The sequence below is a fragment of the Streptomyces sp. NPDC096152 genome, assembly GCF_044763235.1.
Taxonomy (GTDB): domain Bacteria; phylum Actinomycetota; class Actinomycetes; order Streptomycetales; family Streptomycetaceae; genus Streptomyces.
Genome location: NZ_JBIWFW010000002.1, coordinates 759,173 through 870,008 on the forward strand (window position 1 = coordinate 759,173; position 110,836 = coordinate 870,008).

The following is a 110,836-nucleotide window of genomic DNA, read 5'->3' on the forward strand; positions in this document are numbered from 1 at the left end:
TCGGTCGAGGTGGTGGACCTGCCTGCGCTCCTCGGGCAGCTGCACGCGCGGCATCCGGCGATCGACGTCCGGCTGCGGCTGGCGACGACCGGCTCGGCGGGACTGGCGCACGCGCTGCTCAGCGGGGACCTGGACGTGGCCTTCCTGTCGCTGCCCGAGCGCAAGCCTGCCGGGATCGATGCACGGGAGCTGGCCACCGTGCCCCTCGTCCTGGTGGCGAGCGCCGCCCATCCGCTCGCGCAGCGGGGGGAGGTGGCACTTGAGGACCTCGCGGGGGAGCCCTTCGTGGACTTCCCGCCGGGCTACGGCAACCGTGAGGTGGTCGACCGGGCGTTCGCGGCGGCGGGCGTCGTACGCAGGGTGGCACTGGAAGTGCCCGACATCGACATGGGGGCGGCACTGGTCCGGCACGGTCTGGGCATCGCCTTCCTGCCCGCGTTCGCCGTTGCCCGCACCCCCGGCCTGCACGTCCTGGACGTATACGACACCATGCTCCGCTGGAGCATGCATCTCGGCACGTCGTCGACCCGGCGGCCCAGCTCGGCTCTGCGGGCGCTGCTCGACCTGGTCGACCTCCATGTCATCGCCCTGTGACGATGGTGTCCGGCCCCCTGCGTCCGCCTCGCTGCGGCCGCGACATCTGCCGCAGCATCCGCTTGCCGTCGTCCATAGGCGGCGTCGGACACCTTCTCGTCCCCTACGAGGCTGGTGCCTAAGGCCCGCCGATCATCGCGATGGCGGTGATGAACCGGACCAGGAAGAGGTAGTCGCCGATCTCCGACGGCAGACCGGGGTCGGCCCACAGCACGGCACGCACCATGACCACACTTTCGTGTGCGCCTAGCGACACGGCGGCCGCGAAGGACCGGCCATCTGTCCGCGGGTGTCACCCGCCGTGCCTCGGCGCACGCGCACGTCCGGGCCGCTGGCGCCGTGACACGGCCGCCGTGCCGAAGGCCCTGGGGTCACCCGGCGGATTCGAGGGCCTGGGAGAAGTCCTTGCCGAGCTGCGACATCAGGTCGTTGAACTCCTTCTCGCTGATCGCCTCCCGGAGCACGGTCAGTACGGTTCGCACGCCTCGGTCGGCCTCCTCCACCTTGAGCATGGTGCGTTCGGCCACGCGCCGCACGCTGTCGTGGTGGCCGAAGCGCTCGATGCGGTCCGTGGTTCCCCGGCGTACCGCCTCCGCGAGGCCCTCGGGGAGCTCGGTGATCAGGTCCCTGGCCTCCCCAGCGCTCAGTCTGTGGGCCAGCGTCTCGAGCGTGGCCCAGGTCAGGTCCGCCGCCTCCTGCCGGCTCAGTCCGGTGCGCTCGGCCACGGTACGGACGAATTCCTGCTCATCCATGCGTCGTCCTCCTTCGCTGCCGTGTTGCGACGAACGGCGCGGATCCCCTGCAAGCCTGCCACGCCGACCCGGCCCGCGCCCGCCCACGGACGGCGGTGACCACGACCACCCACAGCTTGACGCCTCCGTGCACCGTGGTGTGCAGGGCCTCGTCGGCCGGGTCGAGCTCGTCGTATTGCACTCATAGCGCCCCCCATGATGGCGATGAGGGACCAGACGAGGTTGCCGCCCTCGGTGAGGCCCATAGGTCCCACTGCATGAGACGAATCAGCAGGTGTGAGCAGGTCCCGGCGTGGAAACCCGAGGTGCCCCGACTCCAGGGAGGCGTCATGGACGCCCATGTCACTGCCCAGGGAAGCCCCATCGCCACGGTCAACCCGTACACCGGTGAAAGGGTTCGTGAGTTCCCGGCGCTGAGCGCGGAGGAGATGGGGCGTGCGATCGACGCGGCCCACCGTAGCTTTCCGAACTGGCGTGCCCGGTCGACGGCCGACCGAGGGGCCGTCGTCCAACGCGCCGGCCGGCTCATGAGGGAGCGCAAGGAGGAACTGGCGCACCTCCTGACCCTTGAGGTCGGCAAGCTGATCAACTCGAGCCGTGCGGAGGTCGACCTCGCGTCCGACATCCTCACCTACTACGGCGAGCACGGCCCCGAGCTGCTGGAAGAGCGACCCCTGCCGGTGCCCGAGGGCACGGCCGTGCTGGTGAACGAGCCGCTCGGCGTCCTTCTCGGTGTGATGCCGTGGAACTTTCCGCTGTACCAGGTCGTCCGATTCGCGGGTCCGAACCTCGTTCTCGGCAACACGATCCTGCTCAAGCACGCGAGTAGCTGCCCCCAGTCCGCACTGGCACTCGAGCAGCTGTTCACGGAGGCGGGTGTGCCGACCGGGGTCTACACCAATCTTTTCGTGCGGGGCAGAGACGTCGGGAAGATCATCGATGACTCCCGAGTGCAGGGAGCGTCACTGACCGGAAGCGAGCGGGCGGGCATGAGCCTGGGCGAGATCGCCGGCCGCAATGTCAAAAAGTCCGTCCTCGAGCTGGGTGGCAGTGATCCCTTCGTCGTGCTGGACGATCACAACCTCGAGCGCACCGTGTACGCCGCGTTCCTCGGCCGGATGGGCAACACCGGGCAGTGCTGCGTGGCGGCCAAGCGCTTCATCGCCCTTGCCGACGTCTACGACGCCTTCGTCACCGGGCTGCGTGACCGGATGAGCGAGGTGCAACCGGGAGATCCGGCCGACCCCGCCACCACGCTCGGCCCGCTGTCCTCCGAGGCCGCGGCCGAACTCCTGATGGAGCAGGTTCGTGACGCGGTGGACAAGGGAGCCACGGTGGTGCTGGGCGGCGGGCGGCCCGACCTGCCGGGCGCCTTCGTCGAGCCGACCCTTCTCACCGACGTCACACCGGACATGCGGGCCTACCGGGAAGAACTCTTCGGCCCCGTCGCCACGGTCTACCGGGCCGCCGACGAGGACGAGGCCGTGGCACTGGCCAACACCTCCCCCTACGGCCTGGGAGGCGCGGTCTTCGCCGCCGACCCGGAACGTGCTCGCGCAGTCGCGGACCGGCTGGAGGCGGGCATGGTATGGATCAACCACCCGACCGCGTCCCGACCGGAGCTGCCCTTCGGCGGCATCAAGCGCTCCGGCTACGGGCGCGAACTCGGCGACGTGGGCATCGTGGAATTCGCGAACCGCAAGCTCGTGCGCTACGTGGACGCCGACGCCCCGATCGAAGAAGTGCTGGGCTGACCTACGAGCCGGTCGACCACGCTCTCCATGGCGAGCTGGGGGGTGGGAGCAGGACAGGCTGCGTTCGAGCGGCTACAGCAGCGGCTCGCCGGACGCGGGACGACTCCCCCCAGGCATCGCGGGAGTGGCCGGCGCACTTCGTGGCCTTCGACCTGGTCCACCGAGGCGACGACCTGACCGGCTGGCCGTACGCGCGGCGTCGGGCGGCGCTGGAGGCGTCGTTCGCGGACCGCGGCCTGCCGGCGCCCTTCACGTTGACGCGGGATTGGCTGGCGTGGACGGCGGCCGGGGTGGAGGGGCTGCGCTTCAAGCGGCTGAGGAGTGGACACGGTCCCCAGCACAATCCGGGGCATCGTCAACACCATCATCCGGTTCGCCGAAAACGTCCTCCCGAGTATCTGGAGCGGGCTCTCGCGGTGCATCACCAGGCCGGTGCGCACCAGTACCGCGCCACCGTGGGCGCCTGGTGCGTGCCGCGCGGCAGCGGTCCACACCACCGCAGTGCAGTGCGCACCGATGCCCGCATCGATGGTGGACGGTATCCCTGGTGCAGATATGGCGAATCGTCGGTGCTCGCCGAACGCCCTCACGGGCGCGCAACGGGACTCTGGCCAAGGCCGGGCTGGTGCGGTTGGCTCGCGTCCTGGTCGTCCCGCTGTCCGCTGGGAGCGGCGCAACCGAAGTCCACGACGCCTTCATCACCGTCGCCTGCATCCTTGTCTGCTGGAGACGCATCAAGAAGGCCGACACATGAGCCCGGTCCTTGCAGGCTGGGGCTTCGAGCGCCGCGGCCACGCCTGGACCTCAGCCTGCCGCCCGAGCACGGACTTGGAGACCTCCACCAGTGTTCCCTCCGCCAGCCAGAGCACGGATGCGGGTACGAAGATCGTGGGCCGCCAGCGAGGCGTCGTGACCAACCTATCGGCCTCCTCCCGGCGGTGCTGGTCACCGCGGCCGGTATCCAGGACTCCGCAGCCGGCACCCGGCTGCTCGAACCCAGGTCGCCGGCCGTCCCGGCATCCGCAGGGCGGCCCAGATGCTCCTCCGCCGCCCGGCCCACCCACTGCAGCACTGCTGACACCACTCCCACAGGAGTTCCAGCGAGGCGTCAGCCGGGCCCGCCCAGCACGATCTTCCACACTCGGGTCGCCACCTGGAGGTTGAGCCGGTCCTCGACGTTCGCGAGGTCGTTGCCGCTGATGTCGCGGATGCGCTGGAGCCGATAGCGCAGCGTGCTGCGGTGGATCGCGAGGGATTCTGCGGTCTCGTCGTAGTTGCCGCCGCAGTCGAAGTACCGGGACAGGGTCTCCACCATGGCCGCGTGGTGTTGGGAGTCGTAGTCGATGAGTTGCCCGAGCCACTCGTGGACGAATGTCTCCAGTTCCCGGTAGTCGTTGCCGGGTCCCAGGATGCGGTAGAGGCCGAGCTCGTCGAAGAACGCCGTGCCGTAGCGCTCGCGGGAGTGGCGGCGCACTTCCAGGGCGCGCTGCGCCTCCTGGTAGCCGTGGGGGATGTCGTCCAGGGAGTCGCACGGGTCGCTCACCCCGATCATTCCGGACCGTGTCCCGGTCTCCCGGGCGAGTGCCTCGTACAGCGCGCGGGCGTGCGGCCTGTCGTCGGTGACCAGGACGACGTGGTCGGAGCGTCGGGTCAGCAGCGAGCGCATGCCCACGGCAGAGGCCGCCCGCCCCACGGTCTGTGCGAAGGAATCGTCGGCGGTCCGGTTCGACCACTGCACCACGACGACGTAGTGGCTGCGGTGCAGGTCGTGTCCGACTGCCTCGGACCGGGCGTAGGCGCTCGCCTCGTCCGTCCCTGCCAAGAGGTCGTCTACCAGCTCGCGGTGCAGCCTCAGCTCCACTTCGGCCAGATTGCGCAGGTGCGTAAGCTCCGGGGCGAGTGACGCGGCAGCGTGTTCCAGCGCGAGCACGGTGTGCTCGTCGGCCTCGTCCCAGGTATCGACCAGGGCCAGCACGCCCAGGATCTCGCCGTGCGGGCGGATCAGGGTGATCAGCCGGTCCCTTATCCGTACCGGCCCGGCCTGACGGGCGACGGCGTGCAGCATTTCGTCCTGGCGCACTGGGTCCGGTTCGGGATAGGGGACGGGGCGGCTGGGGCCGGTCCAGGACCTCAGCCGGCCGAAGCGGTCCTCGACCAGCGCAGGAAGTCCAGTGAGCCCGTGCAGTGCGCGGGTGATGGCTTCCTCGCCGCCGCCCGAGGCAGCGACATCGGCCATGAGCGCGTGAACAGCCCGCTGGTACCCCAGCTCCGCCCTTACGGAGATCAGCTGCCGCTGGAGGGCGGTGCGTTCCTCCCCCAGCCGGCGCAGCTCCAGCGCGTCCTCGCGTTGGCGGCGGTGTGCGAAAGCGACCGACAGCGCAGCGGCGGTGTGCCGGACGAGCGTGGCGAGCAGGGATCGCTCGACCGCGGTGGGCCGGGAGTGGGACGTCACCACGAGGTAGCCGTGGAGTCCCTCAAGCCCGCGCAACCCCAGGGCCCGGCCCCAGGGTCTTCCCGGTACGGTCACAGGGCCGTCCTGCCCGGCCAGCTCCCGCACCCTCCGGCCCACGGCCAAGGCGTGCGTCTGCCCGTTCCTCGGGCTGGGGAGTAGGTCGCCGCCCACATTGAGGTATCCGGCCTCGGCACTGTATGGCCCCGCAGCGGCTATGTGGTCCATGGCCAGGCGCAGGATCTCGACTTCGTCCGGAGTGCCGAACAGGGCGCGGGAGAGCGCGACCAGTTCGTGGAGGGCAGGGTCGGCTGGGGTGCGAGCGGGCGGGCGGGGCCCTCCGCGCGCGGCCGTGGGATACCGCCCGGCGCTCTCCCGCGGAAGGCGGCCTTCCCGGTCGGAGCCGCGGTGGTACAGGCTGTGCGCCCGATTGCCGACCATGGGACCACTCCGTCCCTCGAAGCCTTCAGAGAACCGAGCGGCAATCGCGTACCCGCTCACGAGCCGGCTTACCCGAGATGTGTGCATCCTTTCTCTCGTACTCGTGGGGCGACCGGACCTGTGCATTCCTGACTCGCCGGACGCAGGCGTGGAGCCACCCGGTTCGTCACCCTGGGGAGGGCTCGAGACTCTCCGTGTGCACCGGTAGGGAACCCCTGCGTGGGCCACCTAATGCGGCCCTGCCGCATGGTCATCCCCGCGCCCTCGGACAGGTCGCCCGCGACCTCGCCGGACGGATCAAACCCGTCAAGGTCGACGTCAAAATCCACGGGTCGGTCGGCGGCTTCGAGGTGCAGGCGGTGCCGACCCTCCTCGTCGTTTGGACCAGGGCGAGACGCTCGCTGGCAAGGCCGGCGCGGCACCCGCGCACGTCCTGCGTTCGTGGGCCGAGCAGGCGGTGGCGGCTGGCAAACCACTGCAGGAGGGTGAACACGATGGACCACCCTGGAAGCCCCCCGGAAGCGCAGAACAGAACTGCATGTTCCCAGGTGCGAACCGTGAGCTCCTCTACCGAAGCAGGCACCTTCGCCCGGCCGGTCCGCCGCGCCGGGTGAAGAAGGCGGCCTGCCGCGAACCCATGAGAAGACGGAGAGGAAGGGCGATGGCCATGCCCCTGCGGAGCCACCGCAGTGGCGGAACAACGGAGCGGCGCCTCCGTTGGGCCCGCAATCCGCTGACTGAATTCGACGAACTGCTCACTCAGATGAGCGGATTGCTCGAGTCCACGGTGGGCGGCGCCGCGTCCGCAGCCGCGTGGACCCCCACTCGCGGACGTCACACAGACCGACGACGCCTTCGAGCTCGAGATCTGACTCCCTGGTGTCAAGAGCAAGGACATCGACGTCGAGGCCAACGGACAGGACCTGGTGGTCACCGGAGAGATCAAGGAAAAGGAGCGCAAGGGCGTCCTGCGCCATGGCACCCGCCGGACCGGTGCCTTCGAGTACCGGCTGAGACTGCCCGCAGGGGTGGACGCCGAGAAGGTCGCAGCGGATATGTCGGCCGGTGTGGCCGGAAGCAGTCGTACGCCGCACTGCGCGCCGTCCTGCACGGGCTACGGGACCGGCTCTCCGTCGACGGGGCCACGCACTTCGGGGCCCAGCTTCCGACCCTGATCCGCGCCGTCTACTACGACGGATGGAAAGCCGTCCGAGACACCAGTGAGGCTGAGCGGCGAGGAATTCCTCCAGCGCGTCCGGGACGAATTTCCCTACGCGGTCGACGGCGGCATCCCGCCGGCGTTCGCGCAGCGGTTTCGGGCGACGTCCGTGCTGACCCTGGTCCGGTTCGACACGGGAATGGAGGAAACCATCGTGGCGCGTGGCTGAGCAGCCACCCCACGCCAGGCGGCACGCGGGAAGCACAGGTCACCCTGTCGTGCAGTCCTTCCAGCCAGGAGAGGACTGGCGCTGGTGCTACGTCCACGAGGCGCTGGTCTGATGAGCACGGCCGAGCACCGGCATGGTGCGATCCGCGGGACACCGGACCGGTGCGGGGCGTTCCCGCGTCTGACACCTGAGCAGCTCCAGGACCTGACCGGGCACGGTGAGAGCCGCAGGATCACCGAGGGCGAGGTGCTGTACCGCGAGGGCGAGCGGTTCCAGGAGTCCCTGGCGATCCTTGGCGAGCCTGACCTCGGTGACCGTCGACCCGGTGACAGCCGGAGGCCAGGCCGGTACCTCGTCCCGCATCGAGACCTACCTTGGCTTCCCCTCGGGCGTCTCCGGGGGCGAGCTCATCGAACGCGCGGTGCTCCAGGCCCACAAGTTCGACGCCCACCTCATGGTGCCGGCCCAGGTCAGCGGGCTCACCCCGCAGGACGACGAGTACGAGGTCACCTTCACAGACGGGTCCCGGATCCGGGCGGCGCCGTGGTGCTCGGCTCGGGCGTGTGCTACCCGCAGGCTCGCGGTGCCCGGAATCGACCGCCTGGAGGGCATCAGCGTCTACTACGCGGCGACGGTCCACGAGGCCAGTCTCTGCCGGGCGGATCCGGTCGCCGTGGTCGGCGGCGGGAACTCCGCCGGGCAGGCGGCGCTGTTCCTGCGCCCACGCGTCCAGGGTCCACATCCTCGTCCGGGGCAATGACTTCGGTGCGGACACGGAAGTCCGGGCCCAATAAGCTGACTCATGTGGCGTGTTCGGTAGTCTGCGGGTGTGGGGATCGTTGAGCGGCTGGTGCCGGGTGAGCTCCCCGGTCGGCGAGGCACTGGCTGGGATTCGATGGACTCCCCGTCATAACACCTGACAAGCATGGCCAAAAGCCGGCCACGGACCAAAAGCCAGCCAGGTCCGCCGGGCCCTCAAATGCGGCACCGGACAGCACACATGCCGCGCAACCGCTTCTTCCAGCCTCCCACCGGCCAGGTGGATGTCAAACAAGCGCTTGCGAGCGATTCTCATGGCATGCGCGCAGCCGTATTCGGGCGCCGGGATGTCCGACGCTAGATGTTCTGGAACTCGTTCGGCAGTTGCGACATCACATCCTGGAACTCCGTGTCGGGGACGGCCTCTCCCAGAGTCATGAAAACCGCAGCAACGCCCCTGCGCGCCGCGGCCTCATCGGCGCCCGCACGCTCACTCACTCGCCGGACGAACTCGGCAACGCCGAATTTCTGGGCGACATCCTCCGGTGGGACCAGGGGCGGGGCGATCTCGGCGGGCAGGACGCCGGCCAAGTGCCTGGCCTCGCCGCCGGTGATCCGCTCGGCCAGCGTCAGCATCGTCGCCTGGGTCAGCTCCCGAGCCTGCTCCTCGGGCACGTGGGCCCGCCGGCTGACGAGCCGGATGAACTCGTCGCTGTCCATGGCGCCTCCAATCCTGCAACCCATCACAGGTACCGCGCATGCACCGCCCCAAACGGCGATCGAAATGCCGACGCGGACCTCGCCGCCGGTGCCGAAAGCGCCGGTCACTGCCCGCCCTCATCACCTTCCTCGATAAAGGGGCGCACCGCGTCCAGCAGGACCCTCAACGCACCGGTGAGCATCCCGACCTCGGCGACGCGCTGGGCGTACGGGTCCTGCGGGTATTGCCGCTCGGCCTGCTCGGCCCGCTCGGCGGCGTTCGCCAGGATCTGCTCGGCGGCCTGAGCCGCGGCGCGCAGGGCGGCACGTTCGATATCGCCGGGCATGTGAACTCCCCTGGATTCGGGCGTCGGGCACAGGGTTCGCCGGAATGCTTCGACATCGCCAGCAGCCGGTTTTGCCGGGAATGCCACAGGCAGGGCACGAGTACGAAGTGCCCCGGGACAGGAACTGGGAAGGAGATATCTCTTCCACAAGCGTACGGGACGTGCTGGACGCGCTGCAGGACGTCGACTTCCCTGCGGGCACCGAGGAACTGTTCCAGGCCGCCGAGAATGCCGGAGCGCCCGGGGAAGTGGTCAAGGCGCTGCGCGCCATTCCCCCGGACGAGTACGGCAACCGGGATGAGGTGGCCAGGTCGGTGCGTCGACCCGGCATCCGACCTGGACCTGAGTACGGCGCAGCGCGCGGAGCAGTCCCGGCGCGGCGGCCGCCCCGGCCACTCGCAGCACCTGCGTGAGGTCCCCAAGCCGCCGGTCCAGGACGAACTCGACCAGTCCTGATCCGCCCCGCACGGCATGCGGACACCGGAACGCCCCATGGACAGCAAATCGAACACACGCGCCGCCGCCCGACTTCCCGGCCGGAGGCGTGTAAGCAACCTCCCGCCGGGTACACCGATATATCCGTAATGCCGAATATGTAACTCATGGAGATGAGTTCTGATGACGCTACCCGCACGCCGACAGCGAGTCGGCGCCCTGGCGGAGCCCGGGGGCACCGCGTGGACACGCAACCCTCTCGCCGAGTTTGACGATCTGTTCAACCGGATGGGACGGCTGCTGGAGTCGACCGTGGGGCCCGGCGCCACGCCGGCAGAGATGCCCTGGATCCCGCAGGCCGACATCTCCGAGACGGACGACGCGTATGTGATCGAACTCGACCTGCCCGGCGCCAGGAGCGAGGACATCGACGTAGAGATCAACGACCGGGAACTGGCGATCTCCGGTGAGATCAAGGAGCGCGAGCGCGAAGGCGTCATGCGGCACCGGACCCGGCGCACCGGACGCTTCGAGTTCCGGGTGGTGCTGCCCGGTGACGTGCGGGCCGAGGACGTGACCGCCGCGCTGTCCGACGGCGTGCTCTCGCTGACCGTGCCCAAGGCCCAGCCGGCGAAGGCCCGGCATGTGGAGATCAAGAAGGGCGACTGACCTCCGGCCCCCCCCAGGCCGGGCGGGGCGGCGAGCGTGAGCCCGCTGCTCCCGCGCACCCAGGCAAGCCCTCCGGCCGCCTTTGTCCATCGCCCTGTGAGGAGTTCTGATGGCAGTCACCGAAGCGGTCATCCCGCTGCTGCGCGACGTCCGCGATGCCGAGGAGGCGGTCGTCGGCCAGTTGCGGGCGGATCTGGCCGCCGAACCCGCGAGGGACCACCGGCAGACCCTGGAGGATCACATCCAGGAGGTCGATGACCACATCCACGAGCTCAATCGCCGCCTGCAGCAGCTTACCGCCCGAGGACCGTTGTCCGAGGCCTTCATCACCCTGGGCGGTCAGGCCGTGAGCACCAGCCGCGTGCTGTGGCGGCTGATGTCGGGGCTGCCGTCGGCCGTGCGGACCGGGCACGATGGCCACACTCCGAAACGCCTCCTGAAGGACATCGAGGAGGAGTTCGCCGTCGCGGCCAAGGCGGCGGCGGCCGCCCGCGCGGCAGAGCGTGTCGCCGATGAGATCGGCGACAGCCTCGACGCCGACATGCTCCGGGGCATCCGCACCGACGACGAGCGGTTCCTCAACAACCTGGACCACAGCCTGGAAGAGGCGGCAGACGTGGTGGTCCGCGTCAGAACCAGCGAGGCCGGCGGCGGAACCGTACCGTCCTCCTGAGCGGTGCCGCCATCCTCATCCGTCCCCGGGCGCCGGCCCGCTCGGGGACGGATGCGTCGCGCTCAGGCGCCGTGCGCGTCCCGGACGCCGAGTTCGTCGATGTGCCCCAGCAGGTCGAGGGGGTCGGCGTAGACCCGGAACGCCTGGGCCCGCTCCAGTTCGTCCTGCCCGTATCCTCCGGACAGCAGCCCCACTCCGAGTGCCTCCGCCCGCCGCGCAGCCAGCAGGTCCCACACACTGTCTCCGACGACGACACAGTCGCGAGCGGGGATTCCGAGCCGCGCCGCGCCCGCCAGGAACAGATCGGGGTCGGGTTTGGCGCGGCTGACTTCCTCGCGGGTGACCGTCGGCACGTCAGGCGGCACGGCGAGTCTGGCGAACATGGGTGCGGCGTCGTCCCGGCGGGCGCTGGTGGCGATCGTCCAGGGGACGCCGCAGTCCGTCAGCGCCCGGAGAAGCTCCGTGGCTCCGGGCAGCGGCCGGATGGCGTTCGTCCAGCCTTCGAAGTGGCGGTGATGGGCGTTCTGCAGTTCATCGGCCTCCCTCGACGTCAGCCGTACGCCGGTCTCGCGCATCATGGCCTGCACGAGCAGGCCACCGCTCATCCCGATCCTCCGGTGGATCCGCCAGATCGCCAGGCCGATGCCCATCTCGCTCAAGGCCTGCTGCCAGGCGATGACGTGCTGGTAGACGCTGTCGACGAGTGTCCCGTCCAGGTCGAAGACGAACGCCGCGGGCCGGGTGGCCGTACCGTCGGACATCTTCCACATCCCTCCCGTCAGCGGCCGGCCCGGGCCGGCGGGGTATGGGCACCGGAGGACAGCCGCTGTGCCCGGGACTCCTCGACCGTGTCCTTCAGGGCGGTGCGGAAGCGGCCAGGGCCCCGGGCGCGCCCCCTGACGGCCTGTTCAAGCGCCTGCCGGCCTAGCGGCCCGTACCGTTCGAGTGCCGCCGCCACCTCGTCGATCTCCTCGTTGTGCGACCGGTCGGCCATGACGGCGGTGCGGCTGGTCGGACCACCGGTGCCGGCCACCCCCGGGGAGTACGGCGGACCGCCGGGACCTGGCCGGTACCGGCGGGCACCGGCCCACTCGCACGCGGACAGAGCTGAGGTCATGGTCACCACGTCCAGCACGATCGCGATGACCGCCGAGCTGAAGTACGTCGCCGTGATCGTCGGCTTGCGCCCGAACGTGTCGAACAATCGCCCGAGCAGCAGCGGACCGAGGAGTTGCTAATCGCGAGGAGCAGCATGGAGCGCGGCACCGCGCCAGAGGCCACCCCGAAGAGGGCCAGGCCCAGCAGCGCCCGGCGCGGATGGCGCTGTGCCGCCACCCGAGCGATCTCCCGGAACCGGATCGACGCCCGCTGCCGTCCGGTGAGGTACCCGCTGGACGGCGGCAGTTCGATCCCTTCCCGGGCTAGCACCTCCGACTCGATGCGGTCCACGATCTCCTCGGCTTCCTTCTCCCGCCCATGGATGAACAGCCAACGAGGGCTCTCCGGAACGTTGCGGCGGACCAGCATGGTCCCAGTCCGAGGAAGCCGCCGTTGCCGAAGGCCCCCTACGAAGATGTGGTGAACGAACTCAGTTACGCCTACGACCTGCACCCCAGCGGAGCTCTGAGGGTCGTCCGGCTGCCGGTCGGACTGCCCGCGGCAGTGGAGTCCGTGTTCAGCCCCGGAGTGTGGTTCAGGGTGCAGGGCCTCTGGCACGGGGCGGGCGGCTCCGGTGCCTCGTAAGGCGGCGGCAGCTGTATACGGCGAACGGGTAGGTCTCGGGGACCTCGCCTCCCTGCCACTCGGCCGTGCGCTCCAGGGGTTCGACGGCCCGGGTCCCATCGATGTGGATGACGCCGTCGAACTGGTCCGAAATGCGCGCGCGGAAGTAGTGGCTCTGCCGCTCGGTCTCCGGCCGGTAGATGACGCCGATCGCCCGCTCAAGGCGCGCCTTGGGCAGCGTGTCGGCGGCCAGGGGCGTCCGGTTGAACGGAAGCAGAAACTCCTTCTCGCCGACCTGGTGGAACATATCCTCGACGCTGTCGACGAGTGCCGGGCGCACCGCCTTGCGCATGACCGGTCCTCCCCAGTCGTCCGCGGCTGTCACCGTGCCGGTGTAGGTGGTGAAGCCCAGCAGGCAGCAGTCATCAGGGTGCGCCTGCCGCACCAACTGGCCGACGTTGAGCTCGCCGCGGAGCGCGGCTTCCGTGCCCCGGGCATCCCTAGGTGGGAGTTGTGCTCCCACACGACGATCCTGGCGGGGCTGCTCCGCTGGTGGCTGAGATGCTCGGCGAGCGCCTCCAGGGTCTCGACCATGTGGCGTTCACGCAGATTCCAGGACGACACCTGCCCGCCGAACATCGTCCGGTAGCACTCGGCCGCGTTCTTGACCGAGCGCGCGTTCTGTTGGGCATAGAACTGGTCGTCCTCGGCGAGCAGTCCGTCTCGTCGTGCGTATTGCAGCGCATGGCGCTCCAGCTCGACGAGTTGGTCCACGACCTGCCGCTCGCAGGTCTCGCCCGCTCCGAAGGCGGCCTCGAACCCCCAGGCCCGGGCGTCGCCGTCGGTGTTGTAGTGATCGAAGCAGGCGTAGCGCTCGCGGGCCTGCTTCGCCGCCTCGGGATCGACGCGGTCCAGGTAGCCGATGACTTCCTCGATCGAGCGGTACAGGCTGTACAGGTCGAGACCGTAGAAGCCCGCTTTCGGCCGCTCGCCGCCGGAGACCCGGTCGTTGTGTTCCCGCAGCCATCCCACAAAGTCCAGCACCGCAGTGTTCCGCCACATCCAGGTGGGGAACCGCCGAAAGCCGCGCAGTGACTCCTCGGCCGTGACGTCGTCGCTGCGGTCCTGGACGTAGCGGTTGACCCGGTAGGAGTCGGGCCAGTCGGCCTCGGCCGCGACCGCGCAGAAGTCCTTCTCCTCGATCAGCCGCTGCGTCATGCGGGCGCGCGCCTGGTAGAACTCGTGCGAGCCGTGTGAGGCCTCGCCGATCAGCACGAAGTGCGCGTTGCCCACCAGGTCGAACAGTGCCTCGTCGCTGGGCACGCCGTCCTCGACAGGGAACGCCTCGGCGCTGATGAGAGCGACCTCGCTCGCCCCCTCCCCGGCCGGCTCCGCGGGCCTGCTCGCCGCCCGGCGCAGCAGCCCCCGCACCTCCTCGTCCGTGATCTGGCGGAAGTCCCAGTAGGACGCGCCGACGACGAAGAACGGCGACGGGGTGGTGGCGCAGACCACGTCGTCGGCAAGGGTTCCGCGTCAGCCGTCGCCGTACAGCGGCCCCTCCAGGGCGTGCCGGACTTGCCGCGCCGCGCCCTGCGAGGTCCACTGGCGTAGAGGGCTTCGCCGGGAAGGGGGCGTCCCATGAAACCGCAGGTACGCGATCCGATCACCCGCATGGTGCGCCATGGCGGCCGGCTCCCGGCGGTGACGTCCCGATGGCCGCCCACGTCGAACGCCTGCTGACGGTAAGCAGCGTGACCGGGGCACACGGCGTCCCTGTGCGACTGGAGAACAACGTGTGGATCGTCGGCGACGACGAACAGGTCCTCGTGATCGACGCCGCCCACGAGCCCGATCTCATCGCCGAGGCGGTCGGCGACCGCCGCCTGGTCGGGATCGTGTGCACGCACGCGCACAGCGGCCACGTCGATGCGGCCGTGGAGCTGTCCGACCTGACCGGGGCACCCATCCTGCTGCACCGCGACGACCTCAGGCTGTGGCACGACATCTACCCGGACCGCACCCCTGACGACGACCTGACCGACGGCCGGGAGATCGATGTCGCGGGAACGGAACTGAGGGTACGTCACACACCCGGGCACACGCCGGGCTCCGTCAGCCTGTACGACCGGGTGCTGCACACCGTCTTCACCGGTGACACGCTGCTGTCCGACGGTCCGGGTATGGCCGGGCGGGAGGGCTCCGATTTCCCGAGGATGATCAACTCGATCCGTGAGCGGTTGATCTCCCTGCCGGCGGACACCGTGGTCTGCCCCGGGCATGGCGATGTCACGACCGTCGGCCAAGCGGGGCAGCACGTCGACGAGTGGGTGGAACGGGGCCTTTGAACCGGGGCGCCGCCGGAGTTCCCGCAACGCCGGGGGCTGGCTCGTATCCGAGCAACAGATCCTCGATTCGTTTGCTGACCACCGGCAAAGATCTGCGGACCGGCCGAGCGCAGCGCCACTGTGGCGACTTCGCCTCTTGTACTGGACAGACGAAGGGAGATATCGGCAGCGGAATGCCCACCGAGCCGCACAAAATGCCATTAAATGGTAGATCCCCGTCACCCCGTGCATCGTTTGACCAGAGATCGAGGTGACGCCATGAATGCCTTTGCGCAGGACAACGTCTCAAGGCGCCGGGGGTCTGTTATCGGGGGCCGAACCTGCTCTCCTGGCTCGTGCCAGCCGCACGCCACGCCACAGGCGCACGGGGAAGAGCCCCACCAACGGTGCCCGTCGCCCGAAGTCCTCGGCGTCCTCGTGGTCGAACGCCCGCGTATAACGCTCCGCGTCCTCGGCGCTCGGATACCGCTTGCTGCCATGCGCCCCGCAACCGCGCTCGCAGCGCCACAGCATGGTGGCGCCCTCGCTCCGGAAGCGGAACCGGTGTCCGACAAGACGGCAGCGCAGCACAAGGAGGGACGTTACGCCGGACACGGGGCGCGAGCCCGGTCCCTCGCCCGTACGGCGCATCGGCCGTGTCCCGAGGCGGAAGGGGCGGCGGCATGACCTCCACCTCCGAACTCCGTGTCATCACCACGAAGGTCCCCGCCCGCCTCGACCGGCTGCCGTGGTCCCGGTTCCACCGGCGGATCGTCATCGGCCTCGGCACCGTCTGGATTCTCGACGGTCTCGAAGTGACCATCGTCGGCGCGGTCGCCTCACGCATGACCGAACCGAACAGCGGCATCCACCTCACCAGCGCCGACATCGGCACGGCCGCCGCGATCTACGTGGCGGGCGCATGCGTCGGTGCCCTGCTCTTCGGCCGGCTCACCGACCGCTACGGGCGCAAGAAGCTGTTCATGCTGACGCTCGGCATCTACATCCTCGCCACGGTCGCGACTGCCTTCGCCCACGACGCCTGGTACCTCTATCTCGCCCGGTTCTTCACCGGCATGGGCATCGGCGGGGAGTACGCGGCGATCAACTCGGCCATCGACGAGCTGATCCCCGCCCGCGTCCGGGGGCAGGTGGATCTGGCCATCAACGGCAGCTACTGGGTGGGGGCCGCCCTCGGCAGCCTGGCCGCCCTGGTGCTCCTCGACGAGAACCTGCTCCCGGCCGGCCTCGGCTGGCGGCTGGCCTTCGGCCTCGGCGGCATCCTCGGTCTCGGCATCATGATGGTCCGCCGCCATGTACCGGAGAGCCCACGCTGGCTGTTCATCCACGGTCACGAGGACCAGGCCGAACGCATTGTCGACCAGATCGAGGACGAGGTACGCCGGGAGACCGGTCAGGACCTGCCCGAGCCGGCCGAGGCCGTCACCGTCCGGCAACGTGACGTGATCCCGTTTACCGAGATCGCCCGAGTGGCCCTGCAGCGGTACCCGCGACGCGCCCTGCTCGGCCTTGCCCTCTTCGTCGGCCAGGCCTTCCTGTACAATGCGATCGTCTTCGACCTGGGCACGCTCCTGAGCGGGTTCTTCGGCGTGGGCTCCAGCTCGGTGCCGTACTTCCTCACCATCTTCGCGATCGCCAACTTCCTCGGCCCGCTGTTGCTCGGTCGGCTGTTCGACACCGTGGGCCGCAAGCCGATGATCGCGGGCACCTACTTCGGCTCGGCCGCCGTGGCGGTGGTCCTCGCCGTCCTGCTGGTCAACGGCTCGCTGACGGCCTGGTCGTTCTTCCTTCTGGTCTCGTTGACCTTCTTCGTCGCGTCCGCCGGAGCGGGCTCCGCCTACCTGACCGTCAGCGAGGTCTTCCCCATGGAGACCCGAGCCCTGTCCATCTCCCTGTTCTTCGCCGTCGGCACCGCCGTGGGCGGCATCACCGGGCCGCTGCTGTTCGGGCACTTCATTCACAGCGGCGACACCACCCTCGTGGCCACCGGCTTCTTCATCGGAGCGGCGGCCATGGCCCTCGGCGGGCTGGCCGAGGTCGCCTTCGGAGTGAAGGCCGAACAGCAGTCCCTGGAGAACATCGCCAGGCCGCTGACCGCCGAGGAAGCCGACGCGGCCTGGCGGGGCGAGTGGGCGCCCCAGGACGAACGGGGCCGCCTCCGCCCCGCGGACATACGGCAGGCCGCGCGCGAGCGGGACCAGCGGATCGCCGACCGCACGGCTGGCCGCCGGGCGCGAGAAGGCACCGGGGCGCGGCGGTACCGTCCGGGCGTCGGCGCGGGCAGTTCCTTCTACTCGCCGGGGATGGTCGGAACCACAGGCGCCGCGAGCCGCACCTCCGCCATGGCCGAGCAGCGCCTCGACGAGGAGATCGAAGAACTGGTCCGGGCCCTCGAAGAGAGCGGGCCCGCCACGCGCGAAGGGCTCGAGCAGGCCGTCCATGGCCGGTCGTGGGGACCCGGGCGCTTCGCAGGGGCCTTGCGGGAGGCCGTCGGGGAGTCCCGCGTCCGCCACCTGCCGGACGACCGTTACGCGCCGCCGGACCGGCCCGGCAAGCCGGGCGGAGCATCCGGCCCCCACCGGAACCGCAGCGCGTGAGCTCTGGCCGGTACCGTGCTCACTTCCCCGGCCCCGGTGGTGGACCTGGTCAGGCGGCGCAGGAACCCGTCGTCGTCCGGACGCTGGCCGACCGCCGCCGCGGTCCTCGCCTACCTCGCCGGTCTGTGGCTGTCCGGCAATGGGCAGCCCCTGCTGGCTCCGCTGACAGCCTTGCTCGTCGTGCAGGTCACGCTGTACGCGACCTTGACCCTCGGCATCCGGCGCATCGCCAGCGTGGTCGCCGGCGTGCTGATCGCCGTCGGCTTCGCGGACGCCGTGGGACTGACCTGGTGGAGCCTCGGACTGCTCGTCCTGGTCTGCCTCCCTCTCGGCCACCTGCTGCATCTGGCCCCCTGGGGGGAGGAGGTCGCCGTCACGGACATGCTCGTCCTCGGCGTGGGCGGGCAGCGGACCGAGGCGCTCGAGCGCGTCATCGAAACCCTGATAGGCGTGACCGTGGGCGTCCCGCTCAACCCGGTCGTGGCCCCGCCCGTCTACGGGGGGCATGCCGGCGAGGGGAGCAGGGACCTCGCGGCACGGCTGCGGCTGCTGGTGCTCCTGCGGATCGGCGACGAACTGGTGCACGGCGCCTCCGCCCGCCATGGGACGGCGTGGCTGGAGGAGGCGCGGCGACTGGATCACCAGACTGCCGATGTGGACGCGGCCCTGGTCAGGGCCGAGGAGAGCCTGCGCCTGAATCCGCGGGGACGTCCGGCATCCGGCACCAGGCTGGTCCTGCGCAGCGGTCTGGACGCCATGGAGCACCGCGCCGTCGGCCTGCGCTCCGTTTGCCGGACCTTCGCCGACCTACGACTCAGGAACGACCGGACATCGCCAGACGCCTGCGCGTCTCGCACACCGAGGACCGCCCGGGAGCCCGGCGCCGACGCGACCGGACCACCCCGGGAGGTCTGCTGCGTTCGCTGCGGTCCGCGAACTGCGGGGGTGGTGGGGCTGTCGCGTGGATCGAGCAGGGGCTGGTCGTTCGGCCGCTCCGGACGATGAAAGAACACATCGCGAGCTGGGAGGAACAATGCGGAACCGGACTCTGAGCAAGATCGGCACACAGCTGTTGCGTCTGCGCCACGACTCGTCACAGAGCTCACAGGACCGGGCGGCGCCGGCCGACTACGGACTGGACCACAGGCAGGTCACCGAATTCGTCGCCGGCACGCTGGACGCGGTGGGCGAGGCGGCGCTCGCCCACCAGGTGGCGCGGCTGCTGCCCTTCCACTGGACCTGGCCCCACCGGGTCGCGGAGGAGATGTCGCAGATCATGGACCACATCGGTGATCAGCGCGAGCTGGTGGCCTGGCTGGATCGGCACCCCGGCCTGCCACGGCTGGTGGCCCGCCTGTACGTCTTCATGGGCCTCCTCGACACGTACAGCGCGGTGCCCGCGGTCGTGACCGCGATGCGTGAGTACCGGGAGCGGACACCGTATCCGCCGGGCCTGGAGCCCTACTTGGTGCCCGCCACCGATGACGACACGCTCGCGAGCATTGCTTTCAAGGTCGAGGAACTGCTCGGCGAGGAGCGGACCCGGGAGGCCGTCGAACTGGCCCTGGCCACTGCGGCATGGCTGCAGCAGATCGCGCCGCGCGCGCGGGAACTCAATCCTGAGGTCGGCGACTTGAACGAGCTGATGGGGCAGGCTCGGCAGGATGTCCGGGCGGCAGAAGCCGACATCTGAACACGACTGTCGATGGGACGGTGAACGGCATGACGGTGAAACTGAACGCGAGGGCGTTCAACCACGCAAAGAAACTGGCCGAAGAGGGCCGGATCGTCTTGGACGACCGGGACGAGTGGAGCGAGCACCGGCCTTCCGCAGCGGACGAGAATGCCTACCTCGAGGAGCACGGATTCAACGAGTACGCCGCGTGGTACCTGGGCATCGATGACGAGATGGGAGAGGAGACCAAGGGCCGGTACAAGTTCCCCTACGGCGATTTCGAGCGCGTCCACCGCTGCGGTGTGCTCTCTGCCGAGGTACGCGCCGGACAGCAGAAATACGTGGACATCGAGAACGCCGCCGCGCACCTGCACGGACTGCTGGACGGCAGGCGGGCCGGGAACCGGTGACAGCGCCGGAAAACGTGTACCCTCACCCAGCCCCCGGCGACGGGTCGTCCAGTGGCGCTAGGTATCGTCGCCCCGCTCGCCCTCCGCCTGGGATGGCTCGCTCCGGGGGACGTCCGGGTGCTGTTCCGTTGCGGTACCCTCGCCCGTCTCGTCCCGCTCGCCCTCGGCCTGCGAGGGTGTGCGGGAGTACCAGGCGTCGTAATCCGGGGCTCGGGATTTCATGACGGGCCTCCTTTGTCGCTCACGTCCATCCTCCCCTCTCAGGCCGTGGTGGAACGTCTGCGACCTCACCGTGCGAACGGCAATCCAGCGTCGTCCAGAGAGGCGATCCCGGCCGGACAGCGTCGATCTCGCCGTCGGGGTTGTGGCCGCTGTCGTACGGGCCGCCCACGTATGGGACACCGCGCCTCGTGTGCCCGGTGCGCGCCAAGGCGTTCTTCAGCCAGTCCAGCTTGTCCCGGGCCTCCTCGACGTGCCCCTTCTCCAACATCGCCTCGACGTACCCGAAGGCGTACCCGGTCGACTGGTGCTCGAAGGGTGTACCGCTCGGCGCGGCGATGGCCCTCAGCTTGCGGAACACCGTGTCGGCCTCGCTGCGCAGCGCCTTTTGAAAGTGGCCGGGTGTGAGTCATTACCCGCACCCGGGCGAGGGCGGAGTGCGGCGTCAGCCGCCGGCCACGGCGCGCACCGCCTCCTCGACCGGGGTGGACCCGCTGATCAGCTCGAGGATGCGCCCGGCGGTCCTGGGCTCGTGGAGCAGGGCGGCGAGCACCGCAGCCACGTCATCGCGCGGCACCTGGCCGCGGTCGGTGTGCTCGGCGAGCGTGACACGGCCGCTACCGGGGTCGTCGGTCAGCATCCCCGGGCGCAGAATCGTCCAGTCCAGTCCCGGACGGGAGGTGATGTCGGCGTCAGCCTCACCCTTGGCCTTCAGGTAGGCGGCGAACACCGGGTCGGTGCCGGGCGGCGGCGGGCTGTCCACGCCCATCGCGGAGATCACCAGGAAGCGGCGCGTCCCGGCGCGCTCGGCCGCGTCGGCGAGGAGGATGGCCGCGTTCCGGTCCACCGTCTGCTTGCGGGCCGCGCCGCTGCCCGGTCCGGCGCCCGCGGCGAACAGTGCCGCGTCTGCGCCGCGAAGTTGGCCGGCCACCTCGTCCACCGAGGCGTGCTCCAGGTCGCACACCACCGGTTCCGCGCCGTCCGCGCGCAGGTCGTCGGCGTGGTCCGGGTTGCGGATCAGCCCTGTGACGTTGTCGCCGCGCGCCGAGAGCAGCCGGGTCAGCCGGCGCGCGATCTTTCCGTGTCCACCCGCGATCACAATGTGCATGGGGTCATTCTTGCCACACGCGACCGCTCACGCCGGGCTGCGGGACTGCCGCGGCAGGTCGGGTCCCGCGGTTGCCCTAAAGTCGGCGCACTCGCGCACCGCGCTGGTGCGCGAGACCACCGGGCCAGAGCGGTGCAGCGACCGGCCCGATCACGGGGCCGTTCGCCAGCTTCCGCGGTTGCACCTCGGCCTCGGTTCGGCGCGTCCGCGGATCCGGCGGCGCCGACCAACGCGTCGTCCTTCGACAGAAGGCCGGCCTCGGCGCGGTATGGCCCGAGGGCAGCGACCTGCGAAGGGATCTCCCGCTCGTTCGTGCCGTCGAAGGAGGTGGCACAGTGTCATCGGGGCACGGTGGTGTCCCGGGTGCTGCCCGCCTCCTGAGCGTCGAAGCGGGGAGAGAGTCCCTGACGGTCGCCCATGCAATCAACCCGGTTTCCTCTGGGCTTCCGAGAAGCACATCCCTGAGGCACCCCGCCGCGAGCCCGCATCGTCGTCCCGCCTCCTGTCCTCGCAGACCGACCGCCGGTGCCACTTTTCGACCCGCTGGGCGCAGGCGGGGTGACCGGGCGAACAGCCACTCTGGGGCCTGTCGGGACCGCTCGGCGGTCCGTCGGCGGAAGGAGTGGCCATGAGCGAGCAGGCCCGCAGGGCCGTTGCCTCGTACTCGACGTACCAGGAAGCCGAACGTGCCGTCGATCACCTCGCCGACCAGGGCTTTCCCGTCCAGAAGGTGGCGATCATCGGTCGGGACATGCGCCTGGTCGAACAGGTGATCGGTCGAATGGGGTACGGCGAGGCCGCCCTCCACGGCGCAGCCACCGGAGCGCTGCCCGGCGTGCTCGTCGGCTGGATCTTCGGGCTGCTGAACTGGCTGAATCCGGTCGTCTCCGGTCTGCTCCTCGCCCTGTACGGGCTGATCTTCGGAGCGGTCGTCGGTGCGCTGCTCGGCGTGCTGTTGCACGCGGCCCAGGGCGGCCGCCGGGACTTCGCCTCGGTCCGCTCGATGGAGCCCAGCCGGTACGACGTCGTGGCGGACGAGGACGTCGCCGATGAGGCCGTCCGGCTGGTCGCCGGGCTGGACGGCAGGGCCGGCGCGAACACGGAGAGCGCCTCCTCCAGGGGCCGGCGCCCGCGCGGCGACCCCGCCCCCAGCTGAACGAGTTTCGAAGCCGGGCGGACAGGGCCCGGAGGATGAACGGTCGCCGACGGACGTCGACCGCTGCGGAAGGAGTTCCTCATGGCCAAGGCAGTGGGCATCGACCTGGGCACCACCAACTCGGTGATCGCCGTGTGGGAGGGCGGCGAGCCGTCCGTCGTGCCCAACAGCGAGGGCAGCCGCACGACACCCTCCGTGGTGGCCTTCACCGACACCGGGGAACGTCTGGTGGGCCAGCTGGCCCGGCGCCAGGCGATCCTCAACCCCAAGGGCACCATCTACTCGGCCAAGCGGTTCATCGGCCGGCACTTCGACGAGATCCCCGACGAGGCCAAGGCCGTCGCCTATGACGTCGTCCCGGGAGACAACGGCGAGGCCCGCTTCAAGGTGCGTGACAAGCTGTACGCGCCTGAGGAGATCAGCGCCCTGGTGCTGCGCAAACTCGCCGACGACGCCTCCAAGCAGCTGGGGGAACGGGTCACGGAGGCGGTCATCACGGTGCCCGCCTACTTCAACGACGCCCAGCGCACCGCCACCCGTGACGCCGGACGGATCGCGGGACTGGAAGTGCTGCGAATCATCAACGAGCCGACGGCGGCCGCCCTCGCGTACGGCATGGACAAGAAGCAGCACGAGACCGTCCTGGTCTTCGACCTGGGCGGCGGCACCTTCGACGTGAGCATCCTCGATGTCGGCGACGGCGTGGTCGAGGTGCGTTCCACGGCGGGTGACAGCCATCTGGGCGGCGACGACTTCGACCGGCGTCTGGTCGACTACCTCGCGGACGACTTCCAGAAGGAGAACGGCATCGACCTGCGCAAGGACCCGCAGGCGCTGCAACGCCTGTTCGAGGCGGCGGAGAAGGCCAAGACCGAGCTCAGCTCCGTCACCCAGACCCAGGTCAGCCTGCCGTTCATCACCGCCGACGCGTCCGGGCCCAAGCATCTCACCGACTCGATCATGCGGTCCACGTTCGAGCAGATCACCGGAGATCTGGTGGAGCGCTGCCTCGGTCCGGTCCAGCAGGCCATGGACGACGCCAAGGTCAGCGACAACGACATCGACGAGGTAATCCTCGTCGGCGGCTCCACCCGTATCCCCGCTGTCCAGGCCCTCGTGCGTCGGCTGACCGGCGGCAAGGAACCCAACATGAGCGTCAACCCCGATGAGGTGGTGGCGCTGGGCGCCGCCATCCAGGCCGGGGTGCTCAAGGGTGAGGTCAAGGACGTCCTGCTGCTCGACGTCACCCCGCTGTCGCTGGGAGTGGAGACGCGCGGCGGAGTGATGACGAAGATCATCGAGCGGAACACCACCATCCCGGTGCGCCGCAGCGAGACCTTCTCCACCGCCGAGGACAACCAGCCGGCCGTCGACATCGTCGTCCTCCAGGGCGAGCGCGAGCGGGCCGCCGACAACCGGGTCCTCGGCCGGTTCCAGCTCACCGACATCCGGCCGGCGCCGCGGGGCGAACCGCAGATCGAGGTCACCTTCGACATCGACGCCAACGGCATCCTCAACGTCAGCGCGCGCGACAAGGACACCGGCAAGGAACAGAGCATCACCATCAGCGAGAGCTCCAACCTGGACCGGAGCGAGGTCGAACGCATGGTCCAGGAGGCCGAAAGCAACCGGGGCCAGGACCAGGCACTCCGCGAGGCCGTGGACGCCCGCAACGAACTCGACGCGATCGCCTATCAGGTCGAAAAGCGTCTGAACGAACTGGCCGACTCCGCGCCCGCGCACGAAAAGGCGCGCGCCGAGATGCTGGTGGCAGAGGCCCGCGACGCGGTCAAGAACGAGGCCGGAGTCGACAAGGTCAGGCCGCTGATCTCCGAACTCCAGCAGGTCTACGCCGGGCTCGCCGCCCACCAGGCCGAAGCCGCGGCGGCGAGTGGTCCGTCGGACACCACCGGGCCGGACGGCTCCGGGCAGGGCGGTGCAGGCGCCGACGAAGACGTGATCGACGCCGAGTTCGACAAGGGCTGAGGTATCCGCCATGCCGATCCCTCCCCAGGACCGATCGTCCGACCCACCGCCCGAAGGCGCCGCACAACCGCCGCAGGGCCACCTGCCCGAGCCCGCGCCGCCGACCACGGAGGCCGAACCGGGGCCGGACGCGGCCACCGGTCCGGCAGGGGGCGAGGACGAGTACGCGGCCGCGCTGAAAGAGGTCGAGGACCGCTGGCGGCGTGCTCTCGCCGATCTGGACAACCTGCGCAAGCGACATGCCAGGGAACTGGACCGGGAGCGCGCGGCCGAACGCGCCCGCACGGCCGCGGCCTTTCTTCCCGTCATCGACAACCTCGAACTGGCCCTGAACCACGCGGGCTCCGACCCCGGGGCGATCGTCGAGGGGGTTCGCGCCGTGCGCGACCAGGCCGTGTCCATCCTCGAACGCCTTGGTTACGAGCGTCACGCCGAGACCGGCGTCCCGTTCGACCCCTCCCGGCACGAGGTCGTCGGCGTGGTCCAGGACCCCGACGCAGAACCGAACACCGTGGCGCAGGTGCTGCGCCCCGGCTACGGCGAGGCCGAGCGGCAGCTGAGGCCGGCCGCCGTGACCGTCGCCAAGCGGGAGTGAGCGGCCATGGCACGCGACTTCTACGAGGTTCTCGGGGTCCCGCGAGACGCCGACAAGGACGAGATCCAGCGGGCGTACCGCAAGCTGGCCCGCAAGTACCACCCCGACGTCAACAAGGACCCCGCGGCGGAGGAGCGGTTCAAGGAGATCAACGAGGCCTTCAGTGTCCTGTCCGACCCGAACCAGCGGGGCCGTTACGACCGCTTCGGCGAGGACTTCCGGAAGGTCCCCGAGGACTGGGAGGAGCGGGTCGGTGCCGGCGCGGGACCCGGCGGCGGCTTCCGCTGGTCCACCGGGGGCGGCCCCCGGGTCCGGTATGCCACCAGCGGCTTCGGCGCGGAGGGCGTCGACGTCGACGACCTGTTCGGCTCGTTCTTCGGGGGCGCCGGACGGGTGCGTGTCCCCGGAGCCGACCAGGAGGCCGAACTGCCGCTCACTGTCGAGGAGGCCTACCGCGGAGGCCGCCGCACCGTCACCCTTGCCGGGCCCTCCGGGCAGCCGCGGCGGTACGAGGTCGACGTGCCACCGGGTGTCACCGACGGGCAGCGTATCCGCCTGGCGGGCGAGGGCGGCCGGGGCGGTGGTGACGCCCCCGCGGGGGACCTGTACCTGCGGGTGCGGATCCAGCCGCACCCCCAGTTCCGCCTCGACGGCCGGGACGTGTACGTGCAGCTTCCGGTCACCCCCTGGGAGGCCGCGCTGGGTGCGACGGTTCCGGTGCCCACGCCGAGCGGGGCGACGGCGAAGGTGAGCGTGCCCGCGGGCTCGTCCAGCGGCCGGCGGCTGCGGCTGCGCGGTGAGGGCATGCCGAACCCGCGCGGCACGAACGGCGACCTCTACGCCGAGCTCCGGATCATGGTGCCGTCCAGGCTCAGCGACCGGGAGCGCGCACTTTTCGAGGAGCTCGCCGCCGTCTCCTCGTTCGACCCCAGGAGGCACGATGAGTGACCCACGCGTCGGGGCGCGCCAGGCGTCTCGGCTGACAGCTCCCGCGCCGGCACGTGTCCGGTACGCGATCGTGCCGGTGCCCAGGCTCTCCCTGCAGACCGTGGCTCGCCGCTCCGGCGTCCATCCCGACCTCATCCGCCGGTTCGTCGCTCTGGGCCTGGTCGAGGCCGAGCGCGACGCCTCCGGAGGCCTGGTGTTCGAAGCCACGGCACCGGCCGCCCTCGCCCGCGTCCAGCGGCTGCGCACCGGGCTGTGCCTCAACTACGCATCCATCGGCCTGGTGCTCGACCTGCTGGACCGCATCAGCATGCTCGAAGCCGCCCTGCGCCGCGCCGGTACGAGGAGTGAAACACCCCCATGGACATGAACCGTCTCACCCAGAAGTCCCAGGAAGCCCTCCAGGAGGCCCAGACCGCGGCCGTCCGCATGGGGCAGACCGAGGTCGACGGGGAACACCTGCTGCTCGCGCTTCTCGATCAGGAGGACGGTCTGATCCCACGGTTGCTGCAACAGGCCGGCACCGAGCCGAAGGAGCTGCGCGCTGCCGTGCGCGAGGAACTCTCCCGCCGCCCGAAGGTCACCGGTCCCGGCGCGGCACCCGGCCAGGTCTTCGTCACTCAGCGCCTGTCCCGCCTGCTCGATGCGGCCGAGCGGGAGGCCAAACGCCTCAAGGACGAGTACGTGTCCGTGGAGCACCTCCTGCTCGCCCTGGCCGAGGAGGGCTCGTCCACCGCCGCCGGACGCCTGCTCAAGGAGCACGGCGTGACCCGCGAGTCGTTCCTGAGCGCGCTCACCCAGGTCCGCGGCCACCAGCGGGTCACCTCAGCCAACCCCGAAGTGGCCTACGAGGCTCTGGAGAAGTACGGCCGCGACCTGGTCCTCGAGGCCCGGTCCGGGCGGCTGGACCCGGTCATCGGCCGGGACGCCGAGATCCGCCGCGTCACCCAGATCCTCAGCCGCAAGACCAAGAACAACCCCGTCCTCATCGGCGACCCCGGCGTCGGCAAGACCGCCATCGTCGAGGGCCTCGCCCAGCGCATCGTCCGCGGTGACGTACCCGAGGGCCTGCGAGACAAGACGGTGTTCGCCCTCGACATGGGCTCCCTGGTCGCCGGCGCCAAGTACCGCGGCGAGTTCGAGGAACGCCTCAAGGCCGTGCTGTCCGAGGTGAAGGCCGCCCAAGGACGCATCCTGCTCTTCGTCGACGAACTGCACACCGTCGTCGGCGCGGGCGCCGCCGAAGGGGCCATGGACGCGGGCAACATGCTCAAGCCGATGCTCGCCCGCGGCGAACTGCACATGATCGGTGCCACCACCCTCGACGAGTACCGCAAGCACATCGAGAAGGACGCCGCCCTCGAACGCCGCTTCCAGCAGGTCCTGGTCGACGAGCCGAGCGTGGAGGACACCATCTCCATCCTGCGCGGACTGCGCGAACGCCTGGAGGTCTTCCACGGCGTGAAGATCCAGGACACCGCGCTGGTCTCCGCGGCCACCCTCAGCCACCGCTACATCACCGACCGGTTCCTGCCCGACAAGGCCATCGACCTCGTCGACGAGGCGTGCGCCCGGCTGCGTACCGAGATCGACTCGATGCCCGCCGAACTGGACGAGATCACCCGTCGCGTCACCCGTCTGGAGATCGAGGAGGCGGCCCTGTCCAAGGAGACCGACCCCGCCAGCAAAGCCCGCCTGGAGGAGCTGCGCAGGGAACTGGCCGACCTGCGCGGCGAGGCCGACGCCAAACGCGCCCAGTGGGAGGCCGAGCGGCAGGCGATCCGCCGCGTGCAGGAACTGCGCCAGGAACTGGAGCAGGTCCGCCACGAAGCGGAGGAGGCCGAACGCGCCTACGACCTCAACCGAGCCGCCGAACTCCGCTACGGCCGCCTCCAGGAACTGGAGCGCCGGCTCGCCGCAGAGGAGGAGCAACTGGCCGCCAAGCAAGGGCAGAACCGGCTGCTGCGCGAGGTCGTCACCGAGGAGGAGATCGCCGAGATCGTCGCCGCCTGGACCGGCGTGCCCGTCGCCCGTCTCCAGGAGGGCGAACGCGAGAAGCTGCTGCGCCTCGATGAGATCCTGCGCGAGCGCGTCATCGGCCAGGACGAGGCCGTCAAGCTCGTTGCCGACGCCATCATCCGCGCCCGCTCCGGCATCCGCGACCCTCGCCGCCCCATCGGCTCGTTCATCTTCCTCGGCCCCACCGGCGTCGGGAAGACCGAGCTGGCCAAGACCCTCGCCCGGGCCCTGTTCGACTCCGAGGAGAACATGGTGCGCCTCGACATGAGCGAGTACCAGGAGCGGCACACTGTCAGCCGGCTCATGGGCGCACCGCCCGGATACGTCGGCTACGAGGAAGGCGGTCAGCTCACCGAGGCCGTACGCCGCAAGCCGTACTCGGTGGTGCTGTTCGACGAGATCGAGAAGGCGCACACCGATGTCTTCAACACCCTGCTGCAGATCCTCGACGACGGCCGCATCACCGATGCCCAGGGCCGCACCGTCGACTTCCGCAACACCGTCATCATCATGACGTCCAACATCGGCTCCGAGCACCTCCTCGACGGCGCCACCGCCGAGGGTGAGATCAAGCCGGACGCCCGCGCCCTGGTGATGGGCGAGCTGCGCGGGCACTTCCGCCCGGAGTTCCTCAACCGCGTCGACGACATCGTGCTGTTCAAGCCACTCGGTGAGCGGCAGATCGAACGCATCGTGGAGCTGCAGTTCGACGAGCTGCGCCGCCGTCTCGCCGAACGCCGCATCACCGTCGAACTCACCGACGCCGCCCGGGAGCTGATCGCCCACCAGGGCTACGACCCGGTGTACGGGGCCCGGCCGCTGCGCCGCTACATCTCCCACGAGGTCGAGACAATGGTCGGGCGCGCCCTGCTGCGCGGCGACGTCCAGGAAGGCGCCACGGTCCGCGTCGACGCCGAGGCCGGGGAACTGGTGGTCACCTACGACCGGCCCGAGGGAGTGAAGGGAGCGCGGGCGGCATGAGCACGATGCAGGCAACGACCGTCAAGTGTCCGAACTGCGGGCGCACCAACCGGGTGCCCGCGGCCGCGGAGGGCCGCCCCAAGTGCGGCCACTGCAAGCAGCCCCTACCGTGGATGGTGGACGCGGGCGACGACGACTTCGCCGAGGTGGCCGAGCGGGCCGACGTCCCCGTCGTGGTCGACCTGTGGGCCACCTGGTGCGGCCCCTGCCGCATGGTCAGCCCAGCGCTGGAGAAGGTCGCCACCGACCTCGCCGGCCGAATCAAACTCGTCAAGGTCGACGTCGACAAGAACCCACGATTGTCGCAGCGTTTCGAGGTCCAGGCGGTACCGACACTGCTGATCCTCGACCAGGGCGAGACGGTCGCCCGGCAGGCGGGGGCGGCGCCCGCCCCCGCTCTGCGCCAGTGGGTGGAACAGTCGCTCACCGCCCGGAAAGGGTGATCCGGATGACCCTGCACGCAGACCCCCACCTCGCGCTTGTCCGGCCGGTCCAGCCGCTGACCCCAGAAGGGTGTCAGGAGTGTCTGCTGCTCGGCTCCCCGTGGGTCCACCTGAGGCTCTGCCTGACCTGCGGGCACGTCGGCTGCTGCGACTCCTCGCCGAACAAGCACGCGCGCAGGCACGCAGCCGCCGTCGCCCATCCGATCGTCCAGTCGTTCCAGCCCGGCGAGGAATGGCGCTGGTGCTACGTTCACGAGGCGTTCGTCTGATGTCCGGCGACCAGTCGCTGCCGGGCGAAGAACCGGTCCCGGAGGAAACGGACGAGGCCGCCTTCTGGGAGACCCCGGACGTCTACGGCGCGTATCCGCGCCTTACGGAGGACCAGATAGCACGTCTGGCGGAGCACGGGGAACGCCGGAGCATGGCTGCGAACGACGTGCTGATCCGGGAGGGGGAGCGCTGCGAGACGTTCTACGTCGTCCTCAGCGGTTCCGTCGCCGTCGTCGAGGACTACGGCACTCCCGAGGAGCACCTGCTGCGCGTGCACGGCCCCGGTCGCTTCATCGGCGAACTCGGGCTGCTGCACGGACAGGTGGCCTTCTACACCGCTGTCGCCAGGGAGCCGGGCGAGGTCCTCGTCGTCCCCTTGGACCAGTTGCGCCACCTGGTGTCCCAGGACTCCAGCATCGGGGACGTCGTGCTGCGCGCCTGTCTGGGCCGTCGCGCGCTGCTCGTCGGACAGGGGGCCGGCTTCCGCATCGTCGGCTCGCGCTACTCGCCCGACACCAGGCGGCTGCGCGAGTTCGCCGTCCGCAACCGGCTGCCGCACCGGTGGATCGACCTGGAGACCGACGATGAGGCCGAGGAGCTGCTGCGCCGCTTCGGCGTCAGCCCGGAGGAGACACCACTGGTCATCTGGCGGGACACCACCCTGTTGCGCAACCCCAGCAACGCGGAACTGGCCCGGCTCATCGGCCTGCCGGCACTGCCTGCCGGAGACCGTCACGGCGACGTCCTCATCGTCGGCTCCGGACCCGCCGGCCTCGCTGCCGCGGTGTACGCCGCCTCCGAGGGCCTGAGCACCACGGTGGTGGAGGCGATGGCCACCGGCGGTCAGGCCGGCACGTCGTCCCGCATCGAGAATCTGCTCGGCTTCCCTTCCGGCATCTCCGGCGCCGAACTCGCCGAACGCGCCGTGCTCCAGGCCGACAAGTTCGGCGCCAGGATCAGCATTCCGGTGGAGGCGACCGGTCTCCATCCCAAGGACGAGGACCACTACGTGGTGGCGTTCGCCGACGGCAGCGAGATCGCCGCCCGCGCCGTCGTCCTGGCCACGGGTGCCCACTACCGTCGGCTCCAGGTGCCCGGTATCGAACGCCTGGAGGGAACGAGCGTGCACTACTCGGCGACGGTCTACGAGGCCCAGCAGTGCCGCACCGACCCGGTGGCCGTCGTCGGCGGGGGCAACTCGGCGGGCCAGGCGGTGCTGTTCCTCGCCGAGTACGCGCCGAAGGTGCACCTGCTGGTCCGAGGACCCAGCCTGGAGGCCAACATGTCCCGCTACCTGGTCGACCAGGTAGCGGGACATCCGCGGGTGGAGGTCATGCTGCACACCGAGGTCACCGAGGTGATCGGCCAGGAGATACTGGAGGAGCTCGACGTGGTCGACAACCGCACGGGCGGGCACCGCCGGCTCGTGGTACGGAGCCTGTTCGTCTTCACCGGCGCCGACCCCCACACCGAGTGGCTCGCCGGCACCATCGCCCTCGACTCCCGCGGCTTCGTCCTCACCGGGCCGGAGGCCCAGGAAGCCTGCGTCCACCCCGAGGTGTGGCACGGCCGCGGGCGCTCGTGCATGACCCTGGAGACCAGCCTGCCCGGGGTCTTCGCGGCCGGGGACGTCCGTAGCGGCTCGGTGAAGCGGGTGGCCTCGGCGGCCGGTGAGGGCGCGATGGCCATCCATTTCGTGCACCGGCACCTGGGGCACTCGGCCGCACCCGGCACCACGGGCACGTCCGCTGCCGCGGGCGGCTCGGACGTCTCCCCACGCATACGTCACAAGGAGTCCGCATGGCTCGCATGACACAGGGCGGGCGATGAGATCACGAGAAGGAAGATGGAGGCGATGGCGATGGCCATGCCCGTCCGGCGCCACCGCGGTGGCGGACTGCAGGAAAGGCCCGTCTGGGCACCCACCCCTGTCAATCCCCTGGTCGAGTTCGACGAACTGCTCAACCAGATGAGCGGCCTGCTGGAGTCGACGGTGGGCGCGGCACCCGCGGTTGCGTGGACGCCTCTTGCGGACGTGTCGGAGTCCGAGGACGCGTTCCACATAGAGATCGAACTCCCCGGAGTGAAGAGCAAGGACATTGACGTAGAGGCCAACGGTCCCGAACTCGTGGTAACCGGAGAGATCAAGGAGCGGGAGCGCAAGGGTGTCCTGCGCCGCAGCACCCGCCGCGTCGGCGCCTTCGAGTACCGTTTGCGGCTGCCCGGAGAACTGGACACCCACAAGATCAAGGCTGAGATGCAGGACGGAGTGCTCAGCATCACCGTCCCCAAGGCCGACGTCGCAAAGCCGCGACACGTCGAGATCACCGAGACGAGTGAAAGCACCGAGAGCAGCGGCTGAGACGCGAGCGCCGCGGTTCCGGGCACCCATCCGGCACTGCGGCCGGGCCGGCGAAGCTCGACACCCCTCACGGCGGCGGAGACGCGCTACGTGGCTCCCCACCGGCTTCCTTTCGGCGCCGCAGACGCCAGGTGCGCCGCAGCCGAAGGGGGAGCGGAATTAGCGGTGCTCGTCGGCCCATGTCCGCCAGGTCTCGCGGTCGAATGCCCGTGCGTAACGCTCGGCGTCATGGGCCGTGCGATATCGCTTGCTTCCCTCCGCTCCGCAATCCGCGCGCAGTGTCAGAGCATCGGGTGGACCTCATGGAGAAGGCGATAACGGTGTCCCAGAAGGTGGCAGTGCAGCACGGAAGAGCACGCTACGCGGACCGGTCCAGTTCGGCCTGTTCTGTCCCTCTTCAGGTAGGCATATAGTCGCGAACGGAGAGGCATGGCATGACCACCGCCGCCGAGCTAGGTGTCGTCACGACCAAGGTCCCCGCCCGGCTTGACCGGCTGCCGTGGTCGAGCTGATTCCTGTGTCCAGGCCAACAGTCCCTGGAGAACATTGCCCGGCCCGCTCACCGCCGAGGAGACCGAGGCAGCCTGGCGCAACGAGCCCGCGCCACAGGATGCGCGAGATTGCCTCCGGCCCGCGCACATCCGGCAGGCCGCGCACGAGCGGGAACTGCGGATCGCCGGCCGCACCGCCCGCCGCCGGGAGTGGGAGCGCGCCGGAGCCCGCCGCTACTGCCCGGGCACCGGACCGGGTAGCACCCTGTACTCGCCGGGGGTGGCCGGCACCGCGGGCACGGCAAGACGTACGTCCGCCGTGGCCGAACAACGCCTCGACGACGAGATCGAACAGACCGCCCACGCGCTCCCAGAAGCCGGCCCGAAGAGCCGCGACCGACTCGAACAGGCCGTGGGCGGCCGTCCCTGGGGCCCAGGGCGCTTCCGCCGTGGGCAGAAGGAAGGCAGCTATGAAATACGACGGATTCCTCGCCCGTGTGCGCGAGCGAGGCGAATACAAAGACCAGGACGAAGCCGCGGACGTCACCAACGCCGTGCTGGAAGTCCTGGCCCAACGGATCAGCCCGGGAGAGGTCAAGGACCTCGCATCCCAGATGCCCGGCCCGCTGCGACAAGTTCTGGACCATGCCGCGCCGCAGCAGGCGCGAGGCTTCGGGATCGAAGAGTTCTACCGCCGGGTCGCCGAGCGCACCCATGCCCGGCCGCGTACGGCGCAGTGGGACGCCAGCGCGGTCCTGACCACTGTTGCCGACGCTGTCACCGGCGGAGAGCTGAATCAGATCATCAGCCAACTCCCCTCCAGTTACGCGGTCCTGTTCGGCAAGGCCGACCTCGCGGACTGAGACAGTGAGCCGCGGTGGTTGCCGAGCGTGATGACCGTGGTTCTGCTGCCGGAGTGGTCAAGGTTGGCGCCCCATTGAGAGTAGGACTGCTTGATCAGCTCACCATCCTCGGACACCGCCATGCCCGGCTGAACGACGGAGTGACCGGTGTGATCCGCCGGGCGCCCGCCGAACTGCGGGAGGCACGGAGTGTGTGGGGGATCTCAACCCGGCGCAATGCCGCATGAGTCAGCGTCTGCGTCCTCGGAGTACCGGCGCCACGGCTGCGCTCTCCGGCTCTTGCGGATACGGATCAGGGGGCTGCCACTCGAACATCAAGATCGTGGCGTCGTCGCTGAGTTTGTTGTGCCGATGCTCGAGGATTGCATGGATGAGCAGGCGCAGCACTTCCGGAGCGCTCTGCCCCGCTGCGGTCGACCGGATGATGTAGTCGGTGAAGCGTGCCAGGCCGAACTCTTCGCCTGCCTCGTCGCGTGACTCTACGACGCCGTCTGAGTAGAGCAGTATTCGGTCACCGGGTTCGAGGCTGACGTCGTGCACCTGACGAGTGGTCCCGGCGAGACTGGCGGGCAGACCCAAAGGAGGCTCAGGTGGCCGCTCCAAGGCATTGTGGAGCAGGCGGTGGCGACGGATGAGCAACGGGGGCGGGTGGCCGCAGTTGCACCAGCGCAGCACGCCGGTGGGCATGTGCAACTGGGCGAAGACACCCGTGCAGAACTGCTCCGGAAGCCACTTCGCCAGCGCCTCGTCCACGGTGCCCGCGAGTTCGTTCAGGTCTGCCCCGCTGCGCCGGGCGTTACGGCAGCCTGCCATGGCGACAGAGGTGGCAAGTCCGGACGCCAGGTTGTGCCCCATGCCGTCAAGGATTGTGGCGTGCAGAACGTCCTCGGTGAACGCATGGTCGAAAGCATCGCCGCCCAGTTCGTACGCAGGCTCCAGAACCGCCGTCGAAAATACCCGCCCGGTGCCGATCGACCGGGGAGGGAGAAAAGCCCTCACCATCTCCGTGGGCAGGTGCATCGGCTTGGTACGCATGCGCTGCGCGATGGTGTCGCTGTAGGTGCGCTTGGATGTGATGATCAGTGCGAGGAGCAGCGCCGTCGTTCGACAGCGCCGTAGCTTGAGCCCGTCCAGGGTGCTCACGTTCAGCTCCACGACGCCCAGCCGCTCCGCTCCGTCGGCCAGAGGGAGCCATACGTTCAGCCCGCCGGAGAAGCCCTCTTCCACTCGGACAGAGTCGGTGCGGTAGGCCCATCCGGCCAGCGAAGTGTCGAGCTCCAGTTCCGGCTCGCTTTCGACAAGCGGCACCAGCAGTCTTTGCTGGATGTCGGCCAGATAGATGACGGCCCTGCCCAGACCCATGGCCTCGGCATACCGGTTCAGGACCACGGGCAGTTCCGCAGGTGATGCCAACTGGGCTGCTCTGACCAGTTCCTCCAGCAGCCGCTCACCGGACCCGACGGACATGTTCCTGTCCACGCCTTCGATGATCCCAGCGAGATCGAGCCGCCACAATTTGAGCTCTCCGACATCCGAGATGTGGGCCGATCAGCCTGGCATGCTGGGGCTTGCCCTTGCGGATCGGTCGGGCATCGGGATCGGCTGACGACACCAGCCGGTCGGGGATCGTGCGGATGCCCGGAAGAGCACAGCGGTCTGCTCCAGCAGTCGGCGGGTGCCCGCCACGGTCTCGGCCAGCTCACCGACCAAGTGCGTCAGCCGCCCCCAGGGCTGTTTGCCCAGCGCGCCTCGGGCGTTGCACCCCACCGCAGGACGAGCTCGAGGTGGACGAGGTGCTGTAGCGCGGGCTCTGGACCGTCTGGCGCTGCTGGCCGCTGTTCGGGCGTGGTTCGCACCCCCTGGTCCGGTCGCCACTCACAGCAGGAGGTTGAAGACGGCTCGGCCTCGTCCCCAGGGCTGGGTCTGGGGATTCTTCACGGGCGTCGCGCACGTTTGCTCAAGTCAGGGGCATGATAGAGGCCCCTCAGGTCAGCAAAAGGCCAGCGTGCGTCGCAGCCCTGTCTCCGTTAGTGCCCTGACCGCATAGGTTCGCCGGGTCGGCCGGCTGCGGTGGGGTCCTTTCCCTGCGGCACCCTTGTCGCCAGAGGAGGGCTTGCTTATCGGGTCTAACCTGGCTCCGTGACGCAGCAATTGAGCACAGTGGTGCTGATGTGTGGGCTTCCGGGAGCGGGCAAGACCACCTACGCGATGGAACTGGTGCGACGCGGTTACGTTCGGCTCTCGATTGACGAGGTGGTCTGGCAACGACTCGGGCAGCGCGACGCCGGCCTGGTGCTGGAGGCGGAGGCGTTCGACCAGCTCAAGGAAGAGGTCCGCCGCGAGCAACGGCAACAACTGGTCGAGCTGATGCTGGCCGGGCGCGATGTGGTGGTGGACTACAGCTTCTGGAGTCGTGCCGCCCGTGATGATTACAAGGTGCTGATCGAGAACCACGGCTGCCGTTGGGAACTGGTCCACCTCAAGGCCGATCGGACGACGCTGGAGCATCGCCTCGAAGTACGGAACGGCGAGGAAGGCGCTAACTCCGTCACCGTGGACAAGACGCTGTTCAGCCGCTATCTAGCCAACTTCGAGGAACCGAACGGAGAGGGTGAGCAGGTCGTCTTGCAGTCCTCGGTTTGAGGACCTCAAGCTGACCTCAGCCCGGCCAGGGTGTTCGCGGCACCCTTCTTCCTGCGGTTGATGCCCCACAGGGTGTCGTCGCCGACCGAGTAGCAGCCGTGGAAGTACCGGACACCGTGAGTCGGTGGTAGGTCGCGGGGTGCCGCTCGGGGTGACCGGCGGGAGCCCAGCCGACTCCGCCGGTGGGCCGGATGCCGAGCGGCCCGAACTCGTCGAACGCGAACACCCGGTCGGGGAAGCGGTCCAGGACCTCCTCGATGCGGTCCAGCTTGGCATCGCGCTCGGGGTCGGGCGACTCCTTCCATGTCTTGGTGCGTTGGAAGGTGACGCCGCGGTGGGAGAGCAGGCACCGTAACGCCTCGCGGCTGATCCGGATCACGCGGCCGTGAACACGGCGCAGGTAAGCGGCGAGTTTGCGGATGGACCAGCGGGTGAAGGGCTGGCCGAGCTTGGTCGGGCGGGTGGTGGCCGTCAGGACGACGAAGTCCTCGTCATCAGCACTGAGCAGGCGGGGACGGCCTCCCGCCCACCGAGGGTCCAAGCAGGCCAAGCCGATCTCCTTGAACCGGTGGATCACATCGCGGACGGTGTCCTCGTCGGCCTGCACCAGCTTCGCGATCACCGGGACCCGGTTCCCGCCGGCCGAGGCCAGCAGCATCATCGCGCGCCGGTAGCGCACCGAACTGGTGCTGCCCCGGCGCACGATCTGCTGCAGCTTCTGCCCTTCCTGGTCGGTCAACCTGCGCACACGGACAGGCTCAGCCACCACACCCCCAGCAGTCGGACGGACATCACCGCACATCCAACCGCCTGGACCACCAACCCGGCGAACCTATGCGATCACAACACTAGCCACAACCGTCGAGACATGGTGGCCAGAGATCCTTGCGTTCCTGCACACTGGGATCACCAACGCTGGCTCCGAAGGCACCAACCGGGTCATCAAGACAATCGCCCGCGACGCCTACTGCTTCCGCAACCCCGGCAACCAGCGCTTACGCACCCGCTGCGCGACCACCCGTGGATGCCTCGACCGCCAATTTCGTTGAGTCCGCGCCCTGCAATCGTGTTGGCTAGCGGCACTGAACTGTCAGTACCGCAGGTATCCGCTAGGCTGTAGCAGGGAGTTGCACGTGCAGGACAGTGTTGTCGACCCCGTTGCCCACAATCGGGCAGCCTGGGACAAGTGTGTCCAAGAGGGCAGCGAGTGGTCGAGGCCGGTGAGTGCTGAGGATGTCGAGCGCGCCCGCATGGGCGACTGGTCGATTGTTCTCATCGGGCATGAGCCAGTCGACCGCTCCTGGCTGCCGGCGGACCTGACCGGCAAGGACGTGTTGTGTCTGGCCTCCGGCGGTGGCCAGCAGGGTCCGATCCTCGCCGCCGCAGGGGCGCGGGTCACCGTGTTCGACAACTCGCCCCGCCAGCTCGGCCAGGACCAGATGGTGGCGGCGCGCGACGGACTCGAGCTGCGCACCGTCCTGGGTGACATGCGCGACCTCAGCGCCTTCGGCGACGCAACATTCGACGTCGTATTCCATCCGGTCTCTAACCTGTTCGTACCAGACTTGGCAGCGGTGTGGCGTGAGTGCTTCCGCGCCCTGCGACCGGGCGGAACTCTGCTCGTGGGCTTCCTCAACCCTGATGTGTACTTGTTCGACCACGAGGAGCTCGACGAGCGCGGCGAGCTGATCGTCGTGCACAAGCTGCCCTACAGCGATGTCACGCAGTACTCCGCCGAGGAACGCGCCACGAAGTTCGGCGCGGATGCCCCTCTTGAATACAGCCACACCCTCACCGACCAGATCGGCGGGCAACTCGCCGCGGGGTTCGTCCTCACCGGCTTCGCGGAAGCGCCGCACCAATCCAACGCATCCGCTCAATACATGTCGCACTATTTTGCGACGCTGGCGGTCAAGCCGGGCTGACCCAGCCGAGACGGCCGTGTCTTCGCATGGCCAAGTGGAGCGCTGTGCCAGCCCGACCCCCACTGACTTCGCTGAGCCCCCATACGTAGATGTGGTGGTTGGCGAACGTTGTTCGCCGCACGCTGCTGGCGGTCCAGGCGTAAGCCCTGGAGCCCCGGCCAGGTACCGGGTGAGGCCGTCGAAAAGGTCAACCGAGATGTCCCCCAGTAGGATCCGGGCATGAACAGCAAGAGGTGGGGAGCCCTTTATGGGCTGTGCTTCGCTGTCGCGTTCGGCTGGGGGATGACCGGGGTTGTCGAGGGCGGGTGCGATTGGGTTTACAACAGCCGAGGTGCGGCGTGTGAGGCGCCGGACGGCTACGGCTGGTATTCGGTCGTCGGTGTCATCGCGGCTCTTTCAGTCCCGCCGCTGGGCTGGATGGTGATCCGTACCGACGACTGGCGGCCGTCGTTGGGTTTCTCTGTCGGTGCTGCCATTGCCTTGGGGATCACCCTGTCTGCGGGTGCCACCCGAGGATTCTTGATTCTGGCGGCAGTCGAGGGGGCCTTGGCCGTGGGAGTGCCGGTGATTCTTTGGCGAGTCGGGCGCACGAAGGTGCGGGCCAAGAAGGTGAACAAGACCTCCACTCCAACGTGAAGGCCCGGTGTCGTCGGTGAGAGCGCCCGGGGTTGGGCAGGACACAGAGTGGTGCGGCCACCGGTGATCATCGGTGTGTGAATACTGAAGATCATGAGGTGGTCGCAGCTCACGGCGTAGACCCTGCCCAACGGCACGAGTCGTTCGAGGTCCTGATGTCCGGATAGCGGGCCGGTTTGCACGGGTTGAACCCCGCCGTCGGGTACGGGACTTGGTGCTGGGGCTGCTGTCGGACCTGCCGCGCAAGAACTGCTGGACGACCGCCGAGTGGGCCGGACAGGCCAGTCCAGAGGGTACGCAGCACCTGCTCGGCCGGGCCAAGGGGGACGCCGACTCTGTGCGCGATGACGTGCGCGAGTACGTGCTGGAACATCGGCGAGACGAGGACGCGGTGCTGGTGGTCGACGAGACCGGGGACGTGAAGAAGGGCACGCACACCGTCGGCGTCCAGCGCCAGTACACCGGAACTGCCGGGAGGATCGAAAACGCGCAGGTCGCCGTCTACCTCGTCTACGCAGGTCGCCGCGGACACGCGGCGGTGGACCGTGAGCTGTACGTGCCGCGTTCGTGGACTGCTGATCCGGAGTGCTGCCGGGCCGAGCAGGTGCTGCGTGCGGTTTGGACTGCATCGAGATCTGCGGAAGATCCGCCAGGACTTCAGGCGGGCGACGCCGCGATAGACCGGTGCCCGTGCCGCGGCCAGGGCCCGGTTGACGGTCTTCTCGGTGGGGGTGAGTTCCTGCAGGGGCTTGCGTTTGATGCCCGTGGTCAGCCAGGGGCCGCCGCCCTAGTCGGCGAGATCGGCCAGGAAGGGGACACCCTGGCGCTCTCAGAGACGGGTGATCCGGTGGGTACGGGCGGCGGTCAGGTCGTGAGCCCGGCCCGGAAGCGCGGGTGAGAGCCACAGCAGCCGACCGCCCGGATCGGTGACAAGCTGCAGGTTCACTCCGTGCCGGCGGTGCTTGTGGGAGTAGTCCGCGTGAGTCGCCGGGCCACACTCGGCGAGGGGGCCGTCCAGCAGGACAAAGTCGGGGTCGGCCTCGCGCAGGACCTTCAGCAGACCCGGCGCGCGTTCGGCGGGCAAGTGGATGATCGCGCTGATGTAGGCGTGGGCGGTGGACTCGCTGATCCCGAATCCGGCAGCGATCTGTGCCCGGGGCGACAAGGAGGCCCGGCTGCTCATGACGTGACACCGGAGACGCGATCAGGCACCTCTGGGCAGCGTTGGGGTGCCGTCGGCAGGGTGAGGACCATGGTGAGGCCGCCGCCGGGGGTGTCCTCGGCGCTGAGGGTGCGGTGCCGCCGATGGCCTCAGCAAAGCCGCGGGCGACCGCGAGGCCTAGCCCACGCCGGCGCCGCGCGGGGAGTCGCCGTAGCGCTGGAACGGTTCGAAGATGCGGGACTGGGCCTCGGTCTCGCTGACCAGCAAGACTGAGGAAGCCCACGACTCTGACCTGGTCGGATGCCGTGGGCTTCTGTCGTTGTTGGCCGGCGTTGGGTGACTTCGCACGCCCAGAAACGGCCCGCGCGTCGCACCGCGCCTCCGCCAGCATGCCGCGACGAGGAGGAGACATGGCACTGGGCCGCAAGGGATCACGACACATATTCGTCGACGGCACGACCTACCGCTGGCAGCTGCGACGCAGGCCCACCTACGGCCAGCGCCTCTGCTGGTCGCCGTGTACCTACGCCGTGGAGCATGCGGATCACCCTGGGACGACTCTCGTCGTCACGCCCCTCGATGCCTGTGGTCGCTCGTACTCGTTCGGGTGCGTATCTCGTGCGGGTTGTGGCCCATGTGCCAAGGCTTGACCTCGCGATGTGTCTCCTCGTGAAGGTGGGAAAACATGCCGATCTACGTGGCCTTGCTGAACTGGACTGATCAAGGGGTCCGAAATTACAAAGACAGCGCGAAGCGCGCCGAGACCTTCGGCTCAGCGGCACAGAAGCTTGGGGCGAAGCTCCTGAGCATCTATTGGACCGTCGGTCCGTACGACCTCGTGGCCGTCGTCGAGGCGCCCGACGACGAAACTGCCACGGCAGCACTCCTGCAGCTTGGTGGGGTGGGCAACATTCGGTCCACGACGCTGCGGGCCTTCGGCCGAGAGGAGATGGAGCGCATCATCGCCAAGGCGGCTGGCTGACGACCAGCACACAGTGCGAGTGACGGCGTTCGGCGAGCCAGCTCAGCAGCCGGGCTGACGCCTGCGTCGGCCCCGTCTGTCGCACGCGACTCTTCGTCCCGAAGAAACTTGGGTGAGCGCTTGGGCTTGGGCTGGTGTGCCGCTCACCTGCGCTGATGGTCCGTAGACGTCCGGGCTTGTCCGCCGTTGTTCGCCTGCGTTGTCACGCAGTTGGACACTCACCTCGGGATGACCCACCTGGAAGACGCTGCGCGGCTTCTATCGGCGACGGCTGAAAAGTGGACCAGTAGCGGACGCTTGGGTTCTAACGCTTGTCGCAACATTCCTTGATCATTGTTGGAGTGTTGATGGCGAGGCGGGGACGCAAGCGCAGACTGGAACTCGAAGCCGAGTACTGGCGACTTCTGGCCGCCGGGGTGGGCAGCGTCGAGGCGTGCAGACAACTCGGTATCGGGCGCAAGACGGGCTACCGGTGGCGGGCGGAGAACCGCGGCCTGAGGCCGGACTGTCTCCCGGAGTCCTCCCGCTCAGGCAGGTATCTGTCGCTGTTGGAATGCCGCCGGATCGCCGCGTTGCGGGAGCGCGGCCTGACGATCCGGGAGACAGCCGGGCTCCTCGGACGGGCACCATCGACGGTCAGCCGGGAGCTGCGCCGCAACAGGCGCCCGCACGACTACGGCCGGTACGACGCTGACCTGGCTCATCACCGCTGCCGTGAGCGAGCCGGACGTCCCAGACGCGCCAAGCTGGCCACGGATCCTGAGCTGCGGGCCGAGGTGCAGTCCAAGCTGGAGCTGGAGTGGAGCCCGGAACAGATCGCTTCCCACCTGCGGACCCGCTGGCCTGGCCAGCCGGAGCGGCACCTGTGCCACGAGACCATCTACCGAGCCCTCTACCAAGGTGCGAAAGGCGGCCTGAGCAGGACTCTGACGCGTAAGCACGAACGAGAACACCAACGGCCTTCTCCGCCAGTACCTGCCCAAGCGCACGAACCTGGCCCTCTACACCGTGGACGATCTACGCAGCATGGAGTACCGGCTGAACAACCGACCCCGCAAAACACTGAGTTGGCAGACCCCTGCCCAGGCATTCGCTGCCGCTCTGGCACCATGAGCCTGCAACGTTGCGACGATCATGCGAATCCACCTTAGAACCCAAGCGTCGGATGTGGGTCACGATTCACGCGTCGCCGACAGGGGCATGGCGGCCAAGGGGGGGGTGGCTCAGAAGAGGCCCCCCGAGCCTGATGGCTCCAGGGCTTCGTGCAGCTCCGACCCCCCCTTCCCAGCTCTCAGCGTCCGGCCGGCCTTCTGATCCGTAGCTCTATACCGGTCGATCACGACCCCCCCCGAGGTAGTAGGGGGAAAGCGAGCCTGGCGCCGGTGTCATGACTGCTGGGGATCGCACCCGTCCGACCCTGTTCGCCAGTGTTGGCGTCAGTTGCTGATGTCAGACGTCAACGCCGCCCTCTGACCGCCGGGCCGCTGCATCAACGACTGGACTGAGTGGCGGGGCGCTGTCCATCGCTGACCGCCGAATACGGTGTGGGGCCTGGTTGAGCGAGAGGACACGAAGACGTGGATGTGTATGAGGCCGTGGATAGTCGCCGGGCTGTGCGGGCGTTCAGCGACGAGCCCGTATCCAGGGAGATACTCGAACGAGTGCTGACCGCAGCGACGCGGGCGCCGTCGAGTGGGAACCTCCAGCCGTGGCGGGTGTATGTCGTGAGCGGCGAGCCCTTGGCCGAACTGAAGAGGCGCGCGACGGCCAGGGCACTGGCGGGAGACCTGGGCGATGAGCGGGAGTATCCGATGTACCCGGCGGAACTGACTTCGCCGTATCTGGACCGCTTCTGCGCCGCGGCCGCCCAACGGTACAAAGCCCTGGAAATCGAGCGAGACGACCCCGACAGGCCCAAGAAGATCGCTGCCCTGAACGCGGAGGCGTTCGGGGCGCCGGTCGTCCTCTTCTGCTACCTCGACCGGATGATGGGGCCCGGACAGTGGGGGGACGCGGGGATGTACTTGCAGACGGTCATGCTGTTGTTGAGGGCGGAAGGGTTGCACAGCTGCCCTCAGGTGATGTGGACCATGTACCGCAAGGCTGTCAGCCAGACGGTCGGAGCTGATGACGGGCTCGTGCTCTTCTGCGGCGTCTCGGTGGGATACGAGAAGGAAAGCGTGCCACGGCTGCGTACGGGGCGGGCGGACATGACGGAGACAGTGAGCTTCATCGGAGTGTGACCGCTGAGTGGTCAAGATCCACAGGACACTGTCTAAGCCACCACCCACCCCGGCTCCTGTCCCGTACGCCGTCCGAAGGTCACCGCACCCGTGGCAGTTGTCACCAGGACACGATGCGGATCGACATCACGTGGGGCCGCTTGCCGGGCGAAGGTGCAAGACGCCCCCTGGGGCGGCCCGGGCGGCGGTGGCGCACTACAAAGCCGGACGTCAAATCCAAACCCAAACGGATGGTCATTTTGGATGCTCGATGACGGATCTGGCGAGTTCCTGCAGACCATCCGGCACTCGACAAGAGTTCGTAGCGGCTGATCCGTTGTGCGTCTTCCCGTCCCTGTAAGGGCGGGTCACCCGGGGCGGTGAAGCGGACGTAGTGGCACGCGCCACGCCGCCTTCCAGCAGCGCGACCTGGCCGACAGCGACTACGTGTGCGTGTGGGCCGACGTGGTGCACCCCAAGGTCCGGCTCGGACAGGCGCACAGCTGCGTTCCTCGTCCGAGGGGCCGGGGTTGGGTTCGCGGAGCCGGGCGGGAGCCAGGATCTGCCGCCACCGGTGGTTGTCCGCCGGGCGTCGGCCACGCGCGTTGCTGTGGGGCTCCACCTTCACATCAATGAGGCTGCGCCGTCTTGAAGTGGCTGGTCAGCAGGGGTGTGTGACCGTTTCGGGCTGCTCGTACTGGTTGCGGGCGGCAGTCTGGGGTGTAGATCGTCCGGCGGGGTGGTGTTGCCGATGAGTTCACCGTCCTCGAACGGTCTGCCCAGCGACACGACCGTTCTCGACAGGAGTGCCATGTCCACCATCCAGCCAGTGATCATCACTGCCGCCCAGGACGTTCTGCTCGGCTTCTATACGAAATTGTTCGGCGCCGAGGAGATCTTCCGGGTACCGGCGCAAGGCCCGGCCTTCTACGTCGGCTTGCGCATCGGCGACACCGACCTCGGGCTGGTGGCCAAGACGACCCCGGGGACCGGGGCGGCACCGCGGATCCTGCTCAGCATCGGTGTCGACGACGTCGACGAGACGCTCGGCCGGGTGGAGGCGCTGGGCGGCTCGGTCCGCAGCGGCCCCAACGACATGCCGTGGGGACAGCGCGTCGCCCACATCCAGGACCCCGACGGCAACGCGGTGAACCTCACCCAGCCGATCCCGGCTCAGTGACGCTGTTCCGGGCAGGCCGCGGAGCCGGTTGGCGTTGGGAAGGTCCGCCAGTTCCTCAGATGGGCGAAGCCGCGTTCGACCGGGGCGCGTCCGGCGGCGGGGCGCCGGCGGCGACGACGCCAACGTCGACCTGCTCCGGAGGGGTGGTTGGTCTCCCCTCCGGCGGGTGCGAGCTGGCGGGCACGGGTGGCCTTGAAGCCGGGGACGACCACGAGGTCGTCCCCGTCGTCGTCCAGCGAGTCGTCGACTGCCTTGTCCGGCGCGTCTACACGGCCACGGAAGCCGGCGTTAAGGCGCTGGCCGAGGACCGCAAGGCCCTAGCTGAACTGGCCTGTGAAGTTGCAATGCCGTGCTCGACGTGGATGCGGCGCGACGAGTGGGCCTTGCGTCGTTGCTCATGGCCCTCTTCACCTGACGATCTTCCGCACCACCTGGCCGCCCACACGGGTGAGCGCCCCCGCGCGGCCCAGAGACGGCTCGTGCGGGGGTGCCGCGGTTTCCCGTTTGATCACGGGGCGGCCGTCCCGGGTGCGTGGCTGCCCCTTGGCCTGGTTGCAGGGTCGGTTCGTGTGTCAGGCGGTGAAGCCACCGTCGACATGGATCGATGCTCCCGTGATGTACGCCCCGTCCGGGCTCGCCAGTGGGCGACGGTGGCCGCGATCTCGGACGCTTCCGCGTAACGGCCGACAGCGGTGAAGCCAGAGATCATCTCGGCGTTCGGCCCATCGGCGGGGTTGGTGTCCGTGTCAGTGGGGCCGGGATGCACGAGAGTGACGCTGATTCCTCGCGAGCCGAGTTCTCGGGCCAGACCCTTGGTCATCCCGACCAGAGCCGTCTTGCTCATCGAGTACAGCGCCAGTCCCGGGAAGACCGCACGCTCGGCGACATTGCTGCCGATGCTGATGATGCGGCCCCCTCGGGCCATATGGCGCGCTGCCGCCTGGGAGGCTGTGAACGGCGCCCGGACGTTCACCGCCAGAGTGCGATCGATCTCAGCCGGCCCCAAGTCCTCAAGTGGACCGACGAGGAAGACGCCGGCGTTGTTGACCAGGATGTCGAGCCTGCCGAACGTGGCGGCCGCCTCGTCCACTGCGGCGGTGAGTGCCTCAGGGACCGCGCTGTCGGCTTGAATGGCGAGCGCCCGGCGCCCGCTGGCCTTGATCTGCTCCACAACCTCGGTGGCGCGTTCCGCGTTCTTCTCGTAGGTCAGGACGACGTCCGCGCCTTCTTTGGCCAGTCGTAACGCCACAGCGGCACCGATGCCCCGGCTTCCGCCCGTGACCATGGCTACGTTTCCTTCAAGTCGGTTCATACCGATGAGCTTCGCGGACGTCGGCATCGAAAGCTGGCGAGAATCGGACTTGGCGTTCGGCCCTTGGAAAGGCGAAACCAACCTGAGCTGGACGCCCGACCCTTAACCCACCACTCTCTCCAGCCCCATCCCGTCTGTCGTCGACCCACACACCGTGGAGTGGGCGTGGTTCATGGCGTTCAGGTGGCGCGCGCCACTGTAGGAACGACTGTGAGAATTGATCACGCCGCGGCGTCCCCGAACGCGTCGCCGCCCACCCCCGCGTCTTCATCACCTTCACCGCCCCTGGTCCCGTCCACAACCGGCCTACCGGCCCCCGCCAGTTCGGCCCTGGGAGTCAGAGGTGGAACCGGACTCTGCCCGTATCGTGCACACAAGCTCTGGATACACGACCGACGAAGGGGAGCGCGGGTGGACGAGTGGGTCCCCGTTGACTTGATACATCTGTCTGATGGACGAGACGTCTCCCTCGTCCTGCGTACGGTTGAGCGCCACGAAGCCCGACGTGCCCGGGTGCGAGCCGAGTGCCTGATAACTACGGATTTCGTGAACGCCCGCTTGCAGACCAACATCTGGCTTGATCATCTCGAAGAGTGGAGGGAAGCACTGAGACGCCTCAGTGCTGCTGAAGACGCCAGCTGGCCGCAAGGAAGCCGAGGCCTGGAGCTTTACTTTCATCCACACGAAAACGGCTGGCTCTCCATCTCGGTCCACGACCCTGACGGGTTGACGATGGCTCTGGGACTCCAGCCGACGGCTGAGTGGGTTGATGAGCATGTGGCAAACCTTCAGCGTCTACGTGACGCCTGCGGCGAGCCCTGAAGACAAGCAAGACGTTGCTGACTGAGCTCTACCCGGACTCACCCACCACCCACCCAGCTCCCATCCCGTCCGCCGTCACATACCGTGGAGCAGGCGTGGTTCCTGGCGTCCAGGTGGAGCCCGCCAAAAGGTGCCTCTATGGGCTTCGTCAAGCTGTAGCCGGGGTGGGCGAATGGTGGAAGGTGCCGTCTCGGAGCATCGCGAAGAGGACGTCGATGCGGCGTCGGGCGAGTGCGACGAGGGCTGCGACGTGGTGTTTCCCCTCGCGGCGTTTTCGGTTGTAGTAAGCACGGGACTCAGGTTGGGAGAGCGAGGCGAACGCGGCGAGGTAGAAGGCCCGTTTGAGCTGCTTATTGCCACGTCGTGAAGGGTGTTCGCCGCGGATGGAGGAGCCGGAGTTCCTGGTCACGGGTGCCAGGCCGGCGTAGGCGGCGAGGTGGCCGGCGGTGGGGAAGCCGCTGCCGTCACCGACGTCGATGAGGATGCGGGCTGCGGTCCTGACCCCGATGCCGGGCATCGAGATCAGGTCCGGGGAAAGAGGGTCATCGTCGGCATCCAAGGGCGGGCTCGCCCATAAGGCAGGCGGACATCGGGAGCGCAATTGGCGAACGGCGGAATGCATGATACGCAGTCGCAGGGCCATACTTTCACCAAGTAAGTCAAGACTTATCTTTAGGGAACTTTGACCGTATGGTGTGGCTCGAGTCGAAGGAGCCCCCTGTTGTCGAAATTAAATGATTCCGCTGTGCGTGCGGTTGAATCGGAGCGGGATTATGTGTCCTCCTTGTATGAGTTGCTCACCGAGCGGCTTTCCGAGGCGCGAGTACACCGAGCGAGTGTGCTGAGGGCCCCGGCGGAAAGCGCCGGTGAGGCATACGAGAGAGAAATCGCCGCCGAGCGTCTGGCCAAGGAAATCGGCCGGCTGGAGGGCGCCGAAAACGGGCTGGTCTTCGGGCGCATCGACTGGACGGATGGCACGGCCCTGCGCATCGGGCGGATCGGATTGCACACGGAGGAGGATGACCTGCCTCTGCTCGTGGACTGGCGCGCGAACGCGGCGCGGCCCTTCTACGAGGCGACACCGCTCCACCCGATGGACCTGCGGCGGCGCCGGCACCTGCGCCTCGAGGAGCGCACGGTCGTCTCGGTGAGCGACGAACTGCTGGACGGGACCGCCCCGACCGACGAGGACGTGGTGGGGGACGGCCCGTTGACCGAGGCTCTGTCGGCACGGCGTACGGGCAGGATGCACGCGGCCGTCGCGACGCTGCAGGCCGAGCAGGACGAGGTTGTCCGCTCCGCCCACCGCGGGGTGACCGTGGTGCAGGGCGGCCCCGGCACCGGCAAGACGGTGGTCGCCCTGCACCGGGCGGCCTATGTCCTGTACGCGTTCCCGCGCGCCGCGGAGGAGGGTGTCCTGGTGGTGGGCCCGAACGCCCGGTTCCTCGACTACATCTCCCAGGTCCTTCCCTCGCTCGGAGAGAACGACGTCGTTCTGGCGACCTGCCGGGAACTGGCCGGAGTGTCCACGGACACGGTGGACCCGATCGATACGGAGCGTCTCAAAGGCAGCTCCGACCTCGCCGACGCCTTGGCCGGCCTGCTGCGCGTCCACCAGGCCCCCGCCGGTGACTTCACCGTGCGGGTCGGACAGGAACTGGTTCACCTCTCCGGCGAGAAAGTAGCCACGGCACGCGACGCCGCCGTGGCAGCCGCACCGGGGCACAACCCCGCGCGCCAGGTGTTCAAAGAGCTCTTGGCCGACGCCGTCACCGACGCGATGCAACGAGACATGGGCGACCTCCTGGAGCAGATCGACGCCGATGCCGAAAGGATGACGGGCATCAACCTCGACCGGTTCACGGGAGCCGCCCAGCGCCGTGCCGAAGGGGCGGCCGACTCGGGTCCGGTCCACGAGCTGGACCTGGACGCCATCCGAAGCGATCTCCTCGACGACGCCGGCGTCGACCGAGCGGTCGAGGTGCTGTGGCCGCGACTGGTACCCGGCGACCTCGTGAAGGCGCTCCTGACGAACGCCGGCGCTCTCGCCGAGCGCCTGCCCCGCCTGACCGCGCAGGAGCGGTCCCTTCTACTGCGCGGTCCGGACGACCCGTGGACCGATGCCGATGTGCCGTTGCTGGACGAGGCGGCGAGCCTGGTTGACGGGCCCCCCGAGCGGACGTACGGGCACGTCGTCGTCGACGAGGCGCAGGAACTGACCGCCATGCAGTGGCGGATGATCGTCCGTCGCTGCCCGGCAAGGGCGATGACGCTGGTGGGTGACTTCGCCCAGGCAGGCCCGGCCGCGACAGCACGCGACTGGAAGGAAGCACTGAGCCCCCACGTCGGACCGCGGTTCAAACTGCACACCCTGACCGTCAGCTACCGCACCACGCAGGGGATCCTGGAGAGCGTCCGGGACCTGCTCACGCGGATCGCTCCGGACCAGAAGCCCACACGGTCACTGCGAAGCGGTGAGACCCCTCGCACCGTGACCACACCTGCGGACGGGTTGGTCACCGCCGTCGTTCGGGAACTCCGCGCCCAGAGCACCGCGCACCCGGGCGAGCTTCTGGGAGTGATCTGCGCGGACACCAGAGTGAGCGAGCTGACGGCCCAGGGCATCGCTCACCAGGCACGCATCGTGCCGGCGTCCGAAGCACGCGGCCTGGAATTCGACGGGGTCGTCGTCATGAACCCCGAGGAAATCATCACGACCCGCCCCGGTGGGGAAAGGGACTTGTACGTAGCCCTGACCCGGGCCACCAAGCGCCTCTGCACCGTCACCGTCCAGCCCGCCTGACGACTCGGCGCCCGCGTCGTCGCCGCGGGCGCACCCGGCGCGGTACAGAGACCGGCCCGCGCGCACGGGGCTGCTCACCGCCTCACCGCTCGTGGCCGCACCCGGCATCAGGCGGCCTGGTCCAAGCCGACGACGTTCAGATCCCCTTCGCGCAGCAGGGTGAAGTCGACGTCGGTTGGTCAGGTCAGCCGGGACAGCAGCCGGTCCGCGCGCTGTCGGCGAGTGTGCTCGCGCTCGGCTGCCCGGACGGTCGCGGACTGCCGGCGGGCCTGCTCCCGGTCCTCCGGGGAGAGCGGCCGCGCAACGATGGTCGGGTGCCACCGGCCACCCCGGCTGCTCGGAATCCCGGCAGTGTTGAGCCGGTCGCAGATACCGCGGATGCTCAGCCCCTCCGCCTGCCTGGCCCAGCCGGGCTGCCGGGAACTGGACGGACGAGGGCGCCGCTCCTGCGACGTCGCCCCTCTATCGCGGTAACGGCTGTTACCATGCTGGTATGGCCAAGACACAACTGGGCGCACGCGTGGATGAGGACGTTGCGGAACTCGCCAAGAAGCGCGCCGCCGACCTGGGACTGAGCATCGGGGACTACCTCGCCAGGCTGGTGCAGGACGATGCCAGCGGCCTGCGCGCCCGAGCAGTGGAAAGGGCCGCTCGCTTCCTGGCCGAACATCAGGCGGTCTTCGACGAGGCCGAACAAGCCCAGCACACGCCCCGGGGAGCGCGTGCGGCCTGATGGATCTGAACGTCGACATTCCCTGGATCCTGCAGGTCGCCGAGGCCGCCGGGGCGAACGATCCGGCCCCCGACGACTACGGCGTCCCGGTCTCGGCGGTCGCCCGCCACCGGGCCGAGCTGTTCGAGCAGCCCGTCTACGACGGTCCCTACGCCAAGGCCGCCGCCCTGGTGCACACGCTGGGCCGGTGCCGCTGGCTGGAGCGCTCCAACCTGGCCGTCGCCGCCGCGTCCGGCGTCATGTACCTCGAGGCCGCCGGAATCACGGTCAAACCCGCCCGCGAGGACGCCATTGCCCTCAAGGATCTACTCCTGGACCCGGCCTGCACCGCCGGGAAGATCGCCGCCCTGCTGCGTGCCTGGCCCACCACTAGCTGAAACGACGCGGTGGCCCGCCCCGCATACAGGGGCGAGCCGCGCTGGGGCAGGACAGCAACCACCAGGGGGAAGCGCAGACGCATGTGGGCTCGGTGCTCGGCGGCATAGGTCGGGCGGCGGTCGGGGTGGGCCGGGTCCTGTGGGAGGCGATGGCCGCGCCGACCACGGGCACGGAGGATGACGCCCGAGACGAGATCGGCAGGCTCGCGGAGAAGATCGAAGACGAGGTCCCGGAGGAGCTGCGGGACCGGGCGTGGGGTCTGGTCCTGAATGCGCTGTACGAGGTTCCCCGCGAGATCGAGCAGTTGCCGGCGAAGGTAGATCAAGCCGACGAGAGCGCGCTGGTGAGGCGGGCGCCGTCTTGAAGTGGCTGGTCAGGGTGCTGGTGTGACGCCGGTTCGGGGTGCTCGTGCCGGTCGCGGGCGGCAGTCGGGGGTGCAGATCGTCCGGCGGGACGGTCTTGCCGATGAGTCCACAATCTTCGAACGGTCTACCCAGCGACACGACCGTTCTCGACAGGGCATGCCAAGAGGACTCGCCTGCACAACAGTTCGAATCCTGCGCGCCCGTGGCGCTCCAGGGGGTCGCGGTCCACAGCGGATCATGCTGGCTATTCCAAGCGCGCGGTTGCCGGGGAGGTGGTTTCGGTGGCCACTCTGAAAACGCTCACTGCGTCGTCACCGGCCGCATCGATGCGGAAGGCGGCCGGGCCTGCTCAGCGCACCAGGAGATCGATGGCGACCTTCAGTCGTTCGAGAAAGAACTCCCGTGACGGCGCCTGATGCTTGAGGCCGATTGATGCGCTGATCATCGTCTGGGTGACAGCAAGTGCCGCCTCACGTCCTGTCTCCGCGGCGATCGCATCGGTGACCAGTTCCTCAAAACGCCGTGGCACCGTCTCCACTATCTCGCCGAGCAGATCGGGGTTGGCTTCGATGACCTCCGCGACATCGCGTGTCAATGGGCCGATGTAGCGGCCCGCCCACTGGTCGAACGCTTCGACGAGACGCTCTGACAGGGGGCGTCCGCTGTCAGCCAGGACGTGTTCGACCGCTGCGATGTCGCGTTCCAGGGCTTGGGTGACCGCGGCCCGGAACAGGACCTCTTTCGAGGAGAAGAGGAAGTAAAGCCCTGGCCGGGAAATATGCGCCGCCCGCGCCACCTCCTCCATCGAGGTCTTCCTGTAACCGAATCGCGCGAACGTGGTCAGGGCGGCGTCCAGAACCATGACCCGCCGGCTGGTGTCGACGACTGCCGAGGACGGGCGGCCGACATCAGGACCTTGGTGGTGAATCCGCCGCGCGAGCGCCCCAACTGCTCGCCTGCTGCACCTCCTCCTCCGGCAGGGGCCGCAGGCCCTGCACCGCTGGTACCCGAAACGATCTCCGCGGAGCTCCCTGTTGACGGCCTGGACAGGGCGGGCGGAGCCGCCTTCGGCGCGCCTGCGGCGTGCTGGTAGGCGCGCATCACACTGGAGTCGACGGAGACGTCCCACTCAATGCCGCCCTCGGCGTCGACCTGGGCTGGGACATGCTGCAGCAGCATGTCCCAGGTGCCGTCGGCCGCCCACAGAGCGTGCCGTTTGTGGACGGTCTGCCACGGCCCGAAGCGTTCTGGTAGCTCACGCCACTGCACCCCGGTGCCCAGCCGGTGGATGATCCCGTCGATTGCTTGGCGGTGCTCCCTCCACCGGCCGCACCGATCGTTACTCGCCGGCAGCAGGGGCTCCAGCAGAGCCCACTCGCCATCCTTCAGAGCCCCCCTGCTGATCGCGTCTGGAACGACGGATCACTTGATCGACGGGTTGTGTGTCGGCGATGCGGTGACGATCCACACGGACCCAGGGATGCAGACACCGTCGGTGGTCTCGAACTCTGTGAGCGCGTCGTGCACTTCGGCACGGATACGGGCGATGGTCGTTGGGGCGACATCGCGCAGGTTGTAGCGCGTCGGGCCCATGGCGAAGATGAAGTCGGCAGCGTCGCCCGCGTTGGCGCCAAAGATCATGGGAGCGTCGGCGGGGGCTACGTCGATGTCGGTGAACCCGGCGGCGGCGAGCACCTGGTGGATGCGCGCGGGATCGAGGAGAGATCCCATACCCCTGGCGGCGGGGGATGCCTCGCGCAGAAACGGTGAGAGTGCGGCGGTCGCACGGGCGTAGGCGCTGTCCGGGCTCCCGGGCTGCGGGCCGAGGAATGCGAGCCGGCCGGCTGGCGCGAGCGCGTGCCGGAGATGGGTGAAAGCCGCGATGTGGTCGGTGAAAAACATGACACCGCCCCGGCTGAGGAGGACGTCGAACCCGCGGTCGGGGAATGGATGCACCTGGGCGTCGCCCTGCTCGAAGGTGACGTTGTCGATGCCTTCCGCGAGGGCGTCGCTGCGGGCGCGTTCCAGCATGGGCGCGGACAGGTCGATTCCGACGACGTTTCCGCCGTAAGCCTGTTGTGCGGCGAGACGCGTGGTCTGGCCGGTGCCGCAGCCGACGTCAAGGACCCAGTCGTGCGCGGCGATACTCGCCGCGGCGAAGAGGGGGGCGTTGAACGCGCCCATCATCGCGTTGTAGCGCTCGGGGTGTTCGGCCCAGTGGATACCCTCCCAGTCGTTCCATGCCTCTGCCTGCTGACGGTTGGCGATGGCGTGCATGGCTCACTCTCCGTTGACTAGAGTTGACCTCTAGAGCTGCACTCTAGATATAGACTCCAGTCATGAGTGAGGTCAAGGGGAAGCGGGGCGACAAGGCCCGGGAGACACGGCGGCGGATCATCGACGCGGCGGGTGCGCTCTTCGTCGAGCAGGGCTACGGGGCGACCAAGCTGCAGGAGATCGCCGACCGGGCGGGCGTGGCGGTGCAGACCATCTACTTCGTCTTCCGGAACAAGCCTTCACTGCTCAAGGAACTGGTCGATGTCGCGATCGCGGGCGACGACGAACCTGTGCCGACGATGGATCGGCCCTGGTTTGCCGAGGTCACGGCCGGGCCCACCGCCGAGTCCGCGCTGGCCGCGCTGGTCGCCGGCACCCGGAGGACGCTCGAACGTGTCGCGGCCATCAACGAGATGGTCCGTGCCGCAGCAGCGACCAACCCGGAAATCCGGGAGTTGTGGCCGGATCAGACCGACCCACGGTACGTGGTGGTCTCGACAGCCGCGAAGGCTCTGCTGAAGATGCCCGGCGCCAGCCCCGCCATGTCCGCCGGAGAAGCGGCGGACATCCTCTACGCCTTGCTCAGTCCGGAGCTCTTCCTTGTTCTGACTCGCGACCGCGCGTGGCCGCCGGACAATTGGGAGCGATGGGCGTACGACACCCTCTGCTCTCAGCTGCTGGTCCGGAGGCAGAACCTAGCTCCCTGATCGTGATCGGGGAGACAGACCCTAGCAGGAGCGCCAACGAAACTAACTGCGGCAGGTGATCCGAAGGCGGTACTGAACCGGGACTTCCGCACCTTCGCGGTCATTGCGCTGGCGACAGCCTTTGCGATTGGAATCGTTGTCGAATTGGTGACCGGACTGGCCGTAACCACAGAAGGACAACTGGCCCTTGCGGCATATCGTGGCAGTCAGGGTGTCAAATGTGCTCAGTGTCGGGCCTGCGGACCAACCCGGTCTCGTCCATCACCCGGCGGCCGGTTCACTGCCCGGGGCAGGGCTGCCAGTTGAGTACTTGCACGCGCCCACGACATATATATCGGCGGCGCGGTGGTGCTTGCGATCCGTCGCTCAGCGGGTGACCAGCAGGCCCCGCCCCCGCAGCACCCGCCGCTCCAGCGGGCTGAAGATCAGCAGGTCGATGGCGATTCCGACGAGCAGTATGAGGAAGATGGCCAGGAACACCTGCGAGATGCTGGCGTTGTTGCGCCCGTTCTCCAGCAACTGGCCGAGTCCGACGCCCAGATCGGGCGAGGAGGCAATGATCTCGGCGGCCATCAGCGATCGCCAGGAGAAGGCCCAGCCCTGCTTCAGTCCGGCGAGATAGCCGGGGAGCGCGCCCGGCATCACGATGTGCCAGGCGCCGCGCAGGCCGGTCGCGCCCAGGGTGCGTCCGGCGCGCAGGAACAGCGGGGGGATCTGGTCGATGCCGGCGACGAGGCCGTTGGCGATGGAGGGGACCGCGCCGAGCAGGATCACGGCGTACATCATCGAGTTGTTCAGGCCCAGCCAGAGCACGGCGGGCGGCACCCAGGCCACGGAGGGCAGCGACTGCAGACCGGACAGGATGGGGCCGACGGCCGACCTGACGAATTTCACCCGGGCGACCAGCAGACCGAGCGGCGTGCCGATGGCGAGTGCCATCAGGAAGCCGAGCAGCCCGCGCGAGACGGATGTCCAGATGTAGTCGAGCAGCGTGCCCTGCCGCCAGGCGTCGGTCACCTCGTCCCACACCGCGGACGGCGACGGCAGCTTGTAGTCGGGGGCGACCTCGGCCCACACCAGCAGCTGCCAGACCGCCAGCACCAGTGCGACGGCGGTGATGGGCGGCAGTGCTTTGCGTATCAGGGTCTCGCGCAGCGGTGTACGGCCGGCCTGTGCCGACTCCAGCGCGTCGAGCCCGGCCTCCAGCCCTGCCAGATCTTGTGTGTCCTGCACGTCCTGGGATGCCCCGGCTGCCGGTGAGCCGTCCTTCTTGGCGTCGGTGCCGGTGTCAGTGCTGGCCATGGCGGCGGATCTCCCTGCGCAGTTCTTCGGTGATCTCGACGGACAGTTCGGCGACCGCGCTGTCCTCGATGCGGGGGGGCTGGGGGATGGCGACGGTCCACTCGCGGGCGATCCGTCCCGGCCGGGAGGACAGCAGCACCACCCGCTGCGCCAGCTTCACCGCCTCGCGCACGTTGTGCGTGACGAACAGCACCGACAGTCCCGTCTCCTGCCAGATGCGGGTCAGTTCGTCGTGCAGTACGTCCCGGGTGATGGCGTCCAGCGCGGCGAACGGCTCGTCCATCAGCAGCAGCCGGCTGTCCTGGGCGAGCGCCCGGGCCAGCGCGACGCGCTGCCGCATGCCGCCCGACAGTTCGTGAACCCGCTTGCCGTGCGCGCCCTGCAGCCGTACGAGTTCCAGCAGCCGTTCTGCCTCGGCGTGGCGCTCGGGCTTGGCGACCCCGCGCAGCTTCAGCGCGAGTTCGATGTTCTTGCCCGCGGTCAGCCAGGGGAACAGGGCGTGCTCCTGGAACATCAGGGCGGGCCGGCCGTCCGTGTCGATGGAGCCGGCGGACGGCAGGTCCAGGCCCGCGACCAGGTTGAGCAGGGTGGACTTGCCGCAGCCGGAGGCACCCAGGAGGGTGACGAACTCGCCCGGTGCGACATCGAGCGTGATGTCGTCCAGCACGAGCTGCTGCCCGCCGGGCGTGCCCGGCGCGGGGAAGGACTTCGAGACATGCTCGATCCGGGCGGCGTGCGTCACCGCCGTGGCGTCCTGGACAGCCTTGGCGACCGTGGTGGCCATGGTCGTCACCTCCTGGGTACTCATCGGGGCGGTTGTCGCTTGTCAGCTGTTCCGCTACTTGGTGCCGAGACCGGCGTCGTCGACCTCGTCCTTGCCCTCGGCCTTGAGGACCTTGTTGAGCGGTGCGAGGTCGTAGATGCCCTTCAGGTCGGGCTTCTCCAGCAGACCGGCCTTCACCGCGTGCTCCGCCTCGGTGTTGAGGGTGGAGGCCAGCGGGTCGTCGAGGAAGGTGATGGACTTCCAGGCCGGGTCGATGACCTCGGCGGGCAGGGCCTTGCCCGACTCTTCCTTCAGTGCCGCGTTGGCTGACGCCTTGGCCTTGTCCGGGTTGGCGTTGATCCAGGCGTTGGTCTTCACCGAGCCGCGCAGCACGGCCTCGACGACGTCCGGGTGATCCTTGAGGAAGCTCTGCGACACGATGATGTTCGTGATCACGAACTTCTTGTCGGGCCACAGGTCGGACTCGTCGAGGATCACCTTCGCGCCCTCGGCGACCAGCTTGGACGCGGTCGGTTCCGGCACCCAGGCGCCGTCGATGGAACCGGACTTGTAGGCGTCCGGGGTGATCTTGTTGTCGGTGCGGACGACGGAGACGTCGCCCTTGCCGCTCTGCGCGTCGGCCTTCCAGCCCTTCTCCGCGATCCAGTTGAGGAACGCGACGTCCTGGGTGTTGCCGAGCTGGGGGGTGGCGATCTTCTTGCCCTTGACGTCGTCCAGGGACTTGATCTTCTTCGGGTTGACGACGAGCTTCACGCCACCGGAGGCGGAACCGCTGATGATGCGCAGGTTCTTGCCGTTCGACTTGGTGTAGCCGTTGATGGCGGGGGAGGGGCCGATCCAGCCGATGTCGATGGAGCCGGCGTTGAGCGCCTCGATCTCGGAGGGGCCGGCGTTGAAGGTCGAGGCCTTGATCTTGGTGCCGCCGAGCTCCTTCTGGAGCAGCCCCTCCTGGACGCCCACCAGAGCGGTGGCGTGCGTGAGGTTGGGGAAGTAGCCGATCTTCACCTCGTCGGCGGAGAGCTTCTTGGCGTCCGCCGCGACCTCGGTCTGCTTGTCGTCGTCGGTGGCGTCGGATCCGTAGCCGCAGGCGGTGAGCAGGAGGGGGAGCGCTGCTACGACGGCGATGGTGCGCAGGGTGGTGAGTGGTCTTGCGGCAGACACGGAGGTGTCCTCTCGGGAATGGTTTGATCAGGGAGGTGCCGAAAGCGCGAGGCGCGGAGCTCATGGGCATGCGCCTGGGCTTCGTTCGTCGGCCCTCGGCGGCGGGAATGCCGTCGCGGGTCCGGGAGCGGAGCTGTGCGGGGATGGGCGGGCGCGGGTGACGCCGCCGACCGAAGGATCTTCTGTCGGCGGCCTCAGGCGGGCCGACAGATGGCGCTGGACGTGCGGCCGAGGTCGATGTGGCGGCGCGAGGTCAGCAGGGGGAGCGACAGGTCCGCGCGGTTGCGCGTTCGCATGGCCACCCCCCACGGATCCCTAGTTTTCCTACCTGGCTGATAGGGATCGTGGCAGAAGGTGCCGTTCACCCCAAGGGGGTGTTCATATGATGGACGCGACTATCTCGCTTTTTGGGAATCCTCGGTCGATGGCCCGGCGTGTCAGGGGTTGACCCAGGCTTTCGGGGCGTCGGTCAGTGCGGCTACGTAAGCGGGCAGTTGGTCCGATGCGACGTCGGCGAGCGACACGCCCTCGAGGATCTCGCGCACGTTGGACCGCAACGCGATCCACAAGGGGAGCAGTGACTCGGCGGGGCCGGTGTAGGACAACTCGGGCGGGCGGACCCCGCGTACCGAGACCAGGGGTCCCTCCACGACGCGGATGACGTCGGCGATGCTGATCGACTCGGCGGGCTTGGCCAGCCGGTAGCCGCCGTTGCCGCCGCGCTGGCTGAGGACGAGACCGCCCCGGCGCATGTCGTTCAGGATGCTTTCGAGGAACTTGTGCGGGATGTCCTGGGCGTCGGCGATGGCCTCGGCCTTCAGTGGCCCGTCATCGCGTGACGCGGCGAGCTGCAGTGCGGCACGTACCGCGTAGTCCGCCCTGGCTGAGATCCGCATGCATCCATTATCCACTAAGGCTTCGGTCGGTATCCGCTGCCGGCAGGCCGCCGGGCGGGAGCGGATACCCCTGCCCGGCGGCCGCGCGTGGCGGGTGCGGTGCTCAGGCCGCGGCCGGGGTGTAGTGGGCGGCTTCGTCACCCTCGATGACGTGGCTGAGGCGGCCGTCGACACCGGCCGGGACGTCGCCCGCGACGGTCACCCGGTGCAGCAGGCGCGGCAGGTCGCCGTAGTCGTCGGGGGCGTAGTGCTGGGTGATGCGGTTGTCGAACAGGACGAGGTCGCCGGGCGTCCAGGCCACCCGCACGATGTTCTCGGGACGCGTGACGTACGACTGGAAGATGCGCAGCAGGTCACGGGAGTCGGACGGGCCGAGGCCCACGATGCTCTGGGCGAAGCCGCCGATGAACAGCCCCCGCTCCCCGGTCTCGGGGTGGACGCGGACGAGCGGGTGGGCGGTGCGGTACTTCCGGGAGACGAACCGCCTGCGGTGCTCGGCCGCCTTCTCGCTCTTCGGGGCGGCGTAGTCGTAGTCGTTGGTGTGCACCGCCCACAGCTTGTCCGCCAGCTCCCGCAGCGGCTCGGGCAGATCCCGGTACGCCGCGGCCGAGTTGGCGATGAGCGTGTTGCCGCCATAGGGCGGCACCACGATGCTGCGCAGCGTGGACGCCTTCGGGGGCGTACGGACGAAGGTGACATCGGTGTGCCACTGGTTGGCGCGGATCCCCTCGTCGCCGTCGACCGGCAGGATGTTCGGCTGGCCGTCGACGGAGGGGACCGTCGGGTGCGCGGTGGTCAGCTCACCGAAGAGGGAGGCGAAGCGGAGCTGGCCCGCGTCGTCCAGGTCCTGGTCGCGGAAGACGAGCGCCTTGTGCTCCAGGAGTGCGGAGTTGATCTCGGTGACGACAGCGGGGTCGAGGCCGGTGGAAAGATCCACGCCGAGGATTTCGGCGCCGATACGGCCGCCGATCCTGCGGATGTCGAAGCCGGTGCTGGTGGTCATGCGCGGGTGTCCTTTCGAGGGGTGATCAGTCGGGAGGTCGTCAGGAGGTGATGGGCAGGGAGCTTCCCTGGGACCCCGGCGGGCTGAGGGGAGGACCGATGGCCCGCAGCGCACCCGGTGTGCGGCCCCGTCCCCAGCCGATGTGACGGCGGTAGCTGCCGAGCAGGCCGGCACGGTCCAGGTGACCCTCGTCCCGGGCGGTTGAGCCGTCGGGCAGCGGCTGGGTCAGGGGCGCGACGTACAGCGCGTCGGCCGGGCAGTTCGCCTCGCACTGGAAGCAGGTCTGGCAGTCGTCGCGGCGGGCGAGCACCGGGATGCCGTCCTCGCCCCGGTCGAAGACATCGGTCGGGCAGACCTTGATGCACTTGTCGCAGGCGATGCAGCGTTCCGCCGAGACCAGCTCGATCATGAGGCCACCTCCAGGGGTGCGGCTGACGTGGCCGACGCGTTCGACAGGGGCTCGACACGGGTCCACACCCGGTCCAGACCGCCCGTCGTGATGCGGTGGTACTGGCCGGGGTCCTGCGCGGGGAAATCGAGCCGCTTGGCCATACCGCGGGTCTCGGTACGGGCCAGCGCGGCCGCGTACATCCAGCGGGCGTGTGCCGCCATCGCCGCCGCCTGCCTCGCCCGTACGGTGTCCCCGCCCACGGCGTGCAGGGAGGCCCGCGACTGCTCCCAGACGCTGTCGAGGACCTCCAGCGAGGCGGTGAGCCGATCGCCGTGGCGCAGGTAGTTCTTCTCGTACGGCAGCACCTCGGCCTGGACCGCGGCGACGACCTCGCGGAAGCCATCGGCCGGACCCGCTGCCCCGGTGGGCCGCAGCCCGGCCCCGCCCGCGGCCACCAGGCGCCTCGTGGTGGCGCGTGCGCCGAGCGAGCGGGCGTGGCGGGCCGCGCCCCGGCCCGCCCAGATGCCGGAGGAGATGGCCCAGGCGGCGTTGTGGCTGCCGCCGCCGGTGAAACCGCCGCAGATTAGCTCACGGGTCGCCGCGTCGCCGGCCGCGTACAGGCCGGGGACGGTGGTGGAGCAGTCGTCGCCGGTGATGCGGATGCCGCCGGTGCCGCGCACGGTGCCCTCGGCGAGGAGCGTGACGGCGAAGCGCTGGGTGAAGGGGTCGATGCCGAGCCGGTCGAAGGTGAGGAAGAAGTTCGGCTGGGCCGGCCGCATCGCCTGCCGGGCCGCCTCGTCCGCGCGGTCGAGGCGGCAGTACACCTTCTCGCTGAGCAGCGCCCGCGCGATCACGGACCGGCCGCCCTGGCTGGCCGCGCCCTCCAGGACCGTGCCGTCCTCGTGGTAGAAGGTCGCGAACGAGTAGAACGCGGTCTTGGTCACGGAGGTGCCCTCGGGCGCGATGCCGTAGGCGTTGGAGAACTCCATCCCGGACAGCTCCGCGCCCGCCTCCGCGGCGAAGAGCGCACCGTCGCCGGTGTTGACGTTGCAGCCCAGCGCGCCGCTGAGGAACGCGCAGCCGCCCGTGGCCAGCACGACCGCCCCGGCGCGCACCCGGTACGGCTGACCGGCCTGCCGCCGGTGCCCCCGGGCCCCGGCGACCGCCCCGGAGGGATCGGTGAGCAGTTCGGTGACCGGGCTGTGGTCGAGGACGCGCGCCCCGGCCCGCTGCACGCGGATCCGCATCCTGCGCATGTACTCCGGCCCCTGGAGGCCGTTCCTGAGCTGCTTTCCGTCCGCTCCCGTCGGGAAGGGATAGCGCCCTGCCGCGGCCAGTTCGTTCACCCCGGCGTACGTCTGGTCCAGCACCCGGGCCATCCAGCGCCGGTCGGCCAGGTAGCCGCCCAGGGCCTCCCTGCTCGCCATGGCCGCCTCGCGCGCGGCGGGTTCCGGGGGGACGTACCAGACGCCCGTTCCGGCGGAGGCGGTGGCGCCGCTGGTGCCGCAGTAGCCCTTGTCGGCGAGGACCACGTCCGCCCCGTCCTGGGCCGCCTTGAGCGCGGCCCAGGTGGCGGCAGGGCCGCCGCCGACCACCATGACGTCCGCGGTGAGGTCGAGACCGGTCATACGGCGGCCACTCCCTCTCCTGCGGCGGCCGGTGCCAGCCGGTTGGCGGGACGGGCCAGGCCGTAGTTCTCGCGCAGGGTGCGGCCGGTGTACTCGGTACGGAAAAGCCCGCGCCGCTGCAGGATCGGCACGACGTGGTCGACGAAGTCCTCCAGGCCGCCCGGCAGATGGGGCGGCATGATGTTGAAGCCGTCGGCGGCCCCCTCGGTGAACCACTCCTCGATCTCGTCCGCTGTCTGCTCCGGCGTACCGGCGAAGACACGGTGACCACGTCCGCCGCCGAGGCGGGCGATGAGCTCGCGCAGGGTGAGGCCGTCACGGCGGGCGAGTTCGGCGACGAGCGTGAAGCGGCTCTTGTTGCCGTTGATGTCCCGCTCCTCGGGCAGCTCGGGCAGCGGCCCGTCCAGCGGCAGCCCGGTCAGGTCTGTGCCGAGCATCCCGGAAAGCTGGGCGAGCCCGTACTCCGGAACCTGGAGGTTCGTCAGCTCCTGTTCCAGTGCGCGGGCTTCGGCCTCCGTGGAGCCGATGACGGGCGCGATGCCGGGGAGCACCAGCAGCTGGTCCCCGGTACGGCCGTACCGGGCGAGCCGGGACTTGAGGTCCTTGTAGAAGGCCTGGCCGTCGGCGAGGGTCTGCTGGGCGGTGAAGACGGCCTCGGCGTACTGGGCGGCGAACTCCTTGCCGTCCTCCGACGAACCGGCCTGCACCAGCAGCGGGTACCCCTGCGGGCTGCGCGGTACGTTCAGCGGGCCCTGCACCCCGAAGTACTCGCCCCGGTGGTTGATCTCCCGCACCTTGCCGGTGTCGGCGTACACACCGCGCTCCCGGTCGAGCAGGATCGCGTCGTCCTCCCAGCTGTCCCACAGCTTGGTGGCGACCTCGACGAACTCCCGCGCCCGCTCGTAGCGCAGCGCGTGCTCCAGGTGCTCGTCCTGCCCGAAGTTGCGGGCCTCGTTCACGGTGCCGGAAGTGACGATGTTCCAGCCGGCCCGGCCACCGCTGATGTGATCCAGGGAGGCGAACTTGCGGGCGGTGTGGAAGGGCTCGTTGAAGGTGGTGGACACGGTGGCGATCAGGCCGACGTGCTCGGTGACCGCCGCCAGCGCGGACAGCAGGGTGAGCGGTTCGAAGCCGCCGAGGGCGTTGTGCCGGACCTTGCCCCACAGGGCGAGACCGTCGGCGAGGAAGACGGAGTCGAGCCGGCCGCGCTCGGCGGTCTGCGCGAGGTGCTGGAAGTAGCGCAGGTCGGTGACGCGTTCGGGCTGGGTGCGCGGGTGCCGCCAGGCGGCGTCGTGGTGGCCCGCGTTCATCAGGAAGGCGTTGAGGTGCAGCTGACGGGGTCTCGGCGCGGTCATGGGGTTCCTCGGATCGGGGGCTGCGGGGCGAGCGGGTGACAGGGGAGAGAGGGAGGGCGGAGAGGGGAGGAGTGATGGCGGCGGGTCAGCCGCCCGCGGGTACACGCCAGGAGCTGAGCCGTCGCTCGACGGTCACCAGGAACTGGTTGAAGACCACGCCGATGGCGGAGATCGTGATGATGCCCGCGTACATCTGCGGGATGGCGAAGTTGTACTGCGAGGCGTTGATCAGATAGCCGAGGCCCGCCTTGGCACCGATCATCTCGGCGGCGACCAGCACCAGGATCGACACCGCTCCGGCCAGCCGGATGCCGGTGAACATCACCGGTACCGAGGCTGGCAGGATGACCTTCTGGAACAGGCGGGGTGCGGACAGGTCCATCGACTTCGCCAGCTTCAGCAGGGTCGGATCGACATGGCGGACCGCGCTGATGGTGTTGAGCAGGATCGGCCAGGTGCACGCGTACACCACGATGGAGATCTTCGAGGTCTCGCCGATGCCCAACAGCAGGACGAACACCGGCAGCAGGGCCAGCGCCGCGGTGTTGCGGAACACCTCCAGCAACGGTCCGAGGAGGTCGGCGACCGGCCGGTACCAGCCGATCAGCAGCCCGAGCGGTACGGCGACGGCTACGGCGATACCGAATCCGCTGAACGAACGCGCCAGGCTGGCACGCGCGTTGTCGGCGAGCTGACCGTCCGAGGCGAGCCCCCACCAGGCGTCGGCGACCTCGCTGAACGGCGGCAGGAAGGTCCGGTCCACCAGACCGGCTCGTGGCGCGGTCTCCCACAGCAGGAGCAGGGCCACGATGGCCGCGGACTTGGTCGCCCCCTTCAGCAGCAGGTACGGCAGTCGGCGGACCGTCCGCAGCGCCGTCCGTCGGACACGGACCGTGACGGAGGGAACCCGGCGTGCGTCCGGGGGTGATGAGGTGCCGGGCGCGGCCGCGGTCGATGTGCCGGCCTCAGGGGACGTGGCGGACTCGGCGGACTTGGTGGGGGAGGGTGCCTGGACGGTTTCTGTCGTGTTCGCCGCGTCGGTCGTGGTAGTCGCGAGGGTCGCGTCGGCCTTCTCGGCGGTCGTGCCGGTCGTGGAGCTCATACGGAGGCCTCCTCCTTCTCCAACTGCTGGGCCCTGGCCACCTCGTCGTGCAGGAGCGACCAGATCTCGTGGCGGTGCCGTGCGAACTCGGGGCTGGAGCGGAGGTCGTCCGTCGCCGTACGGGAGCCGAGGGCGACCGGCACGATCTGCTTGATCCGGCCGGGCCTCGATGTCATGACGGCGACGCGCTGTCCCAGGTAGACGGCCTCGTCGATGCCGTGGGTGATGAAGACGACGGTCTTGCCGGTGCGCTGCCAGATGCGCAGCAGTTCGTCCTGGAGCGACTCCCGGGTCTGGGCGTCCAGCGCGGCGAACGGCTCGTCCATCAGCAGCACATCGGGGTCGTAGGCGAGGCTGCGGGCGATCGCCACCCGCTGCCGCATTCCGCCCGACAGCTCGTGCGGATGGCGGTCCTCGAACCCGGTCAGGCCGACCAGGTCCAGGAACTCCCGGGCGCGTGCGGCACGTCGGCGCCGTGGGACGCCGGTGGCTTCCAGGCCGAACTCGACGTTGCCCTGCGCCGTGCGCCACGGCAGCAGCGCGTACTGCTGGAACACGATGCCGCGGTCCAGTCCGGGCCCCGTGACGGGTTCGCCGTCCAGCAGGATCCGGCCGCCGGTGGGCTGGGCGAGGCCGCCGAGCAGGTCCAGCAGCGTCGACTTTCCGCAGCCGCTGGGACCGACCAGGACGACGAACTCGCCGTCCGCTATCTCCAGGTCGATACCGTCGAGGGCGGTGAACCGGCCGGCCTGCCGATCCCCCGTGCGGTCCTTGACGGTGAATTCCTTCCGTACATCCTCGAACACGATCCTGGGCGTCGTGGACTGCGTGGTGGCTTCCGGCATGGGATCAGCTCCCGCTCTTCGCGGCGGAGGAGGACTTCTTGTAGTCGTTGAACTCATTGGTGTAGAGGTCCGACAGCGAGACCTGGCCCTTCTTGATGTCGCCCCGCTCGGCCAGCCAGTCGACCCACAACTGGAGTTCCTTGCCGGTGATCCGGCCCGCCGTCTCCGCGACGCCGTAGGACCGCCAGAACTTCAGCGGTGCGGTGTCCTCGTTGCGGCCGCGCTTCTTCACGATCTCCGTCATCCGGTCGACGACCTCGTCGTGCGGAGTGGAACGGGACCACTCGATGGCCCGCCCCACGGCGGTGACGAACGTCCGGGCCGTGTCGGGGTTCTGCTTCAGGAAGCGGTCCGTCATCACGTACGTGCCGGCGCTGAACGCGCCGAGCAGTTGGTAGTCCGTGAACAGTGGGCGGATACCGCCGGTCTCCAGTGCCTTGTCGCGCAGGATGCCGCCGAGTACGGCCACGTCGATCTGCTTCTGGCGCAGGGACTGCTCGGTGTTGACCGGGGGCACAACGAGCGGCTCGACCTTGTCGATGTCGGCCTGGGACAGACCGCCTCGCTGAAGGTAGATGTCGAGCATGGCCTCGGAGTGGGCTCCGAGGGTGTTCATCCCGACCTTCTTGCCGATCAGGTCCCGGGCCGAGCGGAGCGGGCTGTCCTTGAGGACGTAGAAGCCGTTGTAGGCGTACTTGTCGGCGCCGTAGTAACTGATGACGGCCTTGATGGGAGCGTTGTTGGCGGCCAGCTTGACGACCGCGCCGTTGAACGCGCCGCCGAAGTCGACCTGACCCGTGGCCGCGGACTGGATGTCCTGCGGTCCGCTGATCGTGTTGCCGACCCACTTCAGCTTCACGTCCTCCAGATAGCCGAGATCCTCGGCCAGTTCGGGCAACGTGACCTGACCGGCCCAGCCCTGGTATCTCAGCGTCTTGGTCTGGTCCTTGGCGGACGGTGTTCCGGACGCGGTCGTGCCGCAGCTCACCGACACCGCCGAGAGACCGAGCAGGGTGAGGAAGTGACGTCGGGTCGATGCCGTCGTGGCCATGGCAGGTTCCTGTTCGGGAAACGGGGAAAGGAAAGGGCAGACGTCGAACGGCGGAGAAGAGGCCTCACCAGGAATGGCTACGACGAGGGCCGACGTCTGTTGAAAAAAGCAGCGGCTTGCGTAGAAGCCGACTGTGAAATGGAGCGAAGGGGAGCTGTGCGTGTCAGTGAGTGCGGCGACCGGCGGCACAGATGGCGCTGGCCTGACGTCGCAGATCGACGTGCAGGCGCGCGGCGAGGGTCTCGGACTTGCTCACAGTCACGAGAGTTGCAGCGAAATCCAGCCAGGTCAATGTCGCTTGCGTATGCGCCATATGTTCTCAACAGTCCGACATGCCAATGAAGCGCGGCGTTCACAATTCTCCGGACAGGCGGGGTCGTGGTGACTGCCGTTTGTGCCGCCACCGCCGTCAGCGCAGAGATTGCACGGCGTAGAGGGCACCGAGGGCGGTGGCCACGGCGCCGAGCAGGAGACGCAGTGCCGTTTCGGGCAGCCGAGGTTGCAGGTGTGCCCCGAGGCGGCCGCCGATCAGTCCGCCGAGGCCGCAGGCCAGACCGAGGTACCAGTCAGGGGCGATGTCACCGGAGCCCGTCAGGGACAGCAGCGCGAACGCCGCGGCCCCGGTCACGGAGGGGGTGAACGTGGAGGCGAGGGCGGCCGGTGCCACGCGGGCGACGGGCATACCCCGGCCGACCAGTATGGGGCCGAGGATGGATCCGCCGCCGATCCCGTAGATCCCGCCGACGACCGGCGACGACCAGGGCCATTCCGGTGATGGCCCGGGGTGAGGGTTCGCAGCCCGGGCCGGCCGGGCGGGCCGGAGGGTGCGCCCGATGAGCCACAGGCCCAGTGGCATCAGCAGAGCGGCGACCAGAAGGCGGAAGGCGGTGGCCCCCGGGACGGCGAAGACCCGTATGACGGCGCCGAGGACCGCCCCGGGCAGCGTGCCGGTCACCAGGCGCCGCGTCAGCGGACCGTACAGCAGGCCCTCGCGGTGGTGGCGCAGCAGGGCGCTGGGCCCGGCCACCACGTTGAACAGCAGATTGGTGGGGCGTGACCGCCGGGCTGGGCACCCCGAGGACGCTCAACTGCACGGGAAGCAGGAACACCGCACCCGGCACCCCCACCGGCGCGGTCACCACCGCTATGAGCAGGCCGACGGACAGACCGGCCAGCCCCGCTGACCACGCCGCGCAGCCCGCCGATTCGAACGTCCGGCCAGTATCGCCGCCGTGGTCCCGCTGCCGGCCCGCAGGGTCGCTGGGCATCCCGGTGGAGAGGGATCCTGGCAGCAGACCGGTCGGCCCAGGCATGGGCGGGACTGCGGATTCGATCTCCGGAATCGGTCTCCCCGAACGTCCCCGCTCGCCGATCAGGCGGGCAGGACGAACGGAGGGTGGGCGCCGTTGAGGAAGTACTCCCCGACATCGCGGAGCCGGTGGGCGACGGGCTCGTACAAGGTGTGGGTCCTGGCATTGCGCCAGAACCGGTCGAAGCCCAGCCGCGCGGAGGTGGACCGGGCGCCGATGATGTCGAGGGCGCGGGTGGTGGACTCCTGCGCTGCCCGGGCCGCGGCGCTTTCGGCCATCGCCACGAGGGCGGAGATGTCCGCACACTCGTCGTAGGTGAGGTCTTCGCCGCGCTCAAGACCGCCCCGCACGGCGTCCAGTGCTTGCTCGGTGAGTGCCGACGCTGAGCGGGTGAGGACGGTGAGTTCTCCGTAGGCGGTCTGAACCTGCGGGTCGTGCGGGGTACCGGCCGGCCAGGCGGGGTGCCAGGGTGCGTGGCCCGCCCTGCTGTACTCCCGGGCCTCGGCGAGCACTCCCTCGGCCATGCCGAGAAGGAGTTGGGCGGGGAAGAGACGCCCGACCGGAGATGCCAGGGCGGCCCGGGGCGACAGCAGGTCCTCGTCCGCGGACAGGGAGCCGAGCACGTCGTCGGCACGCACCGGTACGTCGTCGAACTCCACGCTGCCGCCGGCCGCGAGCCGCTGGCCGAAGGTGTCGGCATCGCCGTCGATCACCACACCGCGACGGGCGGGATCCACCACGACGGCGAGCGGTTCACCCGTGTCCTCCCGCACGGCGCGCACGGCGAGACGATCGGCGACCAGGACCCCGGTGGTGTAGCTCTGCCGACCGTTGAGCACCAGTCCCTTGGAGGTCCTGGCCAGCATCAGAGGCGGCTCCTGACGCGCGAATCCGCCGCCCCAGCACCACTGTTCGGCTGCGGACCGCTCTTCTGTCTGCGCGGCGAGTGCGGGCCCGGCGAAGAACCGGGCGCTCCACGAAAGGAAGTAGTGACAGCCGAGCAGCTGACCGATCGCGCCGTCGGCCGCGGCGATCTCCCGGACGACGGCGTAGGCCGTGGGCCAGTGGGCGCCGCCTGCCTGGGACTCGGCCGGCGTCAGGAGCGTCAGCAGTCCCGCCTCGCGCAGCCGGGACACCTCTTCGACCGGGGCCTTGCCCGCCTGCTCCCTGGCCACCGCGTCCGTGGCCAAGTCGTCCGCCGCCTCGCGGGCCACGCGCAGCCAGTGCGCATGGCCGGGCCCGGTCCGGTCGAACAGCGAGGCGGGGCGGGAGGGCGCGGAGGCAGGGCCCATGGAAGTGATCTCCTCAAGGTTGGCCGCAGAGCGCGGCGTTGGAGCTCTCCTGCTGGCCGGGCACGTACTTGTAGCCCACGCGCCGGACGGTGACGATGCGGTGCCGGTGAGCTTCGCCCAGCTTGCGGCGCAGGCGGGCGATGTGGACATCCACGGTGCGGCCGTCGCCGATGTGGTCGTAGCCCCAGACGGCGGCCACCAGCCGATCACGCGTCTGCACGTGGTGGGGATGCTGAACGAGATGCGCCAGCAGCTCGAACTCCAGGTAGGTGAGGTCGAGTTCACGTCCGTCGACCTCGGCGACATGCCGCGCCGGATCGATGCGGACGACGTCGTCTGCCGTCCGCCGGACAGGGGCCGAGCCTGCGGCGGCGACCGGTCGGATCTCCGGCCGCGGCCTGTCCTTGGCGAAGAGCTCGGTGGGATCGGTGCCCTCGGGGACGAGCACGAGGTAGCCGACGAGCGGCGCGGAAGTGCGTCCCTGGGTGTCTCTCCGAGCGGAATCGCCCACCAGGCGAAGACGGGGCGTGTCGGAGAGGAGCGGATCGTGTGGGGTGGCCTGGGCCGGAAGTGCCGTGGTCATGGCGGTTGTCCCTCAGAAGTGTGTCGGGCCATCAGGCGCAGTGGGTGAATTCGCCGGATCGCCGGGGAAGGGGGGAAGCGGAGCGGCGCGGGCGAAGGTGCGAGCCGTGTGCCTTACGCGCGGCAGCAGGCGGCACTGACGACGTGACCAAAGTCGACATGCCGACGACGAACGAGTCGTTGCTGCTTACGGGACATGTTCACCATCCTGTGCACCCTCGGCGGACGCCGTCAAGGTTTCCCTAGTAATTCCATAGGAAAAGTAGGAAAGGTCTCACACTCTGAGAGGTCGGCCGTCCACCGGAGACGTAGCCGTCTCAGCCTCGGTGGCGCTCAGGGCACGCAGGAGCGCGCGGGCGACGGCGTCGTTCTGGCGGAAGGCCGGCGCGTTGGTGCGGGGGCGGGCGAAGGCGGCGACGGCCCGGCTGTTGGTGGGGGCGCCCAGGGCGATGCGGCGGGGGTGGGGGCTGTCGAGGGACGGGTCGAGGACGTGGCCGTCCGTGGGGGAGACGGCGAGCAGGCCGGAGCGGTGGGTATGGGTGGGGTCGGCGATGACCTCCTCGGCGAGTGCGCCTTCCCGGTACAGGCCCCGCAGGAGTGGGTCCTCGGTGTGGGCCGGGGAGGGGCCCGGCAGGTACGCCTCGATCAGGGCCGTGGCGTGGGTGGTGTGGCCGGACACGGTGGGGCTGGTCGCGGTGAAGGTGCCGCTCGTCTCGTCGGTGGCGATGCGGATACCCGCCCCCAGGAAGTGGGCGATGCCGGCCCGGGACAGCGCGAGGAGTTGGCGCAGGCGGAAGCCGGGTGGGCCGGAGGCGAGGTAGCTGAAGAAGCCGTGCCACCAGCCGTCGAGGTCGTCGGCGACCGAGCGGGCGGTGAGCCGGCCGGAGGCGACGAGGCGGGGCAGTTGCCCGTAGACCGAGAGCAGGGCGAGGAACGCGCCGAGGTCGGCGCTGCACTCCGGGTTCTCGCGGCGGGTGACGTCCTGAGCGATGTGGTCGCGCAGGTGGTCCTGGAAGGCGTCCGGTGTGGGGAAGGCGAGGCCGTCCAGCGGGTGGTCCAGGGCTTCGAAGTCGAGCCTGTCCGCCGGGTCGGGTACGGCCGCGGCAACCAGGGCGGCCATCTCGTCGTCGTGCCAGCCCAGGCGGTCGTAGGCGGCGACGAAGTCCGGCCAAGGGAGGGCGGTGCGCTCCGGGTGGGCGTGGAACAGCTCGTGGTAGTGGCCGAAGCCGATCTCCTTGGCCATCAGCGGCCACACATCGCGCCGCAGGTCCAGCGGGCGGCCCTGGGCGAGCAGCCCGTCGACCGTCTCGGGGCCGAAGTGGCGCGGCAGCGGAGGCCGGGGGCCCTGGAGGCGGTAGCGCGTCTTGGAGTGGTACGGCACTCCGCGCCGCGATCCGACGTGCAGGACGGGCTCGCGGCCGGACGGGAGGTAGGTGAGGGTGCCGTCGGCCTCGGTGCGGTAACTGCCGCCGCGGCCCTCGGTGAGCAGCGCCATCAGGTCGATGAAGGCCAGCCCGAAGCCGCGCAGGATGACGTGCTCGCCGGGTCGCAGTGCGGACAGGTCGGCGTCGGCGGAGAACTCCGGCGGGAGGTGGAAGCGGCCGTGCCGGCGGGCGAAGGCGGCGTGGTCCCGGTGCTCGGCGGCGGGAGTGGAGCCGAGGTGTCCCTGGGCGAGGATCACCAGGTCGGCGGTGAGCGGAGTGGCACGGTCCGCGAGGTGCACCTGCTGCGGGCCGTCCGGGGGGCCGGCGACGGCGGTCGCGGTGGTGGGGTGCCACTCGACCGTGACGGTGGGCGGCAGCTGGGCCAGCGTCCTGCGGAACACCCAGTCCAGGTAGGCGCTCTGGGCGCGGCGGGTGGGGAAGTCGGACCCGTCGAGCGTGCGCAGTTCGGCGAGCACGTCCGGGTCGGCGGGTTCGGCGTACGGGGCGTGGTGTGGGCCCCTGCCGGAGAACTGGGCGGCCCACTCGGCGAGCGAGGGGCCCGGCTGTACCGGGCCGTCGATCGTGGAGGACTCGTCGGTGAACATGGTGACGTCCTCGGCCATGGAGTTCATTCGCAGCAGCGCCGACTGCTCGTGGCGCCAGATGCGTCCCGGGCCGGGCTGATGCGGGTCCACCAGGTGGATGCGCAACTCCCGTACGTCGTCCCACAGTTCGGGTGCGTTGGCGGCGATCCGCTCCAGCAGGCCCGTGGCGCGCGGCCCAGCGCCGACGACGACCAGGGCGGTCGGGGAAGGGGCGCTGTTCACCGGTCACCGCCGATCGCCGGGCGGGCGTCGGTGGCCGTGGCCGCGCTCAGCCGGTGGCGCAGGGCGGTCAGGTGGCCGCGCAGCCGTTGCAGTGGTGTCGGCGGCAGGGCGCGGGAGTTGCCGCGCGCGTAGTACCGCTCGACGTAGAACTGGCCCGCGCTGAGCACCGTGGTGACCGCGATGTACCACAGCGTGGCGACCATCAGCAGCGGGATGACCTGGTAGGTCTGGTTGTAGATCAGCTGCACCGAGTACAGCAGGTCGTGCACGGCCAGCACGCTGACGATGCTGGTGCCCTTCAGGGTGCCGATCAGCATGTTCCCGGCCGTGGGCACGATCGAGCGCATCGCCTGCGGCACCACGATCCGGCGCAGGGTGCGGCGTCTGCTCAGCCCGAGTGCCTGTGCGGCCTCGGTCTGCCCGGAGTCCACGGAGAGGATGCCGCCGCGCACCACCTCGGCGGCGTACGCGGTCTCGTGCAGGGTCAGACCGATGACGGCGGTCAGGGTGGGGCCGAGGAGGTTGACCGTCTTGACGGTGAGGAACCGCGGGCCGAACGGGATGCCGAGGCCGAGCGTCGGATACAGGGCGCCGATGTTGAACCAGAACAGCAGCTGCACCAGCAGAGGCGTGGACCGGAAGATCCACACATAGCCCCAACTCAGCGTGCGCAGCACAGGGTTGGCCGACAGCCGCATCACCGCGAGCACGGTGCCGAGCAGGAAGCCGAGCACCATCACCACGGCGGTCAGCCACAGGGAGAGCAGCAGTCCGTCGAGCACGGCGGTGGTGGTGAAGTACCGGCCCACCACGCTCCATTGGAAGGCGTCGTTGCGGACGACGGAGTTGAGCACCATCGCGAACAGCAGCAGCGCGGCGGCAGCGGTCGCCCAGCGGCCGAGGTGCCGGCGCGGCACGATGCGCGGCACGTCGGGGCCAGGCGCGCTCGACCGTTTCGGGGGTTTCGTCGCAGGGGCTGGCGTGACTTCGGAAGGCGTGACCATCGAGAGGTTCTCCGGGGGAGGGGATCGCAGGCGTGGGTGACCACCCGGTGGCACTCGCAGGGAGCGCAACGGCACAGGCGCTGCGTGCGTTCGGTGCGGCCGGGCTCGGCGTCGTCACATTCGCCGCGTCCCTCAACGCGGCCGGAGAGGCTGCCGCGCAGGGCGGCCGATCCGCTGTCGATCGTATGTGCCCAGGGCATCGATGTGTCAACAGCGTCCTGGGCAGGGCCGGTCCAGGCGGTCCGGCATCCGGGCGCTGCTTGACGAGCGCCACGATGTACTGCTCAATTAGTCGCATGAATGCCCAGCAGCGCTTGGTCTCGCGCGATCACATCGACTTCGGTCGGGTGTGGTCCGCCGCGTGTTGCGCCTGACTCGGCAGCGGGCCGTCTGACCGGCCCTTCCCTCCCTCGGTGACCCCGTTGCGGGCCGAGTTCTCTCCTCACGCGCGCTGCCGCAGCTCTGCTTCTCCCGACGCTCGACGTCGTCACGACTGCACCGACCCGTCTGCCTGACGGTCTGTGCGCTCATTCCTGCACGCAAGGCGATTCCGCCATGCCTGCGTGTCGCCGCACCCTGAAAGGCCATCTCCCATGCCCGTGGAGTTCCTCGGCATCGCCGCCACCAACGACGGCTCCGAAACCACGCCGCGCTCCGGCGCCGCGTTCGACAAGGAGTACACGCTCCGGCTCGCCCGGGCCCACGAGGACCACGGCTGGGACCGGGTGCTGTTCGCCTACGGCTCCGGGGCGCCGGACCCCGCACCGGCCGCCGCGTACATCGCGAGCAGGCTGGAGCGCCTGCAGATCCTCCTCGCCCACCGGCCCAACGTCTCCTACCCCACCTTCGCCGCCAAGACCTTCGCCACCCTCGACCGGATCAGCGAGGGCCGGCTGACCGTGCACTTCATCACCGGCGGCAACGACCACGAACAGGGCCGCGAGGGCGACACTCTCACCAAGGACGAGCGCTACGCCCGCACCCGTGAATACATCCGGATCGTCAAGAAGATCTGGACCACCCACGAGCCCTTCGACCACGAGGGCGAGCACTACCGTTTCCACGACTTCGTCAGCGACGTCTTCCCCGTCCAACAGCCCCGCCCGAATGTCTCGTTCGGCGGCTCGTCCCCTGCCGCGTACGCCGCCGGAGGCGCCGAGGCCGACATCTACTGCCTGTGGGGCGAGCCCCTCGCGAAGACCGCCGAGCAGATCGAGAACGTGAAGGCCGCCGCGAAGGCCGCGGGCCGCACCGACGTGCCGCGCATCCAGGTGGCGTTCCGCCCGATCATCGGCCCGACCGAGGAGCTGGCCTGGGAGAAGGCCCACCGCACGGTCGGCGCGATCAAGGCGCGCAAGGAGAGGGGCGAGGCGATCACCAAGCGCCACAACGGGCACGCGCAGCCGCAGAACGCCGGCTCGCAGCGGCTGATCGCCATCGCCGAGGCGGGGGAGCGCTACGACCGGGCCCTGTGGACGCCGACCGCCGCAGCGACCGGCGGCGCGGGTAACTCCAACGCCCTGGTCGGCACGCCCGAGACCGTGGCCCAGGCACTCCTCGACTACTACGACCTCGGCGTCGACATCCTCTCCGCACGCGGCTACGACCTGCTGGGCGACGCCATCGACTTCGGCCGGTATGTGATCCCGATCGTCCGCGAGGAGGTCGCCAAGCGCGATGCCGAGCGGGCGGCACGCGGGACGCAATCCCTTGCGGCGGTGGGCGAATGACCTCCGTAGCCCAACCGTTGTCGTCAGCGGTAAATGTGACGGTGCTTCATGTCCGTGTCTCCGACCCGCGCGTGAGGCCCCTGCTGCGCGAACTCGGCCACGAGTACTCCACGCGCTACGGCAAGGACGCCCACGCCGAGATCTCCCGCTACCCCGACGAGGAGTTCACCGAACCGTACGGCGGCCTGCTGCTCCTGCTGCTGGAGCGCGGCGAGCCCGTCGCAGGCGGCGCCTTCCGGCGGTACGACGCGACCACCGCCGAACTGAAGCGGATCTGGACCCACTCCGCCCACCGGCGGCGTGGCCTCGCCCGCCGTGTCATCGCCGAGCTGGAAAGCGAGGCGGGCACACGCGGCTACCGGCGGATCTACCTGACCACCGGGCCACGCCAGCCCGAGGCCCGCGGCCTGTACCTGGCCACCGGCTACACACCGCTGTTCGACACCGAGGCCGACCCGGAAACCATCGGCCCGCTGCCCTTCGAGAAGCATCTGCCGGCCGAAGCACGCACAGCACCCACGGGAAAGGCAGCCGGCCTGTGAACCTTCGCCCGATCAGAACCCGCCTGCGCATCGCCGCGATCATCGCGCTGCTGCCCGTAGCGGCGCTGACCGCGTGTGGCGCCGGCGACACCTCCGGCACCACACCGGCGGGCGCTCAGGCATCTCCCGCGCCGACCGACGACCCGGTCGCCGCCGTACGCAAGGTGGACTCCGTCACCGCCCTGCTGCCCGCCGACATCCGCAAAGCGGGCACGCTCCGCGTCGGCAGTTCGATCGGGTTCCCGCCCGGGGCGTACTACCCGAACGGGCAGGACAAGCCACCCGCCGGCCAGGACATCGACCTCGCCGACGCGGTGGCCAAGGTCCTCGGCGTGAAGCTGGAGCGGCAGGACGCCTCCTTCGAGACGATCCTGCCCGCCCTGGGCAGCGGCAAGTACGACTTCGGGACCGGCAACTTCGGCGTCACCACCGAACGCTTGAAGACCATCGACTTCGTCACCTACATCAACGACGGCCAGGGCCTCGCGGTGAAGACGGGCAACACCGCCCTCGGCAAGAAGGTCACCGAGCTCACCCAGCTGTGCGGGCTGACCATCGGCACGGGAGCCGGCACCACCTTCGAAGCGACCCTCACCGCGCAGAAGGGCGTGTGCGCCAAGGCGGGCAAGAAGCCGTACGACGTGAAGGTCTACTCGGAGAACGCGGCGACCCTCACCGCACTCCAGCAGGCCCGTATCGACGTGATCATGTCGACCATCAACGGCCTGCGCTACCAGGCGGCCCAGCCCGCCTCCCAGACCACCTTCCTCGGCGAGTTCCACCGCCTCGACGTCGGCTTCGCCTTCAAGAAGGGCTCCCCACTCACCAGGGCCTTCCAGGCCGCCGTCAACGAGCTGATCAAGGACGGCACGTACGCCCGGATCCTCAAGAAGTGGGGCACCTCCGCCTCCGCGATCGACACGTCGCGGATCAACCCGCCCGAGCACACCTGAGAGTTGAGCAGGAACACCACGATGGCATCCACCACCGACACCGCGCCGCCCGGCGCGGCCACCCCGGGCACCGGCCCCGGGGCCCCGCCCGCCCCGGACGATCCGGCCTCCCTCAAGGTCGTCCCCGCCCGCCACCACGCCCGCTGGCTGGCGGCCGTCGCCGTGATCGTGCTGGTCGCCCAGTTCGTGCACGGGCTGGCCACCAACCCGGTCTGGGAGTGGGGTGTCTTCAGCGACTACGTGCTGTCCGAGACGATCGTGCAGGCGGTGTGGGTGACCCTTCAGCTCACCGTGTACGCCACCGTGCTGGGCTTCCTCCTGGGCACCGTCCTGGCCTTCATGCGGCTGTCGCACAGCCCGGTGCTGCAGACCGTCGCCTGGACCTACATCTGGATCTTCCGGTCCATCCCGATGATCGTCCAGCTGGTGTTCTGGTTCAACCTGAGCGCGCTGTACGAGAGGCTGGGCTTCGGCATCCCCTTCGGCCCGGTGTTCTGGTCCGTCGACAGCAACAGCATCATCGGCACCATGGGCGCCGCCATCATCGGGCTGACGCTGCACCAGGCCGCCTACGCCGCCGAGATCGTCCGTGGCGGTGTCATCGCCGTCGACCACGGACAGCTGGAGGCCGCCGCCGCACTGGGCATTCCCCGGCTGCGGCAGATCCGCCGGATCGTGCTGCCGCAGGCCATGCGCGCCATCCTGCCCACTGCAGGCAACGAGATCATCGGCCTGCTCAAGGGCACCTCGGTGGTCTACGTGATGTCCATCGGCGAGCTGTTCTACCAGGTACAGGTGATCTACGGCCGCAACGGCCGGGTGATCCCGCTGCTGCTGGTCGCCACCGCCTGGTACGTGGTCCTCACCTCCCTGCTGTCGGTCGCGCAGTACTACGTGGAGCGCCGCTACGCCCGGGGCGCCAACCGCACCCCGCCGCCCACCCCGCTCCAGCGCGCCCGCCGCTTCCTCCGCACCCTGCGCACGGCCGCCGCCCAGCGCAACCAGCCCGTCATACCCCTGAAGCCCTTGGGAGACAGCCGATGAGCGACGTGACGGTGGCCGTCAAGGAAACGACGCCGACGGTCGACGACGTGATGGTGGACGTCCACGGCGTCCACAAGAGCTTCGGCCCGCTGGAGGTGCTGCGCGGCGTCGACCTCCAGGTCCGCGCCGGCGAGGTCACCGTGATCCTCGGCCCGTCCGGCTCAGGGAAGTCCACGCTGCTGCGCACCATCAATCACCTGGAGAAGGTCAACCGCGGCTGGATCAGCATCGACGGCGAACTCATCGGCTACCGCCGCTCCGGGAGCAAGCTGCACGAGCTGAAGGAGAAGGAGGTTCTGAAGCAGCGCACCCACATCGGGTTCGTCTTCCAGAACTTCAACCTCTTCCCCCATCTGACCGTGCTGGAGAACCTGATCGAGGCCCCCGTCTCCGCACTGCGCCGCCCGCGCAAGGCAGCGGAGGAGACGGCCCGCCGGCTCCTCGACCGGGTCGGCCTCGCCGACAAGGCCGTCGCCTACCCCCGGCAGCTCTCCGGCGGCCAGCAGCAGCGCGTGGCCATCGCCCGCGCCCTCGCCCTCGAACCCAAGGTGCTGCTCTTCGACGAGCCCACCTCGGCCCTCGACCCGGAACTGGTCGGCGAAGTCCTCGACGTCATCAAGGACCTGGCCCGCACCGGAACCACCATGATCGTCGTGACCCACGAGATCGGCTTCGCCCGCGAGGTCGCCGACACCGTGGCGTTCATGGACAGCGGAGTCGTCGTGGAGCAGGGCCCGCCCACGGCCGTCCTGGACGACCCGCAGCACGAGCGAACCCGCGCCTTCCTCTCCAAAGTCCTCTGACCGACCCTCACCCCTTTCACAAGCAAGGAGCACCACCGTGTCCACCTCGATCACCCGCCGCACCACCGCAGCCGCGCTCGGACTGACCGCCGCCCTCGTCCTCGCCGCGTGCAGCAACCCCTCCGACGGCGGCACGACCGAGGTCGCGGCCACGTCGGGCAGCAAGACGAAGATCAACATCAGCCCGGACCAGGACCGCATCACCACCGACAAGGTCGACTCCATAGCCGCCGAGGTCCCGGAGAAGATCCGCAAGAGAGGCACCCTGGAACTCGTCTCCTCCTCCGGCTCCGCCGCGCCGCTGACCTTCTTCGCCACCGACAACAAGACCGTCATCGGCGTCGAGCCCGACATCGCCTCCCTGGTCGCCGACGTGCTCGGCCTCAAGCCGCACATCAACACGGTCTCCTGGGAGAACATCTTCGTCGGCCTGGACAGCGCCAAGTACGACGTCGGGTTCAGCAACATCACCGTCACCGAGGAGCGCAAGGAGAAGTACGACTTCGCCACCTACCGCGAGGACAACCTGGGCTTCGAGGCGAAGAAGGGCAGCGGCCTGAAGGTCACCGGGCCCGAGGACGTGGCGGGCAAGACGGTCGCGGTGGGCAGCGGCACCAACCAGGAGAAGCTGCTCATCGAATGGAGCAAGGAGAACGAGAAGGCCGGCCGCAAGCCGGTGAACATCAAGTACTACCAGAACGACAGCGACACCTACCTCGCCCTCCAGTCCGGCCGCATCGACCTCTACCTCGGCCCCAACCCCACCGCCGCCTACCACGCGGCCACCACCGGCAAGACCGAGGTCGTCGGCACCTACTCCGGAGCCGGCGCCACCCTCCAGGGGCTCATCGCGGCCACCACCAAGAAGGACAGCGGCCTGGTCAAGCCGCTCGCCGACGCCCTCAACCACGTCATCGACAACGGGACGTACGCGAAGGTGCTTGAGCGCTGGGGCCTGTCCGACGAGGCCGTGACCAAGTCCGAGATCAACCCGCCCGGCCTGCCCAAGACCAACAAGTAGCAGACCTGGGGTGTGCAGGCCGTACGACGCCTGCACACCCCCGCCTTCGTCCAGGACACGAGTCATGCCCCGCGAACTCCACCTCTCCATCGCACTCGACGGGACCGGTCACCGCCCCGCAGAGTCCCGCGCAGCCGCCCACTGGACGGACCTGATCGGCCTCGCCGAGCAGGGCACCGTGGACTTCGTCACCGTCGGCGGCTCTCCCGCGCCACCGCACGACGACAGTGCCGGCCGGCTCGACCCGGTGGCCGTTCTCGCCCGCGCCGCGCCCCTGACCACCAGGATCGGCCTGGTCCCGGCGGCGACCACCACCCACACCGAGCCCTTCCGCAACCCCACCGCGAACGTGGACGCCCGCGTGTACTCCGGCATCCACACCCGCTCGGCCGACGAGGCCGGTCTCGTCCTCGGCGAGCGGGTGGCGACGCACGCCCTGCGCAACGCCGCGCGCCTGTTCGGCACGCTGTGAGCGACATCGGCACCAGGTGCGGCCGCCCACGGAGTGTCCCTAGCCATCACCGGGCTCGGCGTCGTAGCGGTCGGCTGTCGCGAGCTTCGCACTCGGCCTGAGCCCGGGCTCGGAGGGACCCACCGCCTTGCTGTCGAGCCTGCTCACGTCCACGCTCGGTGCGCCGGCGGCAGCTCTCGGCGCTCGGGCGGCCGAATCCGCTCACAGGCCATGGCGATCAGCCGCCCGCGGTGGCGGATGCTGCCGCCGGAAACGCCTCGGCGATCCGCCTGTACGAGTCCATCGGCTTCACCTTGCGACGCCGCTCGCCCATCCGGCTCGTCCGCAGCCCAGGAACATCGCGCGAAGCCGGGGCGTTGTGACTCACGACGAGATGTGCGAGGCGCCGACGCGCATGACCCTGAGGACGGAGGTGGCGGACGTGACGCACATATTCCACGCCGTCCACCTCCACTCCCGGCCCCACATAGACCTCCAGCGCGTGGCCGGCGCGCTCTGTTGTTCCTGACCCGTTCCTTCACCGCCGTTGTCTCCTCCTGTGTGAGGGGCCGGCGTTCTCGTCACGGACTTCCAGGAAGGCACCCACTCGTGTCCTCAACACCTCCTTCTTCCCTGCACCTTGCCGTCGCCCTGGACGGCACCGGCTGGCATCCCGCCTCCTGGCGCGAGCCGGTGGCCCGCCCGCGCGATCTGTTCACTGCCGGATACTGGGCCGATCTGGTCACCGAGGCCGAACGCGGTCTGCTCGACTTCGTGACCGTTGAGGACGGCCTCGGCCCGCAGTCCTCCCACTTCCTTGACCCGGACGAGCGCAGCGACCAGGTGCGCGGCCGCCTCGACGCCGTCCTCATCGCCTCCCGCGTCGCCCCGCTGACCCGGCACATAGGCCTGGTGCCGACGGTGGTCGCCACCCACACGGAGCCATTTCACATCTCCAAGGCGATCGCCACCCTCGACTACGTTAGCGCCGGCCGCGCCGGCCTGCGTGTGCAGATCACCGCCCGCCCGAACGAGGCCGCGCACTTCGGCCGCCGCACCATCCCGCGCATCGAGGCCTACGACAGCCCGGCCGCCCAGGAGGTGGTGACCGACCTGTTCGACGAGGCCGCCGACTACGTGGAGGTGGTGCGCCGCCTCTGGGACAGCTGGGAGGACGACGCCGAGATCCGGGACGCCGCCACCGGCCGCTTCATCGACCGCGACAAGCTGCACTACATCGACTTCGAGGGCAGGCACTTCAGCGTCAGGGGCCCCTCCATCACGCCCCGCCCACCGCAGGGCCGGCCGATCGTCAGCGCCCTCGCCCACCAGACCGTTCCGTACCGGCTGGTGGCCCGGCAGGCCGACATCGGCTACGTCACCCCGCACGACGCCGAGCAGGCCCGCGCGATCGTCGCCGAGATCCGCGCCGAGCAGGAGACGGCCGGCCGAGCAGGCGAACCCCTGCATGTCTTCGGTGACGTGGTGGTCTTCCTGGACGACGACCAGACTGCTGCGGAGGACCGGCGCGCGCGCCTCGACGCCCTCGTGGGGGAGCCGTACACCAGCGACGCCCGGATCTTCGCCGGTACTCCTGACCAACTCGCCGATCTGCTACAGGAGTTGCACAGCGCCGGGCTGACCGGTTTCCGGCTGCGTCCCGCCGTCGCCGACCACGACCTCCCGGCGATCACCCGGGGGCTGGTCCCCGAACTGCAGCGCCGCGGCGCCTTCCGCCGCGCCTACGAGGCCGACACTCTGCGCGGACTGCTGGGCCTGGCCCGCCCCGCCAACCGCTATGCCGCCGCGACCGCCTGAGCCGGAGGGACGACCACGACCATGAGCAAGCCGCTGAAGCAGATCCATCTGGCCGCCCACTTCCCCGGCGTCAACAACACCACCGTGTGGAGCGACCCGCGGGCCGGCAGCCACATCGAGTTCAGCTCCTTCGTGCACTTCGCGCGGACCGCCGAACGCGCCAAGTTCGACTTCCTGTTCCTCGCCGAGGGGCTCAGGCTGCGCGAACAGGGCGGGCAGATCTACGACCTGGACGTCGTCGGCCGCCCCGACACCTTCACCGTCCTGGCCGCACTCGCCGCGGTCACCGAGCACCTCGGTCTGACCGGCACCATCAACTCCACCTTCAACGAGCCCTACGAGGTCGCCCGCCAGTTCGCCAGTCTCGACCATCTCTCCGGCGGGCGCTCGGCCTGGAACGTGGTCACCTCCTGGGACGCCTTCACCGGCGAGAACTTCCGCCGCGGTGGCTTCCTGCCGCAGGAGGAGCGCTACTCCCGCGCCAAGGAGTTCCTGGCCACGGCGAACGAACTCTTCGACTCCTGGCACGGCGACGAGATCCTCGCCGACCAGGAGAGCGGCAGCTTCCTGCGGGACGCCAAGGCCGGCGCCTTCGTCCACACCGGGCAACACTTCGACATCCACGGGCAGTTCAACGTGCCGCGCTCCCCGCAGGGCCGCCCGGTGATCTTCCAGGCCGGCGATTCCGAGGAGGGCCGCGAGTTCGCCGCCTCCGAAGCCGACGCGATCTTCAGCCGGCACGCCACCCTCGAAGCGGGCCAGGCCTTCTACACCGACGTCAAGAAGCGCCTCGCCAAGTACGGCCGCCGCCACGACCAGCTGCTGATCCTGCCCGCCGCCACCTTCACCCTCGCCGACACCGACGCAGAGGCGGAGGAGCTGGCCAAGCTGGTGCGCCGCCAGCAGGTCAGCGGCGCCACCGCCCTCAAGCACCTGGAGTTCGTCTGGAACCGGGACCTGTCCTCCTACGACCCGGACGGGCCGCTCCCCGACGTCGACCCGGACATCAGCGACGACCACATCTCCAAGGGCCGAGCTCAGGTCCGCATGTACCGCGACCCGCTGGCCACCACCCGCGAGTGGCGCGAGCTGGCCGCCGCGAACAACTGGTCGATCCGCGACCTGGTCATTGAGACGGGCAACCGGCAGAACTTCATCGGTTCGGCCGAGACGATTGCCCGCACCATCAACGAGTTCGTGCAGGCCGATGCGAGCGACGGCTTCATCCTCGTCCCGCACATCACCCCGACCGGCCTCGACGAGTTCGCCGACAAGGTCGTCCCGCTCCTGCAGGAACAGGGCGTGTTCCGCACGGAGTACGAGGGCCCGACCCTGCGCGACCACCTCGGCCTGGCCCTCCCCCACTCTCGGCTTCGCTCGAGCGGGGGGACCCCCATCGACGACGTCCGCGACGAACGGGCAGCGTCGTGAAGTACCTCGCCATCACCCTGATCCTGCACCGGCCGGATCCGATCACCGGGGTACACAAGCCGACCCATGACCGCTTCCGTGAGGTCCTCGACAACGCCCTGCTCGCCGAGGAACTCGCCTTCGACGGCTTCGGCGTGGGGGAGCGGCACGAGCGGCCTTTCATCTCCCACGGCCGGGCTCCTCTGCTGAGCCGACGGGGGCAGCGCGACGTCTGATTCAGGAAGGGGCGTGGTAAGCACGGGCGTTGCGCACGAACAGCTCGTGCAGATCGCGGACGGCTCGCGGCACGGAACCGGAGTGCCGGCGCTGCAGGATCAGCAGCACGTCGGCCGCGTCCCCGGCGAGCGGCCGTACGGTGATCGTGCCCCGCCGTTCCAGGGGATCGCCGATGACACTGAAGTCGGGCAGCACCGTGGCTCCCAGTCCCTCGGCGACCATCAGCTTGCCCATCTCGGCGCCGTCGGTGGAGTACGAGAAGGACGGCGTACGGCCGCCCAGCAGACGGTGGACAAAGCGGTGCATGACATAGCCGGACCGCATCACGACCAGCGGCTCGGCCAGGAGGCTGTCCACGTCCACCGCGTCCAGGGCCGCGAGCGGACTGTCCGGGCGCACGCACACCACCGGCCGGCCCCGCAGTAGTTCGGTGGTCTCGAAGCCGGGTGGCATGTCGTCGCCTCCGAGGTAGTTCACCAGCCCCAGGTCGAACGCGCCCTCCAGCAGCCCGCGATGGATCTCGGACTGCTGTGCGCCGACCAACTCGACCTGGGTGGCCGGGTGCGAGGCCCGGAACTCCCGCACCGTGGGTATGACCAGCGGGACGGTGGCCGTGTTGACCGTGCCGAGGCGGACCATTCGGCTGATGCGGTGCTGGTCGCCGGCCGCGCCACGCAGCCGGTCGACCGCATCCAGCACGGTCATGATGTGCGGCAGCAGTTCCCGGCCCTCGTCGCTGATCTTCGCCCCGGAACGCTTCCGCTCCAGCAGGTCCACGCCGAGTTCGCGCTCCAGGTTGCGTACGGTCTCGCTGAGCGCGGGCTGGGACAGGTGCAGTTCTTCTGCGGCGCGCCGCAGCGACCCCAACCGCGTGACGGCAGCGATGTATTCGAGCTGTTCGATACGCACGGCAAGGAGACTGCCGTTCACCGCGCGCCGTGTTCAAGGGAATCCCTGTCACAACCTCGTGAATACCGACTCTCAGCATGTGAAATGACATCCGGGCATTCTTGACCGGCCGGACCCCCACTGCTTTGATCGAAGGCATGAAGCGACAGGACCTCACGCGGCGACGCCACGTCGACCTCGCGCGTGTCTCCAGCTCCTGCTGTCGCTGTCGGGTCTGAGCGCACCCGAGGGAAACCCTCGAACCTGCGCCGATACTCCCTTCCTGGATTCCACTGCCAGCCTTTTTCGTGGTGATTTCCGTCGTACCGGGAACGTCGTCGCCGCACGCCTGAATCCCGATCACTGAACACGTTTCCCTGTCACCGCACGCGCCTTTTCGCATGCGCATTCCCGCCAGGAGTTCCCCATGCCCGTACCGCCCGGACCCGACCCCGTCCGCTTCGCCTACTGGGTGCCCAACGTCAGCGGCGGCCTGGTCACCAGCACCATCGAGCAGCGCACCGACTGGAGCTACGACTACAACCGCGAACTGGCCGTGCTGGCCGAGAACAACGGCTTCGACTACGCCCTCAGCCAGGTCCGCTACATGGCCAGCTACGGCGCCGAGTACCAGCACGAGTCGACCAGCTTCAGCCTCGCCCTGCTGCTCGCCACCGAGCGGCTGAAGGTCATCGCCGCCGTTCACCCCGGCCTGTGGCACCCGGGCGTCCTCGCCAAGCTCGGCGCCACCGCCGACCACCTGTCGAACGGCCGCTTCGCCGTCAACGTCGTCAGCGGCTGGTTCAAGGGCGAGTTCACGGCCCTCGGCGAGCCCTGGCTGGAGCACGACGAGCGCTACCGCCGCGCGGAGGAGTTCATCACCGCCCTGCGCCAGATCTGGACCAAGGATCACACCGAACTCGCCGGTGACTTCTACCGGTTGCGCGACTTCTCCCTCAAGCCCAAGCCGCTGAACACCCCCGAGCGTCCCCACCCGGAGATCTTCCAGGGCGGCAACTCCACCGCCGCCCGAACCATGGCGGGCCGCGTCTCCGACTGGTACTTCAGCAACGGCAAGGACTTCGACGGCGTCACCGAGCAGATCGAAGACGTCCGCGCCGCCGCCGCCCAAGCCGGACGCACAGCACCGAAGTTCGGCCTCAACGGCTTCCTCATCGCCCGCGACACCGAGGCCGAGGCCCGCGACACGCTCCGCGAGATCGTCGCCAAGGCCGACACACCGGCCGTCCACGGCTTCCGCGACGCCGTCCAGCAGGCCGGGCAGTCCACCGCCGACGGCAAGGGCATGTGGCAGGACTCCAGCTTCGAAGACCTCGTCCAGTACAACGACGGCTTCCGTACGGGCCTGATCGGCACGCCCGAGCAGATCGCCGAGCGGATCGTCGCCTACAAGCGGCTCGGCGTCGACCTCTTCCTCCTCGGCTTCCTGCACTACCACGAGGAGGTCGAGTACTTCGGCAAGCGGGTGCTGCCCCTCGTACGCGAACTGGAGGCCCGGCAGTTCGAGTCGGAGCCCGTCGCCGCCCGCGCCTGACCGCACGCCCCGAACCCTCCCCCCCACCCGAGACCGAAAGGGTCCCACCATGAGCACCGCCGCACCGGCCGACTGGAAGACCGCCCCCGACCCGACCGACGCCGCCGGCTGGATCGCCCGCGCCGCCGAGGTCGCAGCCGTCCTCGCCTCCGACGCCGCCGCCCGGGACAAGGCCGCCGCCACCCCGTACGCGGAGGTCCGGCTGCTGAAGGAGTCCGGCCTGGTCACCCTCCTCGGCCCCGTCGAGCACGGCGGCGCGGGCCAGGACTGGCCCACCGCCTACCGCGTCGTCCGCGAGGTCGCCAAGGCGGACGGCTCCATCGGCCAGCTGCTCGGCTACCACTACCTGTGGAACTGGGCCGCCCGGCTGGTCGGCACCCGCGAACAGTGGGAGCACGTCGAGGCCGAGGCCGCCCGCAACCAGTGGTTCTTCGGCGGCGCGGTCAACCCGCGCGACGAGGACGTGGTGGTGAAGGACGAGGGCGACACGCTCACCTTCACCGGCCGCAAGTCCTTCTCCACCGGCAGCAAGGTCTCCGACGTCACCGTGCTGGAAGGCGTCCTGGACGGCACCGACGACCACGTCTTCGCCATCGTCCCGTCCGACAGCGAGGGCCTGACCTTCCACGACGACTGGGACAACATCGGCCAGCGCCTCACCGAGAGCGGCGGCGTCACCCTCGACGCCGTACGCGTCCCCTGGTCGGCAGCGGCGGGCTACGTGGACAAGCGGTTCCGGCCGCGCCTCTACAACACCCTCAACGTGCCGACCATCCAGCTCGTCTTCGTCAACTTCTACCTCGGCATCGCCGCCGGAGCGCTGGAGACCGCCGCCACCTACACCCGGACCAAGTCACGGCCCTGGCTGCACGGCGGCCATGAGCACGCCGTCGACGAGCCGTACGTCATCGACATCTACGGCGACCTCACCGCCCAGCTGTGGGCCGTCGAGGCCCTGGCCGACGCCGTGGCCGCCGAGGGGCAGAAGCTGCACGACGACCCGGACGCGGTCACCGAACAGGCCCGGGGCGAGTTCGAGGTCCGGGTGGCCGCGGTGAAGGCCCGCGCCACCGAAGTGGCCCTGGACATCACCAACCGCATCTTCGAGGTGACCGGTGCGCGTGCCACCGCCTCCGCGGAGGGCCTCGACCGCTTCTGGCGCAACATCCGCACCCACACGCTCCACGACCCGGTGGCCTACAAGCGCCGCGAGGTCGGCCGCCATGTCCTCACCGGCGAACTGCCGCAGCCCACCTGGTACTCCTGAAAGGTCCTCGCATGGCCACCATCCTCTCCGTCTCCGGCAGTCCCTCCGCCACCTCCCGCACCGCCCGGCTGCTGCGCCATCTGGACGACCGGCTCGCGGCCCAGGGCCACGAGGTGATCCCGTTCGACGTCCGCACGCTGCCGGCCGAGGCCCTGCTGCACGCCGACTTCGGGCACCCCGCGATCGTCGAGGCCACCGCCCTGGTCGAGCGCGCGGACGGCATCGTCATCGGCACCCCCGTCTACAAGGCCGCCTACTCCGGGCTGCTGAAGTCGCTGCTCGACCTCCTCCCGCAGTACGCCCTGGCGGGCAAGACCGTGCTGCCCCTGGCCACGGGCGGTTCCACCGCCCACGTCCTGGCCATCGACTACGCCCTGCGTCCGGTCCTCGCCTCCATGGGACCCTCGCACATCACGCCGGGCTGGTTCACGCTCGACAAGGACATCACGGTCGGCGACGACGGCTCGCTGATCGTCGCGCCCGCCTCGGCCGAGGCGCTGGCCCAGGTCACGGACCAGTTCTCGCTCGCGCTGGACGGCCGGACGACGCTGCTGGCGGCCACCGGATGAGCGCCCCGGCCGTGATCGGCGGCGACGCCGAGGCTCTCGCCGCCGCCGCCGAGCTGGCCGCGGACTTCCGCAAGGGAGCCGCGGAGCGGGACGCGGTCCGCCGACTGCCGTACGCGGAGCTGGAGCGGCTGTCCGCCTCCGGGCTGCTCGCCGTGACGGTGCCCGCGGAGTTCGGCGGCGCGGACGTCCGTACGGAGACACTCGCCGAGATGTTCCGGCTGCTGGCCTCGGCCGACGCGAGCCTCGCCCAGATCCCGCAGAGCCACTTCGTGTACGTGGGCGTGCTGCGCCGGCAGGGGACGCAGGAGCAACAGGAGTTCTTCTTCGGCGAGGTGCTGCGCGGGAAGCGGTTCGGCAACGCTCAGTCCGAGGCGGGTACCAGCCATGTACAGGACATCCGGACGCGGCTCGCGCGGCGCCCCGACGGGTCGTACGTCCTCGACGGCGTCAAGCACTACTCCACCGGCGCCCTGTTCGCCGACTGGATCCCCGTCCTCGCCCGCGCCGACGCCGACAACCTGCACGTGGCGTACGTACCGAGCGACGCGCCCGGCCTCACGGTCGTGGACGACTGGGACGGCATGGGGCAGCGCACCACCGCCAGCGGAACCGTCCGCCTGGAGTCGGTGCCCGTGTCCGCCGACCGGGTCGTGCCGCACCACCTCACCTTCCAGGGGCCCCAGCTCCACGGCGCCGTCGCCCAGTTGCTGCACGCCGCCATCGACGCCGGGATCGCCCACGGCGCGCTGGCCGAGGCAGTGGACTTTGTCCGCACCAAGAGCCGCCCCTGGTTCGAGAGCGTCGCCGAAGGACACGAGAGCGCCACCGAGGACCCGCTGCTGATCCAGCGCTTCGGCGAACTGGCGATCCGGGTACGGGCCGCCGACGCGCTGCTCTCCACCGCGGCGCGGTCCGTGGACGCCGCCCGCGCCGACCTGACCGACGACTCGGCCGCCGCGGCCTCGATCGCGGTGGCCGCGGCCAAGGTGACCGCCGCCGAGGCCGCCGTGGAAGTCGGCAGCGCCCTCTTCGAGGTCTCCGGCACCCGCTCCGCGCTCGAGTCCCTGGGGCTGCACCGCCACTGGCGCGACGCCCGCACCCACACCCTGCACGACCCGGCCCGCTGGAAGGTCCAGCACATCGGCCGCTACGTCCTGAACGGCACCCAGCCGCCCCGCCACGGCCTGCTGTAACGGACGATCCCGATCGGAGAGCCCGCATGTCCCTCACCTTTCACTGGTTCCTGCCCACCAACGGCGACAGCCGCCACGTCGTCGGCGGTGGCCACGGCACGCCCGCCACGGAGTCCGGGCGCGACCGGCCCCCGACGGTCGCCTACCTGAGCCAGATCGCCCGCGCCGCCGAGGACCTGGGCTTCACCGGCGCGCTCACCCCCACCGGAGCCTGGTGCGAGGACGCATGGCTGACCACCGCCATGGTCAGCCAGAACACCGAGCACCTGAAGTTCCTGGTGGCCTTCCGGCCCGGCTTCGTCTCGCCGACACTCGCCGCGCAGATGGCGTCCACCTTCCAGCGGCAGACCGGGGGACGGCTGCTGCTCAATGTCGTCACGGGCGGGGAGAGCCAGGAACAGCGTGGCTACGGCGACTTCCTCGACAAGGACGCCCGTTACCGCCGTACCGGTGAGTTTCTCGAGGTCGTACGGGAGTTGTGGCAGGGCAGGACCGTCGACCTGGTCGGCGAGCACCTCCAGGTCGAGGGCGCCGGGCTGGCCCGGGTGCCCGACCCGGTTCCGGAGGTGTACTTCGGTGGCTCCTCGCCGATCGCCGGTGAGATCGCCGCCCGGCACGCCGACGTCTACCTCACCTGGGGCGAGCCGCCCGCCCAGGTCGCCGAGAAGATCGCGTGGATCCGGGCGCTGGCCGAGAAGGAGGGCCGGAGCATCCGCTTCGGTATCCGGCTGCACGTCATCACCCGCGACACCGCCGAGCAGGCCTGGGCCGAGGCGAACCGGCTGCTGGACGGCTTCGACCCGGAGACCGTGAAATCGGTGCAGGCGGGGCTCGCCCGCAGCGAGTCCGAGGGCCAGCGGCGCATGCTCGCCCTGCACGGCGGCGGCAGTCGCGAGCGCCTCGAGATCCACCCCAACCTGTGGGCCGGCATCGGCCTGGTGCGCGGCGGCGCAGGCACCGCCCTGGTCGGCAGTCACGACGAGGTCGCCGAGCGGATCAAGGAGTACCACGCCCTGGGGATCGAGGAGTTCGTCTTCTCCGGCTACCCGCACCTGGAGGAGGCGTACTGGTTCGGCGAGGGCGTCCTGCCGAGGCTCCAGGCCCAAGGCCTGTGGCAGCACCCCTTCGGCAAGCAGGCCGCCCCCTCGGCGCAGATCCCCTTCGCGGGCGCCGCAGGCCCACGATGAACCACGTGAATGTCGACGACGCCGAGGCGGTCCCCGCAGGCCACCCGCCGCGTCGTCGTCAGCCAGCGCACGGACACATCCCCAGTGTGTTTTCCCGTGCCGTCACAGTGCCCGGGCCGCATAGGCCCTGACGTCCGCGTCCGGGTCCGTCGTCGCCGTGGCCAGGGCCACTCGTGCGTCCTCGGTGGCACGGTGCCGGGTCAGTGCCGTCACGGCGGCCTTGCGGACGTCGGCGTTCGGGTCGGCGAGGGACTTGGCGAGGGCAGGTACGGCGAGGCCGGGAGCCGCCAGGGACAGGGCGGTGGTGGCGCCGGCCCGCACCTGCCAGGCCGGGTCCGACAGGGCTGCCTCCGCGCGGGCGGCCAGTGGTGCCGGGCAGCCGGTCGTGCCCAGTGCTTCGTAGGCGGCCGCACGCACCAGGGCGTCGGGATCGTCGATGAGCCCGGCGAGGGCCGAAAGGACCATGTCGAGTCCGGGGCCGGCCGACGTGGTGCCGTCGGGCTGTCCTGCGGTCACGGTGGCCAGGGCCTTGGCGATGGTGACGCGGACCTCGCGGGAGGGGTCGGCGGTCGCCGCGCGGGCCAGCTCTCCGGCGGCGTCGACCGACACGAGTGCTCGCACGGCCGCGATGCGAACGGCGATGTCGGAGTCCGACAGGGAGCCCGTGAACAGCCCGGTGTCACCGAGGCGCAGGACGTGCAGAGCATCCAGTGCGGCGGCACGGACGACGGGGTCGGCCTCGGACAGGGCGGCCGCGAGGCCGTCGCGCAGGGCCGGTTCGGGGGCGAGCGTCTCGATCAGTTCGCGCAGTGAGGCGGCGGCGGTGGCGCGGACGCCGGCGTCGGTGTCGGCGAGCGCCGCCGCCAGTGCGGGGCCGGTGCCCGGCGGCACCGTCTCCGTCAGGACCGTGACGGCCGTTCGGCGGACGGTGGGCTCCGGGTCGGTCAGATAGGGGGTCAGTGCGGAGAGCGGGGGCTCGTCCTCCGCGAGGGAGAGCAGTTCGAGCAGGCGCGGTGTGGCCGGCGCGTCCGCGTCGGTACCGGGGCGGCCGACCGTACCGGCCCCGGTGGGCTCCTGCCGCATCGCCACCGGCGCCGCTTCCCGGGCCCCCGCGATCGCCACCTGTTCCGGGTGGACCTCGCCGAGATGACGGGAGGATCCGCCGACCGGCCTGAACTCGTCGACCGGGACGAGATAGGGAGCCACGGGACGTGCCGTGAACTCCATCGCCCCCGCAGGGGACTTACGCAGATCGAGGTGGTGGAACCAGGACGCGTCGTCACGACGCGGATGGTCGAGACGGTCGTGGTAGAGGCCCCAGCGGGACTCGGTGCGGGCCAGGGAGGCCCGGGCGGCCATCTCCGCGCAGTCACGGATGAAGCTCACCTCCGCGCAGCGCATCAGCTCGTGCGGAGTGCGGGCGCCCATCGCGGCGATGTCGGCGCGCATCCGCTCGAACGCCTCCAGGGCCAGCGACAGCCGGGCGCCGGACTTCGGCGGAGCCACGTAGTCGTTCACGAAGCGCCGCAGCTTGTACTCGACCTGGGGCTGCGGCGGGCCGTCGGGGTTGCGCAGCGGGCGGTAGATCAGCTCGTGCGCCTCCTGGAGCTGGTCAAGGGGCAACTCCCCTGCGTAGGACGTGTACTGGGACGCGTCCGCCCCCGCCAGGTCCCCGAAGACGAATGCGCCGATCATGTAGTTGTGCGGGACACAGGCCAGGTCCCCGGCGGCGTACAGTCGGGGGACGGTCGTACGGGCGTGGTCGTCGACCCGTACGCCCGAGGCCGAGTGGCCGCCGCACAGGCCGATCTCGGAGATGTGCATCTCGACGTCGTGGGTGCGGTAGTCGTGGCCGCGGCCGGAGTGGAAGGTGCCGCGTGTCGGGCGTTCCGTCGAGTGCAGGATCGACTCCAGGGCCGAGATCGACTCCTCCGGCAGATGGCTCAGCTTCAGGTAGACCGGACCCCGGTCGCTCGCCACCTCGGCCGCGAACTCGGCCATCATCTGGCCCGACCAGTAGTCGGAGTCGACGAAGCGTTCGCCGTGCCGGTTGACCTGGTAGCCGCCGAAGGGGTTGGCGACGTACGCGCAGGCGGGACCGTTGTAGTCCTTGATCAGCGGGTTGATCTGGAAGCACTCGATGCCGGTCAGTTCGGCGCCCGCGTGGTAGGCCATCGCGTAGCCGTCACCCGCGTTGGTCGGGTTCTCGTACGTGCCGTACAGGTAGCCGGAGGCGGGCAGGCCAAGCCGTCCGCAGGCGCCGGTCGCGAGGATCACGGCGCCGGCGCGTACGGTGACGAAGGCGCCCGTGCGGGTGTGGAGGCCGACCGCGCCCACAGCCCGGCCCGCTGCGGTGAGCACGCGTACTGGCATCACCCGGTTCTCGATCCGGATCCGCTCGCGCATCTCGCGTCGGCGCAGCTGCCGGTACAGGACCTTCTTGACGTCCTTGCCCTCGGGCATCGGCAGCACGTAGGAGCCGGAGCGGTGGACCCGGCGGACCGCGTACTCGCCGTGCTCGTCCTTCTCGAACTTCACGCCGTAGGACTCCAGCCGCTGCACCATGTCGAAGCCACGGGTGGCGGTCTGGCGGACGGTGGACTGGTCGACGATGCCGTCGTTGGCGCGGGTGATCTCGGCGACGTAGTCGTCGGGCTCGGCACGGCCTGGGATGACCGCGTTGTTGACGCCGTCCATGCCCATGGCGAGCGCGCCGGAGTGGCGGACGTGCGCCTTCTCCAGCAGCAGGACGTCCGCACCGTGCTCTGCTGCGGTCAGGGCGGCCATGGTGCCGGCGGTGCCGCCGCCGATGACGAGGACGTCGCAGGTCACTTCCTCGGCGTCGGTGAGGGCCGGGATCTGCAAGAGGGTGTCCACCAGGGTGCCTTTCAAGAACCGAGTGACGTGAGGATGTCGCGCCGCAGGGCGATACGCGCCGGATCGTCGTGGGCGGCGCGCTCGCGCGGGCGCGGTACGTCCCGTACGGCGATGAGGCGGCCGGCGCCGAGCAGGGCCACGCGGTCACCGAGGAACAGGGCCTCGTCCACGTCGTGGGTGACGAAGACGACGGTGGCGCCCGTGCCGTGCAGCACCTCCACCAGCAGGTCCTGCATGCCGGCGCGGGTCTGGGCGTCGAGGGCGCCGAACGGTTCGTCCATCAGGACGGCACGGGGCGCTCCCGCGAGGGCCCGGGCCAGTTGGGCGCGCTGACGTTGCCCGCCGGAGACCCGGTGCGGCAGTTGCCGGGACTGTTCGGTCAGCCCGACGCGGGTGAGCCAGGCATCGGCCTGGGTACGGCGTGCGGAGCGGGGCAACCCCTTGATGGCGAGGGGAAGTTCGACGTTCGCGCGCAGGGTGCGCCAGGGCAGGAGGGCGTCCTCCTGGAAGATCAGCGCACGGTCGGCGGAAGGCCCGGTCAGCGGGCCCCCGTCCTGGGTGACCTCTCCGGCCAGGGGCGACAGCAGCCCGGCCAGCGTGCGCAGCAGCGTCGACTTGCCGCAGCCGGAGGGGCCGACGACGGTGAGGATCTCACCGGGGGCCACATGGAGGTCCACCTCGCCGAGCACGGGCGCGCCGGGCCGTCCGAGGGTGGCATCGCGCAGGGCCAGTCCCGCACCGGTGTGAGCGGGGGAACGCACGTCAGACGAGCTGGTCATGGGGCACGTTCTCCTTGGTACCGGGTCCGGCCGGCATGAGGGCGGTGGCGCCGCGCACCCGTCGCGGGGGCCGTCCGCCGGGGACGTACGACGTGCGGGGCAGCCAGTGGGTCAGGCGGCGGCCCAGCAGTTCGACGGCCGTGGAGGTGAGCCAGCCGAGCACGCCGATCGTGACCATGCCGACGAACACGCCGGGGTAGTCGACGACTGTGTAGTCCTGCCAAGTGCGGTAGCCGACCCCGTACTGGCCGGAGATCATCTCGGCGGAGATCACACAGATCCACGAGACGCCGATGCCGACCGACAGGCCGCCGAAGATGCCGGGCAGCGCGCCCGGCAGGGCGACCGAGCCGAGGATCCGCCACCGGCCGCCGCCCATGGTGCGCACCGCCTCCTCCCACACGGGGGTCAGTGCGCGCACCGCGTGCCGGGTGGAGACCAGGACCGGGAAGTAGGCGGCGGTGAAGGTGATGAAGACGATGCCCTGTTCATTGGAGGGGAACAGGAGGATCGCCACGGGGACCAGGGCGATGGCCGGGATGGGGCGGACGACTTCCAGCAGCGGGCCGAGCAGGTCCTCGGCGAGCCGTGAGCGGGCCACGAGCACACCCGTGGCCACACCCAGCACTGTGGCCAGCAGGAAGCCGGTGAGGATACGGGTGAGGCTGTCGGTCAGATCGGTCCAGTAGTCGGGACCGGACAGCCGGTCGGCGAAGGCGTGGGCCACGTCGGTGACCGTGGGGAACTGCGAGAAGCGCAGCCAGACGTCGACGTTCAGGCTGGTCAGCAGCTGCCAGAGGCCGAGGCCGACGGCCAGGGACAGCCCGCGCAGCGCGTACCGGGTCACGACGCCCGCTCCAGTGCCTCGGCATAGGTGACGACGCTCGCGCCGCCGTGACCGTCGACGTAGGCCTGCGCGGTCGCCGGTGCGACGAAGGGCAGCAGCTTCTCGCCGTCGGCCACCCACACCGCCTTGTCCGCGAACCACAGGGTGCCGGTGGTGGCGTCGGGGACGTAGGCGGCGCGGATGGTGTCGCGATGGGCGGACACGTAACTCAGCAGTTCGGCGGGCGACTTGAAGGTCCGAGTCTGCCCGGATCCCTTCGGCCACACCTCGCTCGCGGCGGCCGGGGGCGTGGCGGCGAGCCGCTCGGCGTAGGTCGTCCCCAGGGCCTTCTTCACGTACTGGTCGTCGACGAAGGAGTCCACGTCCACGTCGCCGGTCAGCTTCGCGGACTTCAGGATCGACACGTCCTGCTTCAGGGCGGAGACGAGCTGTGGCTTGAGGGCCGGGTCGAAGGTTGCGATGCCGTGGGCGCCGTTGTAGAGGTAGACGACCTCGGCGGGCAGACCGGTGGCCTCTGCGACCTTCTCGGCGGCGGTGACGGGATGGTCGTTGAGGTAGTCGGTGGCCTGTGCCTGGGCCTTGAGGAACGCCTCCAGTACGGTCGGCCGCTCCTTCGCGAAGTCCTCGCGGGCGGTGACGCCGTGGAAGGTGGGCAGGTTCAGCTGCGCCCCGTCGTACAAGGCCTTCGCCTTGCCTTGGCGGGCGAGCAGGCCCGGCCAGGCGACGAACTGCGACAGCGCGTCCGCGCTGCCCGCGGCGAGGGCCGAAGCGCCCACCGCGGGCTGCTGGTTGAGCTTCTCGATGCCCTTGTCGGGATCGATGCCGACGCGTTGCAGGGCCCGTACGAGGGTGCCGTCGGCGGCGGAGCCGACGCTCGTGGAGACCTTCTTGCCCTTCAGGTCCTTCAGGGAGGTGAGCCCCGAGTCGGGCGCCGTGACGATGGTGTTCAGGCCGCCGCGCAGGTTGTAGCCGGTGACCGAGACCAGCTGGGTGGGGCGACCGAGTTGCTTGCCGCGGGCGGCGTTGATGAGCAGCGGGAAGTCGCCCATCGACCCGATGTCGATCTTTCCGGCGGTCATCTGGGCGGTGATAGGGGCACCGGTGGCATAGTCCTGCCAGGCGACCTTGTAGGTGACGCCGTCGCCGAGCGAGTTCAGCTGCTTCTCGAAGTAGCCGAGGGAGCGGAGCAGGGTGCCGGCCGTGACCGTGTTGATGGTCTTGGACTGGTAGCCGACGGTGACGGTGACCGTGGACCCGCCGCCGGCCTCGGCGTCACCGCCGCAGGCGCTGAGCGGGAGCAGAAGGACGACCGCGGATACTGCGACTGCAGTGCGCTTCATGGTGGTGGGGCCTTTCACCGGAGCAGGTAGGGCATGTTGACCGTGACGGCTCCGGTGGGACAGCGGGCCGCGCACGGGCCGCAGTACCAGCACTCGTCGACATGCATGTAGGCCTTGCCGTTGCGCTCGTCGATGGCGAGGGAGTCCAGCGGGCACATGTCCACGCAGAGCGTGCAGCCGTCGATGCACTTCGACTCGTCGATGGTCACGGGCACGTCGGCCCGCTGGGGCGCCAAGGGCATGGCTGTCTCCAGGAAGGTGCTTGAGTGAGGTGGTGTCAGAGGGAGCGGTGCAGCAGGCCGCTCATCGTGATGCGGTCGCCGCGGAAGCGGATGAACTCCAGGTCGACGGGTCGCCCGTCGGCGAGGTGCGTGAGGCGTTCCAGCATCAGGACGGCCGCACCGCGTGGGGCCTGGAGCACGGCGGCGGAGTGGGCGTCCGCGCTGACCGCCTCCAGGGTGATCTCGGCGTGGCTCAGAGGCTGGCCGGTGACGGCTTCCAGGAGGCGGAAGACGTCCGTGTTCTCCAGGTCGCAGCCGAGCAGAGCGGTGCCGACTTCCAGGGGGATGTAGGTGAGATCCAGGGACAAGGGCAGGCCGTTCAGACGGCGAAGGCGTTCGATGTAGAGGACATCGGTGCCGGGTGGGACGCGGAGGCGATCGGCGACGGGGAGGGGCGCCGGGGCGGGGCCCATGGTCCGGACCTCGTTGGTGACCCTGCCGTGCTCGTGGAGGGTTTCCGCGAGGCCCATCAGGCGGTCGAGACCGTGGGGGTACTTGCGGGCCACGATCACGGTGCCCACACCGGGCTGGCGTTCTACGAGGCCTTCGGTGCGCAGGAGGTCCAGGGCCTCGCGGACGGTGTTGCGGGAGGCGCGGTAGTCGGCGGCGAGGGTGGACTCGTGGGGGAGGGCGCCGGAGGGGAAGCTGTCGGCGAGGATCTGGTGGCGGAGGAGGTCGGCGAGCTGGCGTGCCCGGTCCGCGCGCAGCCGGCGTCGCGCGCGGTGGGCGGCGACGGTGGTCGCGCCCTGGCCGACGTGGTCTCGGATGCGGTCGGTCGGAGGCATGGCCGGAACCATACCCATCCGGTAGGGATAGTGGTGTTGCGGAACTGTTGCGCCACCTGACACATCGCCGGGTACGCCGCTGACCTGGGCTTTCGACAGGCAGGAGGGGAGATCTGCCAGGGCCCCCGCCGCTGGGAGTGGCATGCCGGCAGCAGGAAGGGCCTCCACCCGTCCTGTCCGCTGCGCCAGGCGGCCGCGCTCTTCGTAGAAACGTAGGGCCCGTGAGGTGGTTCCGGCCGTGTCAAAGGCAAGGCGACTGCCGCTTGTCGCGACCATCGCTCACGCCGCCGCCCTCAGCGTCCGACGCTCGCTGAGGGCTACGGAGAACTGGTCGACGACCTGGTTCAGTGCCTTCCGCGCGCCCGGCTCGACGACGGTGCCGCCGTCCTGCAGTACCTCGATGTGCCGGTCCAGCACGAACCAGCCGGGTGTGATGTGCGCGGGGCCCAGGGATGCGAGGACCGGGCGCAGGGCGTAGTCGATGGCCAGGACGTGGGCGGTGGTGCCGCCGGTGGCCAGTGGGAGGACGGTCTTGCCCGCGAGCGCGTACTGCGGGAGGAGGTCCAGCAGGGACTTCAGCAGGCCGGAGTAGGCGGCCTTATAGACGGGGGTGCCGACCACGACCCCGTCCGCCTGCTCGAACTGGGCGGTGGCCTCGACGATCGCCGGATGACCGAAGTCGGTGTTCTCCTGGTCGCACTAAGCGCCTGGGCGCATGCCCCTGACCATTGGTATCTCCGGGGCATGGCCGAACGACGTCCGTATCCGAGTGATCTGTCCGACGCCCGCTGGGAGTTGATCGAGCCGGTGCTGAGCGCCTGGCGGCCCGAGTCGCGCCGGCACGCTGCACCGCGGACGATCGATGCGTACGCGCGGGGTCTGGCCATGCATGAGAACCAGTGGGCAAGCGACCTCCACGGGATCCACCGGGCCCTGGCCGCCCTCGGGCACGCCGAACCGCCTCCGCGTCCCCGGCACGGCCCCGGCCCCGCGGCGATCGAAGGCGCCTCCGGCAGTTGGGCGGACTGGGTCGAGCGCTGGCACACGACCTCGACGCTGACGCCGAGGGTCCGCGCCAGCTACGGCTCGGCCGCCGCCGGTGGGTCGTCGAACACACCATGTCCTGGCTGACGGGCTACCGCCGCCTCAATCACCGCTACGAGCGGACACCAGGCAACTACCTGGCCTTCCTCGGACTGGCAGTCGCCTCTGCTGCTTCAAGAGACTTCTCAAACTGACCATGTAGGACACGGTCTGAGGGACGGCTTCTTTGCCGCAGGCGGTGACGATGTCGGGGTATTCGGGGCGGCCGCCGATGCATTCCTGGGGCTGATCGGGGTCGCGGTGAGCCGGCACCTCGAGCCGGGGCGCCTTGGTGGCTGGACGGCTCGGCATCTCGGGATAGGCGGGCAACCTCGCGTAGCGGATGCCCTCCGCCATCAAGTTGCCGAGTTCGGCCATAGACGAATGCCAGGCTGAAGACTGATCATGTAGGCACGGTAGACTGCCGATGTACTTTTCAGCACGGATGTGCCGCGTAAGCTGCCGGCGCCTGATCTGTTCAGGTACTTTAAGGAGTGGATAAGGGTGCCCCAACGGCAGCCTCAACACAGCGTTGGCCAGGAATCCATCTTCCAGGCGGCTCTGACCTGCTTTTACCGGCACGGGTACGATGGCACCTCTGTGCGTGATATTGCTAAGGCCTCGGGTACGACACCAGCGGCCATGTATCACTACTACGCGTCGAAGCAGGACCTACTGATGGACATCATCGGTCGCTTTATGGAGCAGTCGATCGAGGTCACGCGGGTGGCGATCGATGAGGCCAAGGACGAGCCTCCTGCGCAACTCTTCGCGGCGGCCCGGTCGCACGTTCTGTGGAACGCCTCCGACGTCGTGTCGAGCTTCGTGGTGAACAGTGAGATCCGCAGCCTCGAACCTGACAACCGGCATCACAACATCGCCCAACGAGACAAGCTGCAGCGCATGTTCGATGCTGTGGTTGCGCGCGGCGTGGAGGAGGGCGTTTTTATGACTCCGTGGCCCCGTGAGGCGAGCCGGGCCGTGGTCACTATGTGCACGGCCGTGGCCACTTGGTACAAAAGCGGCGGAGAACTGTCACCCGAAGAGATTGCAGATCGCTACGGCGCTATGGCGCTGTCGTTGGTGGGGTCCACGCTCGGGGTGGCGTCCTCATAGAGCGTGCCGTATATGTAGCGAAGAACTATTGAGCAGGGCATAGAATTCTATGCCCTGCTTTTTTCTGCCTGAGGATTTGGTGGCACGGGCGCGTTGCGTGCGCCGGTGAAAGGTGAATTCAATTATTGGTGGCGCATCTGTGTTGGTGCCGTCAGTCTGACTGCCTTGGTCGTCGTACGGTATCCGCGCCAGCGGCGGAGGCGGAGGCGGAGGCGGAGCAATGGAAATGGGATAACCTCCCGGCCGTGTCGTCTGATCATGCCAGGAAGTGAGCCGCGCATTTGACGGGAGCGAGCTTCGTCTCAAGCGGCAGCGGGGAGGCAGGAGAGGGTCCTGTCAACATAACCACTGAACGCTCGTTTAGTCAAACTCTGGTTCCAGCATTGCCTAAACGATTGTATAGGCATACGCTGCGGCGAACGCGCCAACCGGCGTGTCATGCTGCAACCGGAGGGACGCATGCCGCACCAGTGGACCGCACACTTCATCGCCGGGAAGTGGGAGCACGGAGAGGGCCGAGATCCGATCCTGGTGGAGAACCCGGCCACCGGGCGTGTCGTCGCGTCGGTGCCGGCCGGAGACGAGCAGCACGTGGCCCGGGCTGTCGCCTCGGCACGGGATGCCTTCGCGACGTGGTCGGAATCGACGGCTGAAGAGCGCGCCCGCCTGCTCGACCGGCTGGCCGACCTCCTGGAGGAACGCCAGGAACTCGTTGCGCAGACGGTGACCGAGGAACTGGGTGCCCCCATCAAGCTCGCGCGCACCCTGCATGCCGCGCTGCCGGTGAACGATGTGCGAGAGACGGCACGCGCACTGCGCTCGATGGAGTTCGAGACCGAACTCGCCAACTCCCGCGTCCACCTTGCCGCCGTCGGGGTGGTCGGTGCGATCACCCCCTGGAACTATCCGGTGCACCAGGTGGTCAGCAAGATCGTCCCGGCCATTGCCGCGGGATGCACTGTCGTTCTCAAGCCCAGCGAACTCGCCCCGCTGAGTGCGCTGCTGCTGGCCCGGCTCATGCAGGAGGCCGGGCTTCCCGATGGAGTGCTGAACGTCGTCAACGGCATCGGGCCGGCCGTCGGCCGGGCCATCGTGGAGCACCCCGGAGTCGATGCGGTGTCGTTCACCGGTTCGGAGGCCACTGGACGCGCCGTCGCCATGCAGGCGGCGGTCAGCCTGAAGCGAGTCACCCTTGAACTCGGCGGCAAGTCGGCGAACGTCATCCTGGACGACGCCGACCTCACCAAGGCGGTCAAGGTTGGCGTCGCCAACTGCTTCCTGAACTCAGGACAGAGCTGCAACGCCCTGACCAGGATGCTGGTGCCGCACCAACTCGTCTCCGAGGCAGAAGAGATCGCGACTGCTGCCGCCGCACGCTACATTCCCGGCGACCCGGCCGACGAGCGGACCCGCATCGGACCGCTGGTGAGCGCTCAGCAGCGCGAGAACGTCATCGCAGGAATCGAACGCGGCATCACCGACGGTGCAAAGCTCCTTGCTGGCGGACCGCAGCGGCCGGCAGGAGACGCGCTGCAGGCCGGGTACTACGTGCAGCCCACCGTCTTCACCCAGGTGGACCCGGACTCCTTCCTCGCCCAGGAAGAGATCTTCGGCCCGGTGCTCTCCCTCATCGGCTACACCGACGAGGCCCACGCGATCGATATCGCCAACAACTCCCGCTTTGGTCTCGGCGGCGCCGTGTGGTCGGGGGACCCTGAACGAGCCCGTGGCGTTGCCCGCCGAATTCATACCGGACAGGTCGACATCAACGGCGGTGCGTTCAATCCCGCTGCGCCGTTCGGTGGCGTCAAGAACTCCGGATACGGACGCGAACTGGGGCGAGCGGGCATCGAAGAATTTCTCTACCAGCAGTCCCTGCAGTTCTAGGCAGTCAACGCGTCACGTCGGACCTGAGGGGCGCATCGGGACTGCGTCACAGAATGAGCCGTAGTAACGGACGCAAAACCACCGGGGATGAAGATCAGCAGACCCGGGACACGAGGATCGGAGCCGCGACATGGAACAGGAGCCCGAGACCCCGGGCCGGGACAGGCAGTGGGTTGAAATAGGGCGGGCCGCAGCCACAGCGATCCGCACCACTCATCCCCCGGCCGACGCTCCGTGGTCGCGCACGCAGCTACTGGAGATCTTCGCCGAATTGAGGTCGACCGGATACCTAGGATCGACGATCCCGAAGAAGGACGGCGGAGCAGGACTTGGGATCGGCCAGTTCGCTTCCCTGACCGAGGGGCTGGCCACCATGGCGCCCTTCCTCTCCAATCACAGCGTCCAACGCTACATAGCCGCAGGCGGAAGTCCTCAGGCCAGGGAAGAGATTCTGCCCGCTCTGCTCGAGGGAACAAGCATCGGTGCCGTGGCGGTGACCGAACCGCAGGGCGGCAGCAGCCTCAAGAACCTGCTCACCAGGGTCGCGCCGCGCGGGAAGTCGCTTGTCCTCACCGGGCGCAAGGACTGGGTCACCCATGCGATGACGGCGGACACTGCGATCGTGCTGGCCGCAGGCGAACAGGGACGTTCGGTACGGGTGCTCGTCGACCTTTCCGCCGCCGGCGTATTGCGAGTGCCGTTGCGGGCCCACGGCCTGGGCCACCTCACCTTCGGGAGCCTGCAGTTCAGCGAGGTGGAGATCGAGCCCTGGAGGATCCTCGACGAGGACGGAGGGGCCGGCGCAAAGGCCGGTTTCAGCGTGGCGCGCGTGCTGGTCGCTGTCCAGGCCGTCGCGCTTGCCTTCCAGGCATTGACCAAGACCGCGCAGCATTTGGCGACGCGCACAGCTCGTGGCGCACGCGTCATCGACCTGGACGTCACCGCTCAGCGGGTGGGTGCACTCACAGCCGAACTGTACGGCGCACGGTTGCTCGCCTATCACGCGGTGGAAGCTGTGGAGGCCGGCCACCAGGCGGCGGCAGCACTGGCCAGCGGTGCCAAGGCACACGCCTGCACGGTTGCCGTGCGAGCCTGCAGCGAACTGGTGTCCATGTGTGCCGGGCACGGACTGGACGTCACCACGGGGATGGCGGCTTTCCGCGACGACGCGGAAATGCTCGGCACCGCCGACGGAACCGGCCTGGTCAACAGCGTTCTCTGGGGCGCCTACGTCAAGAGCCAGCTCGCCGGACCCCGCTAGAAGATCCCCGGGGCCCCGCCCCACACCTTTCTGAGTCGGCCAAGAGCCGGAGCCGTCAGCTCAAGGAGAAACAGTGTCGTCTTTCCAGATAGTTGTTCTGATGGTGGTGGTCTACATCATCGCGATCGCTGCCGTGAGCGTCATCGCCCGCAAGGCAGGCAGAACCTCCGAAGGATTCGTCCGCGGCGGTCGAGTCTTCCCCGCAGCCGTGATCGGACTGTTCATGGCCTCCGAGGTGGTGGGAACCTCGGCCAGTATCGGGACCGCACAAGGCGCCTTCACCTCAGGCATCTCCGCTGCGTGGAACCTCGTCGCGCTCGGGATCGGATTCGTCATCTTCGCCCTGCTGTTCGCGAAGAAGTTCAAGCAGCTCAACGAGGTGACGATTTCAGGCGCCCTGGAACGCGCATACGGAGCCGGTGTGCGCCGTGCCGCCTCCCTCACCATGATTGCCTCGCTTCTGCTGGTGGCCACCGCAGCCTATGTGAGCGGCGGAGCGATGATCTCGGCCCTTCTCGGGGTGAACGCCACCTGGGCTGTTGTGATCGTCGGAGCCCTGGCCAGCGTCTACGTGATGATCGGCGGCATGCGGTCGGTCATCTACACGAACCTGATCAACATCACCGTCAAGGTGGTCGGGATCGTCATCGTGGCGGGCTTCGCCTACGCGGCCGCCGGCGGCCACCACGGAATCAGCGTCGCACTGCCGACGCGGATGCTCGACTGGGACGGAGTCGGCTGGAGCCAGATCGGTGCATGGCTGATCGCCGGAGGTGGCGCCATGTTCGCGACGCAGTACGTCGTGCAGGCGATGACCGCCGTCGACAGCGAGGCCAAAGCCCGCAGCGCTGGCCTGTACACCAGCCTCATCCTGATCCCGTACGGTGTCCTTGCGGCCTGATCGGTGTCTGCGCTGCGGTCGTTCACCCTTCGGTCGACAGCCTGCAGGCCCTGCCGTCCATGGTCGTCGACCTCAGTCCGTTCCTGCAGGGCGTTGCGGTAACAGGCCTGATCGCCTCGGTGTTCGGACTGATCTCCGCGCTGACGATCGGCTCCTCCACGCTGCTGCTCAAGGACTTCTACCAGCCCTACTTCAACAAGGAGGACGACGAGGCCAAGGCCGTACGGTTCGCCCGGCTGTCAACCCTCGCCTGTGGACTGATCCCGGTCCTGCTCGCGCTGTTGGCCTCGGATGTTCTGGGCGTAACCTTCCTGGCCAAGTCCCTGCGGGCCTCTCTGGCCGTGTTCGTCGTCCTCATGTTCTACCGGCCGTCCTACGGCTCCCGGCAAGGTGCCCTGGCCTCGATCTGCCTGGCCCTGCCCGCGGTTGTCGGCTGGTACCTGGCCGGAAACCCCTTCGGAATCGACAACGCCTACATCGCCATCCTCACTCCGCTGATCGTCATGACCGTGGCCCAGCTGAGCGGACGGGGCAGCAAGGCGAACACACCGATCGCCGACAGGCAGAGCCCCACCACGACCACGCGTGCTTCCGCCCCGATCCAGGGCGGAGCAGGCACAAGCACACGGTGACCGCCGTGAAGCACAGACCGACAAGGAGCCAATGATGCCGGAACTGGTGGCCAGCGACATCGACACCGCCGGGGTTGCCCTGGTGAGGCTCAACCGTCCCGAAAAGCTGAACACGATGACGGCCGACCTGCTGGAGCAGACGCACAAAGTGTTCTCCGCCCTTGCGGAGGACCCGGCCGTCAAGGTTGTGATCCTCACCGGAGCCGGCCGCGGATTCTGCGCCGGGGGCGATCTGTCCCAGGGGCCCGGCGGCGCGGTCACCGGATCCCTGCGTGGTGAGGCAGCTGCGGCACAACTACGCACCTACATGGAGACGGCCGCACTGCTGCACTCGATGCCTGCGGTGACGATCGCTGCCATCAACGGCGCCTGCGCGGGGGCAGGCCTGTCCTGGGCCTGCGCAGCCGACCTGCGGTTTGCAGCTGACCACGCCCGCTTCAACGCAGCCTTCCGTGGCGCGGGACTCTCGGGCGACTTCGGCGGGACGTGGACACTGCCACGCATCATCGGAGCTGGGCGGGCGCGCGAGAAGTACCTCCTGTCCGAGCCGTTCGACGCCCACGAAGCCCTGCGCATCGGCCTGGTCTCGGAGATCTGCCCGGCCGAACAGCTCCTGGAACGGGTCCGCACGGTGGCCCGGGATCTGGCGGCCTCCGCGCCCATCGCACTGCGGCTGATGAAGCAGAACCTCATCGACAGCGAGTACGTGAGCTTCGAGGAGGCCTTGGACAAGGAGGCGGCCAGGCACTCCCGTTGCACGGAGACCGAGGACGCTGCTGAGGCTGCCGAGGCGTTCGTGGCGAAGCGGCCACCGGTGTTCGTCGGCAAGTAAGGACCAGACCTGGCGGCGACAGGTTCACCGCGCCGCCCCCAGAACGGAGACACAGAGCGTGACGGTTTTCCCCACGGATGATCCAGTAAGCGAGACGGGACGCGATCCGGCGCAGCCCCTCCCCTTCGAGGGAGTGCGTGTCCTGGACCTGTCGCGCACCGTAGCGGGCCAGCTCGCTGCCCGTCTGCTCGCCGACCATGGGGCAGCCGTCACCCTGCTGCGGCCGCAGGGGGCAACCAGTGCGGCGGTGCCCGGACCGCCGAGCCCCCAGCCATCCCCGGCCATGTACCTGCACCTCAACCACTCCAAGGCTGTCCGAGCCGTCCCCGAGGACCACTGGGAAAGTGCCGTCAGGCAGGGCAGCAAGGACGCTGACGTCATAGTCGTATCCGACCATGGCGAGGCCAAGCTCACGCTCCAACTGGCTCCGCATGCACTGGTTGCGGTCGCCACCGACTTCGCCGACGAGGGTCCGTACCGCAACTGGCACGGATCGGAACTCATTCATCAGGCGCTGTCCGGATCGATGCACTACACCGGTCTCGCCGACCGTCCGCCGCTGTACGGCGTGGGCAACCGCGCATACGTCGCAGCCGGCCTCTTCCTCTATGTGTCCCTGGCGGCCCGCCTGTTCGCCCACCACGCCGCCGAGGCCGACGGAGAGATCGTCAGCGTCGCAGTGCATGAGGCGGCGGCCGCCATGGAGCAGAACTTCTCCGCTCAGTGGGCCTACAGCGCGACCATCGCACAGCGCGGCGAGCTTAACCGGCCCAAGGGCCGCATACGCTGCGCCGACGGCTGGATGACCGTCTTCGCCATGGAGGGCAGGCTGGCCGAGCTGCTGTCGGCGGTGGGCGCAGACGACCTGGCGGACTCACCCCCGTTCTCCTCGTGGCAGACCTTCATGCACAACGTCCAGCCAGCATTCGCACAGTTGGAGCAGCGGGCAAAGCGCTACAGCCGCGCCACCCTCCTGCAGGCCGCGCTGGACCACCGCTTGGTGATGTCACCGATCCGCACCCCGAGCGAACTAAGGACCGATCCCCAGCTGCTGAGCAGGGGTTTCTGGCGAAACACCGAATTCGAAGACCGGAAGCAGCTGGTGCTGGGGCCAATGTGGCGCCCCGCGAGCTACGAACCGGGCGCCACCACCGGCCCAAGCGGCCACACCTCGCACCACGAACCGGCCGGACGCCACACGCCCGCCACCGACCAGCGCACAAGGACGTCGCGGGAAGGACCAAGGCCCTTGGCGGGTGTGCGCGTTGTCGACTTCACGACCGCCTGGTCGGGGCCGCTGTCCACCCGCATCCTCGCGCTGTTGGGCGCGGAGATCCTCAAGGTGGAGAGCTACTCGAGGATGGATGCCTGGCGCGGCCCGGCCAAGGCCCCGACCGCAACAGAGTTCTACCCGGACGGTGAGCCGGGGGAGCGGCCGTACAACCGCAACGCCTGGTTCAACGCGCAGAATCTGGGCAAGAAGTCGGTGCTCCTGGATCTGAAGACGGACACCGGGCGCCGGCAGGCCCTCGACCTGTGCCAGGACAGTGATCTGGTGGTCACCAACTTCACCCCCGGCACGATGGACCGCCTCGGGCTCGGCTTCGACGAGCTCCGCAAGATCAACCCCACCATCGTCATGGTCGAGATGTCGGGCTTCGGCGCCACCGGACCGCTTCGCTCGCACCGCGCCTACGGGCAGACCATGGAGGCCATGGCCGGGATCACCTCGCTCATTGGATACGACGAGGAGTCGGGCCCACTGGGCTCGGGGTCTGCTTACCTCGACCCCATGGGGGGACTGGCCGGCGCGGCGGCCGCGCTCACTGCCCTGCGGCACCGTGACCGCACGGGACAGGCCCAATACATCGAGCTTGCACAGCGCGAAGCTGCCATGAGCTGGATCGGCGACATCATCCTCGACGCCATCGACACGGGAGTGGACCCCTCCCCGCAGGGCAACGCGCTACCTGCCGCCTTCCCTCACGACGCATTCCCCTGTCGGGGGGAGGACCAGTGGGTCGCCATCGCGGTGCACAGCAGCGCCCAATGGGCTGCGCTGTGCACGGAGTTGGGCTGGACGGATTGGGCCGACGATCCCGCGCTGCGGGACGTGGCAGCCCGGCAGGCAGCGGGGGAGGAGATCGTAGGTCGCTTGTCGGCACTGACCGCTGAACACGACAAGATGGCCCTTGCCCGGCGCCTCCAATGCGCTGGAGTGCCCGCCGCCCCCGTCCAGAACGGAAAAGATCTCTTTCAGGATCCGCAGCTGAGGCATCGTGGTTGGTTCGCCCGCCTCGTGCACCCCGAGGCGGGAACACACGAGTACGCAGGCCTGCCGTTGGAGTCGGCGCGACAGATCCTGCAGCCGACTTCGGCGGCACCATTGCTGGGCCAGCACAGTGCCGAAGTGCTGAAGAAAGGCGCCGACGCCTCCTATTCCGAGGAGGGCAGCCGGGCCGGTCTCTGAATCCGCGTTGGTCACGTCCGGTGGGAGTGGTGTATCGACGGCCACTCGGTGATCTCGTCATTGCTATGCGGTGAGTTCGGTCGGCAGGACGGCGTCGTCGGGTTGAGCCCGCGCCAGTTCGGCAAGCTGATCACCGCGCTGCGGCGCGAGGGTGCGGATCCGGTGCGCAAGGGTCGGCCCTGGAGCCTGCCGCTGGAGGACCGCGTGCTCCTGGTCGCCGCCTACTGGCGGACGAACCTGACCCTGCGCCAACTGGCCCTGCTGTTCGGGGTGTCCAAGTCCGCGGCAGACCGCATCGTCGCCCAGCTCGGACCGTTCGCGCTCAGCAACGCAAAAGGTTCCGCAAGGACACCGTGCTGATCGTGGACGGCACCTAGGAGTTCGCGGCCCATGTAGCGGCGGGCCTCGGTCCACTCGTCGTTCTGCTCGGCCAGCACCGCGCCGACGAGGCGGATCACGGCGGTCCGGTCGGGGAAGATGCCGACCACGTCGGTGCGGCGGCGGATCTCCTTGTTCAGCCGTTCCTGCGGGTTGCCCGAGCAGGCCGCCAGGTCGGCCGCACCCATCAAGGCTTGGAAGCCGTTGCCCTATCGACCACGGTGAACGTCGGTTCGAGTGCGGCAGCTCAGCCGGGTGATCTCTTGGCCCAGCAGGCAGGAAGGCCAGGTCTCCCGTGTAGCTCGGGGTTGTCGAACCAACGAGCACGCAGGAGGCCCTGTTGCCGCCGTTGTACGTGTTCGCGCCGGCCGGGTCCGGTTCGGCTACCCGGTCGTGTGGCTGGCCTCGCGCACCGGTTCGGGAACGCAGGCAACCATCCGGACAGGCGGCCAGGCTATCCATTGGATATGACGGATGCGGAGTGGGCAGTCGTCCGCGATGCGATGCCGCTCCCGCCCTGGCAGGAGGACCGTGGCGGTCGGACGGTGGACGGGATGGGAGCTGAGGAGGGTAGCGAGTCTGTCGAATGCAGAGCTGGTCGGCCGGGCCGTCTGCGGCGCGACGTTGCAGCTGCCCTCGGCTGCCGTGTCAACCCTTACCCTGCTCGATGTCCAGATGGATGGGACCCCGAAGAACGGGGCTGGGCCGGTACGGCGGCGGGTCGGCGACCAGCCTGGGTCGGTCGAGGCGACGTACCAGCTCGGTCAACGCGATCTGGGTTTCCCGCCGGGCCAGCGGGCCTCCGAAGCACAGGTGGATGCCGCTGCCGAACCCCAGGTGCTGGTTGTCACGTCGGTTCGGATCGAAGCGGTCCGGATCGTGGAAGCGCTTCGGATCGCGGCTGCCTGAGGCCAGCATGAGCATGATCTGCGAGCCCTGGGGGATGACGGTGTCGGCGACGGTGATGTCGCTGTACGCCGCCCGGCAGGGAATGATGTGCACGGGGGGCTCGTAGCGCAGCAGTTCCTCGACCAGCGGCACGACGAGGTCCGGTTCGTCGCGCAGTCGCTGCAGCACCTGCGGGTGGCGCAGCAGCGTCAGCATGCCGTTGCTGATGAGGTTGACGACGGTCTCATGGCCGGCAATGAGGAGCAGTCTGGCGGTGGCGACGATATCGGCGTCGGCCATCCGGCCGTCGGGCCCGACGTCGTTGGCCAGCCGTGACAGCAGGCCGTCTCCCGGCCGGCCGTGGCGCTGTTCCACGAGCTCGCCGAGGCACTGGTACAAGTCCTTGCGGGCCTGAAGGCCCTTGTCCAGTTTCTCCTTCGGGTCGGTCTCGGGGTTGTAGTCGATCGAGTTCATGATGTCGTTCACCCAGAGGTGGAACCTCGGCTCGTCCTCGCGTGGCACGCCGAGCAAGTGACAGGTCACGGTTACGGTGAGCGGGCAGGCGAAATCGTCGACGACGTCGATCTGCTCCTTGCCCGCCACATCGTCGATCAGGCTGCCGACGGTGGCGGTCAGGAAGCCTTCAAGTCCGGTCACCAGTCCAGGGGTGTGCGGGGGGCCGAAGTGACGCATCGCCATACGCCGCAGGCGATCGTGCTCGGGCGAGTCCATGTGGATGAACGACGACGTGGCCCTTTCCTCGGCCGGGGGCATCGGACGCGTCAGATTGCGCAGGTCGGAACTCAGATGCGGGTCGTTCAGTATGTTCGTGATCTCGCGATAGGTGCTGATGACGTAGCTGTCGTCCTCCTGCCGGGCCACCGGCGTCCTGCGCAACTCGGCATACAGCGGGTAGGGGTCGGCCCGGGCGGAGTAGTCGAAGATCCGTTGCAGCATGCCTGGCGTCCCGGTCGTGGTCGTCTGGCCTTCCTCCTGCCGATGCTGGTGCACGGCCGTGGCGCGACGCTCACCCGGGTCATAGCCTGTGACGACCACCGTGGCATCCTGCGCGAGCAGGGCGGGGCCGGGGAAGTCGACGGGCACCGGTTTCGTGTCGGCCGGCTGGTCCGGCGTCGGGCAGGGAGGCGGGAAAGGTGCGGCCATCTCGATCAGCCGTCGGTAGTGGTCCAGCCACTTACCGTTGTTGAAGCTCACGGCAGCCGTGACGCGGCCTCGATAGCCATATGCGGTGACGAAACGGTGGTCGTCCAGCGATCCCTGGGTGACAAGCATCTCGTCGGCGAAGGTCGGCACGCCGACGGACTTGATGTTGGCGCCGAACTGGATCGACCAGAACCGCGGGATGGACAGGTGGGGCCGACGGTCCGCCGGGGCGCTGACCATGTTGTGTGCCGCGACCTCTGCCTGCTCCACGGCGTTGGCCCAGTGCTCCTGTGCGATGAGCCGGGATTCGTAGATGGGGTTCGGGCAACGTGCCACGTCTCCCGCGGCGAAGACGTCGTCGAGGGCGCGGCCATTGATGTCGAGGGCGCGGCAGCCCGTGTCACAGGTGATTCCCCACAAGCCCGCCGCCAGTCCCGACTCCCGCAGCCACTCGGTGTTGCGGATGCTCCCGAGTGCCACCACCGCCACATCGGCGTCAACCGTACTGCCGTCGTCGAAGTGAGCACGGCGGAACCGTCCCTGCGCGTCCCCCTCCAGCCGGGCGACCTTGACACCGCACCGCAGGTCGACACCATGAGCGCGCTGCATGTCGGCCGCCACCTCACCGATCATGGCGCCGAGCGCCCCGACCAGCGGGGCCGACGCGAGTTCGGCGACGGTCACCGGGATGCCCCGCTCCCGGCAGACGGAGGCGATCTCGGAGCCGGTGAATCCCGCACCGATGACCAGAACGCGGGAAGGCCCGGCGGCGAGGGCTCGCTGCAGGCTCTCGGCATGCTCGCGTGTACGTACGACGAACACTCCGTCCAGGGCCGCCTCGGACTCGACGAACCACGGCCGGGCCCGTACCCCGGTGGAGATCAGCACCCGGTCGAAGGGGACGTCGTGTCCGTCGGCGAGTCGCACGTGGTTCGTCGCGAGGTCCAGCCGGCTGGCGGGCACGCCCAGCAGCCACTGCGCATCGATATCACGACGGCGGGGCAAAGCGGTGCCCCCGGCCGGCACCCACCCGGTCAGTACTTGCTTGGACAGGGGAGGCCGGTCGTAGGGCTCGCTCAACTCGTCGCCGATCATGGTCAGCGATCCGGTGAAGCCCTCGTCTCGCAGAGCCTCCGCGGCCCGCAGTCCCGCCAGCGAAGCTCCGACGACCACGATGCGGCCATCGCGCTTGAACGCAGGCAGGTTGTCGGCACCGGTCATGGCGGCGACGCCTCCGCCGGTGCGTGCGGCGCCTCCAGCCGGTCGACCAGGATTGCCTGGACGGGGCAGGCCGCCGCGGCGCGTAGCACCTGGTCGCGCTGGGCGTCGTCGGGATTCGGGTCGTACATGAGCGCTTCCTCACCGTGCATCCGGAACGCCTCCGGAGCCAGGAACGCGCACTGCGCGTAGCCCTCGCATCGGGAAAGATCAACGACAACTTTCACCTCGAGCTCCCCAGGGAGTGGGAGCTGCAGACCCTCAAGCCGGCGCCACTCCGGCGCGCAAGGGAGGATCCGGCCGCTGCCCACCCCTGCGAAGTGAGAGGGGGTGCACCACGCTCGTCGGGTCCCCATGGAAAGAATTGATCACCGCGGCTCAGGCGATCGGCGCCTGACTAGGGACCTAGCTCTGGTGTGGCTGCATTTTGGTTGCGCAAGCGGCGCTCTTTTGGATTTTCGTTTCGACGGAAACCATGTGGCACGGTAGGCCGGAAAACCGTCAGAAAACCAGCGTAACAGTGGCACCGATACCGGCGAGTCCGATGGCCCGGGAGACGAACGCCTGACATCCAACGTTGACATCAATGACGCTGGACAGCGGCGTACCTTGGTGGAGAACCGGCGTACGCGGCACGGCAGCGAGACGCCGAGTGTGTAGAAGGTCGGATCGAACTACTAGGGCGGTGACCGGCGGCAGCCCATGCCCGTCGCGTGCCCACTCGGCAGGACTCGGGCAGTGGCGCTCGACCGGGCCGTTGAGACTCCGTCGATCGCGTGGGCAGGCTCCGGTGACGGATCCCGATCTTCACAATCGTCGCCATGGGTACCGCCATGAGCTGACTGGCCCGGTGCCTCGGCGTGCCTGTCGGCCTCGCGCGCACAGCAGCGTGCTCAAATAGGGCATGGGATCGTCCTGGACCAGTAATCGGGTACGCCTGCGCGCTGTCGAGCCCAACGACTGGACGACGTTCGCGCGTTTCGCCGACGATGACGGGCCGCAAGGGGGCCGGCTGGATCTGCCGAGGTCTTCCGAGAGCTACCGCGCCTGGGCGAAGGAGCAGGCCGTTGCCGAGTGCGATGACGACCGCTTCCGGTTGGCGGTCGAAGCGACGGCCACGGGAGAGCTGGTCGGTACAGTCGGCTCACATCGCACCGGCCCTCGCTCAGGATGGTTCGAGTTCGATATCACCATCAGCGCCAGCCACCGGCGCAAGGGCTACGCGACGGAAGCCGTGGTGCTGCTGCTGCGCTTCATGTTCGCCGAGCGGCGCTATCACAAATGCCTGGCGGCGGTTTTGGCCCACAACGAGGCATCGCTGGGACTTCTTCGTGGCCTCGGCTTCACCGAGGAGGGGCGCTTGCGGGAACACGTCTTCTTCGCCGGCGGGCACCACGACCTCGTCATGATGGGCATGCTCGTCAGCGAGTTCGACCGGCGACACACGATGAGCGAACCATGAGCCGATGATCCAAGCGCGTGTGGAACGGCACTCGGACTTGATCGACGTTCGTTGTTCGCGGGTGGAGGCGGCCTGCCACCGAAAGCAGGACTGCCCTCAGCCGCGCAAGGTGGCACGCAGGTGCAGGCCGGCGGTTGCGAGGCCTTCGAAGGTGGTGACCCGGTAGCCGGGTTCCGCGTCGGGCGGCTCGCTCAGGTGGTAGCGGCGGGCTGTCTGCGCGGTCATGAGCGTGAGCATGGCCATGGCCAGGGCGGCTCCCTCGCAGCCGTGCGGCCCGGTACCGAAGCCGAGGAAGACCCCGGGTTTCGCGGACAAGCCCGAATCGTCGAGCCAGCGTTCGGGCCGGAACCGGTCCGGTTCGGGGTGTTCCTGTGTGTCGCGGTGGGCGGTGTAGGGGCAGACGAGAACGGTGGATCCGGCGTCGATGGTGTAGTCGGCGAGCTGAGTCTGTCGCGGGGCGCGCCGGGTGAGCAGCCAGCTCGGGGGGTGCAGCCGGAGCACTTCGCGTACCAGCGCCTGGGTGTATTGCAGGTTTTCGAGGTGGGTGCTGGTCGTCGTGGCCGGGTCGGCGGGCAGCAGGGCGGCTTCGGCCGCGACGCGGTCCGCGGCCTGGGTGTATCGGGCCAGGTGGAGCAGGATCCATCCAGCTGCCCGGGAGGGTGTCTCGAAGGTGGCGACGGTGATTCCGGGGAGGGTGTCGAGGATGACTTCTTCCG

Annotated in this window: 103 protein-coding genes and 17 pseudogenes (2 of these 120 cut by a window edge); 69 read left to right on the forward strand and 51 right to left on the reverse strand. The window is 69.2% G+C overall.

Going from position 1 to position 110,836, the window contains the following annotated elements:
* Positions 1–594, forward strand: partial view of a LysR family transcriptional regulator gene (locus tag ACIQ9G_RS09010; RefSeq protein WP_403607642.1) — the 3' portion only. It extends 297 nt beyond the left edge of the window; only the last 594 of its 891 coding nucleotides appear in the window; its start codon lies beyond the left edge, outside the window; the stop codon is at positions 592–594.
* 371 nt (positions 595–965) lie between these two features.
* Here the strand turns inward: ACIQ9G_RS09010 and ACIQ9G_RS09015 are convergent, their stop codons facing one another.
* Positions 966–1,346 carry a DUF2267 domain-containing protein gene (locus tag ACIQ9G_RS09015; RefSeq protein ID WP_403607643.1) on the reverse strand — a complete coding sequence of 127 codons (381 nt, stop codon included), beginning with the start codon at positions 1,344–1,346 and terminating at the stop codon, positions 966–968.
* Positions 1,347–1,675: 329 nt separating this feature from the next.
* Between ACIQ9G_RS09015 and ACIQ9G_RS09020 the strand changes: the two genes are divergently transcribed.
* Positions 1,676–3,100, forward strand: coding sequence for an NAD-dependent succinate-semialdehyde dehydrogenase (locus tag ACIQ9G_RS09020; protein ID WP_403607644.1), 1,425 nt, complete (start codon positions 1,676–1,678; stop codon positions 3,098–3,100).
* A 1,108-nt stretch (positions 3,101–4,208) separates the two neighbouring features.
* Here the strand turns inward: ACIQ9G_RS09020 and ACIQ9G_RS09025 are convergent.
* Entirely contained in the window at positions 4,209–5,990 is a 1,782-nt protein-coding gene (locus ACIQ9G_RS09025; protein ID WP_403607645.1) for a PucR family transcriptional regulator, read from the reverse strand.
* A 926-nt stretch (positions 5,991–6,916) separates the two neighbouring features.
* Between ACIQ9G_RS09025 and ACIQ9G_RS09030 the strand changes: the two are divergent.
* The 4 genes and pseudogenes from ACIQ9G_RS09030 to ACIQ9G_RS09045 all read left to right on the forward strand — a co-directional run.
* Positions 6,917–7,000 (forward strand): annotated as a pseudogene (locus ACIQ9G_RS09030) (Hsp20/alpha crystallin family protein); the annotation flags it as partial.
* 95 nt (positions 7,001–7,095) lie between these two features.
* Positions 7,096–7,155: pseudogene (locus ACIQ9G_RS09035) on the forward strand (hypothetical protein); the annotation flags it as partial.
* A gap of 55 nt (positions 7,156–7,210) precedes the next feature.
* The gene (locus tag ACIQ9G_RS09040; protein ID WP_403607646.1) at positions 7,211–7,378 is read left to right on the forward strand and encodes a hypothetical protein; all 168 of its coding nucleotides are present in this window, start codon (positions 7,211–7,213) and stop codon (positions 7,376–7,378) included.
* A 292-nt stretch (positions 7,379–7,670) separates the two neighbouring features.
* A complete protein-coding gene (locus tag ACIQ9G_RS09045) occupies positions 7,671–8,138 on the forward strand; it encodes an NAD(P)/FAD-dependent oxidoreductase (RefSeq protein ID WP_403607647.1) in 468 nt (155 codons plus the stop codon).
* Positions 8,139–8,494: 356 nt separating this feature from the next.
* On the opposite strand, the gene ACIQ9G_RS09050 is transcribed toward ACIQ9G_RS09045, so the two are convergent.
* Positions 8,495–8,857, reverse strand: a complete 363-nt coding sequence (locus ACIQ9G_RS09050; protein WP_403607648.1) for a DUF2267 domain-containing protein — start codon at positions 8,855–8,857, stop codon at positions 8,495–8,497.
* Between the two features lie 104 nt (positions 8,858–8,961).
* Positions 8,962–9,183, reverse strand: coding sequence for a hypothetical protein (locus ACIQ9G_RS09055; protein ID WP_403607649.1), 222 nt, complete (start codon positions 9,181–9,183; stop codon positions 8,962–8,964).
* Between the two features lie 80 nt (positions 9,184–9,263).
* On the opposite strand from ACIQ9G_RS09055, the pseudogene ACIQ9G_RS09060 reads away from it, so the two are divergent.
* From ACIQ9G_RS09060 to ACIQ9G_RS09075, 4 genes and pseudogenes are all read left to right on the forward strand, one after another.
* Positions 9,264–9,428: pseudogene (locus tag ACIQ9G_RS09060) on the forward strand (hypothetical protein); the annotation flags it as partial.
* 52 nt (positions 9,429–9,480) lie between these two features.
* On the forward strand, positions 9,481–9,639 hold the full coding sequence (locus ACIQ9G_RS09065; RefSeq protein ID WP_403607969.1) for a hypothetical protein: 159 nt from the start codon (positions 9,481–9,483) through the stop codon (positions 9,637–9,639).
* Between the two features lie 162 nt (positions 9,640–9,801).
* Entirely contained in the window at positions 9,802–10,287 is a 486-nt protein-coding gene (locus tag ACIQ9G_RS09070) for an Hsp20/alpha crystallin family protein (RefSeq protein ID WP_403607650.1), read from the forward strand.
* 109 nt (positions 10,288–10,396) lie between these two features.
* The gene (locus tag ACIQ9G_RS09075) at positions 10,397–10,960 is read left to right on the forward strand and encodes a hypothetical protein (protein WP_403607651.1); all 564 of its coding nucleotides are present in this window, start codon (positions 10,397–10,399) and stop codon (positions 10,958–10,960) included.
* Between the two features lie 62 nt (positions 10,961–11,022).
* Here the strand turns inward: ACIQ9G_RS09075 and ACIQ9G_RS09080 are convergent, their stop codons facing one another.
* The 3 genes and pseudogenes from ACIQ9G_RS09080 to ACIQ9G_RS09090 all read right to left on the reverse strand — a co-directional run bounded on the left by ACIQ9G_RS09080 (position 11,023) and on the right by ACIQ9G_RS09090 (position 13,900).
* Positions 11,023–11,721 (reverse strand): HAD family hydrolase, encoded by a 699-nt coding sequence (locus tag ACIQ9G_RS09080; protein WP_403607652.1) that lies wholly within the window; start codon positions 11,719–11,721, stop codon positions 11,023–11,025.
* A 17-nt stretch (positions 11,722–11,738) separates the two neighbouring features.
* Positions 11,739–12,164 carry a hypothetical protein gene (locus ACIQ9G_RS09085; RefSeq protein WP_403607653.1) on the reverse strand — a complete coding sequence of 142 codons (426 nt, stop codon included), beginning with the start codon at positions 12,162–12,164 and terminating at the stop codon, positions 11,739–11,741.
* Between the two features lie 489 nt (positions 12,165–12,653).
* A pseudogene (locus ACIQ9G_RS09090) lies at positions 12,654–13,900 on the reverse strand (erythromycin esterase family protein).
* Between the two features lie 494 nt (positions 13,901–14,394).
* On the opposite strand from ACIQ9G_RS09090, the gene ACIQ9G_RS09095 reads away from it, so the two are divergent.
* From ACIQ9G_RS09095 to ACIQ9G_RS09115, 5 genes are all read left to right on the forward strand, one after another.
* Positions 14,395–15,027, forward strand: a complete 633-nt coding sequence (locus ACIQ9G_RS09095; protein ID WP_403607654.1) for an MBL fold metallo-hydrolase — start codon at positions 14,395–14,397, stop codon at positions 15,025–15,027.
* Between the two features lie 662 nt (positions 15,028–15,689).
* Positions 15,690–17,624, forward strand: coding sequence for an MFS transporter (locus tag ACIQ9G_RS09100; RefSeq protein WP_403607655.1), 1,935 nt, complete (start codon positions 15,690–15,692; stop codon positions 17,622–17,624).
* A gap of 15 nt (positions 17,625–17,639) precedes the next feature.
* Entirely contained in the window at positions 17,640–18,629 is a 990-nt protein-coding gene (locus ACIQ9G_RS09105) for an aromatic acid exporter family protein (protein WP_403607656.1), read from the forward strand.
* 28 nt (positions 18,630–18,657) lie between these two features.
* Complete coding sequence (locus tag ACIQ9G_RS09110; RefSeq protein WP_403607657.1) at positions 18,658–19,317, forward strand: hypothetical protein; 660 nt, start codon at positions 18,658–18,660, stop codon at positions 19,315–19,317.
* Positions 19,318–19,346: 29 nt separating this feature from the next.
* A complete protein-coding gene (locus ACIQ9G_RS09115) occupies positions 19,347–19,709 on the forward strand; it encodes a hypothetical protein (RefSeq protein WP_403607658.1) in 363 nt (120 codons plus the stop codon).
* Positions 19,710–19,766: 57 nt separating this feature from the next.
* Here ACIQ9G_RS09115 and ACIQ9G_RS09120 read toward each other — a convergent pair whose 3' ends face one another.
* From ACIQ9G_RS09120 to ACIQ9G_RS09130, 3 genes are all read right to left on the reverse strand, one after another.
* Positions 19,767–19,931 carry a hypothetical protein gene (locus tag ACIQ9G_RS09120; protein ID WP_403607659.1) on the reverse strand — a complete coding sequence of 55 codons (165 nt, stop codon included), beginning with the start codon at positions 19,929–19,931 and terminating at the stop codon, positions 19,767–19,769.
* A gap of 19 nt (positions 19,932–19,950) precedes the next feature.
* On the reverse strand, positions 19,951–20,289 hold the full coding sequence (locus ACIQ9G_RS09125) for a hypothetical protein (protein WP_403607660.1): 339 nt from the start codon (positions 20,287–20,289) through the stop codon (positions 19,951–19,953).
* An 84-nt stretch (positions 20,290–20,373) separates the two neighbouring features.
* Positions 20,374–21,036, reverse strand: coding sequence for an SDR family oxidoreductase (locus ACIQ9G_RS09130; RefSeq protein WP_403607661.1), 663 nt, complete (start codon positions 21,034–21,036; stop codon positions 20,374–20,376).
* Positions 21,037–21,664: 628 nt separating this feature from the next.
* Between ACIQ9G_RS09130 and ACIQ9G_RS09135 the strand changes: the two genes are divergently transcribed.
* The 11 genes from ACIQ9G_RS09135 to ACIQ9G_RS09185 all read left to right on the forward strand — a co-directional run bounded on the left by ACIQ9G_RS09135 (position 21,665) and on the right by ACIQ9G_RS09185 (position 33,147).
* The gene (locus ACIQ9G_RS09135; RefSeq protein WP_403607662.1) at positions 21,665–22,192 is read left to right on the forward strand and encodes a general stress protein; all 528 of its coding nucleotides are present in this window, start codon (positions 21,665–21,667) and stop codon (positions 22,190–22,192) included.
* An 81-nt stretch (positions 22,193–22,273) separates the two neighbouring features.
* A complete protein-coding gene (gene dnaK, locus ACIQ9G_RS09140) occupies positions 22,274–24,178 on the forward strand; it encodes a molecular chaperone DnaK (protein ID WP_403607663.1) in 1,905 nt (634 codons plus the stop codon).
* 10 nt (positions 24,179–24,188) lie between these two features.
* Complete coding sequence (locus ACIQ9G_RS09145) at positions 24,189–24,773, forward strand: nucleotide exchange factor GrpE (RefSeq protein ID WP_356187069.1); 585 nt, start codon at positions 24,189–24,191, stop codon at positions 24,771–24,773.
* A gap of 6 nt (positions 24,774–24,779) precedes the next feature.
* Positions 24,780–25,721, forward strand: coding sequence for a DnaJ C-terminal domain-containing protein (locus ACIQ9G_RS09150; RefSeq protein WP_403607664.1), 942 nt, complete (start codon positions 24,780–24,782; stop codon positions 25,719–25,721).
* Positions 25,714–26,088 carry a chaperone modulator CbpM gene (locus tag ACIQ9G_RS09155; protein WP_403607665.1) on the forward strand — a complete coding sequence of 125 codons (375 nt, stop codon included), beginning with the start codon at positions 25,714–25,716 and terminating at the stop codon, positions 26,086–26,088. The genes ACIQ9G_RS09150 and ACIQ9G_RS09155 overlap by 8 nt, the downstream gene beginning before the upstream one ends.
* Positions 26,079–28,718 carry an ATP-dependent chaperone ClpB gene (clpB, locus tag ACIQ9G_RS09160; protein ID WP_403607666.1) on the forward strand — a complete coding sequence of 880 codons (2,640 nt, stop codon included), beginning with the start codon at positions 26,079–26,081 and terminating at the stop codon, positions 28,716–28,718. The genes ACIQ9G_RS09155 and clpB overlap by 10 nt, the downstream gene beginning before the upstream one ends.
* A complete protein-coding gene (trxA, locus tag ACIQ9G_RS09165) occupies positions 28,715–29,161 on the forward strand; it encodes a thioredoxin (RefSeq protein ID WP_403607667.1) in 447 nt (148 codons plus the stop codon). Before clpB ends, trxA begins: the two co-directional genes overlap by 4 nt.
* 5 nt (positions 29,162–29,166) lie before the next feature.
* Positions 29,167–29,430: a UBP-type zinc finger domain-containing protein gene (locus ACIQ9G_RS09170; RefSeq protein WP_364841485.1), complete on the forward strand. Its 264-nt coding sequence runs from the start codon at positions 29,167–29,169 to the stop codon at positions 29,428–29,430.
* Entirely contained in the window at positions 29,430–31,244 is a 1,815-nt protein-coding gene (locus ACIQ9G_RS09175) for an FAD-dependent oxidoreductase (RefSeq protein ID WP_403607668.1), read from the forward strand. Before ACIQ9G_RS09170 ends, ACIQ9G_RS09175 begins: the two co-directional genes overlap by 1 nt.
* Before the next feature lie 48 nt (positions 31,245–31,292).
* On the forward strand, positions 31,293–31,793 hold the full coding sequence (locus ACIQ9G_RS09180; protein WP_069783395.1) for an Hsp20/alpha crystallin family protein: 501 nt from the start codon (positions 31,293–31,295) through the stop codon (positions 31,791–31,793).
* A gap of 961 nt (positions 31,794–32,754) precedes the next feature.
* Entirely contained in the window at positions 32,755–33,147 is a 393-nt protein-coding gene (locus ACIQ9G_RS09185) for a DUF2267 domain-containing protein (protein ID WP_403607669.1), read from the forward strand.
* Between the two features lie 228 nt (positions 33,148–33,375).
* On the opposite strand, the gene ACIQ9G_RS09190 is transcribed toward ACIQ9G_RS09185, so the two are convergent.
* The gene (locus tag ACIQ9G_RS09190; protein WP_403607937.1) at positions 33,376–34,614 is read right to left on the reverse strand and encodes a PP2C family protein-serine/threonine phosphatase; all 1,239 of its coding nucleotides are present in this window, start codon (positions 34,612–34,614) and stop codon (positions 33,376–33,378) included.
* Between the two features lie 76 nt (positions 34,615–34,690).
* A pseudogene (locus ACIQ9G_RS09195) lies at positions 34,691–34,956 on the reverse strand (ISNCY family transposase); the annotation flags it as partial.
* 330 nt (positions 34,957–35,286) lie between these two features.
* Here ACIQ9G_RS09195 and ACIQ9G_RS09200 point away from each other — a divergent pair.
* The gene (locus ACIQ9G_RS09200; RefSeq protein WP_403607670.1) at positions 35,287–35,790 is read left to right on the forward strand and encodes an AAA family ATPase; all 504 of its coding nucleotides are present in this window, start codon (positions 35,287–35,289) and stop codon (positions 35,788–35,790) included.
* An 11-nt stretch (positions 35,791–35,801) separates the two neighbouring features.
* Here ACIQ9G_RS09200 and ACIQ9G_RS09205 read toward each other — a convergent pair.
* Positions 35,802–36,556, reverse strand: a pseudogene (locus tag ACIQ9G_RS09205) (helix-turn-helix domain-containing protein); the annotation flags it as partial.
* Here ACIQ9G_RS09205 and ACIQ9G_RS09210 point away from each other — a divergent pair.
* From ACIQ9G_RS09210 to ACIQ9G_RS09225, 4 genes and pseudogenes are all read left to right on the forward strand, one after another.
* Positions 36,477–36,839 (forward strand): transposase, encoded by a 363-nt coding sequence (locus tag ACIQ9G_RS09210; protein ID WP_403607671.1) that lies wholly within the window; start codon positions 36,477–36,479, stop codon positions 36,837–36,839. The pseudogene ACIQ9G_RS09205 and the gene ACIQ9G_RS09210 overlap by 80 nt on opposite strands.
* Positions 36,840–36,923: 84 nt before the next feature.
* Positions 36,924–37,715: a class I SAM-dependent methyltransferase gene (locus tag ACIQ9G_RS09215; protein WP_403607672.1), complete on the forward strand. Its 792-nt coding sequence runs from the start codon at positions 36,924–36,926 to the stop codon at positions 37,713–37,715.
* Positions 37,716–37,934: 219 nt separating this feature from the next.
* Positions 37,935–38,351 (forward strand): hypothetical protein, encoded by a 417-nt coding sequence (locus ACIQ9G_RS09220; protein WP_403607673.1) that lies wholly within the window; start codon positions 37,935–37,937, stop codon positions 38,349–38,351.
* A 163-nt stretch (positions 38,352–38,514) separates the two neighbouring features.
* A pseudogene (locus ACIQ9G_RS09225) lies at positions 38,515–38,949 on the forward strand (transposase); the annotation flags it as partial.
* On the opposite strand, the pseudogene ACIQ9G_RS09230 reads toward ACIQ9G_RS09225, so the two are convergent.
* Positions 38,917–39,504 (reverse strand): annotated as a pseudogene (locus ACIQ9G_RS09230) (transposase family protein); the annotation flags it as partial. The pseudogenes ACIQ9G_RS09225 and ACIQ9G_RS09230 sit on opposite strands and share 33 nt — an antisense overlap.
* A 26-nt stretch (positions 39,505–39,530) precedes the next feature.
* Positions 39,531–39,762, reverse strand: a pseudogene (locus ACIQ9G_RS09235) (sensor histidine kinase); the annotation flags it as partial.
* Between the two features lie 436 nt (positions 39,763–40,198).
* Here ACIQ9G_RS09235 and ACIQ9G_RS09240 point away from each other — a divergent pair.
* The 4 genes from ACIQ9G_RS09240 to ACIQ9G_RS09255 all read left to right on the forward strand — a co-directional run bounded on the left by ACIQ9G_RS09240 (position 40,199) and on the right by ACIQ9G_RS09255 (position 43,897).
* Entirely contained in the window at positions 40,199–40,495 is a 297-nt protein-coding gene (locus ACIQ9G_RS09240) for a GYD domain-containing protein (RefSeq protein ID WP_403607674.1), read from the forward strand.
* A gap of 347 nt (positions 40,496–40,842) precedes the next feature.
* Positions 40,843–41,646, forward strand: a complete 804-nt coding sequence (locus ACIQ9G_RS09245) for a transposase (RefSeq protein WP_403607939.1) — start codon at positions 40,843–40,845, stop codon at positions 41,644–41,646.
* Between the two features lie 426 nt (positions 41,647–42,072).
* Positions 42,073–42,738 carry a nitroreductase gene (locus ACIQ9G_RS09250; RefSeq protein WP_403607675.1) on the forward strand — a complete coding sequence of 222 codons (666 nt, stop codon included), beginning with the start codon at positions 42,073–42,075 and terminating at the stop codon, positions 42,736–42,738.
* A gap of 790 nt (positions 42,739–43,528) precedes the next feature.
* Entirely contained in the window at positions 43,529–43,897 is a 369-nt protein-coding gene (locus ACIQ9G_RS09255) for a VOC family protein (RefSeq protein ID WP_403607940.1), read from the forward strand.
* A 572-nt stretch (positions 43,898–44,469) separates the two neighbouring features.
* On the opposite strand, the pseudogene ACIQ9G_RS09260 reads toward ACIQ9G_RS09255, so the two are convergent.
* Positions 44,470–45,209 (reverse strand): annotated as a pseudogene (locus ACIQ9G_RS09260) (SDR family NAD(P)-dependent oxidoreductase).
* Positions 45,210–45,620: 411 nt separating this feature from the next.
* Here ACIQ9G_RS09260 and ACIQ9G_RS09265 point away from each other — a divergent pair.
* Positions 45,621–46,031 carry a DUF5959 family protein gene (locus tag ACIQ9G_RS09265; protein ID WP_403607676.1) on the forward strand — a complete coding sequence of 137 codons (411 nt, stop codon included), beginning with the start codon at positions 45,621–45,623 and terminating at the stop codon, positions 46,029–46,031.
* 148 nt (positions 46,032–46,179) lie between these two features.
* On the opposite strand, the pseudogene ACIQ9G_RS09270 reads toward ACIQ9G_RS09265, so the two are convergent.
* Positions 46,180–46,572, reverse strand: a pseudogene (locus tag ACIQ9G_RS09270) (transposase); the annotation flags it as partial.
* Between the two features lie 234 nt (positions 46,573–46,806).
* On the opposite strand from ACIQ9G_RS09270, the gene ACIQ9G_RS09275 reads away from it, so the two are divergent.
* From ACIQ9G_RS09275 to ACIQ9G_RS09290, 4 genes are all read left to right on the forward strand, one after another.
* A complete protein-coding gene (locus tag ACIQ9G_RS09275) occupies positions 46,807–48,834 on the forward strand; it encodes a HelD family protein (RefSeq protein ID WP_403607943.1) in 2,028 nt (675 codons plus the stop codon).
* 493 nt (positions 48,835–49,327) lie between these two features.
* On the forward strand, positions 49,328–49,567 hold the full coding sequence (locus ACIQ9G_RS09280) for a hypothetical protein (protein WP_403607677.1): 240 nt from the start codon (positions 49,328–49,330) through the stop codon (positions 49,565–49,567).
* Positions 49,567–49,944 (forward strand): fic family toxin-antitoxin system, toxin component, encoded by a 378-nt coding sequence (locus ACIQ9G_RS09285; protein WP_403607678.1) that lies wholly within the window; start codon positions 49,567–49,569, stop codon positions 49,942–49,944. The genes ACIQ9G_RS09280 and ACIQ9G_RS09285 overlap by 1 nt, the downstream gene beginning before the upstream one ends.
* Positions 49,945–50,027: 83 nt before the next feature.
* A complete protein-coding gene (locus ACIQ9G_RS09290; RefSeq protein ID WP_403607679.1) occupies positions 50,028–50,309 on the forward strand; it encodes a hypothetical protein in 282 nt (93 codons plus the stop codon).
* Between the two features lie 350 nt (positions 50,310–50,659).
* Here ACIQ9G_RS09290 and ACIQ9G_RS09295 read toward each other — a convergent pair whose 3' ends face one another.
* The 3 genes from ACIQ9G_RS09295 to ACIQ9G_RS09305 are packed head-to-tail and all read right to left on the reverse strand — an operon-like array spanning position 50,660 to position 52,587.
* Positions 50,660–51,172: a TetR/AcrR family transcriptional regulator gene (locus ACIQ9G_RS09295; RefSeq protein ID WP_403607680.1), complete on the reverse strand. Its 513-nt coding sequence runs from the start codon at positions 51,170–51,172 to the stop codon at positions 50,660–50,662.
* The gene (locus tag ACIQ9G_RS09300) at positions 51,151–51,714 is read right to left on the reverse strand and encodes an IS5 family transposase (RefSeq protein WP_403607944.1); all 564 of its coding nucleotides are present in this window, start codon (positions 51,712–51,714) and stop codon (positions 51,151–51,153) included. The genes ACIQ9G_RS09295 and ACIQ9G_RS09300 overlap by 22 nt, the downstream gene beginning before the upstream one ends.
* Positions 51,715–51,732: 18 nt before the next feature.
* Complete coding sequence (locus tag ACIQ9G_RS09305) at positions 51,733–52,587, reverse strand: class I SAM-dependent methyltransferase (protein WP_403607681.1); 855 nt, start codon at positions 52,585–52,587, stop codon at positions 51,733–51,735.
* A 62-nt stretch (positions 52,588–52,649) separates the two neighbouring features.
* Between ACIQ9G_RS09305 and ACIQ9G_RS09310 the strand changes: the two genes are divergently transcribed.
* Positions 52,650–53,294: a TetR/AcrR family transcriptional regulator gene (locus ACIQ9G_RS09310; RefSeq protein ID WP_403607682.1), complete on the forward strand. Its 645-nt coding sequence runs from the start codon at positions 52,650–52,652 to the stop codon at positions 53,292–53,294.
* Positions 53,295–53,660: 366 nt separating this feature from the next.
* Here the strand turns inward: ACIQ9G_RS09310 and ACIQ9G_RS09315 are convergent, their stop codons facing one another.
* The 18 genes from ACIQ9G_RS09315 to ACIQ9G_RS09400 all read right to left on the reverse strand — a co-directional run bounded on the left by ACIQ9G_RS09315 (position 53,661) and on the right by ACIQ9G_RS09400 (position 71,251).
* The gene (locus ACIQ9G_RS09315; protein ID WP_403607683.1) at positions 53,661–54,596 is read right to left on the reverse strand and encodes an ABC transporter permease; all 936 of its coding nucleotides are present in this window, start codon (positions 54,594–54,596) and stop codon (positions 53,661–53,663) included.
* Positions 54,583–55,380 carry an ABC transporter ATP-binding protein gene (locus tag ACIQ9G_RS09320; RefSeq protein WP_403607946.1) on the reverse strand — a complete coding sequence of 266 codons (798 nt, stop codon included), beginning with the start codon at positions 55,378–55,380 and terminating at the stop codon, positions 54,583–54,585. The genes ACIQ9G_RS09315 and ACIQ9G_RS09320 overlap by 14 nt, the downstream gene beginning before the upstream one ends.
* 54 nt (positions 55,381–55,434) lie before the next feature.
* Positions 55,435–56,541, reverse strand: a complete 1,107-nt coding sequence (locus ACIQ9G_RS09325) for an ABC transporter substrate-binding protein (protein WP_403607684.1) — start codon at positions 56,539–56,541, stop codon at positions 55,435–55,437.
* Between the two features lie 194 nt (positions 56,542–56,735).
* The gene (locus ACIQ9G_RS09330) at positions 56,736–56,837 is read right to left on the reverse strand and encodes a putative leader peptide (RefSeq protein WP_352103020.1); all 102 of its coding nucleotides are present in this window, start codon (positions 56,835–56,837) and stop codon (positions 56,736–56,738) included.
* A 141-nt stretch (positions 56,838–56,978) separates the two neighbouring features.
* Positions 56,979–57,437, reverse strand: a complete 459-nt coding sequence (locus ACIQ9G_RS09335; RefSeq protein WP_403607685.1) for an RrF2 family transcriptional regulator — start codon at positions 57,435–57,437, stop codon at positions 56,979–56,981.
* 103 nt (positions 57,438–57,540) lie between these two features.
* Positions 57,541–58,440, reverse strand: coding sequence for a TauD/TfdA dioxygenase family protein (locus ACIQ9G_RS09340; RefSeq protein ID WP_403607686.1), 900 nt, complete (start codon positions 58,438–58,440; stop codon positions 57,541–57,543).
* 40 nt (positions 58,441–58,480) lie between these two features.
* Positions 58,481–58,849, reverse strand: coding sequence for a 4Fe-4S dicluster domain-containing protein (locus ACIQ9G_RS09345; protein WP_403607687.1), 369 nt, complete (start codon positions 58,847–58,849; stop codon positions 58,481–58,483).
* The gene (locus tag ACIQ9G_RS09350) at positions 58,846–60,459 is read right to left on the reverse strand and encodes an FAD-dependent oxidoreductase (protein WP_403607688.1); all 1,614 of its coding nucleotides are present in this window, start codon (positions 60,457–60,459) and stop codon (positions 58,846–58,848) included. The genes ACIQ9G_RS09345 and ACIQ9G_RS09350 overlap by 4 nt, the downstream gene beginning before the upstream one ends.
* Entirely contained in the window at positions 60,456–61,814 is a 1,359-nt protein-coding gene (locus ACIQ9G_RS09355) for an LLM class flavin-dependent oxidoreductase (RefSeq protein WP_403607689.1), read from the reverse strand. The genes ACIQ9G_RS09350 and ACIQ9G_RS09355 overlap by 4 nt, the downstream gene beginning before the upstream one ends.
* An 85-nt stretch (positions 61,815–61,899) precedes the next feature.
* Complete coding sequence (locus tag ACIQ9G_RS09360) at positions 61,900–62,916, reverse strand: ABC transporter permease (protein WP_403607690.1); 1,017 nt, start codon at positions 62,914–62,916, stop codon at positions 61,900–61,902.
* Complete coding sequence (locus tag ACIQ9G_RS09365) at positions 62,913–63,761, reverse strand: ABC transporter ATP-binding protein (RefSeq protein WP_403607691.1); 849 nt, start codon at positions 63,759–63,761, stop codon at positions 62,913–62,915. Before ACIQ9G_RS09365 ends, ACIQ9G_RS09360 begins: the two co-directional genes overlap by 4 nt.
* 4 nt (positions 63,762–63,765) lie before the next feature.
* Entirely contained in the window at positions 63,766–64,812 is a 1,047-nt protein-coding gene (locus ACIQ9G_RS09370) for an ABC transporter substrate-binding protein (RefSeq protein ID WP_403607692.1), read from the reverse strand.
* Positions 64,813–64,975: 163 nt separating this feature from the next.
* Complete coding sequence (locus tag ACIQ9G_RS09375) at positions 64,976–65,125, reverse strand: putative leader peptide (RefSeq protein ID WP_403607693.1); 150 nt, start codon at positions 65,123–65,125, stop codon at positions 64,976–64,978.
* Between the two features lie 96 nt (positions 65,126–65,221).
* On the reverse strand, positions 65,222–65,842 hold the full coding sequence (locus ACIQ9G_RS09380; RefSeq protein WP_403607694.1) for a TSUP family transporter: 621 nt from the start codon (positions 65,840–65,842) through the stop codon (positions 65,222–65,224).
* 342 nt (positions 65,843–66,184) lie between these two features.
* Entirely contained in the window at positions 66,185–67,414 is a 1,230-nt protein-coding gene (locus tag ACIQ9G_RS09385; protein WP_403607695.1) for an acyl-CoA dehydrogenase family protein, read from the reverse strand.
* A gap of 13 nt (positions 67,415–67,427) precedes the next feature.
* Positions 67,428–67,997: a winged helix-turn-helix domain-containing protein gene (locus ACIQ9G_RS09390; protein ID WP_403607696.1), complete on the reverse strand. Its 570-nt coding sequence runs from the start codon at positions 67,995–67,997 to the stop codon at positions 67,428–67,430.
* A gap of 273 nt (positions 67,998–68,270) precedes the next feature.
* Positions 68,271–70,247, reverse strand: a complete 1,977-nt coding sequence (locus tag ACIQ9G_RS09395; protein ID WP_403607697.1) for an FAD/NAD(P)-binding protein — start codon at positions 70,245–70,247, stop codon at positions 68,271–68,273.
* On the reverse strand, positions 70,244–71,251 hold the full coding sequence (locus ACIQ9G_RS09400) for an amino acid ABC transporter permease (RefSeq protein ID WP_403607698.1): 1,008 nt from the start codon (positions 71,249–71,251) through the stop codon (positions 70,244–70,246). The genes ACIQ9G_RS09395 and ACIQ9G_RS09400 overlap by 4 nt, the downstream gene beginning before the upstream one ends.
* Positions 71,252–71,844: 593 nt before the next feature.
* On the opposite strand from ACIQ9G_RS09400, the gene ACIQ9G_RS09405 reads away from it, so the two are divergent.
* The 11 genes and pseudogenes from ACIQ9G_RS09405 to ACIQ9G_RS09455 all read left to right on the forward strand — a co-directional run.
* A complete protein-coding gene (locus ACIQ9G_RS09405) occupies positions 71,845–72,981 on the forward strand; it encodes an LLM class flavin-dependent oxidoreductase (protein WP_403607699.1) in 1,137 nt (378 codons plus the stop codon).
* Positions 72,978–73,523, forward strand: a complete 546-nt coding sequence (locus tag ACIQ9G_RS09410) for a GNAT family N-acetyltransferase (RefSeq protein WP_403607700.1) — start codon at positions 72,978–72,980, stop codon at positions 73,521–73,523. Before ACIQ9G_RS09405 ends, ACIQ9G_RS09410 begins: the two co-directional genes overlap by 4 nt.
* On the forward strand, positions 73,520–74,476 hold the full coding sequence (locus tag ACIQ9G_RS09415) for an ABC transporter substrate-binding protein (RefSeq protein ID WP_403607701.1): 957 nt from the start codon (positions 73,520–73,522) through the stop codon (positions 74,474–74,476). Before ACIQ9G_RS09410 ends, ACIQ9G_RS09415 begins: the two co-directional genes overlap by 4 nt.
* Before the next feature lie 21 nt (positions 74,477–74,497).
* The gene (locus tag ACIQ9G_RS09420) at positions 74,498–75,520 is read left to right on the forward strand and encodes an amino acid ABC transporter permease (protein ID WP_403607702.1); all 1,023 of its coding nucleotides are present in this window, start codon (positions 74,498–74,500) and stop codon (positions 75,518–75,520) included.
* A complete protein-coding gene (locus ACIQ9G_RS09425) occupies positions 75,517–76,323 on the forward strand; it encodes an amino acid ABC transporter ATP-binding protein (protein WP_403607703.1) in 807 nt (268 codons plus the stop codon). Before ACIQ9G_RS09420 ends, ACIQ9G_RS09425 begins: the two co-directional genes overlap by 4 nt.
* 37 nt (positions 76,324–76,360) lie before the next feature.
* Entirely contained in the window at positions 76,361–77,344 is a 984-nt protein-coding gene (locus ACIQ9G_RS09430) for an ABC transporter substrate-binding protein (protein WP_403607704.1), read from the forward strand.
* 64 nt (positions 77,345–77,408) lie between these two features.
* Complete coding sequence (locus tag ACIQ9G_RS09435; RefSeq protein ID WP_403607705.1) at positions 77,409–77,816, forward strand: hypothetical protein; 408 nt, start codon at positions 77,409–77,411, stop codon at positions 77,814–77,816.
* A gap of 394 nt (positions 77,817–78,210) precedes the next feature.
* Positions 78,211–78,324, forward strand: a complete 114-nt coding sequence (locus ACIQ9G_RS09440; protein WP_403607706.1) for a putative leader peptide — start codon at positions 78,211–78,213, stop codon at positions 78,322–78,324.
* An 80-nt stretch (positions 78,325–78,404) separates the two neighbouring features.
* Positions 78,405–79,613 carry an LLM class flavin-dependent oxidoreductase gene (locus ACIQ9G_RS09445; RefSeq protein ID WP_403607707.1) on the forward strand — a complete coding sequence of 403 codons (1,209 nt, stop codon included), beginning with the start codon at positions 78,405–78,407 and terminating at the stop codon, positions 79,611–79,613.
* A 21-nt stretch (positions 79,614–79,634) separates the two neighbouring features.
* A complete protein-coding gene (locus tag ACIQ9G_RS09450) occupies positions 79,635–81,044 on the forward strand; it encodes an NtaA/DmoA family FMN-dependent monooxygenase (RefSeq protein WP_403607708.1) in 1,410 nt (469 codons plus the stop codon).
* Positions 81,041–81,235 (forward strand): annotated as a pseudogene (locus ACIQ9G_RS09455) (LLM class flavin-dependent oxidoreductase); the annotation flags it as partial. The gene ACIQ9G_RS09450 and the pseudogene ACIQ9G_RS09455, both read left to right, overlap by 4 nt.
* Before the next feature lie 25 nt (positions 81,236–81,260).
* Here the strand turns inward: ACIQ9G_RS09455 and ACIQ9G_RS09460 are convergent.
* A complete protein-coding gene (locus ACIQ9G_RS09460; protein WP_403607709.1) occupies positions 81,261–82,169 on the reverse strand; it encodes a LysR family transcriptional regulator in 909 nt (302 codons plus the stop codon).
* Between the two features lie 137 nt (positions 82,170–82,306).
* On the opposite strand from ACIQ9G_RS09460, the gene ACIQ9G_RS09465 reads away from it, so the two are divergent.
* The 6 genes from ACIQ9G_RS09465 (at position 82,307) to ACIQ9G_RS09490 (ending at position 87,919) form a co-directional block, all read left to right on the forward strand.
* Positions 82,307–82,387 carry a putative leader peptide gene (locus tag ACIQ9G_RS09465; RefSeq protein WP_351078001.1) on the forward strand — a complete coding sequence of 27 codons (81 nt, stop codon included), beginning with the start codon at positions 82,307–82,309 and terminating at the stop codon, positions 82,385–82,387.
* A 188-nt stretch (positions 82,388–82,575) separates the two neighbouring features.
* Positions 82,576–83,703 carry a dimethylsulfone monooxygenase SfnG gene (gene sfnG, locus ACIQ9G_RS09470; protein WP_403607710.1) on the forward strand — a complete coding sequence of 376 codons (1,128 nt, stop codon included), beginning with the start codon at positions 82,576–82,578 and terminating at the stop codon, positions 83,701–83,703.
* 49 nt (positions 83,704–83,752) lie between these two features.
* Positions 83,753–84,970 (forward strand): acyl-CoA dehydrogenase family protein, encoded by a 1,218-nt coding sequence (locus ACIQ9G_RS09475; protein WP_403607711.1) that lies wholly within the window; start codon positions 83,753–83,755, stop codon positions 84,968–84,970.
* An 11-nt stretch (positions 84,971–84,981) separates the two neighbouring features.
* The gene (ssuE, locus tag ACIQ9G_RS09480) at positions 84,982–85,539 is read left to right on the forward strand and encodes an NADPH-dependent FMN reductase (RefSeq protein ID WP_403607712.1); all 558 of its coding nucleotides are present in this window, start codon (positions 84,982–84,984) and stop codon (positions 85,537–85,539) included.
* Entirely contained in the window at positions 85,536–86,732 is a 1,197-nt protein-coding gene (locus ACIQ9G_RS09485) for an SfnB family sulfur acquisition oxidoreductase (protein ID WP_403607713.1), read from the forward strand. Before ssuE ends, ACIQ9G_RS09485 begins: the two co-directional genes overlap by 4 nt.
* Positions 86,733–86,758: 26 nt before the next feature.
* Positions 86,759–87,919 carry an LLM class flavin-dependent oxidoreductase gene (locus ACIQ9G_RS09490; protein ID WP_403607714.1) on the forward strand — a complete coding sequence of 387 codons (1,161 nt, stop codon included), beginning with the start codon at positions 86,759–86,761 and terminating at the stop codon, positions 87,917–87,919.
* Between the two features lie 102 nt (positions 87,920–88,021).
* On the opposite strand, the gene ACIQ9G_RS09495 is transcribed toward ACIQ9G_RS09490, so the two are convergent.
* From ACIQ9G_RS09495 to ACIQ9G_RS09525, 7 genes and pseudogenes are all read right to left on the reverse strand, one after another.
* Complete coding sequence (locus ACIQ9G_RS09495) at positions 88,022–90,796, reverse strand: fumarate reductase/succinate dehydrogenase flavoprotein subunit (RefSeq protein ID WP_403607715.1); 2,775 nt, start codon at positions 90,794–90,796, stop codon at positions 88,022–88,024.
* 11 nt (positions 90,797–90,807) lie between these two features.
* The gene (locus ACIQ9G_RS09500; protein WP_403607716.1) at positions 90,808–91,575 is read right to left on the reverse strand and encodes an ABC transporter ATP-binding protein; all 768 of its coding nucleotides are present in this window, start codon (positions 91,573–91,575) and stop codon (positions 90,808–90,810) included.
* A complete protein-coding gene (locus ACIQ9G_RS09505; protein WP_403607717.1) occupies positions 91,559–92,422 on the reverse strand; it encodes an ABC transporter permease in 864 nt (287 codons plus the stop codon). The genes ACIQ9G_RS09500 and ACIQ9G_RS09505 overlap by 17 nt, the downstream gene beginning before the upstream one ends.
* A complete protein-coding gene (locus ACIQ9G_RS09510; protein ID WP_403607718.1) occupies positions 92,419–93,762 on the reverse strand; it encodes an ABC transporter substrate-binding protein in 1,344 nt (447 codons plus the stop codon). The genes ACIQ9G_RS09505 and ACIQ9G_RS09510 overlap by 4 nt, the downstream gene beginning before the upstream one ends.
* Before the next feature lie 14 nt (positions 93,763–93,776).
* Positions 93,777–94,004, reverse strand: a complete 228-nt coding sequence (locus tag ACIQ9G_RS09515; RefSeq protein ID WP_003992261.1) for a ferredoxin family protein — start codon at positions 94,002–94,004, stop codon at positions 93,777–93,779.
* Between the two features lie 35 nt (positions 94,005–94,039).
* Positions 94,040–94,828 (reverse strand): GntR family transcriptional regulator, encoded by a 789-nt coding sequence (locus tag ACIQ9G_RS09520; RefSeq protein ID WP_403607719.1) that lies wholly within the window; start codon positions 94,826–94,828, stop codon positions 94,040–94,042.
* A gap of 279 nt (positions 94,829–95,107) precedes the next feature.
* Positions 95,108–95,509, reverse strand: a pseudogene (locus tag ACIQ9G_RS09525) (NAD(P)H-dependent oxidoreductase); the annotation flags it as partial.
* 63 nt (positions 95,510–95,572) lie between these two features.
* Here ACIQ9G_RS09525 and ACIQ9G_RS09530 point away from each other — a divergent pair.
* The 10 genes and pseudogenes from ACIQ9G_RS09530 to ACIQ9G_RS09575 form a co-directional block, all read left to right on the forward strand.
* Positions 95,573–95,959 (forward strand): transposase, encoded by a 387-nt coding sequence (locus tag ACIQ9G_RS09530; protein ID WP_403607971.1) that lies wholly within the window; start codon positions 95,573–95,575, stop codon positions 95,957–95,959.
* A pseudogene (locus tag ACIQ9G_RS09535) lies at positions 95,911–96,074 on the forward strand (transposase); the annotation flags it as partial. The gene ACIQ9G_RS09530 and the pseudogene ACIQ9G_RS09535, both read left to right, overlap by 49 nt.
* Before the next feature lie 341 nt (positions 96,075–96,415).
* Positions 96,416–97,027: a TetR family transcriptional regulator gene (locus ACIQ9G_RS09540; protein WP_403607720.1), complete on the forward strand. Its 612-nt coding sequence runs from the start codon at positions 96,416–96,418 to the stop codon at positions 97,025–97,027.
* Positions 97,028–97,486: 459 nt separating this feature from the next.
* Positions 97,487–98,914: an aldehyde dehydrogenase family protein gene (locus ACIQ9G_RS09545; RefSeq protein WP_403607721.1), complete on the forward strand. Its 1,428-nt coding sequence runs from the start codon at positions 97,487–97,489 to the stop codon at positions 98,912–98,914.
* A gap of 130 nt (positions 98,915–99,044) precedes the next feature.
* On the forward strand, positions 99,045–100,175 hold the full coding sequence (locus ACIQ9G_RS09550) for an acyl-CoA dehydrogenase family protein (RefSeq protein WP_403607722.1): 1,131 nt from the start codon (positions 99,045–99,047) through the stop codon (positions 100,173–100,175).
* 100 nt (positions 100,176–100,275) lie between these two features.
* Positions 100,276–101,076 (forward strand): hypothetical protein, encoded by an 801-nt coding sequence (locus ACIQ9G_RS09555; protein WP_403607723.1) that lies wholly within the window; start codon positions 100,276–100,278, stop codon positions 101,074–101,076.
* Positions 101,076–101,708, forward strand: coding sequence for a hypothetical protein (locus ACIQ9G_RS09560; RefSeq protein WP_403607948.1), 633 nt, complete (start codon positions 101,076–101,078; stop codon positions 101,706–101,708). Before ACIQ9G_RS09555 ends, ACIQ9G_RS09560 begins: the two co-directional genes overlap by 1 nt.
* 31 nt (positions 101,709–101,739) lie before the next feature.
* Positions 101,740–102,540 (forward strand): enoyl-CoA hydratase-related protein, encoded by an 801-nt coding sequence (locus tag ACIQ9G_RS09565; RefSeq protein WP_403607724.1) that lies wholly within the window; start codon positions 101,740–101,742, stop codon positions 102,538–102,540.
* A 58-nt stretch (positions 102,541–102,598) separates the two neighbouring features.
* Positions 102,599–105,010, forward strand: coding sequence for a CoA transferase (locus ACIQ9G_RS09570; protein WP_403607725.1), 2,412 nt, complete (start codon positions 102,599–102,601; stop codon positions 105,008–105,010).
* Positions 105,011–105,058: 48 nt separating this feature from the next.
* Positions 105,059–105,384: pseudogene (locus ACIQ9G_RS09575) on the forward strand (transposase family protein); the annotation flags it as partial.
* Here the strand turns inward: ACIQ9G_RS09575 and ACIQ9G_RS09580 are convergent.
* From ACIQ9G_RS09580 to ACIQ9G_RS09595, 4 genes and pseudogenes are all read right to left on the reverse strand, one after another.
* Positions 105,385–105,549, reverse strand: a pseudogene (locus ACIQ9G_RS09580) (transposase); the annotation flags it as partial.
* A gap of 487 nt (positions 105,550–106,036) precedes the next feature.
* Positions 106,037–107,233 carry a cytochrome P450 gene (locus tag ACIQ9G_RS09585; RefSeq protein ID WP_403607949.1) on the reverse strand — a complete coding sequence of 399 codons (1,197 nt, stop codon included), beginning with the start codon at positions 107,231–107,233 and terminating at the stop codon, positions 106,037–106,039.
* Positions 107,234–107,284: 51 nt separating this feature from the next.
* Positions 107,285–108,661: pseudogene (locus ACIQ9G_RS09590) on the reverse strand (NAD(P)/FAD-dependent oxidoreductase); the annotation flags it as partial.
* Positions 108,658–108,885: a ferredoxin gene (locus ACIQ9G_RS09595; protein WP_403607726.1), complete on the reverse strand. Its 228-nt coding sequence runs from the start codon at positions 108,883–108,885 to the stop codon at positions 108,658–108,660. The gene ACIQ9G_RS09595 and the pseudogene ACIQ9G_RS09590, both read right to left, overlap by 4 nt.
* Positions 108,886–109,562: 677 nt before the next feature.
* Between ACIQ9G_RS09595 and ACIQ9G_RS09600 the strand changes: the two genes are divergently transcribed.
* The gene (locus tag ACIQ9G_RS09600; RefSeq protein ID WP_403607728.1) at positions 109,563–110,120 is read left to right on the forward strand and encodes a GNAT family N-acetyltransferase; all 558 of its coding nucleotides are present in this window, start codon (positions 109,563–109,565) and stop codon (positions 110,118–110,120) included.
* Positions 110,121–110,216: 96 nt separating this feature from the next.
* Here the strand turns inward: ACIQ9G_RS09600 and ACIQ9G_RS09605 are convergent, their stop codons facing one another.
* On the reverse strand, positions 110,217–110,836 hold the end of the coding sequence (locus tag ACIQ9G_RS09605) for a cytochrome P450 (RefSeq protein WP_403607729.1). The gene runs 682 nt beyond the window's last position; 620 of the gene's 1,302 nt are visible here — the last part of the coding sequence; its start codon lies beyond the right edge, outside the window — the gene reads right to left on this strand; it ends in the stop codon at positions 110,217–110,219.

Excerpts from the sequence above, each read along its gene's own strand:
- ACIQ9G_RS09170 (WP_364841485.1), top strand. The coding sequence starts at position 29,167 with ATGACCCTGCACGCAGACCCCCACCTCGCGCTTGTCCGGCCGGTCCAG.
- ACIQ9G_RS09185 (WP_403607669.1), top strand. The coding sequence starts at position 32,755 with ATGAAATACGACGGATTCCTCGCCCGTGTGCGCGAGCGAGGCGAATAC.
- ACIQ9G_RS09115 (WP_403607658.1), top strand. The coding sequence starts at position 19,347 with ATGACGGTGAAACTGAACGCGAGGGCGTTCAACCACGCAAAGAAACTG.
- ACIQ9G_RS09295 (WP_403607680.1), bottom strand. The coding sequence starts at position 51,172 with ATGGTTCTGGACGCCGCCCTGACCACGTTCGCGCGATTCGGTTACAGG.
- ACIQ9G_RS09135 (WP_403607662.1), top strand. The coding sequence starts at position 21,665 with ATGAGCGAGCAGGCCCGCAGGGCCGTTGCCTCGTACTCGACGTACCAG.
- ACIQ9G_RS09025 (WP_403607645.1), bottom strand. The coding sequence starts at position 5,990 with ATGGTCGGCAATCGGGCGCACAGCCTGTACCACCGCGGCTCCGACCGG.
- ACIQ9G_RS09155 (WP_403607665.1), top strand. The coding sequence starts at position 25,714 with ATGAGTGACCCACGCGTCGGGGCGCGCCAGGCGTCTCGGCTGACAGCT.
- ACIQ9G_RS09370 (WP_403607692.1), bottom strand. The coding sequence starts at position 64,812 with ATGGCCACGACGGCATCGACCCGACGTCACTTCCTCACCCTGCTCGGT.
- ACIQ9G_RS09400 (WP_403607698.1), bottom strand. The coding sequence starts at position 71,251 with ATGGTCACGCCTTCCGAAGTCACGCCAGCCCCTGCGACGAAACCCCCG.
- ACIQ9G_RS09600 (WP_403607728.1), top strand. The coding sequence starts at position 109,563 with ATGGGATCGTCCTGGACCAGTAATCGGGTACGCCTGCGCGCTGTCGAG.
- ACIQ9G_RS09545 (WP_403607721.1), top strand. The coding sequence starts at position 97,487 with ATGCCGCACCAGTGGACCGCACACTTCATCGCCGGGAAGTGGGAGCAC.
- ACIQ9G_RS09550 (WP_403607722.1), top strand. The coding sequence starts at position 99,045 with ATGGAACAGGAGCCCGAGACCCCGGGCCGGGACAGGCAGTGGGTTGAA.
- ACIQ9G_RS09020 (WP_403607644.1), top strand. The coding sequence starts at position 1,676 with ATGGACGCCCATGTCACTGCCCAGGGAAGCCCCATCGCCACGGTCAAC.
- ACIQ9G_RS09585 (WP_403607949.1), bottom strand. The coding sequence starts at position 107,233 with ATGCTGCAACGGATCTTCGACTACTCCGCCCGGGCCGACCCCTACCCG.
- ACIQ9G_RS09345 (WP_403607687.1), bottom strand. The coding sequence starts at position 58,849 with ATGATCGAGCTGGTCTCGGCGGAACGCTGCATCGCCTGCGACAAGTGC.
- ACIQ9G_RS09240 (WP_403607674.1), top strand. The coding sequence starts at position 40,199 with ATGCCGATCTACGTGGCCTTGCTGAACTGGACTGATCAAGGGGTCCGA.
- ACIQ9G_RS09150 (WP_403607664.1), top strand. The coding sequence starts at position 24,780 with ATGGCACGCGACTTCTACGAGGTTCTCGGGGTCCCGCGAGACGCCGAC.
- ACIQ9G_RS09175 (WP_403607668.1), top strand. The coding sequence starts at position 29,430 with ATGTCCGGCGACCAGTCGCTGCCGGGCGAAGAACCGGTCCCGGAGGAA.
- ACIQ9G_RS09120 (WP_403607659.1), bottom strand. The coding sequence starts at position 19,931 with ATGAAATCCCGAGCCCCGGATTACGACGCCTGGTACTCCCGCACACCC.
- ACIQ9G_RS09220 (WP_403607673.1), top strand. The coding sequence starts at position 37,935 with ATGAACAGCAAGAGGTGGGGAGCCCTTTATGGGCTGTGCTTCGCTGTC.
- ACIQ9G_RS09130 (WP_403607661.1), bottom strand. The coding sequence starts at position 21,036 with ATGCACATTGTGATCGCGGGTGGACACGGAAAGATCGCGCGCCGGCTG.
- ACIQ9G_RS09190 (WP_403607937.1), bottom strand. The coding sequence starts at position 34,614 with ATGTCCGTCGGGTCCGGTGAGCGGCTGCTGGAGGAACTGGTCAGAGCA.
- ACIQ9G_RS09320 (WP_403607946.1), bottom strand. The coding sequence starts at position 55,380 with ATGGCCACCACGGTCGCCAAGGCTGTCCAGGACGCCACGGCGGTGACG.
- ACIQ9G_RS09365 (WP_403607691.1), bottom strand. The coding sequence starts at position 63,761 with ATGCCGGAAGCCACCACGCAGTCCACGACGCCCAGGATCGTGTTCGAG.
- ACIQ9G_RS09110 (WP_403607657.1), top strand. The coding sequence starts at position 18,658 with ATGCGGAACCGGACTCTGAGCAAGATCGGCACACAGCTGTTGCGTCTG.
- ACIQ9G_RS09390 (WP_403607696.1), bottom strand. The coding sequence starts at position 67,997 with ATGACCACGGCACTTCCGGCCCAGGCCACCCCACACGATCCGCTCCTC.
- ACIQ9G_RS09435 (WP_403607705.1), top strand. The coding sequence starts at position 77,409 with ATGCCCCGCGAACTCCACCTCTCCATCGCACTCGACGGGACCGGTCAC.
- ACIQ9G_RS09145 (WP_356187069.1), top strand. The coding sequence starts at position 24,189 with ATGCCGATCCCTCCCCAGGACCGATCGTCCGACCCACCGCCCGAAGGC.
- ACIQ9G_RS09565 (WP_403607724.1), top strand. The coding sequence starts at position 101,740 with ATGATGCCGGAACTGGTGGCCAGCGACATCGACACCGCCGGGGTTGCC.
- ACIQ9G_RS09515 (WP_003992261.1), bottom strand. The coding sequence starts at position 94,004 with ATGCCCTTGGCGCCCCAGCGGGCCGACGTGCCCGTGACCATCGACGAG.
- clpB (WP_403607666.1), top strand. The coding sequence starts at position 26,079 with ATGGACATGAACCGTCTCACCCAGAAGTCCCAGGAAGCCCTCCAGGAG.
- ACIQ9G_RS09340 (WP_403607686.1), bottom strand. The coding sequence starts at position 58,440 with ATGACCACCAGCACCGGCTTCGACATCCGCAGGATCGGCGGCCGTATC.
- ACIQ9G_RS09255 (WP_403607940.1), top strand. The coding sequence starts at position 43,529 with ATGTCCACCATCCAGCCAGTGATCATCACTGCCGCCCAGGACGTTCTG.
- ACIQ9G_RS09510 (WP_403607718.1), bottom strand. The coding sequence starts at position 93,762 with ATGAAGCGCACTGCAGTCGCAGTATCCGCGGTCGTCCTTCTGCTCCCG.
- ACIQ9G_RS09310 (WP_403607682.1), top strand. The coding sequence starts at position 52,650 with ATGAGTGAGGTCAAGGGGAAGCGGGGCGACAAGGCCCGGGAGACACGG.
- ACIQ9G_RS09555 (WP_403607723.1), top strand. The coding sequence starts at position 100,276 with ATGGTGGTGGTCTACATCATCGCGATCGCTGCCGTGAGCGTCATCGCC.
- ACIQ9G_RS09050 (WP_403607648.1), bottom strand. The coding sequence starts at position 8,857 with ATGGACAGCGACGAGTTCATCCGGCTCGTCAGCCGGCGGGCCCACGTG.
- ACIQ9G_RS09425 (WP_403607703.1), top strand. The coding sequence starts at position 75,517 with ATGAGCGACGTGACGGTGGCCGTCAAGGAAACGACGCCGACGGTCGAC.
- ACIQ9G_RS09420 (WP_403607702.1), top strand. The coding sequence starts at position 74,498 with ATGGCATCCACCACCGACACCGCGCCGCCCGGCGCGGCCACCCCGGGC.
- ACIQ9G_RS09180 (WP_069783395.1), top strand. The coding sequence starts at position 31,293 with ATGGCCATGCCCGTCCGGCGCCACCGCGGTGGCGGACTGCAGGAAAGG.
- ACIQ9G_RS09520 (WP_403607719.1), bottom strand. The coding sequence starts at position 94,828 with ATGCCTCCGACCGACCGCATCCGAGACCACGTCGGCCAGGGCGCGACC.
- sfnG (WP_403607710.1), top strand. The coding sequence starts at position 82,576 with ATGCCCGTACCGCCCGGACCCGACCCCGTCCGCTTCGCCTACTGGGTG.
- dnaK (WP_403607663.1), top strand. The coding sequence starts at position 22,274 with ATGGCCAAGGCAGTGGGCATCGACCTGGGCACCACCAACTCGGTGATC.
- ACIQ9G_RS09485 (WP_403607713.1), top strand. The coding sequence starts at position 85,536 with ATGAGCGCCCCGGCCGTGATCGGCGGCGACGCCGAGGCTCTCGCCGCC.
- trxA (WP_403607667.1), top strand. The coding sequence starts at position 28,715 with ATGAGCACGATGCAGGCAACGACCGTCAAGTGTCCGAACTGCGGGCGC.
- ACIQ9G_RS09080 (WP_403607652.1), bottom strand. The coding sequence starts at position 11,721 with ATGTCCGACGGTACGGCCACCCGGCCCGCGGCGTTCGTCTTCGACCTG.
- ACIQ9G_RS09450 (WP_403607708.1), top strand. The coding sequence starts at position 79,635 with ATGAGCAAGCCGCTGAAGCAGATCCATCTGGCCGCCCACTTCCCCGGC.
- ACIQ9G_RS09330 (WP_352103020.1), bottom strand. The coding sequence starts at position 56,837 with ATGCGAACGCGCAACCGCGCGGACCTGTCGCTCCCCCTGCTGACCTCG.
- ACIQ9G_RS09305 (WP_403607681.1), bottom strand. The coding sequence starts at position 52,587 with ATGCACGCCATCGCCAACCGTCAGCAGGCAGAGGCATGGAACGACTGG.
- ACIQ9G_RS09070 (WP_403607650.1), top strand. The coding sequence starts at position 9,802 with ATGACGCTACCCGCACGCCGACAGCGAGTCGGCGCCCTGGCGGAGCCC.
- ACIQ9G_RS09385 (WP_403607695.1), bottom strand. The coding sequence starts at position 67,414 with ATGGGCCCTGCCTCCGCGCCCTCCCGCCCCGCCTCGCTGTTCGACCGG.
- ACIQ9G_RS09405 (WP_403607699.1), top strand. The coding sequence starts at position 71,845 with ATGCCCGTGGAGTTCCTCGGCATCGCCGCCACCAACGACGGCTCCGAA.
- ACIQ9G_RS09500 (WP_403607716.1), bottom strand. The coding sequence starts at position 91,575 with ATGACCAGCTCGTCTGACGTGCGTTCCCCCGCTCACACCGGTGCGGGA.
- ssuE (WP_403607712.1), top strand. The coding sequence starts at position 84,982 with ATGGCCACCATCCTCTCCGTCTCCGGCAGTCCCTCCGCCACCTCCCGC.
- ACIQ9G_RS09490 (WP_403607714.1), top strand. The coding sequence starts at position 86,759 with ATGTCCCTCACCTTTCACTGGTTCCTGCCCACCAACGGCGACAGCCGC.
- ACIQ9G_RS09245 (WP_403607939.1), top strand. The coding sequence starts at position 40,843 with ATGGCGAGGCGGGGACGCAAGCGCAGACTGGAACTCGAAGCCGAGTAC.
- ACIQ9G_RS09015 (WP_403607643.1), bottom strand. The coding sequence starts at position 1,346 with ATGGATGAGCAGGAATTCGTCCGTACCGTGGCCGAGCGCACCGGACTG.
- ACIQ9G_RS09465 (WP_351078001.1), top strand. The coding sequence starts at position 82,307 with ATGAAGCGACAGGACCTCACGCGGCGACGCCACGTCGACCTCGCGCGT.
- ACIQ9G_RS09530 (WP_403607971.1), top strand. The coding sequence starts at position 95,573 with ATGGCCGAACGACGTCCGTATCCGAGTGATCTGTCCGACGCCCGCTGG.
- ACIQ9G_RS09360 (WP_403607690.1), bottom strand. The coding sequence starts at position 62,916 with ATGAGCTCCACGACCGGCACGACCGCCGAGAAGGCCGACGCGACCCTC.
- ACIQ9G_RS09095 (WP_403607654.1), top strand. The coding sequence starts at position 14,395 with ATGGCCGCCCACGTCGAACGCCTGCTGACGGTAAGCAGCGTGACCGGG.
- ACIQ9G_RS09410 (WP_403607700.1), top strand. The coding sequence starts at position 72,978 with ATGACCTCCGTAGCCCAACCGTTGTCGTCAGCGGTAAATGTGACGGTG.
- ACIQ9G_RS09285 (WP_403607678.1), top strand. The coding sequence starts at position 49,567 with ATGGATCTGAACGTCGACATTCCCTGGATCCTGCAGGTCGCCGAGGCC.
- ACIQ9G_RS09335 (WP_403607685.1), bottom strand. The coding sequence starts at position 57,437 with ATGCGGATCTCAGCCAGGGCGGACTACGCGGTACGTGCCGCACTGCAG.
- ACIQ9G_RS09375 (WP_403607693.1), bottom strand. The coding sequence starts at position 65,125 with ATGGCGCATACGCAAGCGACATTGACCTGGCTGGATTTCGCTGCAACT.
- ACIQ9G_RS09100 (WP_403607655.1), top strand. The coding sequence starts at position 15,690 with ATGACCTCCACCTCCGAACTCCGTGTCATCACCACGAAGGTCCCCGCC.
- ACIQ9G_RS09440 (WP_403607706.1), top strand. The coding sequence starts at position 78,211 with ATGACCCTGAGGACGGAGGTGGCGGACGTGACGCACATATTCCACGCC.
- ACIQ9G_RS09315 (WP_403607683.1), bottom strand. The coding sequence starts at position 54,596 with ATGGCCAGCACTGACACCGGCACCGACGCCAAGAAGGACGGCTCACCG.
- ACIQ9G_RS09350 (WP_403607688.1), bottom strand. The coding sequence starts at position 60,459 with ATGACCGGTCTCGACCTCACCGCGGACGTCATGGTGGTCGGCGGCGGC.
- ACIQ9G_RS09075 (WP_403607651.1), top strand. The coding sequence starts at position 10,397 with ATGGCAGTCACCGAAGCGGTCATCCCGCTGCTGCGCGACGTCCGCGAT.
- ACIQ9G_RS09280 (WP_403607677.1), top strand. The coding sequence starts at position 49,328 with ATGGCCAAGACACAACTGGGCGCACGCGTGGATGAGGACGTTGCGGAA.
- ACIQ9G_RS09475 (WP_403607711.1), top strand. The coding sequence starts at position 83,753 with ATGAGCACCGCCGCACCGGCCGACTGGAAGACCGCCCCCGACCCGACC.
- ACIQ9G_RS09055 (WP_403607649.1), bottom strand. The coding sequence starts at position 9,183 with ATGCCCGGCGATATCGAACGTGCCGCCCTGCGCGCCGCGGCTCAGGCC.
- ACIQ9G_RS09355 (WP_403607689.1), bottom strand. The coding sequence starts at position 61,814 with ATGACCGCGCCGAGACCCCGTCAGCTGCACCTCAACGCCTTCCTGATG.
- ACIQ9G_RS09065 (WP_403607969.1), top strand. The coding sequence starts at position 9,481 with ATGAGGTGGCCAGGTCGGTGCGTCGACCCGGCATCCGACCTGGACCTG.